Raw genomic sequence first — 85,725 nt, 5'->3', positions numbered from 1 at the left:
CCCGTCCCCCGCCCCTCGCTCTTGTTTTCGTCCGCGCGGGGGCGCTCGCTCTTGGGGCGGGGGGGGGGGGGGGATCGCTTGGTGGCGCCCCCCCCCCCCCCCCCCCGCCAGAGGCGCTTTGCTTTGGGTTTCTGCCCCGGCTGGTGGGAGGTCCCCGTGGGTCTGTGCGCTGCGACCTCATCGCGGCTCCGTCGGGGTGGGGCTTCGTCTGGCGTCACATCGCCACTGCGCGCCCGGGTATCGGTCTCGTCGGCGGGTCCCTGGCTGCGTCCCGCGCGCCGCAATCGGCGCGGAACGTGTCATGCGTCTGGATATTCGCGTACCCGCAATATCAATTATCGGGTCAACTGGATCACCCATTTACTGCGGTTGTCGTAAAAGGTGTGCATAAGTTGATTAGCTCTGCTCCATCCGGCGTGTCTTAAATGGTGCAGTAAGAGGGACTCGTGTTAACGTCTGTGACGAGTCGGACACGGTCCGTAAGGAGGCCCGTGTGCGTGAAGAAAACGGAGACGTGATGAACAAGCTCAAGAAGACTGCCGCCGTAGTTGCCATGGTCGGCGGTCTCGGCCTTGCGGGCGGCGGGGTTGCCAGTGCCGACGGCCGCGACGGCCACGACGGCCCGTTCGCCGTCGACAACCTGCAGGTCGTGAAGTGCGAGCAGTCGTTCGACGCCGGCGAGCTCTTCACCGCCGGTCCTGTGGAACCTCTCGGCGGCGACGTGGAGCAGAACATCGGAAACTTCTGCGCGGCGGTCAACGTCGAAGACTGAATCGACGTGCGGCGGGGCAACGGGTCTCGCCTGTAGTGCGAAACCCGTTGCTCCCATGCTTGTCGCGTCGGACGCCCTGTTCGGTCTGGTGACTCCGGGTCGAAGGGGTAGCGGAAGTAATTCGCGGAACAGGAGATGTCGAGATGCGAGAAGCTCGACATCTCCTTTGCCGTTCTGAACGGAGCCACTACGTCTCGTAGTGGCCGTGAGTCAAACCATGGAGTTACGCGTGCAGAGGTTCAAGAGGATCATGCTGGTGACAACCGCTATCGGCGGTATCAGCCTGGCGGGGACCGGGGTCGCCCAGGCTCACGATCCTGGTGACGACCAGCCCGATGCTGCCATCGAAAACGCGCAGCTCCTGCACTGTGAACAGGAATTCCACTCCTCGGTGATTACGGTCAATCCGACGATCACCATCTTGGGTGACAGTGTTACGAATATCGGTAATTTCTGCACGCAGGTTGCTAAAGACGCCGGCAGTCGCTGATCCAGGAGACCCGGGGCAGACTGAGAACTGAATGAGCCGGATCTCCTCGTGCGCGCGCAGAGTGGATCTGATACGGGCAGCGGCCATCTCTCGATGGTCGCTGGCTTTTTGCATATATTGAGATGGATGTTTCTTCCAGGCTCGAACAGAGTGGCGCGTCGCTAGATACCATCCGATCAGTGAAATTCACATCAGCAGCCAATGCGGGGCCATTCGGATGAAGCTTGATGGCTACTCATCCGTAAGGCGGGCGCCCGCTTGATCCGAGGGTTTACTGCTGAGGCAGCATCGATTCCTCCTTCCGTCGAAGGGGAATTCGAGCCGAATCGCGCCTCGGAGGGAACATGACTGATGTAATTATCCTGCCGCGTTGCCCGGAGACGGGGAAGGCGTCGTTCCGTACTGAATCCGAGGCGAGGATCTGGCTGGTCAGGCAGCCGCTGCTGGACAGGATCCCGGATCGGATCTACCGATGTTCCGACTGTCAGTACTGGCACTTCACGGGGTCCCATCACTGGACCAGTCAGAAGATCGGGTGGCGACGAAACTACGGCAGGCGTGAAATCACGTCCCGGCGCAACGGTGGGAAGAAAAGGAGGAACTGACTGCCGTGTCGGCCGGACCTTCCCACTTATTCGATCAGAAAGATGACGAGATTGCGAAAGAACCTGAGCAAGGGAATGCTCGTGACCGCCGCTGCGACGAGCGTGCTGTCCCTCTACGTCGCCCCGGCGTTCGCGGACTCGACCCCCGAGGAGACCCCGGCAGGCTCTCTAGGTCTGCCCGACGCGCCTGCTGCCCTGCCCAGCGACAGTGTCCGCCAGGCCCTGGAGAACGTTCCAGGCCACGACAGTGGTTACGGCGAAGACATCGGCTACGGCGACGACTACGGCTACGACTACGGCTATGGCGACACCCCGCCCACGAAGCCCCCCACCACTCCCCCCACGAGGCCGCCGACGTCACCGCCCACCACCCCGCCACCGGTGAAGTCACCGCCTGTATCGGCACCCCCGACCACTCCGCCCAGCACCCCGCCGCGAACGCCACCGTCTTCGCCCCCGGCCCAACCGCCCTCCCTCCCCGAGACCGGCGGCAACGAGCAGGTGCTGGCGGCGTCGGGTATGGCCGCGCTGCTGTTGACGAGTGGCGCCATCCTGTACCGACGAGGCCGTGCCGCTGCCGGTCGATAGCGCTCCGCTCGGTGTGCCGGAGGAAACGCCTCCGGCACCTGGCCTCCTCGGTCGACGGCGCGTCTTTCAGGGTGCGACCGCGCGCCCCCGGTCCACCGGTACGGGGATCACTTGGGCGGGTGGGGCGGCGGTGCGGAGTCGGCGGCGTACTCCTCGTACGAGCGTCGTCGCCGTAAAGGTCGCTCCGTGGACGAAGCGCATGGCGGGGCCGAAGGCCGAGGCCGTCAGCAGGCCTGCCACGAACAGTCCGTGGCACGACGACTCGAAGTCCCGCCCGACAGCGGGGGAGCCGTCGGCCGTCGTCGTCAGGCCGGCGCGCAATTCGGTGGAGAGCAGATCGAGCCGACCCAGGGCCGCGCGGAACCCCGTGGCCGCGATCACATGTTCGGTGTCCAGGAAGCTCGACTCCCCGTCCCGGCTCACCGTCTCCAGCCGTACGCCGCCCGGCACCGCACGGGCCGCGACGACCTCGCGGCCGAGCAGTGTCTCCACCACCGGCTCGACCCGGTCCCGCACCCACCAGGCGCCCGCCGGGCCCAGCGCCGTGGCCGCGATGCGGAGGCGGGTCGACTCGGGGAGGCGATAGAAGAGGTCCGGACGCTCGGAGTAGAACCAGTTGCGCCAGCCGCAGCCGAGGCCGCTGTGCGGGGTGCGGGCCGACTGCCACCAGGCGCGCTGCAGGGGCGGTGGCACGTCGTTCCAGCGCAGGCGTTGCGCCCGCGCCAGCAGCCGTGTGTGCGTGCCTTGTTCGGCGAGGAGCGCCGCTGTCTCCAGGGCTGCCTGGCCGCCGCCGATCACCGTGACGTCCATGCCGCGGAAACGGCCGAGGTCACGGTGGTGGCTGCTGTGCGTGACGAGTCCCGGGTGCAGGCCGCGCAGGGGGGAAGGCATTTCCGTGAAGGGCATGACGCCGACGGCCAGGGCCACCGTCCGGGCGCGCAGCACCTCTCCGTCCTCGGTGACCGCTTCGAAGCCGACCGGACCGGCGGCCACCCGGCTCACCATGCGCTCGTCCACCGGGGGCACGGCGTTGCGCGCGAACCACAGGCCGTACTCGGCGAACGTCTCCACCGGGATCGGCTCCGCGTGACGCGCCGTGAGCCCCGAGGCCGCGCAGTACGCCTCCAGACGCCAACGACCATCAGGGGCGGCGAGGTTGGAGGCCCATGGCTCGGACTTCAGGTACATGCCGCGAGCCATGTGGTCCCGCCAGGACGCCATGGGCCGCCCGAGGACACGCAGGTCGAGCCCGGCGGCCGCGGCATGCGACGCGATGGACAAGCCATAGGGGCCGGCGCCCACCACCAGCAAGTCGTACATCAGCAACTGCCCGCTTTCTCGTCGTCGGTGAGGGGCGGTGCGGCCGCCTGGCGGACCACGCGTGCCGGTGCGGGTGCCGACGGGGCCGGGCGCAGCCGCTCCCGCAGGCGACGGGACACATGGCGGCACCACAGGGCCCACATCGCCCGGCCGGGAGCAGGGTCGTCCGAGGCGTGCCAGGCCAGTTCGCGTCCGCGCGGCGCGGGCCGCAGCGCGGCGAACGGTGCGTAGTTCTCCACCACGAACGACCGCCCCACCAGCGGCGCGGCCTCCGGCAGGGGACGGTGCGTCAGGTCGAGATGCAGGGCGCGTACGACGTCCAGTCCTGCGGAGTCGGAGAAGAGCCGGAACTGGGCGCCGGGGCGCGGGTTGAAGTCCAGCAGGTGATAGAGGCCCGTCGTGCCGCAGCGGCGGAAGTCGAGGTCGAAGATGCCGCGGTAGCCGAGCTCTCCGCTGAGCCGCTCGGCGAGCGCCTGCACCTGTGGGTTGGCCGTCCAGCGGCCGACGGTGGTCAGGCCCGCCCGGCGCGGCCACGCCCGCTGCTTGCGGCCCGGCCCGCCCGCGCGCACCACACCGGAACGGTCGGTGTATCCGTGGAAGAACCAGTCACGGTTCGGACCCGGCGGCAGATACGCCTGCAGCAGCAGCGGGCTGCCGGCCTCCTCGGTGCGCAGGTACAGCTCCCGGGCCTGCTGAGCGGAGTGCACCAGCACCGTGCTGTGCAGCGCGCTGTCTGCGGGCACCAACCAGGGCCGGCTCCACTTCGCCACCAGCGGAAGTCCCAGCCGCCAGGCGGCGTGGGCGGCCTGCGCCGGGCTGTCCGGGACCAGCGTCACCGGGTGCGCGATGCCCGAGGAGGCGCACACGGAGGCCAGACCGGCCTTGTCGGCGACGCGTTCGGGCAGTGTGCCGGGCCCGGGGGGCAGCAGATAGGACGGCGCGAGTTCCTCACGCATGCGGCCCACGGCGACCGCGCTCGCGTCGTCCATCGGGATCAGGACGGCGGGGCGCGCGATCCGGTCGGCCACCCGGCGCAGCGCGGCGGCGACCTCGCGGGGCGATGACCCGGGTGGCGGCGGAGGATGCATTTCCCGTAGAAAACGCGACCTGGTTACGGGACTTCCCGTGGAATCGGCAACCACATGCACCTCCACTCCCGCCCTGCCGAGTGAACGCACGGCGCCCAGCGTTCCGTGGTGAAAGGGATTCCGGTCGATCCGCAGAAGAACGGCGGGGACGCGGGTGTCGAGCAGCTGCACGGACTTCACTCCCTGGGATCGGTTCGCCCGGGTGGGCGAGCAAGGCACTCGAAAGCCGTAACGACAGTGGCGTTTTGTCATTTCATGTGAATGACTTCATGTGACTGGGTGTCAGGAATAGAAAGTAATGCGGAACAACAACAGCGACAGCGGAAACGTCAGGCAGAAGACAGCAGGAGAGCGGAGCAGGCATGGTTCTACAGCAGTGTCGAGCCCGGACCAGGCGGCTGGCGGTCGTCGCGGCTGCGGTCGTCGTTTCGGCCGCGCTGGCCTCCGGTACCGGCTTCGCAGCGGGGACGGGGCCCTTCGCCGGCCCTCCCGCTCCGTCGGCGGCCACCCCGACGCCATCGGCTTCAACCTTGCCCGCGGTGGCCCCATCGGCCGCGCCGCCGGCATCGGCGGCCACCCCGGACCTCGCGAACCGTCCCGTCACCGCGCCGTCGAAAACGGCCCCGACGAACCCTTCCGTCACGCCGACGACCTCGGCAACCGGTAGCGAGCGCCCCGCCTTCGGCGCCTTCCTCGACTCCGGAGTCCGGGGCGTGTACGCCATGACGAAACTCAGCAGGTGGCTGGGTGGCGCCGAGCTGCGCGTCGGTCACACCTATCTGCCGGGAGACCGTTGGAGCAACATCGAGGGCACCCACAGATTCCTCGAGGGGTGGGCGCGTTGGCGTACGGCGAAGGACGACCGGATCTTCGTCCTCAATGTGCCCATGCAGGAGCGCAACGAGGAGGGTGTCTCCGACGCCGAGGTCAGGTTGCTGCTGCGGCAGGGCGCGGCCGGGCACTTCGATCACCACTTCCGCGCACTCGCCGAGCGACTGGTCGCGTTGAAGGTGCCGGACACGGTACTGGTGCTCGGCTGGGAGATGAACGGCACGACGTACACCCATCGCTGTGGCCCCGACCCGAAGGCGTGGAAGACGTACTGGAACAGGATCGTCACCACCATGCGTTCGGTGCCGGGCCAGAAGTTCCGGTTCGACTTCACGCCGAGCCGGGGCCGGGACGCCGTTCCCTGGACACAGTGCTACCCGGGGGACGACACGGTCGACATCATCGGCATGGACACGTACGACCAGCCGCGAGGAATTTCCTTCGACGAGCAGGTGAAAGAGCCGTACGGACTTCAAGCACAAGTGGACTTCGCGAGATCCCATAACAAGCCCATTTCCTATCCTGAATGGGGGCTCTTCCGTAACGGTGACAACGCCGAATACATGCGGCGGATGCTCAACTGGATCGATGTGCACAAGCCGCTGTACAACACGCTGACCGACTACTGTCCGCACGGAGTCTGGCAGTGCGCGGCCAATCCCAGATCGTCGCTGGTGTATCGGTCCGTCCTGTTCGGCCGCGTCGACGAACCGACGACTTCACCCACGCCGTCCGTGCCCACCGCACCGTTGCTTCCCACGGGCTGCTCCCCGCTGAATCTCGGAGACTGGGTCGAGCGCTGGCTCGGCGGGAGGCTGTGCCTGCGTCTCGACTGGTGGTCGAGGGCCCGATAGCGGCCACCGGCGGCGGGGCCATCGCGTGTCCTGCCGCCACCGGTCCGCTCCCGGAAGCGACGTAGCAACTCCTTGCCCCGGCGCCGCGCGGCCACGTCGCCGGCCACCGCCGACATCAGGGGCGCCGTGCGCCGCCGGGCCAGCAGCAGCCGCCCGTTGACGACAGGTTCGGGGCGCCAGTGGCGTTTGTAGGGCTCGTCGCCGCGCAGCAGACTCAGCGTGCGCGGTCCGCCGTTACCCGCGTGCTGCGTGCAGGCGTCGAGGAGCATCACCGCCACGTCCGCCTTGCGTTCCCGCAGGCGTGGGTGGGCGCCGTACAGGTAGCCGCCCGCGAGCCGCGGCGACAGGAGTGTCAGGTCCACGGCCACCACGTCGCCGTCGAGCCGGAACTCGGTGACCACCGCGTCGCCGGAACTCACCATCGGCCCCACGGAGCGCACCAGGTGTTCGCAGAACCGTGTCTGCAGGTGTTCCGACGTCACGTTCCGGCCCTGCCACTGCAGCCGGTGCAGTTCGAGCAGCCGCTGAAGTGCCTCGCCCACCCGGTCCGGCGGTACGACGTGCCGCTCCACGCCGAGCGACCTCAGCTTGCGCAGCTTGGCGCGGGCCCGTTGGGCCTTGCCCGACGCCAGCCGGGACATCAGTTCGTCCATGGGTACGGCGGGCAGCTCCAGGCACAGCGAGTCCTGGAGCCGGCGGCGCGGTCCGCTCCAGCGCTCGTAGACGCGCTCGACCGCTCCGCCCGGCCGTACCTCGCGGAAGTCGATGAGCGCGGTGCGGGCGGCGGCCGACAGCGCCTCGGCGAGCACGGCGGCCACCCGGTCCGCGCGCTCGTCGTCGATGAGGACGTCCCCGTAGTCGGAGATCGCCCCGCCGAGCGGTACGAGCCTGGGCACCGGGCCGCGATGGAGCATCAGGGGTGCGGCGGCCACGAGTTCGGTACCCTCGCGCACGAGCACGAGCCGCAGCCGGCCGGGCCTGCCGTACGAGAGCCACCATGAGTGCAACCAGGCGTGGTTCTGGAACGGGGTCGCCGCGCCGCACCGCTCGTACAGTCGCCCCCAACCCGGGGCCACTTCGGCGAAGGCACGCGCGTCGGTGACGAGTTCCGTCGTGTACGCCGCCGTCACAGCTGTCCATGCACGTCGGCGGCGGCGGTGGCCGGGCCGGGTACCGAGGCGGGGCGGGCGGTGTCGTCGCTCTCCGCCCGCTTGGGCCGCACGAGCAGCGCCAGGCCGCCCAGCAGGCCGCCCGCGCTCGTACCCACCAGACCGGCCATCGTCGGTGACACGGACGTCGGCTCGGTCGGCCGCACCGCCGGTGAGAACTGAACGAGTTCGACGTGGGTGCTGCCCTTGGTCTTGTTGGCGTGGCGGGTCAGCGCGCGGGTGACCGCGTTGGCCATGCCGGAGGCGAGGCCGGGGCGCCGGGAAGTGGCCGAGACGGCGATCATCGGCGCGTCCGGCGAGGTGGCGGTCCGCACGTTCCGCCGCAGCGTCCGTGCCGGCACGCCCGCCGACGACTGCGCGTCCCCGAGCACGGCGAGCTGCGTGGCGGCGCGGCCGTACGCCTGTGCGAAGCCGAGCGCGGAGGTCGGGTCGGAATTCTTGGTGGGTACGGCGACGACATAACTGGTCGCCGTGTATGTCGGGGCCTTGAGCGTGCCGTAGGCGCCGCCGAGCAGGCCGCCGGCGAGCGCGCCGGTCGCAAGCAGCAACCAGGGCCGCCGCAGGAGGCCGATGCGGCCCGGTTGGCCGGGCTGCCAGCGAAATCGAGTGGGTTTGTCGGTCATGACGAACTGGCTTCCTGGGGTGAGGGGGGCACTGAGCTGGACACCGCTGCCGTGTACACGTCCATGAGCCGTGCAGCGCTGCGGGAGATGCTGTAGTGGTGCGCGGCGTCCGCAGCCGTACGGGGCCGCGGGCCGGCCGCGCGCACCGCGGCGACGGCATTCGCGTACGCCTCGGGACCGCCACGCACGCGTAGGGCACCGGTGGTGGCCTGCGAAGGCAGGTCCTCGATCGCCGGGCAGGAGGTGTAGAGCACGGGCAGGCCGGACGCCAGGGCCTCCACGACCGCCAGCCCGAAGGCCTCCTCCGAGGACGGCGAGGCGAGCAGGTCCATGGCGAACGTGAGCGAGGGCACGTCGGTGCCGGGGGAGGCGCCGGTGCCGGGGGAGGCGTCGGGGACGTTGGGGCGCTCGCCGGTGAACAGGACGCGGTCGGCCACGCCTGCCTCGTGGGCCGTACGGCGCAGGACGCTCTCCTCCGGGCCGCCACCGACCAACAACAGCCAGTGGTCGGCCGGAAGCCGGGCCATCGCCCGGATGAGGACGTCGAAGCGCTTGCCCGCGGTGAGGCGGCCGATCCCGCCGACGACGTAGGCGTCCTCCGGCAGTCCGAGGCGTCGGCGGGTGTGGTGGCGCCGGGACGCGTCGAAGTGGAAACGGGCCAGGTCGATCCCGTTGGGAACGACCTCGATGCGAGGGGAGGGCACGCCCCAGCGTTCGAGACGGTCGGCGACCGCGGGGGAGACGGCGACCGTGGCGGAGCCGAGGCGCTCGCTGGCGAGGTAGAGCGCGCGTACGCCCGCCGTCAGCCTCCGGCCTTCCATCTGGGAGTCGCCGAGGGAGTGTTCGGTGGCGACGACGGCCCTGACGCCGGCGAGTCGGGCGGCCAACCGGCCGTAGACGCAGGCGCGATAGAGGTGGGTGTGGACCAGGTCGTAGCCACCGGCGCGGATCAGGCGGGTCAGGCGGGGGAGCGCGGACAGGTCGTGGTTGGCGCCCATACCGAGGTGGTGCACGCGGACTCCGTCGGCGACAAGCCCGTCGGCGACGGCGCCCGGGTTGGTGAGGGTCACCACCTCGCAGTCGACGGTGAGGTGCCGCAGCAGCAGGCGGAGCTGTTGTTCGGCGCCGCCGACGCCGAGACCGGTGATGATGTGCAGCGCTTTCATGTCACACGCCCTCCACGCGGCGCCGGCGCAGCCGGTGCAGCTTGTGTTTGAGGTGCAGCCGCCAGGCTGTGTCGTTCTGGCCGATGTGCAGACGGGGGAGGGCGTGCGGGCCGGTCAGGGGGCCGGGGTCGATGGCGCAGGCATAGGTGTATCCGGCTTCGCGTACGGCGGCGACGGCGCGGCGGTCGATCGTGCCGTACGGGTAGCAGAAGCCGTCGACCGGAGCACCGATCAGCTCCGTCAGCAGTGCCCTGCTGTCGGCGACCTCGGCCTTCAGAGTGGCATCGTCGGCCCTGGTGAGATCGATGTGCGTCAGCCCGTGCGAACCGATCTCCACGCCCGCGTCGGCCGCCTGCCGGACGCCGTCCGCGGACAGCAGCGGCTTGCGCGGGCCGAGCGGGTCCCAGGCGTTGACACCCCCGAGCCGGGCGGGCAGGACGAAGAGGGTGGCACCGCAGTTCCAGTGGCGCAGCGCAGGCAGAGCGTGGGCCAGGAAGTCGGCGTATCCGTCGTCGAAGGTGAGACCGACCAGGCGCCGCCCTTTGCCCCGGGCGCGGGCGGCGACCAGTTCGCGCAGGGACACGCCGCGCAGCCGGCGCCGGCGCAGCCAGGCCAACTGCCGCTCCAGCCGCTCGGGTGTGACCGTGATGCGGTACGGGTCGTCCGAGCAGTCGCCCACGGAGTGGTACATCGCCACCCACGGGACGGGACGGGGGGGCCCGGCGGGGCGTCTGCCCGTGCCGACGGATTCAACTGGAACGGCCATGCCTCAGCCTCCGCGTGACGGCACCTACGGAATGGAGCGCGGATGTGCGGCCCTGGGTGTCCAGGGCCAGTCCGAGCAGGAGGAAAACGGCGGTCACGGTCACGCAGCCGACCGTGAGACCCAGCACCGGGGACCCCGGCGCGCTGGAGGCGAAAGCCCCCGCCACCGTGGCGGCCACCGCCGCCCGCAGCGGCCTGCCCAGATCGGACAGCACACGCCGGGTACGGATGGGGACCCCGCGTGGCCCGCTGTGCTGCGCGGGCCGACGCCGACGGGCCGCGGTCCAGGTGGAGAAGACGAACGAACTCGGTCCCGCGGGCTTTTCCGCTCGCCGTGCGCTCTCGGGACGGGCGCGCCCGTCCCGCTTCTGTGCGAGGCCGGCGAGCAGCAGTGCGGCCGTGACGGTGATGCCGGCGGCGTTGGCGGCGGCGATCGCCAACACGCCCCAGGAATCCACGGTTGCCACCCCGATCCAGGTGGTCGCGACGACACCCGCGGTCATGGCGCCGATCGGATACCAGGTGGGCCGCCCCGCCGAGAAATACGTCCGGATCAGTACGCCCACCAGCGTCTGGCCGAGCAGCCCGAGGGCGTACACGCGCAGGGCCCCCGCCGTTACCACCGTGTCCTGCGCGGTGAACGCGCCCCGGTGGAACAGGATCTCGATGATCTGCGGCGCGCAGGCGACCACCGTGGCCGCGCCGAAGAGCACCAGGCGGCAGGCCAGGGCCAGGTCCCGCTCCACGCGGGCGCGAGCCCGTTCGATGTCGCCGTCGGCGAGCGCCTGCGCGATCACCGGAAAGGTGACGGTGCACAGCATTAGCGACAGCGTCATCGGGATCTGGGCCACCTTCTGGGCGTAGTTGAGGTGCGAGATGGCCCCGGCGGGAAGGGTGGAGGCGAGGAAGCGTTCGATCAGGACCTGGGACTGGCGGCACATGGCGAAGATGAGAACGCTGCCGATCAGGGCGAGGCTCATCGGGCGTACCTCGAAGCTGCTGCCGGAAGCGGCTGGGCGTCGAGTCCTCAACAGACGCAGCAGGGAGGGCAGCTGGACCGCGACCATCAGGCAGCCGCCCATCGCCACACCGGCCGCCGCCGATCGCACGCCCCAGCGCTCGCCGAGCAGGAACATCGCGGTGATGATGCCGATGTTGTACGCCACGTAGATCGTGGCGGGAGCCAGGAAACGACGGTGCGCCCGCAGAGCCGCGCTGCAGTACCCGGCGAGTCCGAAGCTCAACACACAGGTCGCCGTCAGCCGGGTGCAGTCGGCGGCGAGGCCGGGGTCGGGGAGGCCGGGCGCCAGAGCCTCGACCAGGTAGGGAGCTCCTACGATGATCAGCGCGGCTACGGCGACGAAGCCCAGGGACAGACGGGGCAGGGTGCTGGTGACGAGGGAGCGGACCGGGTCGCCGGCGACACCCTGGGCGCGCCGGGCCAGGGCCAGGCTGAAAGCCGGGATCATCGCGATGGCCAGGCCGTCCTCGATGAGCAGCGTGGCGGCGAACTCCGGTACGGTCCACGCGACCAGAAAGGCATCCGTCTCGACGCCCGCCCCGAAGAGCTGGGCCAGTGCCTGATCCCGCACCAGACCGAGCAGCGCCCCGGCGACCGACAGCGACGCCGTGATCAAAGTGGCCTTCGCGATGAACTTCCCGGTGGCCGCAGGGGAGTCGGTGCCGGTCACGTCCTGCGTGGCCGCCCGTGCCGCGGGCACGGCCGCCCCGTCGGTCCCGCAATCGGGCGCACGCGGAGTCTGCGGCGGGGTCACGGACATCGTGCCACGCTCTCCCGCGCGTTTCCGAGTGCCGGAACCGACGGGGCGGCCTGCGCCTCGCCGTTCCCGGCCAGCGCCCACCACGCCACGAGCCCGAGGGACACGGCGGCCAGCACGGTGGAGGGGCCGCCGATGTCGGCGTACGCGAAGTCGGTGAGCTGCCAGGCCAGCAGTCCGCAGGCGACCAGCCCGCAGTCGAGGCCGTGCGACCCCGAAGCGCGTGCCCGTACCGTCGCCCGCACCGCGCACACCAGCAGCGCCAGCCAGCTCCCGGCGAACGCCATCAGCCCGATCAGGCCCTGTTCGCTCAGCACCAGCAGGTACATGTTGTGCGGTGACAGCAGCGGTTGCTTCCGGTACGCGGCCCCCGCGCCCTCGGTGTCGCTGCCCGACGACAGCGCCGGCGAGGCGTACGTGTCCCGGTACTCCGGGAACCCTTTCAACCCGACGCCGGTCAGCGGGTGTTCGCGCCACATGTCGGTCGCGGCCGCCCACATCGTGTACCGGTCGGCGACGGACTGGTCGGGGGCGTCGGCGACCTGCGTGATGCTGTCGATCCGCTCCTCCAGCAGTGCCGTGCCGACACCGAGACCGCCCACCAGGACCACGCCCGCCGCGGCTACGGCAGCGGCCACCTTGAGCGCGCGCCGCAGCCCGGTCAGGCCCAGCTGCAGCGTGCAGGTCGCGGCCGTCGCGATCCACGCGCCCCGGCTGAAGGACAGCGCGAGCGGCAGCAGCAGCGCCAGCGCGCACGCGAGGGCGACCGCCCGTTCCCGGACGGACGTCCGCCCGAGCGCGAGGGCGAACGCGCACACGAGGCCGAGGCCGACCGCCGTCGCCATCCCCATCACGTCCTGTGGCCCGAACGTGCCGACGGCCCGGATCCGCTCGCCCTGGAAGGAGGCGCCGGTCCGAGTGACGTACTGATGCACTCCGACGGCCCCCTGCCAGCCCGCGAGCCCCACGTACGACCAGGCCAGCAGCCGGAAGTCGCCCTGTCCGCGGATCAGCAGCAGGACCGCCGCCGGGACGAGCACGAAGATCTGCAGATACCGTCCCATACCGGTGATCCCGGCCTCGGGCGAGTATGTCCCCAGGGCAGCGACGACCAGCCCGAGGACCGGCAGGCCCAGCACCACGGCGGCCGTACGCGGCAAGGGGCGACGCCGGTCGCGTACGAGGCGGACCACGCAGAAGAGCACCAGGAATCCGGACATCGCGTCGGCCGGACCCGGGCCGCCCTCGCTGCTCGGGTCGAGCGGCAGCGCCAGCAGGGCGAGCACGGCCACCACGGGAAGGACCGGCGTCAGGGAGGTGCCCCGGTGCACGAGCGGCGTCAGTGCGAGGCTCATGGCGCTCAGCTTCCCGTCGGACGCATGAGCGTGCCCACGGTGCGCAACAGGATGCACACGTCCTGCCATAGCGACCAGTTGTCGATGTAGACGTTGTCGAACCGGAAGCGGTCCTCGATGGACGTGTCGCCGCGCAGCCCATGGATCTGGGCGAGGCCGGTGATGCCGGTCCGCATACGGTGGCGAGCCGCGTAGCCGGGGTGGGACTCGCTGAACTGTGCGACGAAGTAGGGGCGCTCGGGCCGAGGTCCGACCAGACTCATGTCGCCCCGCAGCACGTTCCACAGCTGGAGGAGCTCATCGAGCGAGGTGCGCCGCAGCATGCGGCAGAACCCGCGCATCTCGTGTTCGTTCGCCACACTCCACCGGGTCGCCGCCTCGTGCTCGTCGAGGGGACGGTGGGTACGGAACTTCAGCAGCGTGAACGGCTTTCCGTCCTTGCCGATGCGCTCCTGCCGGAACACCACTCCCGGCCCGTCGCTGATCCGCAGTGTCACCGCGCACACGAGCAACAGGGGGCTGACCAGCAGCAGCAGCGTCGCCGACACGAGGACGTCGAGCGCCCGCTTGCCCGCGCTGCCGACTGGCGTCGCGGATCTCTCCAGAAGCCGGCAGGAGAACCCGGCCAGTCGGTCCTTCGTCGCGTACGACGGGGAGTCCGCGTCCACCTCCCACACCACGCAGCCCCGCTCGGCCAGCGCCCTCAGCAGCGGTCCCTGCTGGGCCCGTACGGAGGGATCGACGGCCAGCACCGCCCGAACGCCGTTCTGGACGACGGCCCTCGCTACCTCTTCACCGGTGGTCAGAACCGGCAGGCCCCCGGCGCCGTCCTGCCGTTCGGCCACGATCCCCACCGGCCGTACCCCGCACCGCGGGTGCCGCAGCACGGCGGCGGCCACGCGCTGTGCGGTCGCCGCCGGGCCGATGACGAGCGCGGTGGCGGGTTCGCGCAGCAGCGTGGCGCGGCACCACGCGTGCACGGTGCCGCGTAGCGCGCAGCTAGCCGCCGCCTGCACGGCGAAGCCCACCAACAGGGTGCGGGCGGACAGTGCGTGGTCCGGCCGGTACGCCGCCACCAGCGCGGCGAGTGTCAGCCAGGCCACCGCTGTCCGGCCGCAGATGGCGGGCAGTTCGTCGAGGACGCCCGGTACCGGCGGGCGCGCGCGATGCGGGCGCAGCAGCAGCGATGCGGCCAGCAGGGCCAAGGGGAGCGGGCGGAGCTGAGTCCCGGCCAGTGTCAGGGCACCGAGCAGGGCGGCCGTGCCGTCCGCGACGAGCAGGGGCACCGGCGACGCCGACCGCACGGGCCGCCTGCCGGCGGGGGGCGGGGCACTCGGGACGGCCCCGCGTGACGGCATGACCGAGGCGGGCGAGAATCCGTGATCCCGGGGCTGTGTGCCAGAGGAGGAGATGGTGCTGTCCGCGGTCACGAGTGGATGGACTCCCTATGCTGCGTGGGTGCGACGCGGGGTGCGGGTCGCACGCGGATCAGATGGCGGTAGACGTCCGTAACCGCCTCGGCGGTGTGCCGCACGTCGTGCGAGGACAGGACGTACTGGAGCCCCTGGCGGCCGAGCGACGCGCGCAGCGGCGGGTCGAGCAGAAGGTCGGCAACGGCCCCGGCCAGCGCCGCCGGGTTCTCGGGCGGGACCAGGCAGTGGGGTGCGAGGGAGGGAGGCAGGCTCTCGCGGGCACCGTCGACGTCTGTGGCCACCACCGGCCGACCGCAGGCCATCGCTTCCAGCGGGGCCAGCGCCATGCCCTCCCAGCGCGACGGCAGAACGACGAGATCGGCGGCCTGGTACCAGGGGACGACGTCGGCGACGGCGCCCGCGAACAGCACGGATTTCGGCGCGCGCGCCGAGAGCCGGTGGCGGTCCGGCCCGTCGCCGACCAGGACGAGACGCGCGCCCGGCACCCTGCGGGCGACGGTACTCCACGCCCTCAGCAGAACGGCCTGGCCCTTCTGTCGGCACAGCCGCCCCACACAGACGACGAGCGGCGCGGCGGGATCGACCTCGTCCAACGCCCTCAGTCCAGCCCGTACGTCACCGGCCGGGGCGGGGTGGAAGCGCTGCAGGTCGACGCCGTTGGGGATGACGCTCCACCGTCCGCTGATCCCGGCGTGCACGCCGGTCATGCGCTCCGCCTCGCTCACGCACACCACCTGGGAGGCCCAACGCACCCCCCACCGTTCCCAGGCCCGCGCGAGCGCCGAGGCCGCCCCGCCGGTGGCCTCGAACGACCAGGCGTGCGGCTGGAACACGGTGGGGATCCTCCCCCGGACGGCGAGCCGCCCGGCGAGCCCGGCCTTCGCGCTGTGCGCGTGCACCAGATGGGGGCGCACTTCATCGATCACGCGTGCGAGATGGCGTACCTCCCGGACGAGCGACGGACCCGGTGACCGTGTCGCGTGCCAGTGCCGTACGTCCGCTCCCAGTTGCCGGAGCCCTGTGGTGAGCGCCCCGTCGGGGCAGGCCACCGTGACGGCCAGGCCGGCGGTGAGCTGCGCCCGCACCAGGTCCGTCACGACGCGGGCGACCCCGCCCTCCACGGGCTGGGTGAGGTGAAGGACCCGCGACCGGGGGCCGGTTGATGACGTGTGCATGCGCGATGTCCTCGCTCAGTGACGCTCGGGACGGGAGGAAGGCGCCTTACCGCTGGGCGTCGACGGCGGCGAACAGCACGCCGGCCCAGATCACGTCCCGCTGGGAAACAACGCGGAAGGCCAGTTGGTCGCCGCCGTGTCGCAGGCCCGCTTTGAGATCGAACACATCGGAGTCGTAGCCGAGGGTGTGGGCGTACGTCGGCACCCGCTTCGGCTCGGACGCTCCCGGTTCGCTGATCGTGGAGTTCAGGACGTCGTCGCGGGGATTGGCGGAGTTGGTGAGGGGGGTGACCTCTGTGCGGTGGGGCAGCGGGGCCGAGGATGTGCGGGTGGTCGTGAGGGTGAGCGCGTCGCCGGTCGCGCCGCGGTCGCCGTCGTACGTCACCAGGCCCGCCCGGCCGCCCGCGCCCGCCGGGAAACGCATTCCGCGCAGCCGGATCTCCTGCCCGGCACCGGACTTCAGCGCGTCGAAGCCGTCCCAGACGGTGAGGTGCCGCAACGGCTGCTCCGGGTTCTCGTACGCCACCACCAGCGTCCAGCCACCCCACGCGCCGGCCGCCGACCTTCCCATCGCCACGTTGACCTGTGCCACGGTGTACAGACCGGGCCCGCTCTCCCGCACCAGTCGCGTGACGTCCGCCGAGGCCTGGAAGGCGTCCGCGCCGTGCGCCACACGGTGGCCGACGACCGTGTCCGCGAGGACCTCCTTGTACTCCCCGCCCGGTTCGGCGACCAGCACTCTCCCGTTGTCCCTGGGCGGCTTCTGCTCGCCGACGCGCAGGTTGCCGCCCCAGTACAGCCGTGCGTAGCTGACCCGTGAACCCTCGGGCACACGGACCTCCGCGCGGGAGGAGTTGTAGGTGTTCGGGTCCTTGTCGACGTCGACGTACGTCATGTCGAAGCCGCCGTTCACCCCGATCCCGTCCTCCCGGGTGGCGGGGCAGGAACGCGCCGTGGACGGCAGGAACTGGTGGTTCGCCCGTGGCATGCGGCAGGTGATGGAGACATTGGCCGCGCGGACGATCCCGCCGTGCTGGAGGGCCTGGTATCGCTGGGCGAAGGGGAGACGGCCGGCCTCCTGCGACGACGGTGTGACAGGCGCGACCGCCAGGGCGCCGGTGGGAGCCCACATCCCGGCGAGGGCGAGTGCGCCCACCGTTGTACGGCGCAGCAGGAGGGCTAGGGAATTGCGCATGACCGGCGTTGCCCCTTCGGGAAGGCGGAGGTGTCGGGGGAGCGAGAAGGGATGTGCGTGCTGTAGGAACGCGTCAAGACGTGCGCAAACTCTAGCCGCTATCGGGCATAAACCGGCTAAACGGTTCAAGTGTGTCGGATTGGTGAAGTGGGGGACTTCTGGGTCATCTTCCTCGGTGGTATCCCTGGGGAGGACACCGTGTTGTGGCGCGACGTCGGGCATCCCGCCGGAAGGTACGTGCCACTTGAAGGCAGGTCCCCCATGCGTGGACGGTCCGCCCGGCGTATCGCCACCCGACTCCGCAAGCCGGCGGGCGGCGGTGGCGCGGGGCGGAGCACCCTGGTCGAACCGCGCCGGCGCGGCGCTGTTCCTTTCCGTTCCGTCGCCCGTCCCGACTTTGAGAGTCAAATCCTTCAGAGCTCTCATATGAGTACTCGGCAATCTTCCGCACGCGGGTTTCCGGACCGGTCGGCGCTCGTTGTGCACGATGTCAGAATCCGCCCCGGCTACCCACATTGCCGAAGAAAGGAACGCCATGAAGTCTCTGAAGGCTGCTGCTGTCGTCACCGGATCCCTGATCATCGCCGGTGCCGCCGCGCCCGCGTTCGCCCAGAACGCCACCGAGGCGGTGCACAAGGGCCTCAACAGCACGGTGAACACGCTCAACAAGGGCCCCGTCGAGGTGCAGCCGCTGAAGGGGGACGCGCTCGACGCCAAGGAGAAGAAGGAGGCGCTGCTGAGCACGTTGGATCGCACGTCCACCGCCCTGGGTAACGGCGCCCCGCTGGGCGCTCTGTCGCCGCAGAAGTGAGAACGTCCCCGGCCGTGATGCCCGCCGCGTCTTGATCCGGCACTTCTGGCATTTCCCGGGTGGTTGCTCCGAAGAGGCCGATTCCGCGTCGCGCGGTGTCGGCCTCTTTGTTGCCGGGACCGTCCTTGCTCGGTGCGGCTTCCGTAGCCGGGCTCATTTCAGAAAGGGTGATCCTGCGTGCGCGATGCTGAAATCCCTTGTTCAGACGATGTGCAAGGAATCCGGGACTCGTTGGAGAGGGTGGAGAATTCTTGTTGACTCACGTGTTGGGTGTGAAGTTCGGGACGAGGATTTCGAAGCCCACGGAGTCCACCGGGCGGAGGCGGGTGCTACGGGGGCTGTTCGCGGCAGTGGCCGGGATGGCACTCGCACCGTCCTTGGCGGCATCGAGGGCGACCGGGCCGGAGGGGGCGTGGTTCCGCGAGACGTATCGCGGACGGCGCATCGTCGGCATCACGGACGACACAGGGCGGTTGGGTGACGACGGCTCCGGCGTGTGGCACGTCACTGTGGACGGGCGGCCGCTGCACCTCATGCGTCGTGTCGACGGCAGTTGGATGACCATGGTCGACCACTACCAGTCGTATCCGACGCCCCTCGCCGCGGCGCGCGCGGCCGTCGACGAACTCGGCCCCACCGCACGGTTGGGCACGTCGGACGGAACCGGCAGCCGTACGGACGACAGCGGTACGCCGAACGGCGGCCAGGGAACCGAGGGGGATCGCCGCCATGGTGTACACGCGTAAGGACGTCAGCACGCTCACCCTTGACGAGCGGCGCCGGTTCGTCACCGCACTGATCGAGGTCAAACGCCGCGGTGAGTACGACGAGTTCGTCCGTATGCACATCCAGTACTTCCTTCCCGACGGCGAGGACGGCCTGCGCACAGCCCACATGGCGCCCTCTTTCCTGCCCTGGCACCGCCGGTTCGTGCTGGACCTGGAGCAGGCCCTGCGCCGCGTGGACGAGTCGGTGACCGTGCCGTACTGGGACTGGACGCGTGACCGCGTCTCGACGGCCGTGCCGTGGACCGAGGACCTGCTCGGCGGCACAGGCCGGCGTTCGGACCGTCAGGTCATGACCGGCCCCTTCGCCTACCGCCATGGCCAGTGGACCATCACGGAGGGGATCACCGACGTCGAGTACCTCATGCGGGACCTGGGCCGTTCCCGGGACCCGATCGCTCTGCCCACGGCCGGGGACGTGGCGGAGGCCCTCGCGGACCCGGTCTACGACACGGCCCCCTGGAACTCCACGTCCGCGAAAGGGTTCCGCAACAAGCTGGAGGGGTGGGGGCCAGGGCGCGGCGTCATGTCCTGGCGCAACCACAACCGGGTCCACCGGTGGGTCGGCGGCCACATGGTGAGCGGCGCCTCCGCCAACGACCCCGTCTTCTGGATGCACCACGCCTTCGTCGACCTGCTGTGGTCCCGCTGGCAGCGGCGGCACCGGAACACCCGCTATCTTCCCGCGAAGCCGCCCGGCCCGAAGGATGCCCAGCACGGCCGGGTCGTCGCGCGGCACGAGAGGCTGCCCCCGTGGGACGTGACCCCGGAGGAACTGGAGGATCACAGCTCGGTCTATCGGTACGCGTAGCAGGCACGACATCTGCCGGTGAGACCGGCCGAAGGCCTGACCGTACCGGGCAGAAGCAAGGACGAGCCCCGGCCGCCGTCGCGGGCAGGACGAGCCCCGGCCGCCGTCGCGGGTGGACCGCGCCGTTCGTCCACTGCGGTGCGCGGTCGCGCCGACGGCGCTGCGCGATGTGCTCGGCGCACGCCGGCCCATGGCATGAGGCCGAAACCCGCCGGAACCAAGGAAGAACCGGGGTACCTGCGGGGGCAGTTCGGGTTCTCCTGGGTGCCTGCGGGCGCGACTGTGGTGCAGGGGATCGGTCCCGGGTCCCCGGGGATTCTCAGCCGAGCAGCCGTACGGGGGAGCCCGCCAGGTAGGCCTGGATGTCCTCGATCGCCTGGCCGTAGTACGTGGCGTAGTTGGCCCGGGAGACGTAGCCGAGGTGCGGGGTGGCGAGGAGGCGGGGGGCCGTGCGCATCGGGTGGTAGGCGGGGAGGGGCTCGATGTCGAAGACGTCGACGCCGGCTCCGGCGATGCGGCCCTCGTGCAGGGCGGTGAGCAGGGCGTCCTGGTCGACGATGGCGGCGCGCGAGGTGTTGATCAGGTAGGCGGTCGGCTTGAGGAGGGCCAGTTCGGGGGCGCCGAGGAGGCCACGCGTGCGGTCGCCCAGGGCGAGGTGGACGGAGACGAAGTCGCTCTCCGTGAGCAACTCCTCCTTGGAGGCCGCCAGCTGGACGCCCACCTCGTCGGCGTACTCCTTCGTCAGGTTCTGGCTCCACGCCGTCACATGCATGCCGAAGGCGAGGCCCACCTGGGCGACCCGGCTCCCGATCTTGCCGAGGCCGAGCAGCCCCAGCCGGGCGCCGTGCAGATCGGCGCCGACCGTGCTCTGCCAGGGGCCGCCCTCGCGCAGGGCGCTGTTCTCGGTGACCAGGCCCCGGGCGAGGCCGAGCAGAAGGGCCCAGGTCAGCTCGACCGGCGGGGTGGAGGAGCTGGCCGTACCGCACACCGTCACGCCGTGCGCCTGGGCCGCCGCGTAGTCGATCACCGAGTTGCGCATGCCGGAGGCGATCAGAAGCTTCAGGCGGGGGAGGCGGGCGAGGAGTGCGGCGGGGAAGGGGACGCGTTCGCGCAGAGTGACGACGATGTCGTACTCGGCGAGGGCCGATGCGAGAGCGTCCTCGTCCGCGAAGTGGTCGGCGAAGCTCACGACTTCGACGTCGTCGGCGACCGGGGACCAGTCGGCGACCTCGGTCGCGGCGGACTGGTAGTCGTCGAGTACGGCGCAGCGGAGTCGCGGTCGCATGGCGGATGCCTTCCGGTCGGGCCTCGGGTGCGTGGTGGCGGCGCTGGGTGCGAGAGTCCGACTGGACTCTACCCAGCGTCGATCTCCGCGATCAGGGCCTCGACGCGGGTTCTGATCCGGTCGCGGATGGGGCGTACCGCCTCGACGCCCTTGCCGGCCGGGTCCTCCAGAGCCCAGTCGAGGTACTTCTTGCCGGGGAAGACCGGGCAGGCGTCGCCGCAGCCCATGGTGATGACGTAATCGGAGGCCTGGACGGCCTCGGTGGTGAGCACCTTCGGCTGGGCGCCGGCGATGTCGACACCGACCTCCTGCATGGCCTCGACCGCGGCCGGGTTGACCTGGTCGGCGGGGAGGGAACCGGCCGAGCGGACCTCGATCCGGTCGCCCGCGAGGTGACGGAGGAAGCCGGCGGCCATCTGGGAGCGGCCCGCGTTGTGGACGCAGACGAAGAGTACGGAGGCGAGGGGGAAGGTCAAGGGAGGCGTCGCTTCCTTCACTGGGTGGCTCACATATCAGCCTGGGGAGATGTGCCTGAGGTGATGTGCCTGGCGTGTTGTGCCTAGCGCGGTGTGCCTTGGGTGATGAGCCTTGTGATGCGCCTGGCGCGGTGTGCCTGGGGCGATGTGAGAGTATCAGCGCACGCTGACGTCAGTCGACACTGATCTGATCCGGGTTCTGGCCGATCCGCTCCGCCTGCGCATCGTCACCCTGCTCGCGCACGAGACCCTGTGCACGACGCATCTGGTGGAGGAGACCGGCGCCAAGCAGACCAACCTCTCCAACCATCTGAAGGTGCTGCGCGACGCGGGGATCGTGGAGACGGAGCCGTGCGGGCGGTGGACGTACTACCGGCTCAGGCCGGAGGTCCTCGCCTCCCTGGCGGGAGGGTTCGCTGATCTGGCGGAGGCCGCCCGCGCCACTGCCGACAACGACGTCAAGCGGTCCTGTTCGTGACCGGCGCCGCCGGCTGACATCGAGGAGTCCTGTTGGTCGCCATCGAGGGGGGCGCCGCGGAGGCCGTTCCAGTTGCTCCGGGGGCCGTTTCGGCTGCCGCTGGGTCCGTATCGGAGGTTGCCGAGGAGGTCCCGGTTGTTGCCGGGGCCGGACGTGCGCCGTTGGGGGCCCGTGTGGCCGCCGAGTTGGTCGGTACGGCGGCTCTGGTCGCGGTGGTGGTCGGGTCCGGCATTCAGGCCACCGGGTTGACGCGTGACGTCGGGGTGCAGTTGCTGGCGAATTCCCTCGCCACCGTGTTCGCGCTGGGGGTGCTCATCGTGCTGCTCGGGCCGGTTTCCGGGGCGCACTTCAACCCCGTCGTGACCTTGGTCGAGTGGTGGACCGGCCGCCGGAGCGGACGCGGGGAGGGGGCGGGGGTGACGGGCCGGGAGGCGGTCGCGTACGTCCCCGCCCAGACCTTCGGGGCGGTCGCCGGAGCCGTGCTGGCGGACGCGATGTTCGGTGAGCCGTTGGTGAAGTGGTCCACGCATGAGCGTTCGGCGGGCCATCTGCTGCTGGCCGAGGTGGTCGCCACCGCCGGGCTGGTGCTGCTGGTCTTCGGGCTCGCCCGTACCGACCGGCTGCGGTTCGCGCCGGTGGCGGTGGCGTCGTACATCGGTTCGGCGTACTGGTTCACGTCGTCCACGTCGTTCGCGAACCCGGCGGTGACGGTGGGGCGGGCCTTCACCGACACGTTCGCGGGGATCGCGCCGGGGTCGGTCGCCGGGGTCGTGGGGGCTCAACTGGTCGGCGGCGTGGTCGGGTTGGCGCTGGTGGCTGTCATCTTTCGCGCTCCCGTCCTTCAGCCGTCGGCTCCGCCGAGCAGTCGTCCCATCGCCGCGACCACGGACGGCTCGACCCGGTAGTACACCCAGGTGCCACGCCGCTCGGAGGTCAGCAGGCCGGCTTCCTTGAGCTTCTTCAGGTGGTGGGAGACGGTCGGCTGTGAGACGCCGACATCGGAGATGTCGCACACGCACGCCTCACCGCCGTCGTGCGACGCGACGAGGGAGAACAGTCGCAGCCGTACGGGATCGCCGAGCGCCTTGAACATGCGGGCCGTCCGCTCGGCCTCCTCGGAGGTCAGGGGGCGCTCGGTGAGCGGGGGCAGCAGGGGATGGGGGTCCCGCCGGCTGTCCCGCCGACTGTCTCACCGGCCGTGGCATTGAGGACCGGGAGATCCAGGGCGCCTGAATTCGACATGTGTCGATATTGACAGCTGTCGATGCGGGAGGCAAGGTCGTTTGTATCGACGAATGTCGATGTAGTGGATGGATCTTTAGGAGTCGCCGTGATCGACACCACCAGCCCTGTCCCAAGCCCCGTCCCCATCACCTTGCCGACGCTGGTCATCGGTGCCGGTCCTGTCGGCCTGGCCGCCGCCGCTCACCTGCTGGAGCGCGGTCTCGAACCGCTCGTCCTGGAGGCCGGGGCGCGGGCGGGGGCCGCGGTACGGGAGTGGGCGCACGTGCGTCTCTTCTCGACCTGGGCCGAGCTCGTCGACCCGGCGGCCGAGAAGCTGCTCGCGCCGAGCGGATGGGTCCGCCCGGACGGCGCCACGTATCCGACCGGGGGTGACTGGGCGGAGCGGTATCTGCAGCCGCTCGCCGACGTGCCGGGCGAGCGGGTGCGGTACGGCGCCCGGGTGACCGGTGTGTCGCGCCTCGGGCGTGACCGGGTCGTGGACGCCGAGCGTGAGCGGCAGCCCTTCACGGTCCATGCCAGGTACGCCGACGGCACCGAGGAACGGGTGACCGCGCGAGCCGTCGTGGACGCCTCCGGTACATGGGCCACTCCCGGGCCGCTGGGCGCGGACGGCCTGCCCGCCCTGGGGGAGCAGGCGGCCGCCGACCGCGTCTCCTACCGGGTTCCCGACCTCGACGACCCCGTCGTACGCGCCCGTTACGCCGGCCGCCGCACCGCTGTCGTCGGCTCCGGCGCCTCGGCGTTCACGGCCCTCGCCGCGCTGGCCGCTCTCGCCGGAGAGGCGCCCGGCACGCATGCGGTGTGGGTGTTGCGGCGCGGCATCGGCGCCACGACGTACGGCGGAGGAGAGGCCGACCAGCTCCCGGCGCGCGGGGCACTGGGGCTACGCGCCAAGGCGGCGGTCGAGGCGGGGCGGGCCTCGGCGGTGACGGGGTTCCGGACGCGGGCGGTCGAGCGGGAAGGGGGCGGGGCGGGGGAGGACGTCTGCAGGTCGCGGGGTGGGGTGGGCGTGTGGGACGGAGGGGGTGGGAGGAGCGGGCGGGGTGAGAAGGGCCGGCAGGGTGAGAAGAGTGCCAGGCCCGGACAGGGTGGCCGTCTGGTCCTCGTCGCTGAGGACGGGCGCCGACTCGAAGCGGTGGACGAGGTCGTCGTATTGACCGGTTTCCGGCCCGACCTGTCGTTCCTGGCCGAACTTCGCCTGGGCCTCGACGAACGCCTCCAGGCACCCCTCGCCCTGGCCCCGCTCATCGACCCCAACGTCCACTCCTGCGGCACGGTCTATCCCCATGGTGTACGCGAACTCTCCCACCCCGAACCGGGAATCCACCTCGTCGGCATGAAGAGCTACGGCCGCGCCCCCACCTTCCTTGCCATGACCGGCTACGAACAGACCCGCTCCATCGCCGCCGCCCTCGCCGGTGACCACGAGGCCGCCGAGCGAGTGGAGTTGACCCTGCCGGAGACGGGTGTCTGCGGCGGATCGGGCCTGTTCGACGCCCCGGACACCGAGGACGCCACCACGAACGTGCCGGACGGCGGCTGTTGCGGGTCTTCCGGGGTGTTGCGGATCGGTGGGGTGGCCGAGGCGGCGGCGGTGGTGTCGAGGGGGTCGTCCGGTTCCTCGGCTCTGCCGGGAGATTGCTGATCACGGCGCGTGAGCCGGGGCGGATGAGGCGCTGACGGAACTGGAGGCTCGTATCGCGGCAGCACAAGATCTTTGGGCGCTGGAAGCCTCGGCGGCGTAGTACGACGCAGTGGCAGCGTAGGAACGCGCAAGATCATTGAGTACGTCGGTAGGGGGCCGCGTACGGCTCCATGGACTGATGGATCTCTTCCCTGACTGGGGCCATGAGGGGGCCAGAGGCGTAGTAGCGAGCTCGGGCCTTGCCGTGGGGGACGAGCCAGCCGCGGGAGACGAGTTCACGGATGTCGCGGATGCCCTGCTGGTCGCTGAGCTCTGCGTCCTGCTGGTAGACAGTGCGGCGGACCTTCGCGTCCGAGAAGGCGGGCAACAGGGCGTAGACGACCCGTTCGTCCAGGCCGACTGCTTCGACGGCTTCGACCAGACGGGTCCAGGCGCGGGACATTACATCGAAGCGTCGCTGGGCCTGCTGCGCCTGGCGATGGTGGGCGGTCAGGCAGAACCGGATCCAGGGGCGAGTGTCCCGTTCCGGACTCCAGTGCGGACCGCCTACATCCTCCAAGACCTGGTAGTAGGCGTACGTGTTCTGCCCCCGTCCGAGCCACTCCTCGATGGAGGAGAACTCGGGCGGCATCACTGCCTCGCGGGAGAACACGAGGGTGGAGAGGGCTCTGGACATGCGCCCGTTCCCGTCCTTCCACGGGTGGATCTTGACGAGGTTGAGGTGGGCCATGGAGGCGCGGACGGGTACGGAGACGTCGAGGTCGCCCTCGTTGAGCCAGTGGGGTGCTTCCGAGGTAGCCGCCCCCCTGGTGTGACAGGATCACCGTGGGCGAGTGAACTGCGTACGGATCTCAGGCGGTTGAGGGCACGCGACGGGCCGTCATCGAGCTCCTCGTACCAGGTGCGCATCCCCTCGCCTCCTGCTATTCGGCCCGCCGTGTTCTCAGTACGCAGGCGCTGCTTGCTGTGCGTGGGTAGATCGACACGAGGTCAGGCAGCGTGGAGACGACCCTGCGCACGTCCGCGCGGAAGCCCATCCCTTCGCTCTGCACCATTTCCCTTTTCCTGTGCAGGGCCTCGGCGGCTTGACGGACGGCCGGCGTGAACGACAGTCGCCAGTGCAGACGCCGTCGACAGCATGGGTGTAGCCCTCGTACATCTTCTCCCGGCCGCCGAAGTCTTCAGGGAACGGCGCGGCCAAGATCATGGATCGCACCTGCGGGCGCGAGACGGCCGGAGCATCTGCCTGTGCCCCTATGCCGAGATCCACCGCGCGAGGACCAGGTGTGGCCCGTCAGGGAGCGAGTCCGTGGGGTAGAAGGACTCGGCTCCGGTCACCTCGTAGGGCAGCTGGTCCCGGAACGGGCAGGCCGTCGAGCAAGACACCTGCGAGGGAGCGCATCACCTCTGCCGAGCGACGCTCGGAACGCTCCAGGAGGGCGCGTAGCAGGACGGTACGCGTGCTGATGTCCTCGTAGCGCTGGCTGTCCCTGACCGCGGAGACGATGTCCTGCCAGGCGTGAATCAGCCGACTGTCCGAGCATGCCTCCTGGGAAAGGCGCGCATGAGCCGCCGTGCCTGTGCCACCTGTCCTTGGTCCCCGGGTGCAGGCAGGCCTGCCATCGCGGAACGGAAGGCTTTCAGACGGATGTCCAGACCTTGTCGGTATCCGGGTCCCAGACGATTGACCCCGAAGTCGAAGTCGGCCAGTGAGATCGTTTCCGGCCGGACACCCTCCGACTCCGCCCGAGGGCCCACCCGCACCCGCGAAGCTGCTCCAGCCAGCCCGGTAAATGGCCTCTGACCAGCAAAAAATGCCCTCCCGAAGGAGGGTGGGGAAGGCGCCCCCGGCAGGACTCGAACCTGCGGCCAAGCGCTTAGAAGGCGCCTGCTCTATCCACTGAGCTACGGGGGCCGGGTGTGGTGGCCTCTGTCGTGGTGCCCGGGTGTGGGCTGATCCGTGACGTTGCCGGGGACAAGGATAGGGCTCCCGAGTCCATGTCCCTGTTGCTTCGCCTCCGTGGCTCAATGTGGAGGTTCGGTGAAGCGGTCCTGATAATCGCAGGCAGGTACGAATCGTGCACCTCTTTTGGCGCCTCGCGCCCCGGGTGTTGTGCACTCGTTATGCCTGCGCCCCTCTCGTCCCCTCCGTCCCCTGTGTCATGTCGGCGCGCAGACGAACTTATATGCTTCAGAAAGTCCACAAAATTGGGCATTCTTCGCATGTGGTGACCTTGGACGTACGGCCTCAGCTGCTCGACGCGCTCTCCGCCCTGCGCGACCGTGTCGCCGCCGCGCGCTTTCCGCTGCCCCTGGCAGGGGCCCCGCGCGCGCGTGCCAACCGCGACGAACTGCTCGCACAACTAGACGACTACTTGGTGCCCCGGTTGCGGCAACCCGAAGCACCGTTGCTCGCCGTTGTCGGGGGATCGACGGGAGCCGGCAAGTCCACCCTCGTCAACTCCCTGGTGGGGCGGAAGGTCAGCGAGGCCGGGGTACTCCGGCCGACGACCCACACGCCCGTACTGGTCTGTCATCCCGAAGACCATCACTGGTTCAGCGGCATGCGCGTCCTGCCCAACCTCACGCGCGCGTGGGCGCCCCAACCGGAGCCCGGACAGGATCCGGACGACGACTCGTTCCCGCCGGACGACGACGCCGGCCGGGACGGCGAACGCGTGCTGCGCATCGAGACCGCCGACAGCCTTCCGCCCGGTCTCGCCCTCCTCGACGCGCCCGACATCGACTGCCTGGTCGCCGACAACCGCGTCCTCGCCGCCGAACTCATCTGCGCCGCCGACATCTGGGTGATGGTCACCACGGCCGCCCGCTACGCCGACGCCGTGCCGTGGCATCTGCTGCGCACCGCCAAGGAACACCGCGCGACCCTGGTCACCGTGCTCGACCGGGTGCCCCACCAGGTGGTCTCCGAGGTCTCCCGGCAGTACGGGGCGCTGCTCACCAAGGCCGGCCTCGGCGACGTGCCCCGGTTCACCGTCCCCGAACTGCCCGAGTCCGCCTGGGGCGGCGGACTGCTGCCGGCCACCGCCGTCGCCCCGCTGCGCACCTGGCTGATCCAGCAGGCGACGGATCCGGCCGCCCGGCACCAGGCCATGGCCCACACCGCGCACGGCCTCCTCGACTCGCTGAAGTCCCGGATGCCGGAGCTGGCCAGTGCGGCGGCCCGGCAGTACTCCGCCGCCCTCCGGCTCACCGCGGCCGTGGACACGGCGTACGACAGTGAGCACGCGCGCGTGAAGGCACGTTTGCAGTCGGGTGCCGTGCTCGCGGGCGACGCCCTCAAGCGATGGCGCAGCTATCCGCTCGACTGCACCGCCGGCGAACTGCTCGACGCCCTCGTCGAAAGCCTCGGCACGCTGCTGCTGTGCGCCGTCACCGCCGCCGACGAGCGGATCGCCGAGGCCTGGCGCCGTGAGCCGGCCGCCGTCGCCGCCGGGCTGACGGAACGTGACGCCACGCGCGAGAGCGTCGATCACCGGATCGGGATGACCGTACGGCGCTGGCGGCGCGTCCTGGAGGAGTACGCCGAGGAAGAGGTGCGCGACCTCGACCGGAGTGTCGCGCCGGACGCCGAGGTGGTGGCCGCCCTGGTCGCCACGGCCCTGCTCGGCGGCCGACGGGCCCGGTCCGCGGGGGAGAGCCTCGCCGAGCGGATCGGGGCGCACGGCGCGCTGCGGCTGCGCGACCGCGGTGGGCGGCTGCTCACCGGGTATCTCGACCGGGCCCTCGAAACCGAGCGCGACCGCCGCCTCGCGCCGCTCGACGCACTCGACGTACACCCCGGACCACAGGCCGAACTCATCGCCGCCCTGTCCGTACTGCAGAAGGAGAGGTGACCGCCGTGACCGCCGTCACTGACCACACGGATCAGACCGGAGACGGCGTCCCCGAGAAGGGTGACGACGAGATGACCGGCAGGAAGGTCGAGAAAAAGGGTGACGAGACGAGGGAGTACGCCTTCACGCGGCGCGACCGGAAGGGTGACGACGGCGAGAACGGCCTCCCTGTAGAGGGCGCTCCCGTCGAAGGGCGCTCGGGGCGGTCCCTGGAGGGACGCGCCTCGGGGAGCGCCGAGAGCAAGCGCTCCGACGACGTCCAAGAGCGCGACACGGCCCAGAGCTGTCCGGGCCTTGAGAGCCGTCCGAACTTCGGGAGCCGTCCGGACTTCGGGAGCCACCCGGACCACGGGAGCCGCCCGGACCACGGGAGACGCGAGGCCCGCGACGCCCGCGAGAGTCGTGAAAACCGCGAAGTCCGTGAGAGCCGCGAGAGCCGCGAAGTCCGTGAGAGCCGCGAGAGCCGCGAAGTCCGTGAGAGCCGCGAATTCCGTGAGAGCCGTGAGAGTCGCGAGTCGCGCCAGAGGCTCGAGAACGGCCTTCACGCGCGCGTGCCCGACCTCCCCCACGTGTCTGAGCGTCCCGACAGCGACCCGCCCGGTGAGGGGAGCACACGCGCGCGTACGGAATCCGGCGACCCGTGGGACGACGGGCTCATCGCCCGGCGGGCCTCGGAGGCGGGTCCCGCCGAGCGGGGCCAGGCCGCGGAGACCAGGGCCCCGGCAGCGCCGGCGGTCCTCCCGCTCGCGTACGACGGGCCCCTGCGGTCGCGGCTCGACGCGTTGCGGGAGCTGGTGGGGCTGTCCCGTACCCGGCTGGACAGCGGGACGCTCGCGGAGGCGGGACGGGTCCTGGACGAGGCGGCGGCGCGGCGCAGGCTCTCGGGGCAGCACACGGTCGTCGCCATCGCGGGCGCCACCGGCAGCGGCAAGTCGATGCTGTTCAACGCGCTCGCGGGCGTGGCGATCTCCGAGACGGGCGTACGCCGGCCCACGACGGCCGCGCCCATCGCGTGCAGTTGGAGCGACGGCGCGGCGAGCCTCATCGACCGGCTGGGCATTCCGGGACGACTGCGACGGCGGCCGTTGCAGAGCCCGGAGGCGGAGGCGCAGTTGCGCGGCCTCGTCCTGGTGGATCTGCCCGACCACGATTCGGCGGCCGTCCAGCACCGGGAGCAGGTCGACCGGATCCTGGCGCTCGTGGACGCGGTCATCTGGGTCGTCGACCCGGAGAAGTACGCCGACGCCATCCTCCATGAGCGCTATCTGCGGCCCCTCGCGGGTCACGCGGAGGTCATGTTCGTCGTCCTCAACCAGGTGGACCGGCTGCCAGGGGAGGCCGCCCACCAGGTCCTCGACGATCTGCGGCGGCTGCTCGACGAGGACGGGATCGCCCTGGGGGAGTACGGCGAACCGGGCGCCACCGTGCTCGCCCTGTCCGCGATCACCGGGGACGGGGTGGGGGAACTGCGCGAGGCGCTCAGCCAGTTCGTGGCCGAGCGCGGTGCGCCGGCCCGCCGGGTCCGCGCCGACCTGGACGCGGCCGCCGCGCGGCTGTGGCCGGTGTACGCCACGCAGCGGCGCGCGGGGCTCAGCGAGCGGGCCCGGGACGACTTCGCCGCGCGGCTCGCGGACGCCGTCGGCGCCACCGCGGCGGGCGAGGCGGCCGAGCGCGCCTGGCTGCGCAACGCCAACCGTGCGTGCGGTACGCCCTGGCTACGGCTGTGGCGGTGGTACCAGGACCGCAGCGAACCCACGACCGGGCGGCTCGCTCTGACGATGCCCGTGGACGAGGAGGCCACGGCGAGGCAGCGCGTCGAGCACGCGGTACGTGTCCTGTCCGAGCGCGCCGCGACGGGGTTGCCGGCGCCCTGGGCCCAGGCGGTGCGCGAGGCGGCCGTACGAGGGGCGCAGGGGCTGCCCGAGGCGCTGGACGAGCTGACGGCGCGGGCCGGGGCGCCGACGGGGCGGCCGCCGAGGCCCGGCTGGTGGCCCGCCGCCGTGCTGGCGCAGGCGGCTATGACCATCCTTCAAGTCATCGGGGGGCTGTGGCTGTTGGGGCAGATCATCGGCTTCATGGCGCCGAACCTCGGGGTGCCGGTGTTGCTGATGGTGATCGGCATCGTCGGTGGTCCGGCCGTCGAGTGGGGCTGCAGGCTGGCGGCACGTGGTCCCGCGAGGCGTTACGGCTACGAGGCGGAACGGCGACTGCGGGAGGCGGCCGCCGCGTGCGGTCGGGCGCGGGTGCTGGATCCGGTGGCGGCCGAGCTGCTGCGGTACCGGGAGGTGCGCGAGCAGTACGGGCGGGTGTTGGGGGCGGCGCCGGTGAGTTGAGGACGGCGTCGGTGGGCCAGGGGAGACGAGGGCCGGTGTCGGTGGGGTGAGGGGTGGCGTCGGTGGGGTGAGGGGTGGCTCTCGTAGGAACAGTTCACCCCGTCGGGTGACGGAGTTGTCCACAACCGGCGGGTAGCACACAGGGCTCAGCGGGCTCGGCCCGACGGCGGCAGTCTGAACACGCGGCGATCACAGCGTCGCGACAGACCCAGCAGCCGTACGGGAGGGGCCCGTACCTGTGTGAGGCCGGCACCGGCATCGGTGTCGGCGCGAAGGAGGCGTTCGCGAGATGAACGAGACGATGGTGTGCGTGGTGGGGAACGTGGCGACGCAGCCGGTCTGCAAGGAGTTGTCCACAGGCTCGTCGGCCCGGTTCCGGCTGGCGGTGACCTCGCGGTACTGGGACCGGGAGAAGAACGAGTGGACCGACGGCCACACCAACTTCTTCACGGTGTGGGCGAGGCGCACCCTCGCCGCGAACGTGGCGTCGTCGGTGGCACTGGGCGATCCGGTCGTGGTGCAGGGGCGGTTGAAGGTACGCACCGAGCAGCGGGACGGGCAGAGTCGGGTGTCCGCGGACGTGGACGCGGTCGCGATCGGCCACGACCTGTCGCGGGGCACGTCGGCCTTCCGTCGTGTGTCCCGCGGAGAATCGGCGGTGACGGCCCAGCCTCAGCCGGAGCCCAACTGGGAGACACCACCGCCCGGGAACCTGCTCGACACCACAGCCGAACTCCGGCCGGAGCCCGCCGGGGTGACGTGACATCAAGTCGTGGCTTATCGGCGCATGCGTTGTGAAGAGTCCGCGTGCGCACCCCATCGATTTGTCGATAAGTGCTGTTCGCGAGCTGTGCGAGCGATAACGATTCCGATTCGGATCGGTTGTCCGACGATACGACTGGGAAGAGCGGTGCGCCGCGTCCCTAGGATGCCGGGCATAGCTCACGGGGCTTCTGATTCTGCTGGTGGGACCACAACCCCCCACGTCAACGGGTCCTGCTCGAAGGGAAATTCTGTGGTTTCTTCGTTCTCGGCGTCGTTCGCCGCGTGGTCCGCGCGCAGGCGAGGGGCGGCCCGGCTCTCCGCCGCGACACTCGCGTCCGGACTCGTCGTCGCGGGTGCGATCGTCACCGCGGGCCCGGCCGCCGCCGACGAGACGGCGCAGAGCTCGGGCGGAGCGACCGCGACCATAGGCGGCCTCAAGACGTACGGGACGGCCGTGCTCCGTACGGGTGGCGAGGAACAGCAGCTTCCCGCAGGCCTGTTCGAGATGTTCGTGGACGGCGGCGGCACCCTGCAGACCTACTGCGTCGACATCCAGAACCCGACGCAGAAGGACGCCAAGTACCAGGAGACTGCCTGGAGCGGCACCTCGCTGGGCGCCAACAAGGACGCCGGCAAGATCCGCTGGATCCTGCAGAACTCCTACCCGCAGGTGAACGACCTCGCGGCCCTCGCCGGCAAGGCCGGTGCCAAGGGCCTCACCGAGCAGGACGCGGCGACCGGTACGCAGGTGGCGATCTGGCGGTACTCGGACGGGGCCGATGTGGAGGCCCTGGACCCGGAGGCCGAGAAGCTCGCGGACCATCTGGAGAAGGCCGCGCGGAATCTGGCGGAACCGGCCGCCTCACTGACCCTCGACCCGCCGGCCGTCTCCGGGCGCGCGGGCGAGCGGCTCGGTCCGGTCACGGTGCACACCAACGCGGACGCCGTGACCGTGACTCCGCCCTCGGAGGCGACGGCGGACGGCGTGAAGGTCGTCGACGCGGACGGCGAGCCCGTGACCTCGGCCGGTGACGGCGGAGAGCTGTACTTCGAGGTGCCGCAGGACGCGGCGGACGGTTCGGCCGAGCTGTCCGTGCAGGCCTCGACCACCGTGCCGGTCGGCCGGGCCTTCGCTTCCGAGACCCGCAGCCAGACCCAGATCCTCGCGGGTTCCAGCGAGTCCACGGTCTCCGCGACGGCGACCGCGCACTGGGCCGAGAAGGGCGCGATACCCGCACTGTCCGCCGAGAAGAACTGCGCCGAGGGTGGCCTGGACATCAAGGCCGCCAACCAGGGCGACAAGGCCTTCACCTTCGAACTGATGGGGATCACGTACACCATCGAGGCGGGCGAGACCCGCACGGTGACGATCCCGCTGCAGGAGGACCAGGCGTTCGACTTCACGATCAAGGGGCCGAACGGATACGCGAAGCAGTTCCGGGGAGTGCTCGACTGCCTGACGGAGACCGAGGCCGGTGCGGGTGGGGAATCGGTCCAGACGCTGAGCGAGCCGAGCCCGGCGACGGTGGGCGGCAACGCGGCCGCCGACTCCGGCACCGACCTCGCCGAGACCGGCAGCTCCGGCGCCACCCCGGTGATCGGGGGCATCGCCATCGGCCTGGTCGTGATCGGCGGCGCGGTGATGGTCCTCCTCCGCAAGCGGAACCCGTAGCGGAAGCGTGGGCGAAAGAGCTCTTTGACAACTCAACAGCGAGTGACCGCGCGGTGACACGTGCGTGATGCGCGGCCCCGGTACGCCCCTGAGGCGCCGGGGCCGTGTCGCTCGTCCGGGGGGTTCACCATCCGGTTTCCGTCGAGGGCTGGCCGTGCGGCAAGATGGGTGGTACTGCCCACTGCCAGTTCTCAAGTTGCCGGACGGTTTCTCTTGGCTGAGTACATCTACACGATGCGCAAGACGCGCAAGGCGCACGGCGACAAGGTCATCCTTGACGACGTCACGCTGAGCTTCCTGCCCGGCGCGAAGATCGGTGTGGTCGGCCCGAACGGTGCCGGTAAGTCCACCGTCCTCAAGATCATGGCGGGCCTTGAGCAGCCCTCCAACGGTGACGCGTTCCTCTCGCCCGGCTACACCGTCGGCATGCTCCTGCAGGAGCCGCCGCTGGACGAGTCCAAGACGGTCCTGCAGAACGTGCAGGACGGCGCCGCCGAGATCATGGGCAAGCTCCACCGCTTCAACGAGGTCGCGGAGCTCATGGCGACCGACTACTCGGACGCGCTCATGGACGAGATGGGCAAGCTCCAGGAGGACCTTGACCACGCCAACGCGTGGGACCTGGACACCCAGCTCGAGCAGGCCATGGACGCCCTGGGCTGCCCGCCCGGCGACTGGCCCGTCACCAACCTGTCCGGTGGTGAGCGCCGCCGCGTCGCGCTCTGCAAGCTGCTGCTCGAAGCCCCCGACCTCCTGCTGCTCGACGAGCCCACCAACCACCTGGACGCCGAGTCCGTGCAGTGGCTGGAGCAGCACCTCGCGAAGTACCCCGGCACCGTTGTCGCCGTCACGCACGACCGGTACTTCCTCGACAACGTCGCGGGCTGGATCCTGGAGCTCGACCGCGGCCGCGCGATCGGCTACGAGGGCAACTACTCCACGTACCTCGAGACCAAGCAGACCCGTCTCAAGGTCGAGGGCCAGAAGGACGCCAAGCGCGCCAAGCGGCTCAAGGAAGAGCTGGAGTGGGTCCGCTCCAACGCCAAGGGCCGCCAGGCCAAGTCCAAGGCGCGTCTGGCCCGCTACGAGGAGATGGCGGCCGAGGCAGACAAGATGCGGAAGCTGGACTTCGAGGAGATCCAGATCCCGCCGGGCCCCCGTCTGGGCAATGTGGTTGTCGAGGTCAACAACCTCAGCAAGGCCTTCGGCGAGAAGGTCCTGATCGACGACCTCTCCTTCACGCTGCCGCGCAACGGCATCGTGGGCGTCATCGGCCCGAACGGCGCCGGCAAGACCACCCTGTTCAAGATGATCCAGGGACTGGAGGAGCCGGACTCCGGTTCGATCAAGGTCGGCGAGACCGTCAAGATCTCCTACGTCGACCAGAGCCGCGAGAACATCGACCCCAAGAAGACGCTGTGGGCCGTCGTCTCGGACGAGCTGGACTACATCAACGTCGGCCAGGTCGAGATGCCCTCGCGCGCCTACGTCTCCGCGTTCGGCTTCAAGGGCCCCGACCAGCAGAAGCCGGCCGGAGTGCTGTCCGGCGGTGAGCGCAACCGCCTCAACCTGGCGCTCACCCTCAAGCTGGGCGGCAACCTGCTGCTCCTCGACGAGCCGACCAACGACCTCGACGTCGAGACCCTGTCGTCGCTGGAGAACGCGCTCCTGGAGTTCCCGGGCTGCGCCGTGGTCGTCTCCCACGACCGCTGGTTCCTGGACCGTGTGGCGACGCACATCCTCGCCTACGAGGGCGAGTCCAAGTGGTTCTGGTTCGAGGGCAACTTCGAGTCGTACGAGAAGAACAAGATCGAGCGCCTCGGTGCGGACGCCGCCCGCCCGCACCGCGCCACCTACAAGAAGCTCACCCGGGGCTGATCGATCTTGCGGCACATCTACCGCTGCCCACTGCGCTGGGCGGACATGGACGCGTACGGCCACGTCAACAACGTGGTCTTCCTCCGCTACCTGGAGGAAGCCCGTATCGACTTCCTGTTCCGCCCGGACAAGGACTTCCAGCAGGGGTCCGTGGTGGCGCGCCATGAGATCGACTACAAGCGGCAGCTGGTCCACCGCCACCAGCCGGTGGACATCGAGCTGTGGGTCACGGACATAAGAGCGGCGTCGTTCACGATCACCTACGAGGTCAAGGACCCCGACCAGGTCTACGTCCGGGCCTCGACGGTGATAGTGCCGTTCGACTTCGCGACGCAGCGGCCCCGCCGCATCACCTCCGAGGAGCGCGAGTTCCTGGAGGAGTACAGGGATGACCAGGAGGAGGCCGTCGCCGCATGACGGTGCTCCACCTCGCCGACGAGGGGGAGGCGGCGGATCTCGCGGCCTTCCTCTCCCGGCTGCTCCACTACGACCGTGGGGCCGCGGTGCGCCTCCAGGCGGCCGGCACCGCACTGGCCGTCTTCGGCCGGCCACCGTCCTTCGAGGTGCTGGCGATCAGGACCGTACGCCTCGCCAAGCCGTACGAGAACGGCCTCGGCTTCACGCTCGACGTGACCGTGTCGGCCGGTGAACTCCTGGAGTCCATCGACGAGTCGGCGGGTACGGCCGTCGTCCCGGGCACGGTGACCGGGCCGCCGTGGGCCGGGGTGCTACCGCCGCGCGGTGGCTGGCGGCCGGAGGCGGGGCTGCCCGCGCCGGACGCGTTGCGGGCGATGGTCTCCGCGGCGGTGCGTGAGTTCCGGTCCCGAACCGAGGAATTGGCGCCCGAGCGGCGTACACGGGCCGAGCTCGACCGGATCGGGGGAGAGATCTGGTCCCGGGCGGTCGGGGACACACCTCTGCCGGTGCGGGCCGTGCACGCGGCCCAGTCGCTCGGCTTCCTCCGTCCCGCGCGGCGGGCCGGCATGTCCGACGAGGCGTCGCCGGCACTGTTCTCGTCGGGTGCGTGGCTGAGGCTGCGCACACCGTACGGGTCGATCGCCGTACGCAGGGCGGGCCTCGGGGCGTTGGACGTCAGCGTTCGCTGAGCGTGCGTCTGGGCCGCCCGGGACCGGGTCGTGGCCGGGCCCGAGTCGTGGGGGCCGTCGGGCAGCCCCGGCCGCTCAGCCCGGCGCGTTCACCATCGAGGCAGCCGCGTAGGTGAGGTAGTTCCAGAGGGTGTGCTCGTGTTCCTCGGAGAGGTCGAGCTCGTCCACGGCGTCGCGCATGTGCTTCAGCCAGGCGTCGTGGGCGGCGCGGTCGACGGTGAACGGGGCGTGGCGCATACGGAGCCGGGGGTGGCCACGGTTCTCGCTGTATGTGGTGGGGCCGCCCCAGTACTGGATCAGGAACAGGGTGAGGCGGTCCTCGGCCGGGCCCAGGTCCTCCTCCGGGTACATGGGCCGCAGGATCGGGTCCTCGGCGACCCCCTCGTAGAAACGGCGCACGAGGCGCCGGAAGGTCTCCTCGCCGCCGACCTGCTCGTAGAAGGTCTGCTCCTGAAGCGTGCCTCGCCGAATCTCTTTCACGTCCCCATGGTCTCAGACGCGAAGACGGAGGACTCAAGGCTTAGGACCATCCCGGAACCTGAGCACGGGACCGGTCGATTCCGGACCCGCCCGCCGTGGTGCTCGCCTCCGGAGGCGTCGGGCCGCACAGTGGAGGTATGGGCACGCACGCTGTGGACCACGACCTGGAACGCCTCGCCGCCGAGGCCCGGTCGGCGCTGGTGCGCGAGATCGAGGCGAGCGGGGCCTGGGACGCCGACCCGGAGTGGCGGAAGGCCTTCGAGAGCGTTCCCCGGCATCTCTTCGTCCCGTACTACTACGTGGGCGTCATGGGCGGCTTCGAACGGCTGTGGGGTGAGGAACGCGACCCCCGGCGACGTGAACGCTGGGTGCGGGGTGCCTACGCGGACGCGCCACTCGCCACGCGGGTGCGGGACGGGGAGCTGATCTCGTCCAGCAGCCAGCCCTCCCTGATGGCGAAGATGCTGGCCGAGCTGGAGGTGGAGGACGGCAACCGGGTGCTGGAGATCGGTGCCGGGACCGGTTACAACGCCGCGCTGCTCGCGTACCGGCTCGGCGACGAGCTCGTCACGACCGTCGACCTGGACGCCGACATCACCGAGGCGGCGCGCAGGCATCTGCACGCCGCCGGGTACCACCCGACCGTCGTCACCGGTGACGGGGCGCGCGGGGTGCCCGAGCGGGCGCCGTACGACCGCATCATCGCGACCTGCACGCTGCACTCGATCCCGCGCGCCTGGCTCGCCCAGTGCACGCCCGGCGCGCGCATTCTCACGCCGCTGGCCACGGGGCTGGTACGGCTGCGGGTCGAGGACGCTGAGCATGCCGAGGGGCGCTTCCTGCACACGTCCGCGTACTTCGTGCCGCTGCGCGGGGGCAGTGAGCCGGAGGCGGTGCATCCGCACCTGGGCGGGCTGCCGAACCGGGCCAGGGACCACGAGCTCTTCCGGTTCCTGCTGGCCCTCACGGCGGGCAGCCTGGACCCGCACGAGGCGCTCGCCCTGTGGCAGCGCGAGGACATGCCCTCCCGCGAGCGCTACGGCATCACGGTCCGCGGCGACCACGCCTGGGCCTGGCTGGACGACCCGGAGGGGCCGTACGCGTGGCCTCTTCCGTGACGGGCCGCCTCCTTCCGCGGTCCGTGAGACGACTCAGGGCCGACTGAAGGTGCTCAGTCGGCCCTGGACGTCCGCTGCTACAGGTGGGTCAGCCCCGGCGGATCGTGATCGTCGTCCACGCGCCCACGTGTACCCGGTCCCCGTCCTGGAGGGGGACCGGGACGAAGGGCTGGATGGGGTCCTCGGAGCCGTTGACCGTGGTTCCGTTGGTGGAGTTCTGGTCGACGACCGCCCAGCTGCCGTCGGGCTGCTGCACCAGTACGGCGTGCTGGTGGGAGACGCCCGGGTCCTCCGGTGGCACCGAGAGATCGATGTCGGGGGTGTCGCCGGTGGAGTGGCGGCGGCGGCCGATGGTGATCTGGTTGCCGGTGAGGGCGTGCTGCTGCTCGGGGGAGTACGCGGGCAGGTTCAGGCCCGCGGCCTCGGGGCCCGAGCGCTGCATCATCGCCATGAAGTAGTCGCGGTCCGGGCCGATGGTCGCGCTCCAGGTCGTCGGCGCCTGCGGGTACGACGGGCCGGGCGGGGCCTGGGTGGCACCGGGCTGCGGATAGCCGTAGCCACCGGGACGCCCACCCGCACCGCCGGGACCACCGGGACCGGCAGGTCCACCGGGACCACCGGGACCACCGGCTCCGCCGGGACCCGTCGACGGCGGGGAGATCACCCAGTCGTCGTCGCCACCGAAGGACGGACCCCCACCGGGGCCACCGGGACCCCCCTGGCCTCCAGGGCCGCCGGGCTGCGGTCGCCGTGTCTCCTGCGGGAAGGCGGGCGGTGCCGACGGCCCCGCCTGCTGGAACGCCTGGGGCGCCCCACCGGGACCCTGACCACCGGGACCATGACCCCCGGGGCCACCGGGACCACCGGGACCTCGTCCACCGGGACCGGGACCACCAGGTCCGCCAGGCCCACCGGAAAAGCCGGGTCCGCCAGGCCCACCGGGTCCGCCCGGCCCACCCGGCGTAGGCCCGGGCGGCGGCGGAACCGGTCGCGAGGGATCACCACCGAAGCCGGAAGGTCCGGGACGGGAAGGGTCACCGCCGAAGCCCGAGGGCCCGGGACGCGAGGGATCACCGCCGAAGCCCGACGGGCCGGGCCGCGAAGGATCTCCACCGAACGCGGACGGACCGGACGGACCGGGCTGACCCGGACCAGGCTGCCCGGGCTGACCCGAAGGCCCGCCACCGAAGCCGGAGGAACCCCCCGGCCCGGGCGGCCCACCGGGGCCGCCAGGCCCACCCGGACGACCGGGCCCACCGGGCCCACCAGGTCCGCCATGGTTGCCGGGGCCACCGGGGCCACCGGGGCCACCAGGCCCCGACGGTTCGCCGCCGAACGGTGGTCCCGGCGGGATCGGTTCGGCGGGACGGTTCACCTGTGAGGGGCGCGAGCTCTGGTAGTCGTACGCGTCACCGCCGCCGAAGGACGGCGGAGGCGGCTGCTGCTGGAAGCGCAGCGCCGGGTTCCCACCAGGGCCAGGACCGGGGCCGGGGCCGCCGGGGCCTCCCGGACCCGCGCCGGGCCCGGGCGCCTGGGGGCGCGGCGCGGCAGGCGTGTAGGTGGTCGCCGTGTTGGTCAGGAAGTTCCACCGGCACTCCTCGCAGAAGGGCGCGCCGCCCTCGCGGGGCGTGCGGCACTGCGGGCAGAGTTCCGGCTGGGCGGCGAGGTGGGGGCGTCCACCAGGACCCCCGGGGCCGCCGGGGCCCCCAGGACCCCCCGCGCCCGGAGGCGGCGGAGGCGAGCCGGGCGGCGGGTATCCGTAACCGGCGCCGGGGGGCGGCGGTGGAGGCGGCGGGGGTACGGCACCGGCCATACGGTGACCGCAGACCTCGCACCAGTCGTCGGAACCCGACTGGTGTCCGTTCGGGCAGGTCGGCATGTCGGCGCTTCCCCCTCTCCTTTCCGGCCTCTCGGCCGGGTCCTGTGGCCGCGACGGGCCGGTGTGGCCGGCTCTGTCCGGATCCCCGGTGGGGGAGCCAGGCTCATGTGCAGCGGTGTTTCCAAGTACTTCGTTTACTTCTTTACACGAACAGTCTTTGTCGACCGAGTCTCGAGAGTCATCTCGTCGGCCTCCGTGACCTTTGCCTTCAGTCGCACAGTACCTGTCGCCGCGTCGACCACGTCCACCACCTTCGCAAGCAGTTTCGCAGTATCCGCGTTCCCCGACGCACTCGCGAGCTGAACGGCCCGCCCCAGCTTGGCTGTTGCTCCGTCGAAATCGCCGGATTTACGGGCATCCAGGCCCTGCTGGATGACTTGTGCCAGTTCGGCCTGACCCGTGTAGTGCGCGACCTGGGGGTTGATCGACGTGGACGCGACCATGTCGTCGGTCCACACGGCCTTCACCAGACCCTGGGCTCCGAGGTTCTGCGCGGTGCCGTCGGGCTGCGGGATGACCAGGGAGACACGGGCGGCCAGCATCTCCTGGCCGAGGGACGCGGCCGGGACCTCGACGCACACGTGGTAGTCACGGGACTCGTCTCCCCACGAGCCGGTCGGATAGTCCCCGGCGCGCGGTCCGGCCTCGCTGCGGCGTTCGGTCAACTCCTCGACCGTGGGCGCGACTTGCTTCACGAACTTGATGCGCGTGCCGACCGGGGTCCACAGCCTGAGGGCGACGTCCGCGACCTCCTTGCCCATGGCCGCCTCCATCATCTGTGTGAAGTCGGCGGACAGGGCGGCCGGGTCGGCGACGATGTCGGCGGTGCCGAGCAGCGCGGAGGCGATCTGGGTGACCTCCTTGACCTCCCAGTCGGTCCCGACTCCACGCGCGTCACAGGTGAACCTTCCGGCACAGGCGTCCAACGCGGCCTTCAGGTCCTGCGGCGACTCGTGCTCGTTGCGGCCGTCGGTGAGCAGGATGCCGTGGCGTATGGCGACGTCCGCCGAGGCGAGCAGCCGGTCGGCGAGCTTCAGCCAGGTACCGATGGCGGTGCCGCCGCCCGCGCTGAGCCTGCGCAGCGCCTGCTTGGCCTGGTCCCGGGTGGCGGAGTCGGCGACCGCGAGCCGGCCGCCGCCGGGGTAGACCTCCCGGGCCACATGGGTGCCGTCGATCACCGCGAAGTGGACGCCGTCACGCAGGGTGTCGATCGCGGCGGCCGTGGCGTCCCGGGCGTTGCGCATCTTGGTCGGCGGGTAGTCCATCGACCCCGAGCAGTCGACCATGATCGCCACGGCGGCGGACGGGCCCTGGCCGGGCGAGTAGAGGTGCGGCGCGGCGACCGCGCTGCCGATGGTGCCGCCGCCGGTCGCGCTGACCGTCACGATGGCGTTGACCTCGCGGCCGCCTTCGGGCAGGTACTCGTTCTGGTACACCTCGACCGAGAACTGCGGCACGTTCGACTTCGAGAAATTGGCCATGCCTACTCAGATCCCCCTACCGGCCCCACAGCGCGTGGGGTGATGACTGTGCGTGCCCGTACCCGGACCGGTCCCCTCCGGTCCGTCGGCCGTTCCCGTCCGGCCGTCGCGGCGCCCGCGGACACCCCGCCCGCGCGCACCCTCAGGCCGATCCTGCCCCCTGAGGAGGGGCCGGGAACGGCAGGACCGCCACTGTTACGTTGTCGTGGCCACCTCCGTCGAGCGCGCGGCCGACCAGGACCTGCGCGCAGCGCAGCGGTCGCTCGGCCGCGTCCAGGGGCACGGCCTCGGCCATCTCCTCGGCGGCCTCCGCGTAGTTCCACAGTCCGTCGGTGCACACCACCACTACACCCGGCCGGTCCGGTTTGAAGGAAGCGGTGTGCGGCTCCAGTTCGTAGGCGTCCGCGCCGAGCCAGCCGGTGATCGCGTGGGCGCGTTCGTCGGCGTACGCCTCGGCCTCGTTCATCAGTCCCGCGGCGACCATCTGTGCCGCCCACGAGTCGTCCTCGGTGAGCCGGGCGGGGGGCGCGCTGCGGTCCACCGGCACCCAGTAGGCGCGACTGTCGCCGACCCAGCCGACGACGAGCAGGCTCGGGGTGACGACGGAGCCGACGATGGTGCATGCCGGCGCGTTCTGGTGCGGGGCGTGCTCCTGGGCCGTCTCCGGCTCCTCGGCGAGGGCGTTGACGGCGTTGGAGGCCGCGATGATCGCGTCGTGCATCGCCTGCTGCGGGTGGGTGCCGCGCGGCAGCGAGTCCAGGAGCGTCTCGCCCGCGGAGCGGGCGGCGGCGAGCGAGGCGTCGTCGGGGCGGGTCGCGGAGGACACGCCGTCGCAGACGATCGCGACGACCGCGGGGGAGCCGTCGGGCAGCGCGGTCGAGGAGATCGCGAACGCGTCCTCGTTGCGGTGGTGGCGCAGGCCCCGGTCGCTGACCGCGGCGACCGCGCCCAACTCCAGTTCCATGTGGTCGCGTTCGCGTGGCTGGGCGTGCCCGCAGTTCTCGCAGTAGCCGTCCCGGTCGACATGGCCCGAGCGGCAGGCCACGCACACCTTCGTGCCGGCCGGCGGTGTGGCCAGGTCGGCGGTGCGCGGGTCCGGCGGCTGGGGCGCGGCCAGCGGGTACTCGTCGGGCTCGCGGGCCCGGTCGAACCGTACGCCCCGCCCCGGACCGGGCAGTTCGCCGCCGCCCGAGTCGGTGCCTTGGATGTCGGTGGGGCGGACCACGGGCGCGGGCGTGTCGGAACTGGGCTCGGAGGCGAGCGGCCAGGCCACGGACGCGGCCTCGGCGGGCGCCTCGCCCGCCGTCCCGTTCATGGTGATGGTCGGCTGGTCCTCCGGCGGCGCGGGCACCGCCGAGAGGTCATGGCCGCACGCACCGCAGAAGCGGTCGTCCGAAGCGAGGGGCCACTCGCAGATCGGGCACTTCGTCAGCGCGGTCGGCTGGGGCATCTGCGACATGAACTACACCCACGTCCGGGGGCGGTAACGGTTGGCACGTTCCACCAGGTCGATCCTCTCCTCGCCGCCTTGAGCGAGCCGGGCCAGTGTGCGGTACGACCGCTCCAGTCCGAAGCGGAGGCCACGCTCGTCCAGCACGCTGCCGAGCAGCCTCCGCTCGCCGGCCGGGGGCGCGGCACCCTGGCTACCGGAGAGTACCCAGTCCAGGGCGCAGCCGAGGACCTCTGTGGACAACTGCTCGCGGCGCACCGCGTCCAGACCGTACCCGTCGAGCGCCTCGACCTGCCCGGCGGCGGCGGTCAGATCGTCCAGGAACGGCGCGTCCGGCGCGGCCCCTGACGGCACAGCCCCTGGGGACGCGGCTTCGGACGGCGCGGCTCCGCGCGGCGCGGTCGCGGAACCGGCCATCGCCTCCGTACGGTGTCTGAGCCGCGCCCGTACGGCGGCGACCCGGGCGGCGGTGTAGTGGATCGACGCCTCCGGCACGGACTCCAGGGTCTGGACGGCGTTCTGCCGGTCCCCGGCGGTCAGCCGCACCCGGGCGAGCCCGAACGCGGCGCTGACGAAGCTGGGGTCGGTCGTCCACACCAGCCGGTAGTACTCGGCGGCGTTGTCCAGCTGCCCCAGCACCTCGGCGCACAGGCCGAGGGCCAGCTTGGGGGCCGGCTCGCCCGGGAAGGCGTCGTAGATCGCGTCGAAGGACAGCGCCGCGTTCTCGTGGTCGCCGGTGGCGAGCGCGGCCACGCCCCGGTACCAGACCACCCGCCAGTCGTCCGGGTGGTCCCGCTCCAGGGCGTCCAGGGTGGCCAGTGCGATGGTGAACTCGCCCATTTCCAGACGGGCCCGCAGCTCCCGCAGCCGCAGCTCCAGCGAGCCGCTGGGGGCCGCGTGCAGGGCCATGATCAGCTCGGCGGGCGCGGAGGCGAGGAGCCCCGCCAGGAACCCGGCGTTCGGGTCGCCGGGGTCCACATGCGGGACGGGCAGCGCGAGGGCCGCGGCGGCGGTGTCCAGCTCCTTGGTGAGCCTCGCGGGGGAGGACACGGCCGCGCCGGCGGTCAGCGGCACGGGCGTACCGGAAGGCGAACCTCCGTTCCCCGCGGCCGCCTTGCCCCGTCGCAGTCCCTTCCCCAACGGCACCACCCGCGTCCCCAGCCGGGACACATCCCCGTCCAGCTCCGCGAACAACTCCGTGTCCGTGACCCGCAGTTCGGGCCCGAAGATCGTCGACAGGGCGGGCCGCGCCCGGCCCGTCTGCAGCGAGACGACTTCCCGCAGCACACCGGTCAGCTGCTCCGACATCTCCTGTGCGGAGGCGAACCTGCGGGCCGGGTCGGGGTCGGTGGCACGCACCAGCAGGCGGTAGAACGACTCGTACTGGCGGAAGACCTCGATGTTGTCGGGGTCGGGCAGGGAGTCCACGAAGACGTTCGTGTAGCCCTGGAAGTCGAAGGTGAGGACCGCGAGCGTACGGGCGACCGTGTACAGGTCGGAGGCCACCGACGGGCCCACGTCGGCGACTTCGGGCGCCTGGTAGCCGACCGTGCCGTAGATGGCCGACTCGTCGTCGTCCATCCTGCGCACCGCGCCCATGTCGATCAGCTTCAGCTGGTCCTCGGTCTGGATCGCGTTGTCGACCTTGAAGTCGCAGTACAGCAGGTTGCGGCTGTGGAGGTGACCGAGCGCCTCCAGGGCCTCGATGCCGTACGCGCACGCCTGCTCGACCGGCAGCGGGTCCCGGCGGCCGTCCGCCGTGCGGCGGCCGTTGGCGATCTCCTTCAGCGACTTGCCGCCGACGTACTCCATGACTATGTACCCGTCCAGCGAACCGGTGCGCTGGTCGAGGTGCTCGACGAAGTTGTAGATGCGGACGATGTTGGAGTGCTCGATCTCGGCGAGGAAGCGGCGCTCGGAGATCGCGGCGGCCATCGCGTCCTGGTCGCCGGTGTCGAGAAGGCCCTTCAGCACGACCCAGCGGTCCGAGACCGCCCGGTCTATGGCCAGGTAGATCCAGCCCAGGCCGCCGTGCGCGAGACAGCCCACGACCTCGTACTGGCCGCGCACGATGTCGCCGGAGTGCAGCTTGGGCACGAACGAGTACGGGTGGCCGCACTTGGTGCAGAAGCCCTCTGTACGCCCCGGCCGTTCACCGCGCGCCCGCCCGACCGGCGCACCGCAGTCGGAACGCGAGCAGAACCGCTTCCGCTCGGGCACCTCGGCGGTCTCCAGCACCATCGAGCGCGGGTCCGGGCGCGGTACGTCCGGGACCTGGACGAGACCGACACCGAGCCGGGCCCGGCCCGAGGAGCCGGCGGTCTTGCCGGAGCTGCGCACCGACACCGAGCGGCCCGTCGACTTGCCCGACAGGGCGCGCGAGAGGCGGCCGGAGACCGAGCGCCGGGACTGCGAGGAGCGCCCGGACGTCCGTGAGGAGCGTGAACTGCTGGAACCGGAGCCGCGCGAGCCCTTGCCGCCGCCGGTGATACCGGTGGGCGGGGAGGCGACCATGCCGCTCGCCGAGACGACCGGTGCCAGACCACAGGTGTCGCAGTACAGCTCGCCGCCGCCGACGTCCTCGTACGATCCCGAGCAGCCGGGCCGTTGACACGACTGCTGCTGACCCTGCTCGCCCGCCTGACTCTCCTCCGTCTGACTCACGATTCCTCCTCCCTCCGGTCCTGCGGCACGCGCGGGGCGGGCACCGAGGTGCCCAGCAGTTCGGCCGCCGCCTGCTGGTAGCGCAGCACCGCCATCTCGGCGACGCGCAGGTCGCAGGGGGCGCTCCACAGCATGCGGCGCGCCGCGTCGTACCGCTCGACCAGCAGCGAGTCCTCCGCGAAGCCGTGCCGGGCGACCTTCGCCTTGTACGCGTCGAGCCGGCCGCGCAGCTCCGCGCGGACCGCCAGCGGCGCGGTGACCGCCGTCAACGACTCGCGGGCGCGCAGCAGTTCGTCGTCCGCCTTCTGCTCCAGGGACTCCAGGAGTGGGGACAGCCGGTGCCACTGCGCGTGTCTGCGGTACTCGGCCGCCATCGCCAACTGCTCCTGCAGCACCGTCGGCGGGCCGCTCACCACGGGCACCTCGGTCGCGGCGATCTTCGCCAGCACCTCACCGCGCGCGCTGCGCGCCTCGGCGAGCGTGCGGTCCGCGCGGCTGAGCACGTCCCGCAGCTTCACCAGCCGTGCCTCCGCGTCCTGCCGGACCGTCAGCACGGCGTCGATCTCCCGCCGTACGTCCTCCAGGGCGCGCGCCTCGCGGTCGTACGTCGAGGTGTCCGGGCGGCCACCGCCGGGCGCCGAACTGCCCGGCGCGGGCACCCAGAAGGCCAGCGGGTCGGAGACGACCTGCTCGCGGAGCCTGGTCAGGGTGCGGGTGATCCGCTCCAGGTCGTCGCCGGCCGGGTGCTCCCCGGGGCGTACGCCCACGGAGTGCGCGAGCTGGCGGGTGCGCTGGAGCTCGGCGGCCAGTAAATCGATCCGGGCGGGCAGCGCGGACCACACCGCGTCGGCGGCCACGACCATGTCCAGCGAGGACGCGTACAGGTCGTTCATCCGGTCCACGAGGGTGACCAGCGAGAACTGCTCGCTGAGCCGGCCCGCGCTCTGCAGCGTCGGCGCGTTCGCCATCGCCGTGGTGCTGCCGGCGACCGTGACGGCCTCGCCGCGCAGCAGCTCGGTCAGCTCCACCAGGTCCTCACGGCTGGACCAGCGGCGCCGCGAACGGATCTCCCGGGCGGAGCGCAGCGCGTCCGAGTACGCGTCGAAGTACGCCCACAGCAGCGTGATCGACGCCTCGGCGGCGGTCCAGCGCTCCTTGGTGACGCCGGTCAGCTCGGCGCCTTCGAGCAGCCTGCGGCCCGCGTGGTCCTGCAGGGCGAGCAGCGAGGTCTCGATGGCCTCGTGCTCCGCGCCGAGCCGCGCGAGCGCACGGTCCACCTCGTCCCGGTCCATCACCGGCCCGGTGGATCCCGCCACGCCCATCGATCACCTCTCGCTGCTGTCGGTGTCCGTCAGTTGAATGCGGTCCGTCTACGTCAGTCGCTGTACTGCTGGGGGGAAGGCGGCCGGGACGGCGTCGAGTTTTCGCCGAGTGTCCCGGAGAGCCAGGTGTCGTACGAGTCCTGCCAGCCGTCCTTGAGGTAGTCCACCAGCACCTGATTGACCCGGCGTACCAGATCCTTCGCCTCCAGGTTCATCGCCACGCCGTAGTACTCGGTGGTGAACGGCTCGCCCTTCAGACCGACCGTCGGATCCTGCGCCGCCTGGCTCGCGGCGAGCGCCCCGTCGGTGACCACCGCGTCGACCTCGCCGAGCTGGAGCCTTACCAGGCAGTCGAGTTGGTTGGGGACCGTCAGCGATATGTCGGCGGAGGCGGGCAGCTTGCCCGAGGTCTTGCCGGCCTCGAGGGTGGACAAGGCGGTGGAAGTGGCGGCCGTACAGATCTTCTTGCCCGCCAGCGTCTTGTCATAGCCCTCGATCGTCGAGGACTTGGGGGCCAGAACCTGCTGACCGGTTCTGAAGTACGGCTGCGAGAAGGCGACTTCGGTCAAGCGGTCGCAGCTGATCGTCATGGTACGGACCACCATGTCGACCTCTTTGTTCTGCAGCGCGGGGATGCGCTGGCTGGTGGGAATCGCCCTGAAGCGCACCTTGTTCGGGTCGCCGAGTATCTCCTCGGCGATGCGGTGCACGATGTCGATGTCGAAGCCCTCCAGCACGGCCTCGTCCTTCGTGCTGTTCGGGTCGCGGTAGCCCCAGCGGTAGCTGTTCTGGTCGACGCCGACCGTGATCACGTCGTTCTTCTTGATCCGCTCGATCGTCTCGCCGGACTCGTCCGAGGAGGGCCGCAGGCTCCGCTTCTCGGGGTCGGCCTTCTCCTTGCAGTCGTCCGCCCGCGCCTGCGTGCCCCGGGCGACCCCCTGGCCGCCGGTGCCCGGGGCGCCGTCGCCGCGTGTCCCGCTCACCGGCAGTACCAGGGCGAAGACCAGGGTCAGGGCGCAGAGGACCGCCATCGCGCCCACGCCGCCCCAGCCCCGCAGGCCGGCCCGCAGGCGTCGTACCGCGTTCATCGCTCCCCCTTCCACCGTGCCTCCTCCCGCCGCCGTCACCGGTACTCCGAAAGCCTGCGCCCGATGCCCAGCACCGCGCCCGCCGCGCCCAGCACGGCCAGGACCGCGGCGCCCACCGGGAGCCCGGACATCGCGTCGCGGCCGTCCTGGGCCGCCAGCTCGAACTCTTTCGCCTCGTACGTGCTGGCGATGCCCAGGTTCTCGTCGACCTCGTCGAAGCACTCGCCGGTCGGCTTGTCGCCGTCCGGGCAGTCGGTCGTCGACCTGCCGCCGATCACTTGGTCGAGAGCGCACTGGTAGTCGCCCTTGTCGTCGGCGGCGCGGGCCTTGCCGTGCCGCTCCAGCCACTCCTCCATGCCGGCGCCGGCGGCCTCCACGGGCTTCTTGCCGCTGTCGTCGTCGGCGAGTCGCTCGGCGGCGGCCAACTGCTCCTTGAGCTTGGCCATCTCGAGCGTGAAGGTGTGGTCGAACTCGTCCACGGCCGTGTCCTCGCCGTCGACCTTGATCGTGGTGGTCTGCGCGCCCCGGCTGATCAGCGTCAGGTTCTCGTTGCCGCGGGCGGTGAGGGAGGCGATACGGGCGTCGTTGAGGACGGTCAGCGACCGCACGCCGTGTTCGTAGGAGTCGTTCAGGCCCGCGCGGGCGAGGGTGTGACCGCCTGCCAGCCACAGCAGGACGACGGTGGAGGCGGCCGTCGCCGCGACCAGGCCGTGGTTCAACACCCGGTTGGTGCGCTGGTAGTTGCGGCGCTGGGCCCAGACCAGGCCGCCGATGGCGAGGGCCCCGAGGCCGAGCGCGGCCCACGGATACGACGTGGCGTCCGCGTAGTCGTCGCGGAGCCGCTCGTTCTCGTTGTCGTAGATGCTCCGCGCCTCTTTGAGCATGTTCTGCATCTTGTCGTTCGCGTAGCGCAGGTAGGCGCCGCCCAGCGGGTAGCCCAGCCGGTTGTTGGAGCGGGCCCGCTCCACCAGGCCCTTGTACTCGGGCAGCAGGGCGTTCAGTCTGGCGATGCGTTCCTCGGAGTCGGAGCCGGACTCCGACGCGGTCGCGGCGAGGGCCAGCTGCTTCGCGGCCTCCCGCATCTCACGCTCGTAGTCCTCGCGCGACTCCTCGGTCTCCTGCCCGCCCGCGAGGAATCCGCTGGAGGCCGCCGTGTTGGCGGCGGCCAGGGAACTGTAGATCTCCGCCGCGGCCGAGCTGAGGGGCTGGCTGCCGTGCAGCACGTCGTCGGCGGCGGCCGAGCGGTCGGTCATCTGCCAGGCGGCGACGGAGCCGAACGCGACGACCAGGAGGGCGAGGACGGCGCCGATGATGCGCAGCCGGCCCGGCTCGGTCGTCGCCGCCGCGCGCAACTGGTCGAGACCCTCCGCGAACGCGGTCCGGCGGGGCGGGCCGCCGTCCGGGGCCGGGGGCGGCATGGGGAGCCGGGACGCGCGCGCGGCCTGCGGCGGCACGGCCGGGCCCGGGCTCGCGGGCGGTGCCGTCGGTGCCGCGCTGCCCTTCGGCGTGTATGTCACCTGACCTCCCCCTGGTCATCCGTCCGTCACTTCCGTCCGCTCGCACGGACAGAGGTGCACGGCCGCAAGTATCGCCGTCGGGACTGACATCGCACAGGCCTTGACTCGATCTTGTTCCCCGATCGTGTCCGTATGTGCGGTGCCCGTCGAATTCCGGCGCAGCACAAGGCTTCCCGCACCACCCCCTGCCCATGAATACGCGCTCCGGTCGGGTTCGGTTCCCTGGGGGTTCGAACGCGTTCGGGGGGAGATTCGAGGGTGGCGCGGGCCGCCGGTCACCCTCCTTCGTAATGCGCCCGCACGCGCGCGTGCACGGCCGCGGGCGCGCCCACGTGGTCGAGCCCGAGCAGCGCCGCGCCCAGCACCGGGGCGGCCGTGACGACCCGGGGGACGGCCTTGGGCGCGGCGGCCGCCAGGGACTCGCGGATCCGGGCGTCGAGGAGGGGATGCCGGGCGGCGAGGACACCGCCGCCGAGGAGGACGGGGGTCTCCTCCCCGAGCAGGTCCAGACGGGTCAGGGCCACCGTCGCCATGGCCACCACCTCCTCGGCCATGCGGTCCACCAGCGCGCGGGCCACCTCGTCGCCCGCCGTCGCCGTGGCGAAGAGGACCGGGGTGAGTTCATGGCGGCGGACGGCCGGGACGTGCTCCAGGTGCAGGGCCTCGATCAGCGCGTACATGGAGTCCAGGCCGAAGTGCGCGGGCAGCGCGTCGGCGAGGGCCGTGGGGCCGCCCCGGCCGTCCTCCGCGCGGGCCGCGTGCCACATCGCCTCCTCGGCGAGGCCCCAACCGCCGCCCCAGTCACCGGAGATGCGTCCGAGCGCCGGGAAACGGGCGGTACGGCCGTCGGGGCGCATGCCGACGCAGTTGACGCCCGCACCGCACACGACGGCCACGCCCCTTGGCTCGGCCACGCCCGCCCGCAGGATGGCGAAGGTGTCGTTGCGGACCTCGACGGTCGTGCCCCACGCGCGCGTGCGCAACTCGGCCGCCAGCCGCTCCTCCTCCACGGGGAAGTCGGCGTTGGCGAGACACGCCGAGACATGGTCGACCGAGCCGACCCCGCCCCCGACCCCGGCCCCGGCCTCGGCGAAGGCCCGCCGCACGACCTCCGCGAGGCCGTCGACGGCCGCCGTCACGCCCACGGTCGGCGGCTGGAACCCGCCGCCGCGCGCCGCGCCCAGCACCTCCCCGTCCGGCGCGATCACGGCGACGTCGGTCTTGCTGTTGCCCGCGTCGACGGCGAGCACGCTCCCGCGCCCGCCGTCACGCCCGCGCACACCCGCGTCCGGCTCCGCGCACCCGCCGTCACGCCCGCGCACGCCTCTGTCCGAACCCGCGCGCCCGCCGTCACGCCCACCGTCGCTCACGCCCACGCGAGGTGCTCCCGATTGTGTGCGATCAGCCGGTCGGTGAGGGTCTCGGCGTACTCGTACTGCCCGATCAGGGGATGGGCGAGGAGCGCCCGGAACACACGGTCCCGGCCGCCGCGCAGGGCAGCGTCGAGGGCCAGGTCCTCGTACGCGGTCACGTTCGCCATCAGGCCCGCGTACAGCGGGTCCACGGTCGGCACCGGCAGCGGTGCCGCGCCCCGCCCGGTCACGGCGGCCTGCACCTCGATGACCGCGTCGTCGGGCAGGAAGGGCAGCGTGCCGTGGTTGAAGGTGTTCACCACCTGGTACGGGCTTCCCCCGTCGCCCAGCAGCGACGCGGCCAGGTCGACGGCCGCCTCCGAGTAGAAGGCCCCGCCGCGCCTGGCGAGCAGCGCGGGCTTCTCGTCGAGCGCCGGGTCGGCGTACATCTCCAGCAACCGCCGTTCCATGGCGGCCACTTCGGCGGCCCGGGACGGCTTCGTCCGCAGCTCCCGTACGACCTCGTCGTGGGCGTAGTAGTAGCGGAGGTAGTAGGAGGGGACCACGCCGAGGCGGTCCAGGACGGGGCGGGGCAGGCGCAGGTCGGTGGCGATGGTCTCGCCGTGGGCGGCCAGCAGCTTCGGCAGGACGTCCTCGCCGGAGGGGCCGCCGAGGCGGACGCTGGTCTCCCAGGTGAGGTGGTTGAGGCCCACGTGGTCGAGGTGCACCTCGGCCGGGGCCACGCCCAGATGCGCGGCGAACTTCCGTTGCAGGCCGATGGCCACGTTGCACAGTCCGACCGCCTTGTGGCCGGCCCGCAGCAGGGCCCGGGTCACGATCCCCACCGGGTTGGTGAAGTCGATGATCCAGGCGTCCGGGTTGGTCCGGCGGATCCGTTCGGCGATGTCCAGGACGACCGGGACCGTGCGCAGCGCCTTCGCCAGGCCGCCCGCGCCGGTCGTCTCCTGCCCGACGCAGCCGCACTCCAGCGGCCAGGTCTCGTCCTGCTCGCGGGCGGCCTGGCCGCCGATGCGGAGCTGGAGGAGGACGGCGTCGGCGCCCTCGACGCCCGCGTCCAGGTCGCCGGTGGTGACGATCCGCCCGGGGTGCCCCTGACGGGCGAAGATCCGGCGGGCCAGGCCACCGACCAGCTCCAGCCGGTCGGCGGCCGGGTCGACGAGCACCAGCTCCTCGATCGGCAGCGTGTCCCTGAGCCGGGCGAACCCGTCGACGAGTTCGGGTGTGTAGGTCGAGCCTCCGCCGACCACAGTGAGCTTCATACGTGGATCAACCCTTTACTCCGGTCAGGGTGACGCCCTCGACGAACGCCTTCTGGGCGAAGAAGAACACGAGGATCACGGGGGCCATGACCAGCACGGTCGCGGCCATGGTCAGGTTCCAGTCGGTGTGGTGCGCGCCCTTGAAGGACTCCAGGCCGTAACTCAGTGTCCAGGCCGCGGGGTTCTCGGAGGCGTAGATCTGTGGGCCGAAGTAGTCGTTCCAGGCGTAGAAGAACTGGAAGAGGGCGACGGCCGCGATGCCCGGCTTCGCCATCGGCAGGACGACCCGCAGCAGGGTGCGCAGTTCGCCGCAGCCGTCGACCCGGGCCGCGTCCAGGTACTCGTTCGGGATGGTCGTCAGGAACTGACGGAGGAGGAAGATCGAGAACGCGTCCCCGAACGCCATCGGGATGATCAGCGGCCACAGCGAGCCGGACAGGTCCAGCTGCTTGGCCCAGAACAGGTACATCGGGATCACGACGACCTGCGGCGGCAGCATCATCATCGAGATGACCAGCATCAGCGCCAGATTGCGGCCCCGGAAGCGGAACTTGGCGAGCGCGTACGCCACCGGGATCGACGACACGACGGTGAGGACGGTGCCGAGGCCCGCGTAGATCAGGGTGTTCTTCCACCAGGTGAGGAAGCCGGGGGTGTCCAGGACCTGCCGGTAGTTGCTCCACTGCCAGGTGTCCGGGACCAGATCGCGGGTGAGCGCCTGCTGGTCGCTCATCAGCGAGGTCAGGACGACGAACACGAAGGGCAGGGTGAAGAAGAGCGCGGCGGCGACGCCGAGCGAGTGGACGGCGATCCACTCCAGGAGCGCGCGTCGGCGGGCGGTGCGTCCACTCGCCGACGGCGTGTCCACGAGTACGGGCTTGTCGAGTACTTGGGTCATCAGTCACCCGCTCCGATCAGTCCGCCCCGGCGCCGCATCAGCAGCGCGGTGAACACCATCGACAGGGCGAACAGCACGAGGGCGACCGCACAGGCGGAGCCGTAGTCGAAGCGCTGGAAGCCGAGGTTGTAGACGAGCTGGGGCAGGGTCAGGGTCGACTTGTCCGGATAGCCCGGCTCGAACTGCTGGCCGGAGCCGCCGATGATGCCGGAGGCGACCTTCCCGGCCACCAGCGGCTGCGTGTAGTACTGCATCGTCTGGATCACCCCCGTGACCACGGCGAACATCACGATCGGCGAGATGCTCGGCAGCGTCACGAACCGGAACCGCTGCCACGCCGACGCCCCGTCCAGCTCGGCCGCCTCGTACTGCTCCTTCGGTACGTCGAGCAGCGCGGCCATGAAGATGACCATCAGGTCGCCCACACCCCACAGCGCGAGCGCGGTGAGCGCCGGCTTGGACCAGGCGGGGTCGGTGAACCAGCCGGGCGTCGGCAGACCCAGCCCGTCGAGGACCGAGTTGACGGGCCCGGTACCGGGGTTGAGGAGGAAGACGAAGGCCAGCGTCGCGGCGACCGGCGGGGCCAGATAGGGCAGGTAGAAGAGGGTGCGGAAGACGCCCGTACCCGTCTTGATCTTCGTGATCAGCAGACCGACACCGAGCCCGAACACCACCCGGCAGGTCACCATCACGAGCACCAGCCACAGGGTGTTGCGCAGGGCCGGCCAGAACATCGGGTAGTCGTTGAAGACGTAGGACCAGTTGCCCAGGCCACGGAAGACCGGCGTACCGAAGCCGTCGTACTTCATCAGCGAGAAGTACACGGTGGACACCAGCGGATAGGCGAAGAAGACGCCGAACCCGATCAGCCAGGGTGACAGGAAGGCCGCCGTCCGAAGCGCCGACCGGCGGCGCTTCGAACGGAGCGTGTGCGTGGACGCGAGGGACACACGCGGGGAGTGCGAGGACATAGGACGGATCCCGTTTCCCGTACCGCTACTTCGCCTGCGCGATGTCGGTGTCGATCTGCTTCGCCGTCTTCTCCAGGCCCTTCCGCAGGTCCGTCACCTTGCCGGACTCGTACTGGTAGCCGAAGTCCTGGAGCGTCGTCTGGTAGGTCGAGCCGTTGACGGATGCCGGCGGGGTGTTCGAGTGCGGGTTCTGGGCGATGTCCAGGAAGGTCTGGAAGCCCTCGTCCACCTTCAGGTCGGGCGACTTCAGGGCCGCGAACGTGGACGGCACGTTGTGGATGGCGTTGGCGAAGGAGACGACGGCCTCGGTGTCGGTCGTCAGGTACCTCACCAGCTCCCAGGCCGCGTTCTGCTTCTCGCTCTGCGGGGCGATACCGATGATCGTGCCGGAGAGGAAGCCCTTGCCGTACTCGTCCACCTCGTCGTCGGCCACGGGCATCGGAGCCGTACCGATCTCGAAGTCGGTCCCGGCGGCCTCGGCCATTCCGAGCCGCCACTCGCCGTCCAGCTGCATGGCCACCTGACCGGTCTGGAACGGGTGCTTGGCCCCCCACTCGTCACCGAAGGTGTTGCGGTACTTCTCCAGCTTCTCGAAGCCGCCGAGCGAGTCCACCAGGCTCTTCTGGTAAGTGAACATCTCCGCGAACGCCGGGTCCTTGGCGATGTTCGACTTGCCGTCCGCGTCGAAGTACGCGTGGTCCCACTGCGACATGTAGTGGTCCACGACCGTCTCGTAGCCGTGGTAGTTCGGCATGAACCCGAGCTGCGAGTAACTGTCGCCCTCCGTCTTGGTCAGCTTCTTCGCGACCTCGGCGAACTCCGACCACGTCTTCGGCGGCGACTTGATGCCCGCCTTCTCGAACGCGTCCTTGTTGTAGTAGAGCCCGTACGCGTCACCCAGCAGCGGCAGCGCACACCGGGTGCCCTCGAACTGCGTGTAGTCCAGCATCGGCTTCGGGATGGTCTTGTCGAGGTCGAGCTTCGACTTCTCGATGAAGGGCTTCAGGTCGAGGAAGGCCCCGGAGGAGCAGAACTTGCCGATGTTGGAGGTCGTGAACGACGACACGACGTCCGGTCCGTTCGAACCGCCCGCCCGCAGCGCCTGGTTGAGCTTGTCGTCGTTGATGTTCCCGACGACCTTCACCGTGATGTTCGGGTGCTTCTTCTCGAACCGGTCCACATTCGCCTGGATCGCCTTCACCTCACCGGGCGCACTCCACCCGTGCCAGAAGGTGATCGTCGTCTTGGCGTTCGGGTCGTCGGAGGCGGTGGACCCGGACTGCCCCGTACAGGCGGTGGCGAGGAGGGCGAGGGAGGCGGTGGCGGCGAGTGCGATCGCCGCGTTCTTGGATATTCCGGACATGGCGGGGTCTCCTGAGGGAGGGAAGGGGTGATCTGAGAGGAAGGGGGCGCGCCCGGTCGAGTCAGGGGCGCGGGGCTGTATCGATGTGCGGCTCCGCCGCGTGGGCGCGACCAGCCACGGGCGGCCCGCAGTTTTCACACGGCCTGTGCGGCGGCCGAATCAGCGGAGCGTCAACGTGTTGAAGACCTCGTCGCGGGTCGTCGCCAGCGCACTCTCCAACGCCCCGCGCAGCACAGGGTGTTCGAGTACGTCACCGAGAACCAGCCGCGGTCGGGAAGCGGCCAGCTCCCCCAGCTCGGTCTCCACGAGAAGCCGCAGCGGCTCCCCGCCGGAGATCAGCGCCGAGCCACTGAGAACGATCAGCTCGGGGTCGAGTACGGACACGAGTGAGGCCAATCCGGTCGCGACGCCGGTGGCGTACGTGGCCAGAAGTTGTCGGTGGGGACCGGAGCCGATGTCGGCGGCCCGGGCGACGAGCGCCGCCGCGACCTCGGCGTACGGCCCCTCCGGCACCGGAGAGATGCCCAACTCGCGGGCGAGCCGGGGAATGATCTGCGAACCGGCGAGTTCCTGGAAGCCGCCGCTGTTCGCCTTGGTGACATGGCGGACCAGCGGCACCCCGGGAACCGGCAGGAACCCGACCTCCCCGGCACCCCCGGTGAACCCCCGGTGCAGCCGGCCGCCCAGGACGACCGCCGCGCCGAGACCGCCCTCGTTCCACAGCAGGACGAAGTCGCCGTGGCCCTTGGCCGCGCCCAGCCGCTGTTCGGCGACGGCGGCGAGGTTCACGTCGTTCTCGTACTCCACCGGCATGGGCAGCGCGGCGGCGAGTTCGTCGAGGAGGGCGGGGGAGTGCCAGCCGGGCAGGTGCGAGGCGTACCGCAGCCGCCCGGTGTTGGGGTCGAACGCGCCGGGCGTGCCGATGACGAGGCGGCGTACGTCGGAGCGGACGAGCCCGGCGGCCTTGACCGCCCCGTCGAGGGCGGTGGTGACCTGCCGTACGACGGGTTCGGCGGGGCGTCGTCCAGGGGTGGGGACGGCGTATTCGCCGACCGTGCGGCCGGTGATGTCGGCGACGGCGGCCAGGACGCGCTCGGGGGTGACGTCGAGGCCGGCGGCGTAGGCGGCGGTCGGGTCGACCGCGTACAGCTGGGCGTTGGGGCCGGGTCGGCCCGCCCCCGAGCCGCTCTCGGTGGATCCGCCGGCGCCGGGCCCGTCCGCGCCGGTGCCCGTGGCGACCACGAGCCCGGCGGCTTCGAGCCGGGCCAGGAGCTGCGAGGCGGTCGGCTTGGACAGCCCCGTCAGCTTGCCGAGCCGCGTCCGGGAGAGCGGCCCGTGCTCCAGCAGCAGATCGAGCGCGGCGCGGTCGTTCATGGCGCGCAGCACACGAGGGGTTCCTGCCATGGACGCCACCTGCCCAACTGTTAGGAAAGTTTCCTGTCGGATGCCAGGAAGATAGGACTAGACCAGGTGGACGTCAATATCCGGCCACGAAAAAGCCCCCGGGCAACGGAGTCGTTACCTGGGGGCGGTGCCCGCAACGCGGGAGGTGGTGCTACTTCACGTCGACGTAGTCCGCCGCGGACGTCTTCGCCGCGGTGGTGGACGTACCGGCGAACGTGAAGCGGTACGAGCCGTCCTTCGACGCCTTCACGGTGGTGGACAGGGCCCCGCCCGTGCCCGAGGTCACCGTCTTCACGTCCGTGTAGGCGGTGGCGCCCTTGGCCTTGAACTGGAGGGTGACCTTCTGACCCTTGTAGCCCGCGTACTTGCCGGTGTTCCAGTCGGCGCGGGTGAGCGCGCCCTTGACGGTCAGGGTCCTGCCCTTGACGGCCGGCTCCGGCGTGGCGTTGACGGTGACCTGGGCGAGCCGCTGGAGCTTGGCGGTGCCGAGGTTGCCCCACAGGTCGACGCCCGTGTGCAAGCTGATGTGGTCGTCGGAGTCGTCGAAGTCGATCGCCGTCTCGCTGTAGAAGGCGGCCGCCTTCCACGTGGTGGCGTCCGCGGCCTCGAAGAGGTACTCCCGCGGGTCGACGGTGAGCTTCGTCGCGCAGGACTGGGTCACCGTGGTGTCGGTCGTCGCGGTCGTGGTGCAGGTGGGCTTCTTCAGGGAGCCGTCGATCATGTTGGCGGGGTCCGCGAGCTTCCCCCGGTAGAGGGCGACGCCCAGGAAGTTGTTCACGTAGTCGACCGTGAAGCCGGACGGCCGGGTGTAGCTGTACGTGACCGGGACGGTCACGGCGGCCTTGGTGCCGACCACGATCGGCTTGCCGTTGTTGACCGTGACGGCACCGAAGGCCAGGTCCGGCGAGTCGGCCAGCGCGGCGGGCGCGGCCAGGCCGGTGAGAGCCAGGGCACCGGACATCACGGCGCCTATGGCGAGCTTGCGCATAAGTCCCCACAATCGAAGCGGGCCCCTGGGCGTTGCGCTCCAGAACAAGGGCCCGCTGTTGAGGTGACACTAGGCGATCATGTGTGCGAGGGGAATGCGGGGTACCTGTGAAGACGGTGATGAGGGCGCAGGTCAGCGGATGCGAGTTCTCCGGAGGCCTCCCCACGATGCGTACCGGGTGCCCCTGCGGCGGGGGCGCCCGGCCATGCAAAAACCCGGACCGTCAGGCGGAGATGCCGTCGATCCGGGCCAACGCGTCGTCCGCGCCGTACGGCTGCAGGTAGGGCAGCCAGCGCGGGTCCCTATGGCCGGTGCCGATGATGCGCCAGGCCAGGCCGGAGGGTGGAGCGGGTTTGTGGCGGAGTCGCCAGCCGATCTCGACGAGATGACGGTCGGCCTTGACGTGGTTGCAGCGGCGGCACGACGCGACGACGTTGTCCCAGACGTGCTTGCCCCCGCGACTGCGCGGGATGACGTGGTCGACGCTGGTTGCGACGCCACCGCAGTACATGCACCGGCCCCCGTCGCGGGCGAACAGCGCGCGACGGGTGAGAGGAACGGGCCCCCGATAGGGGACCCGGACGAATCGCTTGAGCCGGACCACGCTGGGTGCGGGGACTGTGACGGTCGCGCTGTGCAGATAGGCGCCGGATTCTTCCAGGGAGACGGCCTTGTTCTCCAGGACGAGGACGAGCGCGCGGCGGAGCGGTACGACGCCGAGCGGCTCGTACGACGCGTTGAGGACCAGGACGTGCGGCACGGATGCCTCCTTGTACGCCGGCGGCGCGTGGCTCGCGCCGTGGACGATCCGTAGTCAGTCTCCCCTCATGCCTGGTGGAAGCGCCACCATGTCCCCGTAACGGGCTGGGAGTGTTTTCGACCACACCCTGATTGATCCCCCGCCGTGTGCGCCCTTCACTCCCTGGTGAGCGCCCTGTCTCCCTCGAACATGGCGGGGACCTCCACACAATGCCCCGTTAGTGTGGTGGGCCTGCCCGTCCGGTGACCTTTCCGTGACCCGACGGATCTTGACCGCCGTGCCGGAGGGCAGATATCGCATCTGGAGGTACCCGCCGTGTCGTCCGTTTCTTCCCTGACCCTCCTACTGGCCGCCGCCACGCCGTCGCCGTCCCCCTCGGAGACGTCGACGACCCCGGCCGTGCCGTCGCTGGAGGACGCCCAGGAGAGCGCGACCAACGCCGCCAGCTGGGTGGAGGAGAACTGGTCCACATGGCTGGCCATCGGTCTCCGCGTCCTGCTGATCGTGGTGATCGCGGCGGTGCTGAGAGTGGTGGTCCGTCGGGCGATCACCAAGCTCATAGACCGGATGAACCGCTCCGTCCCCGGTGTCGAGGGCGGCACCCTCGGCGGGCTGCTGGTCAATGTCGAGCGCCGCCGCCAGCGCTCCCAGGCCATCGGCTCGGTGCTGCGCTCGGTGGCGTCCTTCCTCATCCTGGGCACCGCCGCGCTGATGGTCCTCGCCACCTTCGAGATCAACCTCGCCCCGCTGCTGGCCTCCGCCGGTGTCGCGGGCGTCGCCATCGGTTTCGGCGCCCGGAACCTGGTCACGGACTTCCTCTCCGGCGTCTTCATGATCCTGGAGGACCAGTACGGCGTCGGTGACACCGTCGACGCGGGCGTCGCCTCCGGCGAGGTCATCGAGGTCGGCCTGCGCGTCACCAAGCTGCGCGGCGACAACGGCGAGATCTGGTACGTCCGCAACGGCGAGGTCAAGCGCATCGGCAACCTCTCGCAAGGCTGGGCCACGGCCGGCGTCAACGTCACCGTGCGGCACGACGAGGACCTCGACAAGGTCCGCCGCACCCTGCTGGAGGTCGGCGAGGCGATGAGCAAGGAGGAGCCGTGGAACGAGCTCCTCTGGGGCCCCATCGAGGTCCTCGGCCTCGACGACGTGCTCCTGGACTCGATGGTCGTCCGCGTCTCCGCCAAGACCATGCCCGGCAAGGCCCTCACCGTGGAGCGCGAGCTGCGCTGGCGCATCAAGAAGGCCTTCGACGCCGCCGACATCCGCATCGTCGGCGGAGTCCCGGCCCTCGCGGCCGAGGAGGACGCCGACCCGACGGCCGGTGTCTCGGCCCCGTCCGTCTACGCCAACACGACCTCGCCCCAGTCGGAGAGGGCCACGGCGATCGCGCCTTCGGCCGTGCCGAAGTAGCGCGAGGGCGCGCGGGTAGGCGTGTACGACGGTGGGGGCGCCCGGATCTTTCCGGGCGCCCCCACCGTTCTTCCCGCCTCCTCCGGCTGCCCAGGAGCACCCCCGTGTCCCCTGGGACGCCGGGTCCTTCGGGCCTACACGTAGCGCAGTTCCGTCGGCCGGACCGTGCGGTGGAGCAGGGGCAGGGAGGTCGCCGCCGCGAGCAGGCAGATGCCGTAGACCGCGAGGGGCACCAGGGGTGCGCCGAAGGGGACGACCAGGGCACCGCCCATGAAGGTGGCGTACGTGACGGCGATCGCCGTGCCGCCGAGGCCGGCGACCACTACCGACGGCGCCAGGGGCAGGGCCGTCTCCAGCAGCAGCGCCCGGCGCAGCACCTCGTACGGCACCCCGGCGGCGACCTGCGCGGCCAGGCCCCGGCGGCGGGTGGCGAGGGACTCGGCGGTGCCGACGGCCAGGCCGAAGAAGGTGATGGCGAAGCCGACGACGATGGCCGCGGCGGTGAAGTCGAGCCCGGCGATGTAGAAGGCGTCCTTCTCTGCCAGATGGGCCGGCCCACGGACGTGCGCGAGCAGGGCCTGCCGCACGCCGACGTACCCGCTGCCGGCCACGACCCCCATGAGGATGGCCGCATGGGTGCGGGCCGCCGCCCACGGGTCGTCGCGCAGCCGCTCGGCGGCGATCAGCACCGCCGGGTTCCCGGTGCGCGAGGCGAGCAGCCGGCCGGTGACCTTGGAGACGACGCCGGACAGCAGCACCGCTCCCGCGCCCACCGCGAGCAGTGCGCCGCACAGGAACAGCGGAGCCTGACCGGTCTTCTGGTCGGGCATGTTCCGGGTGGTGCCGGCGACGGCGAGGAGGGCCGCGAGCACCAGTACTCCCACCGCACCCAGGAACACCCACATCGGCCCCCGGCCGGAGCCCGGCCGCACCCGTCGTACCCAGCCCAGTGGCGAGGCCGTCACCCGGCGCAGCGCCAGCACGCTCACGAGCGCGCCGGACGCGGGCACGCCGAGGGCCACCAGCACGATCACGAGCCATGTCACCGGGCCGGGACTGTGCCACCGGCCCAGCAGGAACCCCACGAAGGCGAGGGTCGCGACCAGCGAACCCGCCAGGCAGGCCACGCCAGTCTCCAGCGCCGCGATCCGCCGCACCTGGACCGCCGAGGCGCCGGCCAGCCGCAGCCCGGCCAGCCGCCGGTCCCGGTGGACGGCACCCACCCGGGCGCACTGACCGAGGAACCCGAGGACCGGCACCAGCAGGAGCAGCAGGGTGGTGATCACCCCGGAGCGTTCACCGGGGTTGTCCAGCAGCCCGGCGGCCACGCCCAACCGATGGTGACCGGCCAAGGTGGCGAGCGCTCCCGCCGCCAGGCCGAAGGCCGTCGCGAGCGCCGCCCCCGCCCCCGTGAGTGCCGCCCGCCACCGCTCCCGCCGGTCCGAACCCCGCGTCAGCAGCAGGGCCAGGCGCAGGTCGTTCACCAGCCCCTTCACCGGGCGACCTCCAGCTCCGCGTCCGCCTCCGACACCACGACCCCGTCCCGCAGCGTCACCTCGCGGTCCGCGTACGCCGCGGTCTGCGCGTCGTGCGTGATCAGCAGCACCGCCGTACCGGACTCCCGGGCCGCGTGCGTCAGCGCCGTCATCACCTGCTCGCTCGCCAGTGAGTCCAGCGCGCCGGTCGGCTCGTCCGCGAACACCACCTTCGGCTCCGTCACCAGCGCCCGCGCCAGCGACACCCGCTGCGCCTGGCCGCCGCTCATCTCGCCGGGCCGCTGCTCCTCCTGCCCGCGTACGCCGAACCGCTCCAGCCACGTACCGGCTCGCTCCTGTGCCTCCTTCCTGGACGCGCCCGCCAGCAGCAGCGGCAGCGCGACGTTGTCGACGGCCGTCAGCTCGGGGATCAGCTGCCCGAACTGGAAGACGACCCCGAAGTCCGTCCGGCGCAACTCGCTGAGCCGCTTCTCGGGGAGCTGGTCGAGCCGCTGCCCGGCGTACGCCACCGAGCCCTCGTCCGGCCGGACGATCCCCGCAAGACAGTGCAGCAACGTGGACTTGCCGCTGCCGCTGGCCCCGGTGACGGCGAGGATCTCGCCCTCGCGCAGCTCCACCGAGGCGCCGCGCAGCGCCCGCGTCCTGCCGTGCTCCTTGACGAGGCCACGGGCCGCGAGCAGCGGCACGGGGCTGGGATTCCGGTGGGCGTTCTTCTCGCTCATGCTGCGTCGACCTCCGCGGTCAGGGTGGTCAGCCGGGCCGCGGTGGTGTTCATCCAGCGGAGGTCGGCGTCGAGGTGGTTGAGGGCGTAGTCCGCCGCGAGCACGGTCGCGAGATCGGCGCCGGGCGCGGTCTTCACGGCCGTCAGCTCCCGCATCCGCGTCATGTGCGCGGTACGTTGCGCCCGCAGGTAGGTGGCCGGGTCACCGCCGGTGAGGATCGAGACGACGAGCTTGGCGAAGATCTCGTTCGTCACGAACGGCGCGGGCGGCGTGATCTCCCCGGCCCACTTGGCCAGTTCGCGTGCCCCCTCGTCCGTCGAGCGGTACATCGTCCGCTCCGGACCGCTGTCCGCCTCGGTGCCGTCGATCTCGGCGAGTCCGTCGCGGACCAGCCGCTGCAGGGTCGTGTAGACCTGCCCGTAGGCCAGCGGGCGGGCCTGCGGGAAGCGTTCGTCGTGCCGTCGCTTGAGGTCGTAGCCATGGCTCGGCCCACCGGCGAGCAGCCCCAACAGGATGTGACGGGTGCTCATGCCCACCAGTATGCACTGAGTATATGTACTGAGTGAATAGCTGGAGGAGGGAGGGAAGGCGGGAGAGCGGTCCGGCTAGGCCGCCGATGACGAGGTAGGCACCCGGGGGCCGAGGGGGCCCGGTGTCGAGGGGTCCTGGCGCCGAGGGGTCCTGGCGCCGAGGCGGCGAGGGCCGCCGAGACCGGGGAGCGGATCCCCACGGGGGAGTGACCAAAACCACGATGTCCGGCCACCCACGTCTGCGGCGGCGCCCACTGGGTAGGGCTGGAGTACCCCGGACCCGCATCCCATCGCCGTACGACGACAAGGAGGCCCCCGTGGCCGCACCGGCTCACCTTCCGACCCCGGTCCGCTCCAAACGCGAGGCGCAGCCCTTCGAGCTCCACGAACCGCATGTCTGCGTCTTCAGCGCGGAGGGGCCCTGCGCCGACGTCCCCCTCACCAGCGAGCCTCCGCTCCCCGACGCCGCCCCCCTCACCAGCGAGCCGCCCCTCACCGACGCGGCCCCCCTCACCAGCGAACCCACGTCCCACGGCGCCGCATCGGGGGTCTAGATGCCACCACGCCCGGCCGATCCCGGCGATCAGCCGTCCCGCCCGGCCGATCCCGGCGACCCGCCACCACGTTCGAACGATTCCGGTGTGCTGCCGCCCCGCGCGCCCGATCACGGCGGTCCGCCGCCCCGACCGACCGACTCCGGCACGCCACAACGGTCGGTGAACCTCGGGGGCCCGCTGCCCGGTTCGGCCGATCACGGTGACCCGCCGAAGCGCCCGACCGGCTCTGCACGCCCGGCCGACTTCGGCGGCATGCCATCACGGCCGGCGAACCTGGGGGATCCGCCACACGGTTCGGTCGGTTCGGGTGACCCGCCACCACGGGTGGCGGACCTCGGGGCTCCCCCACCCGATTCGGCCGACTCCGGCGTGCCGCCACTCGGCTCGGCTGATCCGGGCGTGTCGCCTCCCACCTCGGCCGACCCCGGTCTGCCGCCTCCCACCTCGGCCGCCTCCGACGGAGCGTCGCCGGAGGCGTCGCCCTTGTCCCGGCTCGCCGCGCTGCACGGGGTCGCCACCTCCTACAGCCCCTCCCCGGACCGTACGGTCGCGGCATCGGTCGGTGCGGTCGTGGCCGCCCTCGCCGCGCTGGACGTCGACGCGAGCACCCCGGAGGCCGTGAGCGCCGCGCTCGCCGCACGCGAACGGCAGCTGACCGAACGGCTGTTGCCGCCGACGGTGGTCTGCTGGGCCGACGGCGAGCCCCCCGCCGCCCTGGCCGCACTCCCGGACGGCACCCGGCTGCGCATCGAGACCGAACAGGGCGAAGTCCGCTCCGGCATCGAGAAGTTGCCCCCCGGCGTGCACGCCCTGCGCGCCACCACCCCCGACGGCCGCACCGCCGACGCCCACCTCGTCGCGGCCCCGGCCCGGCTGCCCGCCCCGCCCGGCCGCACGTACGGACTCCTCGTCCAGCTCTACTCCCTCCTCTCGCACCGCAGTTGGGGCATGGGCGACCTCGGCGACCTCGCTGAACTCACCTCCTGGGCCGGCCGCGCCCTCGGCGCCGGATTCGTCCAGGTCAACCCGCTGCACGCGGCCGTCCCCGGCACCCCCACCGACCCCTCCCCGTACCGCCCCTCCTCCCGTCGCTACCCCGACCCCGTCCACCTGCGCGTCGAGGACGTCCAGGAGTACGCGTACGCCCTCTCCTCGGGCCTCTCCGCCGAGGACCGCGACCGCCTGGGCGCGCTCCTGGAGCGGGCCGCGCGGCTGCGGGAATCCGTCCTGGCCAAGGGCGAGCTGATCGACCGGGACGCGGTGTGGGACCTCAAGCGCGAGGCCCTGGAGCTGGTGCGTGCCGTACCGCTCGGCCCCGGGCGGCTGGCCGCGTACTGGGACTTCCTCGCCGAGGAGGGCGAGGCGCTGGAGGACCACGCCACCTGGTGCGCGCTCGCGGAGGCGTACGGCTCCGACTGGCAGCGCTGGCCGGCGGGTCTGCGTGACCCGCGCTCCGCCGAAACCGCCCGCGCCCGGGGGGAGTTGATGGACCGCGTCGACTTCCACACCCGCCTGGCCTGGCTCACCGACGCCCAGCTCGGCACCGCGCAGCGCTCCGCACGCGACGCCGGCATGCCGATCGGCCTCGTCCACGACCTGGCGGTCGGCGTCCACCCCGGCGGCGCCGACGCCTGGGCCCAGCAGGAGTACTTCGCGGCCGGCATGTCCGTCGGCGCGCCCCCCGACGCCTTCAACTCGCGCGGCCAGGACTGGGGCCTGCCCCCCTGGCGCCCCGACCGCCTCGCCGAGTCCGGCTACGCCCCCTACCGCCGCCTCCTGCGCGCCCTCCTGCGCCACGCGGGCGCCCTCCGCATCGACCACGTCATGGGCCTCTTCCGCCTGTGGTGGGTCCCGCAGGGCCAGGCGCCGACCGAGGGCACGTACGTCCGTTACGACGCCGACGCGATGCTCGCGATCCTGGTCCTGGAGGCCTCACGGGCGGGCGCCCTGGTGATCGGTGAGGACCTCGGCACGGTCGAGCCGGGTGTCCGCGAGGCCCTCGACGCGCGCGGCGTCCTCGGCACCTCCGTCCTGTGGTTCGAACGCGACTGGGAGGGCACCGGCCGCCCCCTCCCGCCCGACCGCTGGCGCGCGAACTGTCTCGCCACCGCCACCACCCACGACCTCCCGCCCACCGCCTCCCGCCTCACCTGCGACCATGTCGACCTCCGCCACCGCCTGGGCCTGCTCACCCGCTCCCTGGCCGAGGAACGCGCCGAGGCCGCCGCCGACGCGGGCGAATGGGTGGCCCTCCTGGCCAGGCTGGACCTGCTGAACGGCGCAGGCGGGGGCATCTCCACCACCTCGGAGGAGGCCCAGATCCAGGCCCTCCACCGCTTCCTGCTCCGCACCCCCGCCCGCATGATCGGCCTCTGGCTCCCCGACACGGTCGGCGACCGTCGACCGCAGAACCTCCCCGGCACGTGGGACCAGTACCCGAACTGGCGCCTCCCCATCGCCGACGCGGCGGGGCGTCCGGTGACGTTGGAGGACTTGGCGGCGTCACCTCGGCTGCACGCCCTGGTGGATGTGCTGCGGGGCGGCTGACGGCTCGGGGGTGCGGTGGGTCGGGCGGCTGCGGGTCGTGTGTGGTTGCTCGCGCGGTTCCCGCGCCCCCTTCGGGCCTGCGCCCCGATGAAAGCGGGGCGCAGGCCCGAAGGGGGCGCGGGGGAACTGTGCGATCAGCCCCACCCCACCCGCAGCCGCTGGACAACCCGCGGCCCCCACCCGTTAGGCACCCCCGGTCAAGCCCAGCGCACGCGGGTTCGTTACCTTTAGGCCGTGGACAAGAAGAACGCCCTGCGCGCCGGCGCCCTGGCTGCCGGTACGACGCTGATGATGCTGCTCATGTCGTCCCCCGCGCTCGCGCTGACGCCCGACGACGGCGACGACCCGGGCCCGGGCCTCAGCGTGATCGAGACGCTGGGTCTCTTCGTCGTGGCGCCGCTCGCGCTGTTCGCGGTGATCGCCGGCCTGGTGATGGTCCTGGACAGGTCGACCGACCGTCAGCCGAAGGCCAAGGCGAAGGCCTGACCGCCTTCGCTCCGCCCCTCCGCACACCTTTCCATCGAGGGCACCCTCCGCACACCTGTGCGCCCGGGGGTGCCCTCGACGTGTTCCAGAAGTCCGGCGCGCCTCGGAAGTCCGCACCTTCCAGGGGCTCGGCACCTTTCAAAGGTGCGGTCAGGGAGATCACCCGGCTCGCGCTCGGCCGCGACTACGGTATGCGCGACGCCCGCTGGATGTCCCGCTTCCACAGCGACGAACGCCAGGCCCCCGCGTACCGGGTGGGCAGGGCCTTCCTCGCCCGCGACGCCGCCCACGTCCACACCCCGGCCGGCGGCCAGGGCATGAACACCGGTCTGCAGGACGCGGCGAACCTCGGCTGGAAGCTCGCCGCCGTGCTACGCGGCCACGCGGCCCCCGCCCTCCTCGACACCTACGAGGCCGAACGCCACCCCGTCGGCAGGGCCGTGCTCCGCAGCAGCGGCGGCATCGTCCGCCTCGCCATGGCCAAGTCCCCCTGGCACGGGCGCCCCGCGCCGCCCTCACCACCGTCGTCAACAGCGTTCCGCCGCCCGCGTACGGCACCGAGGTCCGCGAGGACCGCCTCGCCGTGGAGACCTGGGCGAGCGACCGCCGTACGGCCGTGCTGGTCCGCCCCGACGGCTACGTGGCCTGGACGGCGGAGGACGCGGACGACACGACGGTCGGGGAGGCGCTGACGGAGTGGCTGGGGGCGGCTTCCTAGCGGGTTCCTCCCGGGGCGTTCACGCGCACGTCCCCACCACCGGCGCTCACGCCCCCGTCCCCACCACCAGCAACCGCAGCAGGTCGGCCAGTTGGCCGGCCTGTTCCTCGTCCAGGTGGGAGAGCGCCTCGGTCTGGACGGCGAGGCCCGCGACGACGGCGTCGTCGGTCAGGCGCAGGCCCTCGTCCGTGAGGGTGACCTGGAGGGCGCGGCGGTCGTGCGGGTCGGGGGAGCGGCGGAGGAGGCCCGCGCGTTCGAGTTTGTCGAGGCGGCCCGTCATGCCACCGGTCGTGAGCATGAGGGTCGCGGAGAGCTCGCGGGGCGAGAGGGTGTACGGCTCGCCGGACCGGCGCAGGGTCGCGAGCACGTCGAACTCCCCGCGCGAGATCCCGAACCGCGCGTACGCCTTGTCCATCCCGTCGCCGAGGGAGCGCGAGAGCCGGTAGACGCGCCCGAAGACCTCCATCGCGGTGGTGTCGAGGTCGGGCCGCGTGACCGCCCACTGGTCGATGATCGCGTCGACGGGGTCGCGGAGGGGGCGGTCGGGCTCGGGGCGCGCGTTCATGAGGTGAGTATCGGATGCGGTTGGGTCGGCCGCAAGAAAGTAGATTGACGGAAAGTTGCTTAGTGCTAAGCTAATTTCAAGCAAGCTACTTACCTGGCATGCCCGCAGGCCTCTACTTGCCGCGAAGGACGCGTCCATGACCGCGCACAGCGCGCACACCGCGAACCGTCTCCCCCTCATAGCCCTGACCGCCCTCGCCCCCATCTCCTGGGGCACCACCTACGCCGTCACCACGGAGTTCCTGCCGGCCGACCGTCCCCTCTTCACGGGACTGGTCCGGGCGCTCCCGGCGGGCCTGCTGCTCCTGGCGATCTCGCGCACCCTGCCGCGCGGGATCTGGTGGGGGAAGGCCGCGGTGCTGGGCGCGCTGAACATCGGCGCCTTCTTCCCGCTCCTCTTCCTCTCCGCGTACCGCCTGCCGGGCGGCATGGCGGCGGTGGTCGGCTCGGTCGGGCCGCTGTTCGTCGCCGGCCTGGCGACCGTGCTGCTGGGGGAGCGGCCGACCGTACGCACGCTGCTCACCGGGATCGCCGCGGCCCTCGGCGTCAGCCTGGTCGTCCTGAAGGCGGCCGGCGCGCTCGACGCGGTGGGCCTGCTGGCGGCGGTCGCCTCCACCGCCTCCATGTCCACCGGCACGGTTCTCACCAAGCGCTGGGGCCGCCCGGACGGCGTCGGCCCCCTCGCCCTCACCGGCTGGCAACTGACCGCCGGCGGCCTCCTGATCGCCCCGCTCGCGCTCCTCGTCGAGGGCGCGCCCCCCGCCCTGGACGGCCGGGCGGTCGGCGGCTACCTCTACCTCATGCTGGGAAACACCGCCGTCTCCTACTGGCTCTGGTTCCGGGGCATCGGCCGCCTCTCCGCCACCCAGGTCACCTTCCTCGGCCCCCTCTCCCCCCTGACGGCGGCCGTGGTCGGCTGGGCGGCCCTCGGCCAGGCCCTCACCCCCCTCCAACTCCTGGGCATGGCCATCGCCTTCGGCGCGACGATCCTGGGCCAGCTCCAGCCCCGTACGGCGTCGTCGACCAGCCCGCCACGAGGAGCGGCGCGCGGCGGAGCGCGGCACCGGGCGCCGACCGTCTAGCGGCCGACGGCGCTCCGGGCGGCCGGCCCCGGTTCGCCGCACGGGTCGGCTTGCGAGGGCCGGGGCTCAGCCGATGCGGTCGTCCAGGAGACGCTCGGCTCCCCTCCGTCGGCCGAATGCCGGAGCACACAGGGCCCGCGCGTGGCGTTCGACCAGTGGCTCGAAGGTGTCCGGGTCGTGTGCCGCGTCGTCCACACGCCCGAACGCGACGGCAACGGCGTACGCGACGGGGCGCCCGGTGAAGTCACCGAGCGCCCCGCGTTCCGCGTCCGTCTGTCGCCTACCGCTCCGTGGCCGCCGCCGCGTCCGCCTCCTGGGCCTTCAGGGCGCGTTCCACTCCCGAACGGGACTCCGAGACCAGGCGGCGGAGGGCCGCGTTGGGCTCGGCGGAGGCCAGCCAGGCGTCCGTCTTGTGCAGTGTCTCGGCCGAGACCTGGATCGCCGGGTAGAGGCCGATCGCGACCTGCTGGGCGATCTCGTGGGAGCGGGATTCCCAGATGGACTTGACGACCTCGAAGTACTTGTCGGTGTACGCGGCGAGGAGGTCACGCTGGTCGGTCTGGACGAAGCCGGCGATGACCGCTTCCTGGACGGCGTTGGGCAGCTTGTCGGACTCGATGACCTGGGACCAGGCCTCGGCCTTCGCCTCCGGGATCGGACGGGCGGCACGGGCCGTGGCGGCGTGACGCTCGCCGGCGGCCGTCTTGTCCCGCTCGTACTCGCCCGCGATCTCCGCCTCGTCGTAACGGCCCACCGCCGCCAGCCGCTGGACGAAGGCCCAGCGCAGCTCGGTGTCGACGGCCAGCCCCTCGATCGTCTGCGTGCCCTCCAACAGGGCCTCAAGGAGGTCCAGTTGCTCCGGCGTGCGGGCGGTCGAGGCGAACGCGCGGGCCCAGGCGAGCTGGTGGTCGGAGGCGGCCTCCGCCGCGCGCAGGTGCGCCAGCGTGGCATCCGTCCAGCGGGTCAGCAGCGCCTCGCGGGCCGTCGGGTCGGCGTACATCTCGATCGCCAGCTTCACCTGACGGTGCAGCGACTGGACGACACCGATGTCGGACTCCTTGCCGATGCCCGACAGGACCAGGGACAGGTAGTCGCGGGTCGCCAGCTCCGCGTCCCGCGTCATGTCCCAGGCCGACGCCCAGCACAGGGCGCGGGGGAGGGAGGACTCGAAGTCGCCGAGGTGCTCGGTGACGAAGGCCAGCGACTGCTCGTCCAGGCGGACCTTCGCGTACGACAGGTCGTCGTCGTTGAGGAGGACGACCGCCGGGCGGCGCCTGCCCACCAGCTGGGCCACGGCGGTGAGTTCACCCTCGACATCCAGCTCGACGCGCTCGTCGCGGACCAGCTTGCCGCTGTCGTCGTCCAGTTCGTACAGGCCGACCGCGATGCGGTGTGGGCGGAGCGTCGGCTCGCCCTTCGCGCCCGTGGGCAGCGCCGGGGCCTCCTGGCGGATCGCGAAGGACGTGATGACGCCGTGCTCGTCCGTCTCGATCTCGGGGCGGAGGACGTTGATGCCCGCCGTCTCCAGCCACGCCTTCGACCAGGACTTCAGATCACGGCCGGAGGTCTCCTCCAGGGCGCCCAGCAGATCGGACAGGCGTGTGTTGCCGTACGCGTGCGCCTTGAAGTACGCCTGCACGCCCCGGAAGAACTCGTCCTCACCGACGTAGGCGACGAGCTGCTTCAGCACGGACGCGCCCTTGGCGTACGTGATGCCGTCGAAGTTGACGAGCACGTCGTCCAGGTCGCGGATCTCGGCCATGATCGGGTGCGTGGACGGCAGCTGGTCCTGCCGGTACGCCCAGGTCTTCATGGAGTTGGCGAAGGTCGTCCACGAGTGCGGCCAGCGCGACTCGGGGTGGGCCGCCTGGCAGGCGATGGACGTGTACGTGGCGAACGACTCGTTCAGCCACAGGTCGTTCCACCACTCCATCGTCACGAGGTCGCCGAACCACATGTGCGCCAGCTCGTGCAGGATGGTCTCGGCCCGGACCTCGTACGCGGCGTCCGTCACCTTCGAGCGGAACACGTACTGGTCGCGGATGGTCACCGCGCCCGCGTTCTCCATCGCGCCCGCGTTGAACTCCGGCACGAACAGCTGGTCGTACTTCGCGAACGGGTACGCGTAGTCGAACTTCTCCTGGAACCAGTCGAAGCCCTGCCGGGTGACCTCGAAGATCGCGTCGGAGTCCAGGTACTCGGCGAGGGAGGGACGGCAGTAGATGCCGAGGGGCACGCTCCGCCCGTCCTTCTCGTACACACTGTGGACGCTGTGGTACGGGCCGACGATGAGCGCCGTGATGTACGTGGAGATGCGGGGCGTCGGCTCGAAGACCCAGACGTCGTCCTTGGGCTCGGGCGTCGGGGAGTTGGAGATGACGGTCCAGCCCGTCGGGGCCTTCACGGTGAACTGGAAGGTGGCCTTCAGGTCCGGCTGTTCGAAGGACGCGAAGACACGGCGGGCGTCCGGGACCTCGAACTGGGTGTAGAGATACGCCTGGTCGTCGACCGGGTCGACGAACCGGTGCAGGCCCTCACCGGTGTTGGTGTACGCGCAGTCCGCCACGACGCGCAGGATGTTGCGGCCCTCCAGCAGACCGGGCAGCGCGATCCGGGAGTCCGCGAAGAGCTCCGCCGGGTCCAGCGCGTCGCCGTTGAGGGTCACCTCGTGGACGGTCGGGGCCACCAGGTCGATGAAGGACGCCGCGCCGTTCTCCGCGACGTCGAAGCGCACCGTGGTCACGGACCGAAAGGTGCCGCCCTCCTGCGCGCCGGAGAGGTCGAGATCGATCTCGTACGAGTCAACGCTGAGCAGCTCCGCCCGCTGCTGAGCCTCTTCGCGGGTCAGGTTTGTGCCAGGCACGCGGTCATCTCCTCGGTATGTGTGGGTTGCGCCATCCTTCCATGAGCGGGGCCTGGTTTGGCGTGGCTACTGTGTGCCTACCCCCGGTAGCATCAGGGGTATGAAGATTAGTGTGAGTCTGCCGCAGGAGGACGTCACCTTCGTCGACGAGTACGCCGCGCGTACGGATGCCGATTCTCGGTCGGCCGTGATACACGCGGCCATCGAGCTCCTCCGTGAGGCGCAACTGGAGCAGCAGTACACGGAGGCCTTCGCCGAGTGGGACGGGAGCGAAGACGCTGCGTTCTGGGACCAGTTCTCGGGGGACGGGCTGTCCGATGAAGCGCGGTGACATCTACCTGGTCGACTACGAGCCGGCGCGAGGCAGAGAGGCCAACAAGGCCCGCCCGGCGGTGATCGTCTCCAACGACGGCGCCAACGCGGCGGTGGCGCGGACCGGGCGAGGCGTGATCACGTTGGTTCCGCTGACGACGAACACCTCTCGCGTCTATCCGTTCCAGGTCCTCCTCCCCGCCCAGGAGTGCGGCCTTCCGAAGGATTCCAAGGTTCGGTGCGAGCAGGTTCGCGCTCTCGCTCCGGAGAGGCTGCTGCGCCCGATCGGTTCGGTCCCGCGCCAGCGTATGGCTGAGGTCGACGTAGCCCTACGGCGACATCTGGCTCTCTGAGGCAGGCAAAGGGGGCGCCCCCGAAAGGGCTTCCGGTGGGCGCCCCCTTCCGCGTGTGTCGTCCGCCTACTTCTCGCTCAGCTCCGCCGCCACCAGCTCCGCGATCTGGACCGCGTTCAGCGCGGCGCCCTTGCGGAGGTTGTCGTTGGAGACGAAGAGGGCGAGGCCGTGCTCCACCGTCTCGTCGGCGCGGATGCGGCCCACGTACGACGGGTCCTGGCCGGCGGCCTGGAGAGGGGTCGGGATGTCGGAGAGGGCGACGCCCGGGGCGCCCGCCAGCAGCTCCGTCGCGCGCTCCACGGAGATCGGACGCGCGAAGCGGGCGTTGACCTGGAGGGAGTGGCCGGAGAAGACCGGGACGCGGACACAGGTGCCGGAGACCTTGAGCTCGGGGATCTCCAGGATCTTGCGGGACTCGTGGCGGAGCTTCTGCTCCTCGTCCGTCTCGTTCAGACCGTCGTCGACGATCGAACCGGCGAGCGGAATGACGTTGAAGGCGATGGGCCGCTTGTAGACGCCCGGCTCGGGGAAGTCGACCGCCGAGCCGTCGTGCGTCAGCTTGTCCGCGTCGGCCACGACCTTCTGGACCTGGCCGTGCAGCTCCGCGACGCCCGTGAGGCCGGAGCCGGACACGGCCTGGTAGGTGGCGACGACCAGCGCCTCCAGGCCCGCCTCCTCGTGCAGCGGACGCAGCACCGGCATCGCGGCCATCGTCGTGCAGTTCGGGTTGGCGATGATGCCCTTGGGGCGGTCGGTGATCGCGTGCGGGTTCACCTCGGAGACCACGAGGGGAACCTCGGGGTCGCGGCGCCAGGCGGAGGAGTTGTCGATCACGACCGCGCCCTGGGACGCCACCTTCTCGGCCAGGGCCCGGGAGGTCGCGCCGCCCGCGGAGAACAGGACGATGTCGAGGCCGGAGTAGTCGGCCGTCGCGGCGTCCTCGACCGTCACGCCGTCGACGACCGAACCGGCCGAGCGGGCGGAGGCGAACAGGCGCAGCTCGCGTGTCGGGAAGTCGCGCTCCTTGAGGATCCTGCGCATGACCGTGCCGACCTGACCGGTGGCTCCGACGATTCCGACCCTCACGGCGACTCCTTTTACGTGGCTTGTCTGTGTCTGCGGCATGGCCGAGGCGTTTCCATCATGCGGTCAGCCGGGGTCCGCCTGTCCAATCCTTTGACCAGAACGCTCAAGGGACGGGACGCGACCGCCCCCGGCACCGGAGCCGCTTCTTTGGCCGTCACCCCGGCTGAGCTGGAGAAATTCGCCCTACGGTGGCCCCGTACCGCAAGCTGTGCTGCTCCGACCCTGCCCACGGCACCCGTGCGCACGCGAAGGTGTGACGTACGCCTCTGCGGTGCGCCGGAAAGTCGGGCGGGGCTCCGAACGTTTCGGGCCGCCTCGGCGTCGTAGGGGAAACGCGGGAGGGGAGGGGTGGCTGTGCTGCGCAGAAAGGCGCGCCACGTCGAGGGGGTCCCGGAGGCGGACGACCCACTGGACGCGGCCCAGGAGCGGCGGGTGCGGGCGGTGCTCGCGCTCGGCGGTGTGCCGCAGTCGGACCTGCTGGACGGGGTACAGCAGGTACGGCTGCGGCTGCTGGAGCGGGCCGCGAGCGGCCGGGAGGCGCCGCGGGACGTGTCCGCGTGGGCGGCGGTGGTCGCCTCCAACCTGGCGATGGACTGGCACCGCGCCAAACGCCGCCAGGAGCGCCTGGGCGAGCGGCTGGCCTCGCTGCGCCAGCCGGCGGCGCACCCCTCCGGCGAGGAGTCCAGCGTGCTCTCGCTCGCCGTCGCCCGCGGCCTGGACGAGCTGCCCGACGCCCTGCGCCAGGTCCTCGTCCTGCGCTTCTACGCCGACCTGCCGGTGCGCGGGATCGCCGACGAGCTCGGCATCCCCGAGGGCACGGTCAAGAGCAGGCTCCACTCGGCGGTCCGCGCCCTGCGCACCCGCCTGCACGAGGACGAGGTGGTGTGACGTGACCGCCCGGGACGACAGCCGACGCGACGCCGAGTACGACGACATCGCGCACGGAAACGGCGAGCCCACCGACGCCGCACACGGAGCCGCCGGCCGCGAAGGCGACCTCGCGCGCGCAGACGCCGGGCGTGGGGATGCGCGTGCGGATGGGGGGCGCGGGGACGGCGACCGTGAAGGTGCCGATCACGGTGACCTGGCAAGCAGAGCTGCCGGGCGCGATGCTGCACGCGGCGCCGCCCGGCGTGGCGATGCGCACCCGGGTGGCGGGCATGGCGATGTCGCGCGCGGTGACGCCGCAGCCGATAGCCCAGTCCTCGGCGGTGCCGCGGCCGATGGTCTCGCCCAAGGCGGCCCCGCCCACGACGACCTCGCCCATGACGGTCCCGTCTACGCCGGCATGGACGCGTTGATGGCGGTCCTCCTTGATGAGCCGTTGCCCGAAGATGCTCTGCGGGATGCCGAGTTCATGGAGTCGCGGGACGCGGCCGTTGCTGATGTCGCGCTGCTGCGGGAGCAGTTGGGGCTGATCGGTGAGGCGCTGGCGGTGTCGGGGGAGGACGCCGTGGCCGGGGCCCCGCCGGGGCGACTCATGGCCGCGCGGCCGGGGGACGCGGCCGGTGCCGAGACGGACCCCCGGCCGGTGTCCGGGCCCGCGCCGGCCCCCGCCGCGCCGGTGAGGCCCCTGCCGCCGCGGCCGGCCCGCGCCCGGCGCGCCCTGCGCATCGCCTTCGGCACCCTCGCCGCAGCCGCGGCCGCCTCGGTCGTCCTCGGCGTGGGCTGGGTCGTCGTACAGGCCGGCGGCGGGGCGGGCGTGACGGCGTCCGACTCGGGTGCCTCGGAGAAGTCGGCGAGTCAGGGGGACGGCAGCAAGAAGGACAGCGACGAGGGGGGCGACTCCGCCTCCCTCAGCCCGGAGGGCTACCTCGCCTGCTCCCGCCTCATCGTCGAGGGCACCGTCACCGCGGTGGAACCCGGGGTCGAAGCCGGGGGCGAACCCGGGTCCGGCGCCCGGCAGGACCGGATCACGGTCGAGGTCGACCGCTGGATCAAGCCCGCCGAGGGCGCCAAGGGCGCCGAGCAGATCGTGTTCCCCATGGACCACGACGTCGACCCCCGGCTGAAGCAGGGCGACCACGTCCTCGTCGGCATCCCGAAGGACAGTGCCCAGCCGGACCTGTGGACGACCGGCGAGGCGGACATCGCCCGCGACCGGGCCTGGATCGAGGCGGCGCTGGCGGACTCGGAGGGCCTGTCGTGCGAGTGACCCGCTGAACGCCGAAGGGGCGGGTGTCCGGGAGGACACCCGCCCCTCACACAGAGGCGCGCTACGCACGCACCCCTGACGCACTACCGGCGCGCTACGGCGTGACCTTCTCGATCCGCACGCTGCCGGCGCCCGCGACGGTGCCGCGCGCGTTCACCAGCTGGACCTGGCCGAAGAACTCCCGGCCGGCCGGAGCCTCGGCGGCCGCGACGACGTCACCGGAGACGGTCATCGAGGCACCCGTGCCGAGCTTGACGGCGGTGTCCGCGACCTTCACCTCGCCGAGGGCGGAGGAGAAGAACACGTCGCGGTAGTCGTACGCGGTCGATCCGGCCGGGATCGCGTAGCCGACGACCTCGATGGTGTATGTACCGGCGGCCGGCTTCGGGATGGAGACGGACTCCTCGGAGTCACCGTCCGCCTCGAACGCCACCTGGGTGCCCGCGGCGTCGTAGACGAACAGGTCCAGGTCGGCGCCGGTGTCCGCCGTGTTGCCGATGGCGACGTCCAGGGAGTCGGCGCCCGCGGGCACCTCGACCGTGGAGGTCTGGGTGGCACCGTTGGCGATGGTCGGCCGGTCGCTCTTGGCCGAGCCGAGCGGCCCGCCCGCCAGCTTGCCGTCGACGGCGGCGAGGCTGTTCGTCACCTTCCAGGAGGCGGCGGTCGGGGTGCCGACCTTGGCCTCGGGCACGGTCACGACCTCCGGGTCGAAGCTCGCCCCGTACACCGCGAAGTTCAGCTTGAAGGTGTTGTCGAGCACCGGCGAGGTCCGGCGCGACTCGACCTCGATCTCCCAGACGCCGGGCTGCGGGTCGGCGTACGAACGCACGTCCGGCTTGCAGCCGCTGCCGTCGAGGTAGTTGCTGTAGCAGTACGGCGAGCCGGTGTCCTCGACCGCGACGCCGTACGGGTGGTTGGCGATGAACCGGGTCTGGCTCTTGTCCTTCAGCCCGCTGATGGCGACCTCGAGGGACTTCGCGCCCTCGGGGACCGTGATGAAGTACGACTTGAAGGAGTTGCGCTGGACCGTGCCGGACGCCGAGTGGGTGTACTTCAGCGGCGCGGAGACGACCACCGTGTTGAGGATCTGCTTGTCGACGCCCACCGTCTTCGGGTCGTCGACCTCCAGGATCGCGCTGCTGATACCGGAGTTCTCCGGCTTGGCGGCGACCTTGACGGTGACCGGCTTGTTCAGCGGCAGGGAGACCACGTCGCTGCCGACGATCCGGAACGTGTTGTCCCGGTTGTTCTCCAGGTGCAGCTCGTGGCGGATCGCCTTGTCGGCGCCGGACGTACGGGTGATGGTGACGTCGTACGTCTTCTTCTGCCCGGCCTTGAGGCCGCCCTCGCGGTCGTAGATGCCGGTGCCGAAGCCCGGCGTCTTCAGCGCGAAGTCGATCGCCGTGTCGACGGGGGCCTTGACCGTGTAGTCGTGCGCCGTGGCGCCCGCCTTGATCGACTTCCACGCGTCGACGATGTTGATCAGGCCCGCGCCCTCGGCGTACGCCTGCACACCGTTGATGTGGTCGGCGGTCGAGGTCAGCGCGGTGCGCAGCTTCGCGGGCGTCAGGTCGATGCCCTTCTGCTTCGCGGCGCTGAGCAGCAGCGCGGAGGCGCCGGCGGCCTGCGGGGAGGCCATCGATGTGCCGTTGAGCATCTGGTAGCCGGCCGGGAGCGTGTAGCCCGCCTCGGGGGCGATGAAGCCCGGCAGCCAGGTCTGCGCGGTGTTGACCGCGGCGCCGGGCGCCACCAGGGTCGGCGTGAAGCCGCCGTCCTCACGCGGGCCGCGCGAGGAGAAGTTGAAGAGCTGGTAGTCCTTGGTGACCTTCGAACCGTAGTTGGACGCCCAGGTCTCCTTGGAGATGGCCGCGCCGACCGAGATGACCTTGTCGGCCAGGCCGGGGTCGCCGATCGTGTTCGCGCCGGGGCCCTCGTTGCCGCCGGCGATGACCAGCTGGACGCCGTAGGTGTCGATGAGGCGCGTGTAGAGCTCGGCGCGCGCGTTGTTGCCGTCGTTCAGCGCCGGGAGGCCGCCGATGGACATGTTGACGATGTCGACGCCGCGGTTGGCGACGAGGTCGATCATGCCCTCGGTGAGCGCCACGTTGGTGCAGCCGGGGCCGAACTCGCAGGCGCGGGACGAGACGAGCTTCGCACCGGGGGCGGCGCCGTTCATCTTGCCGCCGAACAGGCCGTTCGCGGCGGTGATGCCGGCGACGTGGGTGCCGTGCTCGCTGGAGATGAGACCGATGTTGACGAAGTCGGCCTTCTTGCCGACCCAGTCGCCCCCGAAGGGGTCCATCGGGACGTCCTTGCGGTACTCCACGACGAACGGCTGGCGCTCGGCGACATCGGTCGACGGGTTGTCGGTGCCGAAGTAGCCGATCTGGTAGCCGTCCTTGTACGGCTTCATCGGGGTGTCGTCGGTGAAGTCGAAGTTCTGGTTCACGTCGACGGTGACCTTGCCGGACGCCGCGTCGTAGAGCACGCCCCAGGCGTCGGTGGTGTCGCCGTCGCGGTTCACGTCGCCGGCCGCGTCGCCGGCCGCCGTGACGGACTCGCGGAAGGTGTTGACGGAGTACGAGCCCGAGGGCGCGGTCCAGGTCCGGCCGCCGAAGGTGAAGGTCGGGCCGGAGACCGAGGTCGTCATCGGACGCCAGCTGCCGTCACCGTCGACGATCGGGTCCGTCGACGTCACCCAGTCGACGATCTTCCGCTCACCGGTGGAGGTCTTCTGCAGCGCCGGGTGCCCGAGGTCGACACCGGAGTCCAGGACGCCGATGGTGATGCCCCGGCCGTCCGCCTTCGGGTTCTTCTTCACGAAGTCGACGGCGCCCGTCTCGAAGGACGGGTTGTACGGGTTCTCGGCGGGGGTGTTCTTGTCCGGCGCCGGGTACGTCTTGGCCACCGTCGGCTGCGACTTGGCACCCTTCGCGGTGTCCGCGGCCGGCGACGGGTCGTCGAGGACGATCTCCTGGCGCAGGTCGATGCCGTGCACGGAGGAGAGCTTCGTGGCGGCCGAGATGGCCGAGTCGGCGCTCTTGGTGGGAACCGTGGCGCGGACGTAACCGAGCTTGTCGTAGGTACGGCCCACGGAGCCGCCCTTGACCGCGTCCAGCTGCTCGGCGACCTGTTCGGTCTTGCCGGGCGCGGTGGCGATCATCATCGTGACGTTCTTGTCGCCGTCGGCCTTGGCCTCGGCGAGGAGGTCGGCGTCGGTCGAACCGAGCTTGTCGTGCGCGGACTTGACACCGCCGTCCGTCGGGACGGTGGCGGCCGGGTCGTCCGCCGAGAAGGCCATGGGTATCGGTCCGGCCGCGGAGAGCGCGGCGACGAGGCCCGCGGCCACGGCTATGCGCGCCACGCGTCTCGCCCCCGGCCGGGGGCCGGGGTGGGGGGTGAGGGTCATCAGCATCCCTGTAGGTAAGGATTTCAAAACGAGCATGGGTGATCCGAGCGGCGGGTTCGGATCGGTCCGGTCCGTTATGTGGTCCCGGATGATCGCTCAGCCTTACCGAAGTGACACATGTTTGGGGAGAGTTGAAAGAGGCGGGATTGTGTCATGGCGTAAACCCGCCACCCGTCATGGGTGCGATGACCGTGCATGAGCGGACATTTTGGCTAACGTCTGTGCATGCGCGAGGAGTTGAGAGTGGCGGCCTACGTCGTCTGTGTACGCGACGGCCACCTGCTGCTGGCCCGCTGGGTCTCCCGGGACGGCGAGAAGAAGTGGACCCTGCCCGGCGGCGGCATGGACCACGGCGAGGACCCGTACGCCACGGCCGTCCGGGAGGCCGCCGAGGAGACCGGCTACATCGTCGAGCCCACGGTCCTCCTCGGCATCGACACCGGCCGACGCACCTACCCCCGCCGCCTCGGCACCCGCGCCGACCACCAGGCCCTCCGCATCGTCTACGAGGCCCGCGTCACCGGGGGCGACCTCCGCCACGAGACGAACGGCTCCACCGACATGGCCGCCTGGCACCCCCTGGACGAGATCCCGGCCCTGGAGAGGTTGGGCCTGGTGGACGTCGGCCTGCGCCTGTGGCGGGAACGCCCGCAGAACGGCCACTTGAAACCACCGGTGTCCCCCTAGGGGGCGAGGGGAACCGCGCGAGCGACCACGCCCCACCCGCACCCACCGAAGCCCCGAAGCCCCGAAGCCCCGAAGCCCCGAAGCCCCCACGGCGAATAGGTGCCGTACCCCACCAGGTGAACAAGGAGTGACCGCCTCCCTTCGCGCCCGCTCACATTCGGGAACCCCCAGTGAACGCGCACCGTACGCGAAGATCCACGTACGGTGATCGGCGCCACCCGTTGCCGCCTCGTTAACGTCCAGGCCACCCCGGCTGCCAAGCATCAAGTACGAGCGGGAACCACCGCCGGCCGAACCGCGGCCGGAGGCCCCCGCGACCACTTCCGACGCGTTCGCACTCGGGGAGACCGCGCCATGTCGCGCATACGCTCAGTCGCTGCCGCCGCCACCAACCCTGACCGCAGGGCCTTCCTCGCCGCCACCGGCGCCGTGGGCCTCGCCGCGGGGGCCGGCTTCGCCCTGCGGCCGGAGACAGACGCCCACTCCGCCGCCACCGCCGACAAGGCGGCCGAGGTCCCCCTGGCCAACCTCTCGAACAGAGAGGCCCCGGCCGCCCCGCTCGCGCCGTACACCCGGGGCACGACCCTCGCCTCGGTCGCCGCACCCCGGGGCGCCTCCGGCTACCGCCGCCTCGGCGACGGCCCCGCCTGGAAGCGGGTCGTACGCGGCGACCTCGCCACCCCCAAGTCCGGCCGTGAGAACCGACGTACGACCCTCGCCTCGTTCGTGCAGTTCACCGACCTGCACGTGGTGGACGTCCAGCACCCGCTGCGCTACGAGTACCTGCGTGCCCAGACCGCCAGCGCCTGGCGCCCGCAGGAGGCCCTGTCCGTGGCCGGTGCGGTCTCGCTGGTCGAGCGGGTGAACGCGCTGCGGGGAGCCCCCGTCACCGGCTCCCCCCTCCACTTCGTGATGACGACCGGTGACAACACCGACAACAACTCCAAGACGGAACTGGACTGGTTCCTGAAGGTGATGAGCGGCGGCCGTGTCACCCCCAACTCCGGTGACCCGCGCCGCTACGAGGGCGTCCAGAACAGCGGCCTCAAGCTCTACTGGCAGCCCGATGCGACCCTCCGCGACGCCGACAAGCAGCTCGGCTTCCCGCACCTGAACGGTTTTCTCGCCGCCGCCATCCGCCAGGTCAACAGCCCCGGCCTGAACGTCCCCTGGTACTCCACGGTCGGCAACCACGACTCCCTCCCCGGCGGCTGCTACGCCCCCGGCGACTCCTTCTTCGCCGACTTCGCGGTCGGCGGAAGGAAGCTGATGACCCTGGACGAGCAGGTCGGCAAGGCCATCTGGGACAACGTCAAGAGCGGCGGCGACCCCCGGGGCGCCGACTGGAAGGCCGTACTCAAGGCCCAGGCGAAGAAGATGCGTTCGGTCACCCCGGACGAGAACCGGGCCCCCTTCACCCCGCTGGAGTACCTGAAGGCCCACCTCGACCTGGCCCATACCGGCCCCGGCCCGGTCGGCCACGGCTACTCGCAGGCCAACCTCGACGCCCGCACCCAGTACTACGCCTTCCGTATCGCCGACGACGTCATCGGCGTCAGCCTCGACTCCACCGACCCCGGCGGCCACTACGAGGGCTCGCTCGGCACGGCCCAGCTCAAGTGGCTGGACCGTACGCTGAAGGAGGCCGCGAAGGACGGTTCGTACGCCGTCCTCTTCAGCCACCACACCAGCAAGTCGATGCGGAACCTGCGCAAGGACCCCGCCCGCCCGAACGAGGCCCGCCACGGCGGTGACGAGGTGCTGTCCCTGCTCGGCCGCCACCGCAACGTACTGGCCTGGGTGAACGGCCACAGCCACCGCAACCGGATCACCCCGCACTCGTCCGCGAACGGCGGCTCCTTCTGGGAGATCTCGACCGCCTCGCACATCGACTTCCCCCAACTCGCCCGCGTCATCGAGCTGGTGGACAACAAGGACGGCACGATCTCCCTCTTCACCACCCTGATCGAATCCGCCGCCCCCCACGCCACGGACTTCGCGGACCTCAGCCAGACCGGCCTCGCCGCCCTCTACCGCGAGCTCTCCTACAACGCCCCGGGCCGCCGCGACACACTCACCGGAACCGCCGGGGACCGCAACACGGAGCTGGTCCTCCGAAAGGGCTGAAAACCGCTCAACTGGAGTGCACCTGCTCAACCCGCCCGCCCACCGGGGTGTCCCCCTTCGCGACCGAACGTTCTCGGAGCCGCCGAGAATGTCGGTGCGAAGGGGGATATCACATGTCAGCACGCACGGTGCGCACGGCTCTGGTGGCGGCGACCGCGATGGCCGCGGCGGTGGCGCTCGCCGCGCCGGCGGTGGCCTCGCCGGCGTCCGTCAGAACCGACCACGGTCCGACCCGGGAGGCCATGGACGCGGTGGTAAAGGACGGCGTCGTCGGCGTGGCCCTGCAGGCCAAGGACAAGCACGGGGTCTGGAAGGCCACTTCGGGCGTCGGCGACCTCAGGACGGACAAGCCGCGCTCCGCCCACGACCGTTACCGCGTCGGCAGCATCACGAAGACCTTCGTGTCGACGGTCCTGCTCCAGCTGGAGGCGGAGGGCAGGCTCTCCCTGGACGACAAGGTCGACAAGTGGCTGCCGGGCCTGGTGCGCGGCGAGGGCCACGACGGACGCGAGGTGACGCTCCGCCAGCTCCTCAACCACACCAGCGGGATCTTCAGCGTCACGGCCGACGAGGAGTTCGGCCGCACGTACTTCCTGAAGGACGGCTTCTTCAAGCACCGCTACGACACGATGTCACCGGAACAACTCGTGGCGATCGCCATGAGGCACAAGCCGGACTTCGCCCCAGGTACCGACTGGAACTACTCGAACACCAACTACGTCCTGGCCGGCATGGTGATCGAGAAGGCCACGGGCAACCCGTACGGCGACGAGGTCCGCGCCCGCGTCATCGAGCCCCTCGGCCTGCGCGCCACCCTCGTCCCCGGCACCTACCCGAAGGTCCCGAAGCCGAGCAGCCGCGCATACGGCAAGCTGGCCGAGACGACGACGGGCCCGACGTACGACGTCACGGAGCTGAACCCGTCCCTGGCCTACTCGGCGGGCGAGATGATCTCCGACTCAGGCGACCTCAACCGCTTCTACTCGGCACTGCTCAAGGGCAGGCTCCTCCCGCCGAAGCAGCTCACCGAGATGAAGACCACGATCAAGGTCGACGAGATCCCCGGCGCCGGCTACGGCCTGGGCCTCATCGAACGGAAGCTCAGCTGCGGCGTCACCGTCTGGGGCCACGGCGGCGGCATCCACGGCTCGGCCTCGGAGGCCGTCACCACGTCCGACGGCAGCCACTCCCTCGCCTTCAACTTCAACAGCGACTGGACCGGCGACAGCGATGCGATCGTGGAGGCGGAATTCTGTAAGAAGTAAGAAATAAAATAATAAGAAGTAGGAAGTAGGAACAGCACCGCACGGAGGCGGGGCCTCAGGCGGGCAGCGCACTTCGGTGGGAACGTAGGAGGAGGAGCCGCCGAACGCTCGACGGCCCCTCCTCTCCCCTCCTGCCGGTCGCCGGCCTTCCCGGTCGGCTACCCGGTCACCGTGGGAGTACCACCACATAAGCCGCCGGATCCCGGTCGCACGACGCCATCAAGGCGGTGCGGACGACGGCCGCCTGCTGCTCCAGCGAGTCACGCAGCTTCTTGGGGGTGAGGTGGACGACGGTGATGCCGAGCCGCTCCAACATCTCGCGCTTGCGGGCGTACTCGGACCACAGCGCGTCGTCCTCCTGGCGCGGGGCCCGGGTGTCGAGCTCGACCGCGACGGCCTGCTCCGGCCAGTACGCGTCGAGGCCGCCGAGGTGGGGGCCGCCGGGGAGGCGGAGGTCGACGTTCCAGACCGGGTCGGGCAGGGCGTACTCGCGGACCATCCGGTACAGGTGGTCCTCCGCGATCGCCCGCCCCTCGGCGAGCAGTGACTCCACCGCGTCGACGACATGTGGACGGCTCAGCAGCCGCGCCTGCGTCAACTCCCGTACGACCGCCGCCGGTTCGGTGTGGCCGCCGCGTACCGCCTCCGTCAGCAGCCGGCGCACGGCGGCCCCGTCCACGAGTTCCGCCACCGCGTCGGCCAGCGCGCGCGGCACGGGGGCGACGGGCAGGCCGGTCACGTACGACGGGGTCGGCATGGCGGCGGTACGGACGATCCGCACGCACCCGGCGGTCCGCAGTCGGCGCATGCGGGGGACCAGGACGTCGATCGTGTCGAGGGAGGGGAGCGGGGGAGCGGACGAGAACCCGTGCAGGGTGAGGGCGGCCAGGCCCGTGATCACCGCGTCCGTGTAGCGGGGGGCCGGGCGGGGCTCGTCGGCTTGCGGCTGCGCGGGGACGCCGGCGACCGCGGCGTGCGCCTCGCGGAACGGGGAGCGGGCCGCGTACGACAGGACCGCGTGCAGCCGCTCCTCGGAGGTGGGCGGGCCGGGGTGCAGCAGGAACACACCCGGCAGGATCTGCTGCCAGGGGCCGCCGGGCCGGCACTGCTCGTTGGTCTCGGCGGTGGTGACACCCTGCGCGCGCAGCTGCGCGGCCGTCAGCACCCGGCGCGTGACGTCCGAGTGGCGACGGAGGGGGCGGGGGGAGAGCGGGGTGTTGTGGGTCATGTCCCGGAGGTTCCCGCTCCGGCGCCGTCCATGAACCCTTGTTACACACTCGTCGACAAATCCGGACAAGACCACACTAAAGTACGTGCGTTCGACTGCCGATACCCGCTGGTCCGGATGGGGATCAGAAAAGGTTACGGCTCCGATTACCCGAATTCAGTAACCCCGAACCCGGCTCGTCTGTGCCGGCCGGTCGGCCCGCCTGCTTGGCTGCGGGCACCCGGCAAGCGCCGGTGAGCGCACCCGACCCCCGCCCAGCGGCAGCGCCGGGTGCGCAACGCACAAGAGCTCAGCGGCACTTATCGCCCTGCGGCGCCGTCACACGCCTGCCCCCGCAACCCACGGGCCAGATCGTCCCGCGCCTCCAGCACCAGCCTCCGCAGGGCCGGCGCCGCCCCCGCGTGCGAGGTCAGCCACGCGTCCGTCGCGTCCAACGTCCCCTGGGAGTCCTGGAGCGACGGGAACAGCCCCCGCACCACGTCCATCCCGATCTGGATGGACCGCTCGGCCCACACCCGCTCGATCACCTCGAAGTACCTGTCGGCGTACGGCGCCACCAGCTCGCGCTGGGACGGCCGCGCGAACCCCGTGATCGTCGCCTCCACCAACGCGTTGGACAGCGTGTCCGACTCCACGACCGAGGCCCAGGCCTGCGCCTTCACCGCGGCCGACGGCCGCGCCGCCAGGCACCGCACCTGATGCCGCTTCCCGGAGGCCGTGTCGTCACGCGCCAGCTCCGCGGCCAGCACACCCTCGTCGGCGACCCCGTACGTCACCAGCGGCTCCAGGAACGCCCACCGCAGCTCCTGGTCGACATCCAGCCCGTCGACCTTCTCGGTCCCGTCCAACAACCCCCGCAGCACGGCCAGATCGGCGTCGCTCGACGCCACCGACGCGAAGAAACGGGCCCACGTCAGCTGATGCTGACTGCCCGCCTCGGCAGCCCGCAGCTCACGCAGCGCCCCCTCCGCCAGCAGCCGGCCACCCGTCTCCCGCCACTCCGGCGCCGCGTAGTGGGTGAGCGCCGAGTTCGCCCACGCGTGCAGCATCTGCAGCACCCCGATGTCGGACTCCCGCCCGGCGAACCGCAGCACCAGGTCGACGAAGTCCCGCGCGGGCAGCAGCGCGTCCCGGGTCAGGTTCCACAGCGCCGACCAGCACAGCGCCCGCGCCAGCGGGTCGGAGACGTCCCCGAGCCCGGACCGCAGCGCGTCCAGCGAGGCCGCGTCGAACCGGATCTTGCAGTACGTGAGGTCGTCGTCGTTGACGAGCACCAGCTCGGGCGCCTCGGCCCCGGCCAGCTCGGTCACGACCGTACGCGGCCCGTCGACATCCACCTCGGCGCGGGCGTACCGCTCCACCGCGCCCTCGCCCGTACGCCGGTAGAGGCCGATCGCCACACGGTGCGGTCGCAGCTCGGGGTGCGACTCCGCCGCCTCCTGCACCACCGCCAGCTCGTCGATCCGGCCCTCGGCGTCGAGAAGCACCTGCGGAGTGAGGGAGTTCACCCCCGCCGTCTGCAGCCACGCCCGCGACCAGGAAGCCATGTCGCGCCCGCTGGTCTCCTCAAGGACCGACAGCAGGTCACCCAGCTTCGTGTTGCCGTACGCGTTCCGCTTGAAGTAGCGCCGGGCCCCCTCCAGGAAGGCGTCGCGCCCCACGTACGCCACGAGCTGCTTCAGCACGGACGCGCCCTTGGCGTAGGTGATGCCGTCGAAGTTGAGCTTGGCGTCCTCCAGGTCACGGATGTCGG

General features: G+C 71.2%; 69 protein-coding genes, 1 tRNA gene and 3 pseudogenes (1 of these 73 running past the window's edge). 32 read left to right on the top strand and 41 right to left on the bottom strand.

All coding sequences use genetic code 11. From position 1 onward, the window contains the following. Positions 1–517 precede the first annotated feature (517 nt). The 3 genes from ACWD26_RS26645 to ACWD26_RS26635 all read left to right on the top strand — a co-directional run bounded on the left by ACWD26_RS26645 (position 518) and on the right by ACWD26_RS26635 (position 2,455). Positions 518–772, top strand: coding sequence for a hypothetical protein (locus ACWD26_RS26645; RefSeq protein WP_451274216.1), 255 nt, complete (start codon positions 518–520; stop codon positions 770–772). A gap of 229 nt (positions 773–1,001) precedes the next feature. Then, positions 1,002–1,262 (top strand): hypothetical protein, encoded by a 261-nt coding sequence (locus tag ACWD26_RS26640; protein WP_451274214.1) that lies wholly within the window; start codon positions 1,002–1,004, stop codon positions 1,260–1,262. 647 nt (positions 1,263–1,909) lie between these two features. After that, a complete protein-coding gene (locus ACWD26_RS26635; RefSeq protein ID WP_451274212.1) occupies positions 1,910–2,455 on the top strand; it encodes an LPXTG cell wall anchor domain-containing protein in 546 nt (181 codons plus the stop codon). Between the two features lie 66 nt (positions 2,456–2,521). Here ACWD26_RS26635 and ACWD26_RS26630 read toward each other — a convergent pair whose 3' ends face one another. Further along, positions 2,522–3,775 (bottom strand): NAD(P)-binding domain-containing protein, encoded by a 1,254-nt coding sequence (locus ACWD26_RS26630; RefSeq protein ID WP_451274233.1) that lies wholly within the window; start codon positions 3,773–3,775, stop codon positions 2,522–2,524. Continuing rightward, positions 3,775–5,034 carry a carboxylate--amine ligase gene (locus ACWD26_RS26625; RefSeq protein ID WP_451274210.1) on the bottom strand — a complete coding sequence of 420 codons (1,260 nt, stop codon included), beginning with the start codon at positions 5,032–5,034 and terminating at the stop codon, positions 3,775–3,777. The genes ACWD26_RS26630 and ACWD26_RS26625 overlap by 1 nt, the downstream gene beginning before the upstream one ends. 191 nt (positions 5,035–5,225) lie before the next feature. Here ACWD26_RS26625 and ACWD26_RS26620 point away from each other — a divergent pair, with 191 nt between their 5' ends. Then, positions 5,226–6,548, top strand: coding sequence for a glycoside hydrolase family 26 protein (locus ACWD26_RS26620; RefSeq protein ID WP_451274208.1), 1,323 nt, complete (start codon positions 5,226–5,228; stop codon positions 6,546–6,548). A gap of 32 nt (positions 6,549–6,580) precedes the next feature. Here ACWD26_RS26620 and ACWD26_RS26615 read toward each other — a convergent pair. From ACWD26_RS26615 to ACWD26_RS26575, 9 genes and pseudogenes are all read right to left on the bottom strand, one after another. Further along, positions 6,581–7,678 (bottom strand): annotated as a pseudogene (locus tag ACWD26_RS26615) (GNAT family N-acetyltransferase); the annotation flags it as partial. After that, entirely contained in the window at positions 7,675–8,340 is a 666-nt protein-coding gene (locus ACWD26_RS26610; RefSeq protein WP_451274206.1) for a lipopolysaccharide biosynthesis protein, read from the bottom strand. The gene ACWD26_RS26610 and the pseudogene ACWD26_RS26615, both read right to left, overlap by 4 nt. Further along, positions 8,337–9,506 (bottom strand): glycosyltransferase, encoded by a 1,170-nt coding sequence (locus tag ACWD26_RS26605; RefSeq protein WP_451274204.1) that lies wholly within the window; start codon positions 9,504–9,506, stop codon positions 8,337–8,339. Before ACWD26_RS26605 ends, ACWD26_RS26610 begins: the two co-directional genes overlap by 4 nt. Before the next feature lies 1 nt (position 9,507). After that, entirely contained in the window at positions 9,508–10,272 is a 765-nt protein-coding gene (locus tag ACWD26_RS26600) for a polysaccharide deacetylase family protein (protein WP_451274202.1), read from the bottom strand. After that, entirely contained in the window at positions 10,256–12,052 is a 1,797-nt protein-coding gene (locus ACWD26_RS26595; RefSeq protein WP_451274200.1) for a lipid II flippase MurJ, read from the bottom strand. The genes ACWD26_RS26600 and ACWD26_RS26595 overlap by 17 nt, the downstream gene beginning before the upstream one ends. After that, a complete protein-coding gene (locus ACWD26_RS26590; protein WP_451274198.1) occupies positions 12,043–13,404 on the bottom strand; it encodes an O-antigen ligase family protein in 1,362 nt (453 codons plus the stop codon). The genes ACWD26_RS26595 and ACWD26_RS26590 overlap by 10 nt, the downstream gene beginning before the upstream one ends. Positions 13,405–13,409: 5 nt before the next feature. Continuing rightward, complete coding sequence (locus ACWD26_RS26585; protein ID WP_451274196.1) at positions 13,410–14,834, bottom strand: exopolysaccharide biosynthesis polyprenyl glycosylphosphotransferase; 1,425 nt, start codon at positions 14,832–14,834, stop codon at positions 13,410–13,412. Then, positions 14,831–16,012 carry a glycosyltransferase gene (locus ACWD26_RS26580; RefSeq protein WP_451274194.1) on the bottom strand — a complete coding sequence of 394 codons (1,182 nt, stop codon included), beginning with the start codon at positions 16,010–16,012 and terminating at the stop codon, positions 14,831–14,833. Before ACWD26_RS26580 ends, ACWD26_RS26585 begins: the two co-directional genes overlap by 4 nt. A 46-nt stretch (positions 16,013–16,058) precedes the next feature. Continuing rightward, the gene (locus tag ACWD26_RS26575; RefSeq protein WP_451274192.1) at positions 16,059–17,207 is read right to left on the bottom strand and encodes a DUF3344 domain-containing protein; all 1,149 of its coding nucleotides are present in this window, start codon (positions 17,205–17,207) and stop codon (positions 16,059–16,061) included. Positions 17,208–17,742: 535 nt separating this feature from the next. Here ACWD26_RS26575 and ACWD26_RS26570 point away from each other — a divergent pair. The 3 genes from ACWD26_RS26570 to ACWD26_RS26560 all read left to right on the top strand — a co-directional run bounded on the left by ACWD26_RS26570 (position 17,743) and on the right by ACWD26_RS26560 (position 19,614). Next, positions 17,743–18,018, top strand: a complete 276-nt coding sequence (locus tag ACWD26_RS26570) for a hypothetical protein (protein WP_451274190.1) — start codon at positions 17,743–17,745, stop codon at positions 18,016–18,018. A gap of 359 nt (positions 18,019–18,377) precedes the next feature. After that, positions 18,378–18,764, top strand: coding sequence for a tyrosinase family oxidase copper chaperone (locus tag ACWD26_RS26565; protein WP_451274188.1), 387 nt, complete (start codon positions 18,378–18,380; stop codon positions 18,762–18,764). Continuing rightward, the gene (locus ACWD26_RS26560) at positions 18,748–19,614 is read left to right on the top strand and encodes a tyrosinase family protein (protein WP_451274186.1); all 867 of its coding nucleotides are present in this window, start codon (positions 18,748–18,750) and stop codon (positions 19,612–19,614) included. Before ACWD26_RS26565 ends, ACWD26_RS26560 begins: the two co-directional genes overlap by 17 nt. A 319-nt stretch (positions 19,615–19,933) precedes the next feature. On the opposite strand, the gene ACWD26_RS26555 is transcribed toward ACWD26_RS26560, so the two are convergent. Then, positions 19,934–20,899 carry a D-2-hydroxyacid dehydrogenase family protein gene (locus ACWD26_RS26555; protein ID WP_451274184.1) on the bottom strand — a complete coding sequence of 322 codons (966 nt, stop codon included), beginning with the start codon at positions 20,897–20,899 and terminating at the stop codon, positions 19,934–19,936. A gap of 68 nt (positions 20,900–20,967) precedes the next feature. After that, positions 20,968–21,375 (bottom strand): arsenate reductase ArsC, encoded by a 408-nt coding sequence (locus ACWD26_RS26550; protein WP_451274182.1) that lies wholly within the window; start codon positions 21,373–21,375, stop codon positions 20,968–20,970. Between the two features lie 223 nt (positions 21,376–21,598). Between ACWD26_RS26550 and ACWD26_RS26545 the strand changes: the two genes are divergently transcribed. Together ACWD26_RS26545 and ACWD26_RS26540 are read left to right on the top strand one after the other, a co-directional pair. After that, entirely contained in the window at positions 21,599–21,853 is a 255-nt protein-coding gene (locus tag ACWD26_RS26545) for an ArsR/SmtB family transcription factor (RefSeq protein ID WP_451274231.1), read from the top strand. A gap of 41 nt (positions 21,854–21,894) precedes the next feature. Then, positions 21,895–22,758 carry an aquaporin gene (locus ACWD26_RS26540; protein ID WP_451274229.1) on the top strand — a complete coding sequence of 288 codons (864 nt, stop codon included), beginning with the start codon at positions 21,895–21,897 and terminating at the stop codon, positions 22,756–22,758. Here the strand turns inward: ACWD26_RS26540 and ACWD26_RS26535 are convergent. Beyond that, positions 22,695–23,006, bottom strand: coding sequence for an ArsR/SmtB family transcription factor (locus tag ACWD26_RS26535; RefSeq protein WP_451274227.1), 312 nt, complete (start codon positions 23,004–23,006; stop codon positions 22,695–22,697). The two genes, ACWD26_RS26540 and ACWD26_RS26535, sit on opposite strands and share 64 nt — an antisense overlap. A gap of 177 nt (positions 23,007–23,183) precedes the next feature. Between ACWD26_RS26535 and ACWD26_RS26530 the strand changes: the two genes are divergently transcribed. After that, positions 23,184–24,743: an NAD(P)-binding domain-containing protein gene (locus tag ACWD26_RS26530; protein WP_451274180.1), complete on the top strand. Its 1,560-nt coding sequence runs from the start codon at positions 23,184–23,186 to the stop codon at positions 24,741–24,743. 133 nt (positions 24,744–24,876) lie between these two features. Here the strand turns inward: ACWD26_RS26530 and ACWD26_RS26525 are convergent. After that, positions 24,877–25,506 (bottom strand): annotated as a pseudogene (locus ACWD26_RS26525) (Fic family protein); the annotation flags it as partial. 1,079 nt (positions 25,507–26,585) lie between these two features. Beyond that, a tRNA-Arg gene (locus tag ACWD26_RS26520) sits at positions 26,586–26,658 on the bottom strand. Between the two features lie 271 nt (positions 26,659–26,929). Between ACWD26_RS26520 and ACWD26_RS26515 the strand changes: the two genes are divergently transcribed. The 7 genes from ACWD26_RS26515 (at position 26,930) to ACWD26_RS26485 (ending at position 36,354) form a co-directional block, all read left to right on the top strand. Continuing rightward, positions 26,930–28,600, top strand: coding sequence for a dynamin family protein (locus ACWD26_RS26515; protein WP_451274178.1), 1,671 nt, complete (start codon positions 26,930–26,932; stop codon positions 28,598–28,600). 569 nt (positions 28,601–29,169) lie between these two features. Further along, on the top strand, positions 29,170–30,933 hold the full coding sequence (locus ACWD26_RS26510; protein ID WP_451274176.1) for a GTPase: 1,764 nt from the start codon (positions 29,170–29,172) through the stop codon (positions 30,931–30,933). 289 nt (positions 30,934–31,222) lie between these two features. Further along, positions 31,223–31,696 (top strand): single-stranded DNA-binding protein, encoded by a 474-nt coding sequence (locus tag ACWD26_RS26505; protein ID WP_451274174.1) that lies wholly within the window; start codon positions 31,223–31,225, stop codon positions 31,694–31,696. A 252-nt stretch (positions 31,697–31,948) separates the two neighbouring features. Continuing rightward, on the top strand, positions 31,949–33,370 hold the full coding sequence (locus ACWD26_RS26500) for a TQXA domain-containing protein (protein WP_451274172.1): 1,422 nt from the start codon (positions 31,949–31,951) through the stop codon (positions 33,368–33,370). Between the two features lie 213 nt (positions 33,371–33,583). Beyond that, complete coding sequence (ettA, locus tag ACWD26_RS26495) at positions 33,584–35,248, top strand: energy-dependent translational throttle protein EttA (RefSeq protein WP_451274170.1); 1,665 nt, start codon at positions 33,584–33,586, stop codon at positions 35,246–35,248. A 6-nt stretch (positions 35,249–35,254) separates the two neighbouring features. Further along, complete coding sequence (locus ACWD26_RS26490) at positions 35,255–35,665, top strand: acyl-CoA thioesterase (protein ID WP_451274168.1); 411 nt, start codon at positions 35,255–35,257, stop codon at positions 35,663–35,665. Further along, on the top strand, positions 35,662–36,354 hold the full coding sequence (locus ACWD26_RS26485) for a hypothetical protein (RefSeq protein ID WP_451274166.1): 693 nt from the start codon (positions 35,662–35,664) through the stop codon (positions 36,352–36,354). The genes ACWD26_RS26490 and ACWD26_RS26485 overlap by 4 nt, the downstream gene beginning before the upstream one ends. Positions 36,355–36,429: 75 nt before the next feature. On the opposite strand, the gene ACWD26_RS26480 is transcribed toward ACWD26_RS26485, so the two are convergent. Then, on the bottom strand, positions 36,430–36,834 hold the full coding sequence (locus tag ACWD26_RS26480) for a globin (RefSeq protein ID WP_451274164.1): 405 nt from the start codon (positions 36,832–36,834) through the stop codon (positions 36,430–36,432). A gap of 137 nt (positions 36,835–36,971) precedes the next feature. Here ACWD26_RS26480 and ACWD26_RS26475 point away from each other — a divergent pair, with 137 nt between their 5' ends. Beyond that, complete coding sequence (locus ACWD26_RS26475) at positions 36,972–37,952, top strand: methyltransferase domain-containing protein (RefSeq protein WP_451274162.1); 981 nt, start codon at positions 36,972–36,974, stop codon at positions 37,950–37,952. An 88-nt stretch (positions 37,953–38,040) separates the two neighbouring features. Here the strand turns inward: ACWD26_RS26475 and ACWD26_RS26470 are convergent, their stop codons facing one another. The 15 genes from ACWD26_RS26470 to ACWD26_RS26400 form a co-directional block, all read right to left on the bottom strand. After that, on the bottom strand, positions 38,041–39,831 hold the full coding sequence (locus ACWD26_RS26470) for an FHA domain-containing protein (protein WP_451274160.1): 1,791 nt from the start codon (positions 39,829–39,831) through the stop codon (positions 38,041–38,043). A gap of 134 nt (positions 39,832–39,965) precedes the next feature. Continuing rightward, the gene (locus tag ACWD26_RS26465; RefSeq protein WP_451274158.1) at positions 39,966–41,312 is read right to left on the bottom strand and encodes a vWA domain-containing protein; all 1,347 of its coding nucleotides are present in this window, start codon (positions 41,310–41,312) and stop codon (positions 39,966–39,968) included. Between the two features lie 142 nt (positions 41,313–41,454). Continuing rightward, complete coding sequence (locus tag ACWD26_RS26460) at positions 41,455–42,771, bottom strand: PP2C family serine/threonine-protein phosphatase (protein ID WP_451274156.1); 1,317 nt, start codon at positions 42,769–42,771, stop codon at positions 41,455–41,457. A 3-nt stretch (positions 42,772–42,774) separates the two neighbouring features. Next, positions 42,775–45,426, bottom strand: a complete 2,652-nt coding sequence (locus ACWD26_RS26455) for a tetratricopeptide repeat protein (protein ID WP_451274154.1) — start codon at positions 45,424–45,426, stop codon at positions 42,775–42,777. Further along, positions 45,423–46,748: a hypothetical protein gene (locus ACWD26_RS26450; RefSeq protein WP_451274152.1), complete on the bottom strand. Its 1,326-nt coding sequence runs from the start codon at positions 46,746–46,748 to the stop codon at positions 45,423–45,425. The genes ACWD26_RS26455 and ACWD26_RS26450 overlap by 4 nt, the downstream gene beginning before the upstream one ends. Before the next feature lie 53 nt (positions 46,749–46,801). Next, positions 46,802–47,836 carry a glutamate ABC transporter substrate-binding protein gene (locus tag ACWD26_RS26445; protein WP_451274150.1) on the bottom strand — a complete coding sequence of 345 codons (1,035 nt, stop codon included), beginning with the start codon at positions 47,834–47,836 and terminating at the stop codon, positions 46,802–46,804. 35 nt (positions 47,837–47,871) lie between these two features. Next, positions 47,872–49,353, bottom strand: coding sequence for a hypothetical protein (locus ACWD26_RS26440; RefSeq protein WP_451274148.1), 1,482 nt, complete (start codon positions 49,351–49,353; stop codon positions 47,872–47,874). 275 nt (positions 49,354–49,628) lie between these two features. Further along, positions 49,629–50,603: an N-acetylglucosamine kinase gene (locus ACWD26_RS26435; RefSeq protein ID WP_451274225.1), complete on the bottom strand. Its 975-nt coding sequence runs from the start codon at positions 50,601–50,603 to the stop codon at positions 49,629–49,631. Between the two features lie 116 nt (positions 50,604–50,719). Further along, entirely contained in the window at positions 50,720–51,985 is a 1,266-nt protein-coding gene (locus tag ACWD26_RS26430; RefSeq protein ID WP_451274146.1) for a 6-phospho-beta-glucosidase, read from the bottom strand. A 7-nt stretch (positions 51,986–51,992) separates the two neighbouring features. Continuing rightward, positions 51,993–52,883, bottom strand: a complete 891-nt coding sequence (locus tag ACWD26_RS26425) for a carbohydrate ABC transporter permease (protein ID WP_451274144.1) — start codon at positions 52,881–52,883, stop codon at positions 51,993–51,995. Beyond that, entirely contained in the window at positions 52,883–53,854 is a 972-nt protein-coding gene (locus ACWD26_RS26420) for a carbohydrate ABC transporter permease (protein ID WP_451274142.1), read from the bottom strand. Before ACWD26_RS26420 ends, ACWD26_RS26425 begins: the two co-directional genes overlap by 1 nt. Positions 53,855–53,879: 25 nt before the next feature. Then, positions 53,880–55,217, bottom strand: a complete 1,338-nt coding sequence (locus ACWD26_RS26415; protein WP_451274140.1) for an ABC transporter substrate-binding protein — start codon at positions 55,215–55,217, stop codon at positions 53,880–53,882. A gap of 159 nt (positions 55,218–55,376) precedes the next feature. Then, positions 55,377–56,621, bottom strand: coding sequence for an ROK family transcriptional regulator (locus ACWD26_RS26410; RefSeq protein ID WP_451274138.1), 1,245 nt, complete (start codon positions 56,619–56,621; stop codon positions 55,377–55,379). 151 nt (positions 56,622–56,772) lie between these two features. Then, on the bottom strand, positions 56,773–57,609 hold the full coding sequence (locus tag ACWD26_RS26405; protein ID WP_451274136.1) for a hypothetical protein: 837 nt from the start codon (positions 57,607–57,609) through the stop codon (positions 56,773–56,775). 223 nt (positions 57,610–57,832) lie between these two features. After that, positions 57,833–58,369 (bottom strand): HNH endonuclease, encoded by a 537-nt coding sequence (locus ACWD26_RS26400; protein WP_451274134.1) that lies wholly within the window; start codon positions 58,367–58,369, stop codon positions 57,833–57,835. A gap of 315 nt (positions 58,370–58,684) precedes the next feature. Between ACWD26_RS26400 and ACWD26_RS26395 the strand changes: the two genes are divergently transcribed. Next, positions 58,685–59,785 (top strand): mechanosensitive ion channel family protein, encoded by a 1,101-nt coding sequence (locus tag ACWD26_RS26395; protein ID WP_451274132.1) that lies wholly within the window; start codon positions 58,685–58,687, stop codon positions 59,783–59,785. A 134-nt stretch (positions 59,786–59,919) separates the two neighbouring features. Here ACWD26_RS26395 and ACWD26_RS26390 read toward each other — a convergent pair whose 3' ends face one another. The 3 genes from ACWD26_RS26390 to ACWD26_RS26380 are packed head-to-tail and all read right to left on the bottom strand — an operon-like array spanning position 59,920 to position 62,533. Continuing rightward, positions 59,920–61,281, bottom strand: coding sequence for an ABC transporter permease (locus ACWD26_RS26390; protein WP_451274130.1), 1,362 nt, complete (start codon positions 61,279–61,281; stop codon positions 59,920–59,922). Continuing rightward, positions 61,278–62,003 carry an ABC transporter ATP-binding protein gene (locus ACWD26_RS26385; protein WP_451274128.1) on the bottom strand — a complete coding sequence of 242 codons (726 nt, stop codon included), beginning with the start codon at positions 62,001–62,003 and terminating at the stop codon, positions 61,278–61,280. Before ACWD26_RS26385 ends, ACWD26_RS26390 begins: the two co-directional genes overlap by 4 nt. Next, positions 62,000–62,533 (bottom strand): PadR family transcriptional regulator, encoded by a 534-nt coding sequence (locus tag ACWD26_RS26380; RefSeq protein ID WP_451274126.1) that lies wholly within the window; start codon positions 62,531–62,533, stop codon positions 62,000–62,002. The genes ACWD26_RS26385 and ACWD26_RS26380 overlap by 4 nt, the downstream gene beginning before the upstream one ends. Positions 62,534–62,850: 317 nt before the next feature. Between ACWD26_RS26380 and ACWD26_RS26375 the strand changes: the two genes are divergently transcribed. The 4 genes and pseudogenes from ACWD26_RS26375 to ACWD26_RS26360 all read left to right on the top strand — a co-directional run. Next, a complete protein-coding gene (locus tag ACWD26_RS26375) occupies positions 62,851–63,087 on the top strand; it encodes a hypothetical protein (RefSeq protein ID WP_451274124.1) in 237 nt (78 codons plus the stop codon). A gap of 255 nt (positions 63,088–63,342) precedes the next feature. Then, positions 63,343–65,637, top strand: coding sequence for a 4-alpha-glucanotransferase (gene malQ, locus ACWD26_RS26370; RefSeq protein ID WP_451274122.1), 2,295 nt, complete (start codon positions 63,343–63,345; stop codon positions 65,635–65,637). Positions 65,638–65,871: 234 nt separating this feature from the next. Next, positions 65,872–66,123 (top strand): hypothetical protein, encoded by a 252-nt coding sequence (locus ACWD26_RS26365; RefSeq protein ID WP_451274120.1) that lies wholly within the window; start codon positions 65,872–65,874, stop codon positions 66,121–66,123. A 149-nt stretch (positions 66,124–66,272) separates the two neighbouring features. After that, positions 66,273–66,841: pseudogene (locus tag ACWD26_RS26360) on the top strand (FAD-dependent monooxygenase); the annotation flags it as partial. A 46-nt stretch (positions 66,842–66,887) separates the two neighbouring features. Here the strand turns inward: ACWD26_RS26360 and ACWD26_RS26355 are convergent. Continuing rightward, positions 66,888–67,406, bottom strand: coding sequence for a MarR family winged helix-turn-helix transcriptional regulator (locus tag ACWD26_RS26355; protein ID WP_451274118.1), 519 nt, complete (start codon positions 67,404–67,406; stop codon positions 66,888–66,890). Between the two features lie 136 nt (positions 67,407–67,542). Between ACWD26_RS26355 and ACWD26_RS26350 the strand changes: the two genes are divergently transcribed. Then, positions 67,543–68,487, top strand: coding sequence for an EamA family transporter (locus ACWD26_RS26350; protein WP_451274116.1), 945 nt, complete (start codon positions 67,543–67,545; stop codon positions 68,485–68,487). A gap of 280 nt (positions 68,488–68,767) precedes the next feature. Here ACWD26_RS26350 and pepN (ACWD26_RS26345) read toward each other — a convergent pair whose 3' ends face one another. Further along, positions 68,768–71,350, bottom strand: a complete 2,583-nt coding sequence (gene pepN / locus ACWD26_RS26345; RefSeq protein WP_451274114.1) for an aminopeptidase N — start codon at positions 71,348–71,350, stop codon at positions 68,768–68,770. A gap of 100 nt (positions 71,351–71,450) precedes the next feature. On the opposite strand from pepN (ACWD26_RS26345), the gene ACWD26_RS26340 reads away from it, so the two are divergent. Next, complete coding sequence (locus ACWD26_RS26340; RefSeq protein WP_451274112.1) at positions 71,451–71,681, top strand: ribbon-helix-helix domain-containing protein; 231 nt, start codon at positions 71,451–71,453, stop codon at positions 71,679–71,681. Then, on the top strand, positions 71,668–72,015 hold the full coding sequence (locus tag ACWD26_RS26335; protein ID WP_451274110.1) for a type II toxin-antitoxin system PemK/MazF family toxin: 348 nt from the start codon (positions 71,668–71,670) through the stop codon (positions 72,013–72,015). The genes ACWD26_RS26340 and ACWD26_RS26335 overlap by 14 nt, the downstream gene beginning before the upstream one ends. Positions 72,016–72,081: 66 nt before the next feature. Here the strand turns inward: ACWD26_RS26335 and ACWD26_RS26330 are convergent, their stop codons facing one another. Beyond that, complete coding sequence (locus ACWD26_RS26330; RefSeq protein ID WP_451274108.1) at positions 72,082–73,101, bottom strand: aspartate-semialdehyde dehydrogenase; 1,020 nt, start codon at positions 73,099–73,101, stop codon at positions 72,082–72,084. Between the two features lie 354 nt (positions 73,102–73,455). Between ACWD26_RS26330 and ACWD26_RS26325 the strand changes: the two genes are divergently transcribed. The 3 genes from ACWD26_RS26325 (at position 73,456) to ACWD26_RS26315 (ending at position 75,256) form a co-directional block, all read left to right on the top strand. Next, positions 73,456–73,989: a sigma-70 family RNA polymerase sigma factor gene (locus tag ACWD26_RS26325; RefSeq protein WP_451274106.1), complete on the top strand. Its 534-nt coding sequence runs from the start codon at positions 73,456–73,458 to the stop codon at positions 73,987–73,989. A gap of 191 nt (positions 73,990–74,180) precedes the next feature. Beyond that, on the top strand, positions 74,181–74,402 hold the full coding sequence (locus tag ACWD26_RS26320; protein ID WP_451274104.1) for a hypothetical protein: 222 nt from the start codon (positions 74,181–74,183) through the stop codon (positions 74,400–74,402). Then, entirely contained in the window at positions 74,402–75,256 is an 855-nt protein-coding gene (locus tag ACWD26_RS26315) for a hypothetical protein (RefSeq protein ID WP_451274102.1), read from the top strand. Before ACWD26_RS26320 ends, ACWD26_RS26315 begins: the two co-directional genes overlap by 1 nt. 94 nt (positions 75,257–75,350) lie before the next feature. Here ACWD26_RS26315 and ACWD26_RS26310 read toward each other — a convergent pair whose 3' ends face one another. Beyond that, positions 75,351–78,671 (bottom strand): S8 family serine peptidase, encoded by a 3,321-nt coding sequence (locus ACWD26_RS26310; protein WP_451274100.1) that lies wholly within the window; start codon positions 78,669–78,671, stop codon positions 75,351–75,353. Positions 78,672–78,890: 219 nt separating this feature from the next. On the opposite strand from ACWD26_RS26310, the gene ACWD26_RS26305 reads away from it, so the two are divergent. The 3 genes from ACWD26_RS26305 to ACWD26_RS26295 all read left to right on the top strand — a co-directional run bounded on the left by ACWD26_RS26305 (position 78,891) and on the right by ACWD26_RS26295 (position 82,744). Continuing rightward, entirely contained in the window at positions 78,891–79,352 is a 462-nt protein-coding gene (locus tag ACWD26_RS26305) for an NUDIX hydrolase (protein ID WP_451274098.1), read from the top strand. Positions 79,353–79,706: 354 nt separating this feature from the next. Then, the gene (locus tag ACWD26_RS26300) at positions 79,707–81,479 is read left to right on the top strand and encodes a TIGR03767 family metallophosphoesterase (RefSeq protein ID WP_451274096.1); all 1,773 of its coding nucleotides are present in this window, start codon (positions 79,707–79,709) and stop codon (positions 81,477–81,479) included. A gap of 113 nt (positions 81,480–81,592) precedes the next feature. Next, positions 81,593–82,744, top strand: a complete 1,152-nt coding sequence (locus ACWD26_RS26295; RefSeq protein WP_451274094.1) for a serine hydrolase domain-containing protein — start codon at positions 81,593–81,595, stop codon at positions 82,742–82,744. Between the two features lie 166 nt (positions 82,745–82,910). On the opposite strand, the gene ACWD26_RS26290 is transcribed toward ACWD26_RS26295, so the two are convergent. Next, positions 82,911–83,972: a hypothetical protein gene (locus tag ACWD26_RS26290; RefSeq protein WP_451274092.1), complete on the bottom strand. Its 1,062-nt coding sequence runs from the start codon at positions 83,970–83,972 to the stop codon at positions 82,911–82,913. 299 nt (positions 83,973–84,271) lie between these two features. Then, on the bottom strand, positions 84,272–85,725 hold the 3' portion of the coding sequence (gene pepN, locus ACWD26_RS26285; RefSeq protein WP_451274090.1) for an aminopeptidase N. It continues 1,123 nt past the right edge of the window; only the last 1,454 of its 2,577 coding nucleotides appear in the window; its start codon lies off the right edge, out of view; its stop codon occupies positions 84,272–84,274.

Source organism: Streptomyces sp. NPDC002787, assembly GCF_053592095.1.
Note: the sequence above shows the minus strand (reverse complement) of the source record. Positions and strands in the feature narration are given on the sequence as shown.

Bases quoted from the DNA above. Each gene is read 5' to 3' on its own strand.
- ACWD26_RS26460 (WP_451274156.1), bottom strand. From the start codon at position 42,771: ATGTCGCAGATGCCCCAGCCGACCGCGCTGACGAAGTGCCCGATCTGC.
- ACWD26_RS26380 (WP_451274126.1), bottom strand. From the start codon at position 62,533: ATGAGCACCCGTCACATCCTGTTGGGGCTGCTCGCCGGTGGGCCGAGC.
- ACWD26_RS26415 (WP_451274140.1), bottom strand. From the start codon at position 55,217: ATGTCCGGAATATCCAAGAACGCGGCGATCGCACTCGCCGCCACCGCC.
- ACWD26_RS26580 (WP_451274194.1), bottom strand. From the start codon at position 16,012: ATGCACACGTCATCAACCGGCCCCCGGTCGCGGGTCCTTCACCTCACC.
- ACWD26_RS26605 (WP_451274204.1), bottom strand. From the start codon at position 9,506: ATGAAAGCGCTGCACATCATCACCGGTCTCGGCGTCGGCGGCGCCGAA.
- ACWD26_RS26575 (WP_451274192.1), bottom strand. From the start codon at position 17,207: ATGCGCAATTCCCTAGCCCTCCTGCTGCGCCGTACAACGGTGGGCGCA.
- ACWD26_RS26620 (WP_451274208.1), top strand. From the start codon at position 5,226: ATGGTTCTACAGCAGTGTCGAGCCCGGACCAGGCGGCTGGCGGTCGTC.
- malQ (WP_451274122.1), top strand. From the start codon at position 63,343: ATGCCATCACGGCCGGCGAACCTGGGGGATCCGCCACACGGTTCGGTC.
- ACWD26_RS26310 (WP_451274100.1), bottom strand. From the start codon at position 78,671: ATGCTGATGACCCTCACCCCCCACCCCGGCCCCCGGCCGGGGGCGAGA.
- ACWD26_RS26590 (WP_451274198.1), bottom strand. From the start codon at position 13,404: ATGAGCCTCGCACTGACGCCGCTCGTGCACCGGGGCACCTCCCTGACG.
- ACWD26_RS26505 (WP_451274174.1), top strand. From the start codon at position 31,223: ATGAACGAGACGATGGTGTGCGTGGTGGGGAACGTGGCGACGCAGCCG.
- ACWD26_RS26410 (WP_451274138.1), bottom strand. From the start codon at position 56,621: ATGGCAGGAACCCCTCGTGTGCTGCGCGCCATGAACGACCGCGCCGCG.
- ACWD26_RS26405 (WP_451274136.1), bottom strand. From the start codon at position 57,609: ATGCGCAAGCTCGCCATAGGCGCCGTGATGTCCGGTGCCCTGGCTCTC.
- ACWD26_RS26355 (WP_451274118.1), bottom strand. From the start codon at position 67,406: ATGAACGCGCGCCCCGAGCCCGACCGCCCCCTCCGCGACCCCGTCGAC.
- ACWD26_RS26420 (WP_451274142.1), bottom strand. From the start codon at position 53,854: ATGTCCTCGCACTCCCCGCGTGTGTCCCTCGCGTCCACGCACACGCTC.
- ACWD26_RS26425 (WP_451274144.1), bottom strand. From the start codon at position 52,883: ATGACCCAAGTACTCGACAAGCCCGTACTCGTGGACACGCCGTCGGCG.
- ACWD26_RS26465 (WP_451274158.1), bottom strand. From the start codon at position 41,312: ATGGCCAATTTCTCGAAGTCGAACGTGCCGCAGTTCTCGGTCGAGGTG.
- ACWD26_RS26295 (WP_451274094.1), top strand. From the start codon at position 81,593: ATGTCAGCACGCACGGTGCGCACGGCTCTGGTGGCGGCGACCGCGATG.
- ACWD26_RS26450 (WP_451274152.1), bottom strand. From the start codon at position 46,748: ATGGGCGTGGCGGGATCCACCGGGCCGGTGATGGACCGGGACGAGGTG.
- ACWD26_RS26570 (WP_451274190.1), top strand. From the start codon at position 17,743: ATGAAGTCTCTGAAGGCTGCTGCTGTCGTCACCGGATCCCTGATCATC.
- ACWD26_RS26560 (WP_451274186.1), top strand. From the start codon at position 18,748: ATGGTGTACACGCGTAAGGACGTCAGCACGCTCACCCTTGACGAGCGG.
- ACWD26_RS26565 (WP_451274188.1), top strand. From the start codon at position 18,378: ATGGCACTCGCACCGTCCTTGGCGGCATCGAGGGCGACCGGGCCGGAG.
- ACWD26_RS26600 (WP_451274202.1), bottom strand. From the start codon at position 10,272: ATGGCCGTTCCAGTTGAATCCGTCGGCACGGGCAGACGCCCCGCCGGG.
- ACWD26_RS26470 (WP_451274160.1), bottom strand. From the start codon at position 39,831: ATGCCGACCTGCCCGAACGGACACCAGTCGGGTTCCGACGACTGGTGC.
- ACWD26_RS26515 (WP_451274178.1), top strand. From the start codon at position 26,930: ATGCTTCAGAAAGTCCACAAAATTGGGCATTCTTCGCATGTGGTGACC.
- ACWD26_RS26630 (WP_451274233.1), bottom strand. From the start codon at position 3,775: ATGTACGACTTGCTGGTGGTGGGCGCCGGCCCCTATGGCTTGTCCATC.
- ACWD26_RS26430 (WP_451274146.1), bottom strand. From the start codon at position 51,985: ATGAAGCTCACTGTGGTCGGCGGAGGCTCGACCTACACACCCGAACTC.
- ACWD26_RS26485 (WP_451274166.1), top strand. From the start codon at position 35,662: ATGACGGTGCTCCACCTCGCCGACGAGGGGGAGGCGGCGGATCTCGCG.
- ACWD26_RS26300 (WP_451274096.1), top strand. From the start codon at position 79,707: ATGTCGCGCATACGCTCAGTCGCTGCCGCCGCCACCAACCCTGACCGC.
- ACWD26_RS26445 (WP_451274150.1), bottom strand. From the start codon at position 47,836: ATGAACGCGGTACGACGCCTGCGGGCCGGCCTGCGGGGCTGGGGCGGC.
- ACWD26_RS26610 (WP_451274206.1), bottom strand. From the start codon at position 8,340: ATGACCGACAAACCCACTCGATTTCGCTGGCAGCCCGGCCAACCGGGC.
- ACWD26_RS26350 (WP_451274116.1), top strand. From the start codon at position 67,543: ATGACCGCGCACAGCGCGCACACCGCGAACCGTCTCCCCCTCATAGCC.
- ACWD26_RS26555 (WP_451274184.1), bottom strand. From the start codon at position 20,899: ATGCGACCGCGACTCCGCTGCGCCGTACTCGACGACTACCAGTCCGCC.
- ACWD26_RS26385 (WP_451274128.1), bottom strand. From the start codon at position 62,003: ATGAGCGAGAAGAACGCCCACCGGAATCCCAGCCCCGTGCCGCTGCTC.
- ACWD26_RS26335 (WP_451274110.1), top strand. From the start codon at position 71,668: ATGAAGCGCGGTGACATCTACCTGGTCGACTACGAGCCGGCGCGAGGC.
- ACWD26_RS26290 (WP_451274092.1), bottom strand. From the start codon at position 83,972: ATGACCCACAACACCCCGCTCTCCCCCCGCCCCCTCCGTCGCCACTCG.
- ACWD26_RS26315 (WP_451274102.1), top strand. From the start codon at position 74,402: ATGGCGGTCCTCCTTGATGAGCCGTTGCCCGAAGATGCTCTGCGGGAT.
- ACWD26_RS26305 (WP_451274098.1), top strand. From the start codon at position 78,891: ATGCGCGAGGAGTTGAGAGTGGCGGCCTACGTCGTCTGTGTACGCGAC.
- ACWD26_RS26340 (WP_451274112.1), top strand. From the start codon at position 71,451: ATGAAGATTAGTGTGAGTCTGCCGCAGGAGGACGTCACCTTCGTCGAC.
- ACWD26_RS26645 (WP_451274216.1), top strand. From the start codon at position 518: ATGAACAAGCTCAAGAAGACTGCCGCCGTAGTTGCCATGGTCGGCGGT.
- ACWD26_RS26595 (WP_451274200.1), bottom strand. From the start codon at position 12,052: ATGTCCGTGACCCCGCCGCAGACTCCGCGTGCGCCCGATTGCGGGACC.
- ACWD26_RS26635 (WP_451274212.1), top strand. From the start codon at position 1,910: ATGACGAGATTGCGAAAGAACCTGAGCAAGGGAATGCTCGTGACCGCC.
- ACWD26_RS26475 (WP_451274162.1), top strand. From the start codon at position 36,972: ATGGGCACGCACGCTGTGGACCACGACCTGGAACGCCTCGCCGCCGAG.